The sequence below is a fragment of the Psychrobacter sp. NG254 genome, from assembly GCF_015277735.1.
Lineage (GTDB): Bacteria > Pseudomonadota > Gammaproteobacteria > Pseudomonadales > Moraxellaceae > Psychrobacter.
Map to the genome: position 1 here is coordinate 576713 of NZ_JADHDA010000001.1, position 90049 is coordinate 666761.

A 90049-nucleotide genomic window follows, 5' to 3' on the forward strand; every position below is an offset into this window, starting at 1 on the left:
GTAGCCACCATAGCCAAATGATGGGTTGTTATAATGATCGCCAATACGCGGATCTAAGCCAATACCTTCTATGATTTGTTTGGTTTCGAGCCCGAATGTCTGAGCATAGGTATCTAGCTCATTAAAATAAGCCACGCGCATCGCTAGATAAGTGTTAGAGAACAGTTTGATCGCTTCAGCTTCGGTCGACTTAACAAACAGTAGCGGCACCTCTTTTTTGATAGCGCCTTCAAGCAATAACTCAGCAAACTGCTGTGCCTGTTCAGATTGTGCGCCCACAATGATTCGAGAGGGGTAAAGGTTGTCGTGTAGGGCTTGGCCCTCTCGTAAAAACTCAGGTGAGAAAATAATACGATCCGTTTCATATCGCTCTCTGATACTAGCGGTATAGCCAACGGGCACAGTAGATTTTATGATAATAGTTGCTTGTTGATTGACCAATAATACTTGTTCAATCACAGATTCTACCGTTGAAGTATTAAAGTAATTGGTCTTTGCATCATAATCGGTTGGCGTTGCGACAATGATAAAATCTGCGTTTTGGTAAGCCTGCTCGGCATTGAGTGTGGCAGAAAAATTAAGTTCCTTATGTGATAAGAAGTCTTCGATATCTTTGTCTTCGATTGGCGACTGCTTTGCATTTAGCAGGTCAATCTTTTCAGCGATGACATCGACAGCGACTACTTCATTATGCTGTGCCAATAACATGGCATTAGATAATCCCACATAGCCTGTGCCTACTACTGCTATTTTCATAATATATCCAAATAATATTCAAGCATTGATAAAAAGAATTAATTTAAAATTGAGTAATGATAATAGTCATTCAACCATGGCTAACGTGTTTACCTAAGTTTAATCGCTAGTATGGCCTGCGACCGAATTGGGTAGATATTCTGAGAATTTATCTCTCATCGCCTGACTGATTTTTTGGTATAAATCTGGTTCAAGCAAATCCAAACTTTGAATGCAGCCATACTTTATAGTTTTATCTTCTAAATCAAGGACAAAATTTTCTACGCTGTCTTTGTTTTTTAGATAGTTGATAGACGTCTCAGGTTTTAAGTGTGCTTCATCTTTTTGAATTTTCAGATGATTCATCAGTGTTATAGGATTCACTTGCGCCACATCCCTAAATTTATACTTTATCTGCTCTGTTAGTAATTGAGGATGGGCTAATAAATGGTCTTTTAAAATCGTCTTATCGACAATATGAGGATAGTGATGAATCTCAAAAAACTGATCCATACCAAGTATTTTGGCACTTAACATCTGCGCTATCGTATGCCTTGGCTGTATGGGCGTACCGAATAATTTAAAGCGAGATTTTCGAAAGTTGAGCTTGGCATTTAGAGCCGCATTTTTGCGCCAATGACCATGGATCATTAGTTTCTCAGCATCTAAAAAATCATCTATCACTACTGGCTGATTAAAAAAGAAATCATCGTTCATATAGATAAAATAATCAGACAGGCCTTTTATATTCCATATCATGGTCTCAATTGATCGGGTATTAAAGGTGGGCAAAAACTGCTCATAGCCTGAAAAAATATCTTTGTGATCAACCACTCGTATGGTATCTGCTGAACAGATATTCTGATTGGCAAACTCATCGATGAATTCTGGTTGCTGCTGGTCTGTGACGATATAGATATGACGCACAAAAGGAACATACTTGATAATCGAGGCAATATTATAATATATCTCATCGTCGCTGGCGAAACGTGTTGCCGTTACCGCATCTGAAGCCACTGTTTTGCCTGATTTGTACTGTTCTCTTTTTTGTTTCAGGATAGGGTCTGTACCATCTACCCAAGCAATGACCACATCTAGCGTTTTATCATTAGGCTGTTTCATGACAGATCCTATTATTTTTATTAGCATCTAAATGCTTGTAAGATTAAAAGTGATATCAGTAAAGTAAGCATTTTTATGGTAGTTATTACTGACTGATATGACCATATAGTTAACCCTCTATAAAAGAGTGACAGCGTTAACCTCCCTTGAGGTATCACCTATACATCTGCGCTCGGTTGCCTTGACTCTCTTTTAAACTGAATCAACTATAAGTGAGGGTGATTCTACTATGGGCAATTATACCAGTCAGGCTTATACTCTAGCGAATACCTGTATGGGTATAAAAGTAGATGAGACTAGCATATAAAGCCAGAAAGCTGCAATCACTATGACTACCAATGATCATCCGTACTGACAAAAAAGTGAGATATGAATGCCACCCATTATTTTGTTTATTTTAAAAGCGCTTGAAGGCCGCGGTGCTGAGCGTATGGTCACCACATTAGCAAGTGCTTATGTGGACGTGGGATATCGTGTTCATATCCTGTGTTTAGAGCGGACACAGGATATGCCATTAGATGGCCGCGTTAGGTATCATATAGTGCCCTATGATGAGGTTTTTGCTGAGCAGAATCTCGACCCAGAATCTACGCAAGCACAAGCCTATGAAGCAGTCGCTAGGCGTATCGATAATTATGTACTCAGTCAAATAGGCGTGCCAGATCTAATACTGGCTAATATCTATAAAATAAACTGGATTATGGCCTATAGTCGATTACCCAACGTCGTGAATGTCCTGCACACAGCATTATCTAAGCAGTTTCAACGTCAGCTATCAGAGACACCAGACCAAACGATTCATCATCTAAAAATGGTCTATGGCACGCATCCTTGTAGCTGTGTGAGTGAAGGGGCACGGCAAGACTTAATCTCTCTGATTGGCCAGATTACCAAAACCACGACTATTTATAACCCCTGCGATGCGACAGATATCAAGGTTAAGTCACTGGAGCCATCATGTCTCGAACCGTTTGGCTTAATAGACAAACAGTATATGATTCATGTCGCGTCATTTGACACCATGAAAGGTCATAAAGAGTTGCTACAGGCTTATGCCAAAACAGCGCGAAAGTTGCCATTAGTATTGGTAGGCAAGGGCAAGCTTGAAGATGAGATTAAGCAGCTCGCGGCCGAACTTGGTATTAGCGACTGTGTCAGATTTTTAGGGTTTCAAGCCAATCCTTATCCATTGATTGCCTCAGCAACACTGATGGTCGTGACATCCAAGTTCGAAGGTTTTGGCTATGTCATCGTCGAGGCGCAGGCGTTAGGAGTGCCAGTGGTTAGTACAGACTGTCCGTTTGGCCCAAGGGAACTGTTACCAGCTAAAAACTTGATACCAGTAGGGGATATCACTGGACTGACCCTACTCATCGATCAGGCCATAGACAACCTGACGCACTTTATAGTACCGCTGAATCCGCAGCTATTACCTAAGCACATCGCACAGCAGTACTTAGCGTTTGGGTCAGTAATAGAGGGAAAAATTGACTGATATTAGAGACTGTCAAATAATGTTCTAGAGACAGGAGAGTGATTGATGACAGGTACGCCGTGCGCTTTATAGGTTTCACCCAGTAAATTGAAGGACGGTACGATACGTTCGCTCATGACTTTACTTAGCGTACTTGGTGCGCTGTTGCTTTTGTTTTCATAAAAACGTGGCTGGTCACTGTTGAGTAAGTCGATGCCATATAGGTGAATAGCCACTACCTGACGAGAAAAAGCCAGCTGAGCAGCCACATAAGCGACCGTACCGGCTTCTACAAATCCATGAGTGATGTTCAAAGAGACACCAATCTCGGCAGTGTTATGACGCTTATCAATAATAAAGTTTGGATGATTGATAAAGTATGACAACGGCATTTTTTTATTCAGACGTTTTTTCTTAAAAATCAGTTTATTGAATAACAGCTTATTTGATTTGACACCCCAAGGTCTATCTACTGGATATAATACCCGCATGGCATGATGATGGTTGCGCATGATATCAGGATGCGTTGTCGCCATCGCTTCAAAGACGGCTAGGGTGGCATATAGAGGTTGCCCTGTATAATACTGCCGTAAGACTTCAGGATTATGACTGATAAAGCGCGCGTCACTGATGACATAACCGACGATATCAGTAAAATCATGCTGATCTGCAAGGCTAATACTGCCATTGACAAAAATAGTAGGGGTGTCTAGCAATGTTGATAATGATAGATGATGTATGGAGGGGCCTGAGGCAATCACATTGACACTTTTGCCATGCAGGCTTTGTGCTGGGTCATTGGCATTGAAAGCATTGATAACGACAGATTCACTATCAATGCTAAACCTGACGGTAGCTGGTAATCTCAAATATAGCGCCATACTATTTTCCAGTAGTTGACTGTCACTGCGCCTATTCTATACCGTTATCGATTGCCTTTAAACTGTTTATGAGACCGTTAAGTATATAAATATTGTTGCTTTTCAGACCGTTACTGCCAATGATCTTTTAACCATGGGCTTGGTTTGACATGGCGATACCATTTGCCGCCGCTACCGGCAATGGCATCTGGTGGATTGATTTCACCATGAAAAATAATGATTTTTGCGTTGTCTGGCAAACTGGGCGTGCGTACAAAATTGAAAGGAATAGGAGCGATACACTGGTACTTAAAGCTCACGCACCAGGTTTTATCCCAGTATTCTAAATGATGGTGTTCGCGGAGATAGTTTGATAGATAAGCCTGTTCATGACGAACTTGGGTGCGAATGGTGTCAAAGTTACGCTCAAAGTTAGATAACAAATCGGGATAGGTGTTCAGACCGATATTGAAACGGTAGACAGAACTGTTACCTATCATGCGCCACGGTTTTTTCCAGTCGCGAATGATGACAACACTGTCTTTATGCTGGGCTTCATAAGTAAAAAAAGCATCAATATTATCGACAATGACAATATCTATATCCAAAAACAGTGCCACACCTTTAAGGCCATATAGCTCAGGCTTGAAGGTTGTCAGTTTTTTCCAGCCCCGCTCAGGACCCGCAGGCAGATCCATTTCTGGTATAGGGTGACAAGTAATAGCAGGATCAATGCCCATACTGTCATCGGTCAAGCAAATCATTTGAAAGTCTAAGCTTAGATGACGGCTGACCATATTGTACAGACGATTGACGTATTCAGGACCGTACTTTTTGCCCCATTTCATACAAATAACATAACGCTGACGGTTAGCATTATCGTCTGTTTGGATAGAGTTGCTCGGTACGGTTTTGGTTACGTCAGTTGTCATAATGCACTCTTATTGAGATAAATGAAGGACTAATAAGAACGATGAGCTTGAATAAAGGCTTTTAAGGTTGCTTCATCGGTTCGATAAGGATTGCCTAGTGTTGGTATGCGCTTAAAACGTCGATAGCCCCACATATAATGACTATAGTGGTCGCTAATCATCTGCTCCATGGCTTGATTGAGCGCATGTGTTGCCGTTTCGGCATTGCGATCATAAAGTGCGGGATTATCCAGCTTATAGCAGTGGATATCAAAACCTTGTCCATCATCTCGGCGAATACAGGATAAGCCGACTAGTGCACATTTGGTTTTGCTGGCCAGTTTGGAGGCGAGCGTACTGGTCAAAGTATGCACACCGAAAAACGGCACTACTACGCCACCTGACGGCTCTGGGACATGATCTGGTAGCACGATACTAAAACCGCCTTGCTTGAGCGTCTTAAACACTGCTTTGACACCGCTGCCATCTGTCGGTACCAAAGTCGCATTGAGGCGTGAACGTCCTTGCAGTACAAAGTTATTGGTAATATCGCCTTTTACTGGTTTGTACATGATGGTTGGCGCACCAAACTGATTAAGCCAAGCATTCATCATCTCCCACGTACCCAGATGTGGGACGATGGCCAGCATGCCATTAGGATTGGCAAGCCCCTCTAACAAAATGTCTTTGTTGTGGACATCACGAATCTGAGCAATGCTCCATTCAGGTGGCATTGCCCAGCTTTTGATAGACTCAATACTGGTCAAACACTGATGATAAATAATGTCTTTAACCAGCTGGTGCTTTTGGTGTTCAGGGAGTGCCTGAGCGATGAGTGCCATATTAATATGCACAGTACGCATGATGCTGAGGCTCGGTATCTTTATGATCACCCAAGCGACAAAACGTGCCAACGTCTGCAATACAGACAGTGGCACGAATTTGAAAAGATGGTATGGATTCATAACCACTCGCATGGTGATGAATCACATAACACATACAGCAGATAATAACGTTGCATCATCAAGCTGCTTATTGAGCAGGCTTGTTGGCATCGGCTTGTGCTTTTTCGCGCACACGGATACCAAGATCACGTAGCTGCTTGCTATCAACTTCAGCAGGTGCTTGAGTAAGTGGACACTCAGCAGTTTTGGTTTTTGGGAACGCAATGACATCACGGATAGAGTCTGCGCCTACCATGAGCATAATCAGACGATCCAAACCAAATGCTAAGCCACCATGCGGAGGCGCACCGAACTTCAATGCATCCAGTAGGAAACCAAACTTGTCTTCAGCTTCTTGCTCACCGATACCTAGTGCATCAAGCACCGCTTGCTGCATATCGTACGTATTGATACGTAAGCTACCACCGCCAACTTCTGTACCATTTAATACCATATCATAAGCGATAGATAGAGCAGCTTCTGGGTTGTTTTTCAGCTCATCGACTGAGCCTTTAGGCTTAGTAAATGGATGATGCATTGAGGTCCAGCGACCATCGTCAGTCTGCTCAAACATTGGGAAGTCAGTGACCCAAAGTGGTGCCCACTGGCAGGTCGTCATCTCAAGGTCTAGACCGATTTTTTGACGTAGTGCACCGATTGCATCGTTCACGACACTGGCTTTATCGGCACCAAAGAAGATAATATCGCCATCTTCTGCAGCAGTACGCTCGATTAGGCTAACCAGTACATCATCAGTCATGTTTTTGATGATTGGAGACTGTAGGCCAGAATCTTTGTCCACACCATTGTTGATGCTGCTAGCGTCATTGACTTTGATATAAGCCAAACCACGTGCACCATAGATACCAACGAACTTGGTGTAAGCGTCGATTTGCTTACGGCTTAATGAAGCGCCACCAGGGATACGTAGGGCAGCCACACGACCTTTAGGATCATTAGCAGGACCTGCGAATACTTTGAAGTCGACATCTTTCATCAAATCTGCAACGTCGACCAATTTTAATGGAATACGTAAGTCAGGCTTGTCTGATGCATAATCACGCATGGCTTCTGCGTAAGTCATACGAGGAAACTGTTCAAACTCAACGTCCATCATAGTCTTAAACAAATGCTTGATAAGGCCTTCGTTGATGTTCATGATTTCTTCTTCGTTTAAGAAAGAAGTTTCGATATCCACCTGAGTAAATTCAGGCTGACGATCTGCACGTAAATCTTCATCACGGAAGCATTTAGCGATTTGATAATAACGGTCAAAACCTGACACCATTAATAACTGTTTAAACAGCTGTGGTGACTGCGGCAATGCAAAGAAGTTACCTGGACGGGTACGTGATGGTACGAGATAATCACGCGCACCTTCTGGCGTCGCACGAGTCAAGATAGGAGTTTCAACGTCCAAGAAGCCATGGTCATCCAAATAACGACGAATCGTTGACGTGGCTTTGGCACGGAACACCATACGTTCTTGCATTTGCGGACGGCGCATATCGAGATAGCGATACTTAAGACGCAAATCTTCTGATACCGTAGTTTTTTCGTCATTTAATGGGAAAGGCGGCGTTTCAGATTTCGCCAGCACTTCAATCTCTTTGCCTAGCAGCTCAATCTGACCACTGGTCATATTATTGTTTTCAGTACCTTCATAACGGCGACGTACACGGCCTGTTATTTTTAGCACATATTCAGGACGTACTGCATCAGCAGTCGCAAATGCTTCTGGCGTATCAGGGTCAACCACCACCTGTAATATACCAGCGCGGTCACGCATGTCTAAGAAGATCACGCCACCGTGATCGCGACGACGATGTACCCAGCCTACGATGCTAATGGTTTGATCAATGAAGCTCTCAGTTACGGCTCCGCAATATTCGTCTCGGTATTCGCTATGCGTCATAGTGCTTTGCGTCATAATATAATTATCCAGTTATCAGCCCAATTCGAAATACAATAATGCAGCCATAATTGTGTGTTTCAAGATAATCGTGAAAAACACACAAACAACGCGATTATGACAATGGGTCATCACGTTGGCTACACAAAATTTATTATAAAGGCATATTATGCCTAATCTGCCCTTTTTATACAACCTGCTGAGTCCAATCAACGTAAAGCCATGCACAAGTATCTGATGTATGTATCTATCCCTCTTTATATTGAGCAAAAGATAACTGTCTCGCTTGAAAATAGAGCGAGTCGTGCCTATATCAACCGCACGCTAATAAAAACAGCCATACTGATATATCTACTGACTTGAGGATTTGTAATCATGCTATTTCATCCAACCAAAAACCCTGTTGAACTGCGAGTTATCCATCTAAATAAAAATCAAGAGCACCGCCGTGAAGATTTAATGGAAGCCACTCAAGGTAAAGCGGCGCTTAAGCAGTTTAGAAAAACGATGGCTAAGAAAGCCAAACAGGCGCTAAAAGTAAAAACCAAGAATAAGAAAAAACATACTGATGATAAAGCACAAGTCTTTGTCCTTGATTTTGATGGTGATATTAAAGCCACCGCAGTCAAGCACTTGCGTGAGGAAATTAGTACGTTGATCAGTAGCGCGAATAAGGGTGATGAAGTCATTGTACGTCTTGAGTCAGGCGGTGGTGTGGTACATGGTTATGGTTTGGCCGCCGCACAATTGGTTCGCTTAAAAGATGCTGGTCTAAAACTGACTGTCTGTGTGGATAAAGTTGCCGCGAGCGGTGGCTATATGATGGCTTGTGTCGCAGATAAGATAGTGGCAGCACCATTCGCTATTATTGGCTCAATTGGTGTGGTATCACAGTTGCCAAACTTTCATAAATGGCTAAAAAATCATGACGTCGATTATGAGATGTTTACTGCGGGCGACTACAAGCGTACAGTCACTGTGTTTGGTGAAAACGATGCTGAAGATCGTGCCAAGTATCAAGAAGAACTGGAGCAGACACACGAGCTATTCAAACATTTTGTCAATAACTACCGCCCAACACTCGATGTGGCAAAAGTGGCCACTGGAGAGCATTGGTATGGCGAAGATGCGCTAAAACTCAATTTGATTGACAGTTTGCAAACATCAGACAGCTATATTTTAGAGCGCATGGAAGACAGTGAAGTGTATGCACTACATTCACGTCAAAAACCAACACTCGCTGAAAAGCTAGGACTAGCGCAAGCAGCTGAAGCAACATTGAGCATGGCGGTTGATAAACTGCCTGATGCACTGGCGCGTTTTGATTTAAATAGTCGCTTAAATATTCTGAAATAATGTTAACTATCATTGTGATAGTGAGTTTATAATATTGTAGAGTTCAAATGGTCTTCTACACATTGTTTGAGTTTTGTAAAAGGCGTGGCCTAGCTGGTCGCGCCTTTTTGCTGTTTATTGATAATTGCTGTGTTATAAATGTAGCATACGGAAAACAGTATACGTACGTGCACTAAAGCTCTAGTAGAGCTTTTTATCAACACTTGATTTAGACAATCAATAAAGAAAAGGAAGTCATTTATGTCTAACGACAATTTAATGTTTACCGCAACAGAACATGGTCAAGCCATGCATGCCAAAGTCAAAGCGTTCATTGAAACGCACATTGAGCCAATCGAAGCGCGATTCTGGGAAGAGTGTCATAAGAAAAATCCTGACGGTAATTGGGAAAACTGGGAGTGGCCAGAAGCCTACGAAAACCTGCGTAAGCAAGCACGTGAAGAAGGCTTATGGAATTTATTCTTGCCTGATGACATCCTAGGTGCAGGGCTTTCGGTCACTGATTACGCGCCTATCGCAGAGCTAACTGGACGTAGTTTGCTTGCGCCTCATGTATTCAACTGTAATGCGCCTGATAGTGGCAATATGGAGCTGTTGTGGCGCTACGGTACTCAAGAGCAGCAAGACAAGTGGCTCACACCAATCTTAGAAGGTAAGACGCGCTCTGTATTTTGTATGACTGAGCCTGATGTAGCATCAAGTGATGCAACCAATATGGAAGCAACCGCTGTAGTCGATGGTGATGAGATTGTCATAAACGGTAGCAAATGGTGGTCATCTGGTCTTGGCGATCCTGCGGTTGATATTCTAATTGTCATGGCATATACCGCTGATGAGAGCGCAGACCGTCATCATCAACATTCAATGGTGCTTGTACCAGTCAAAACGGCGGGTGTGAACATCAAACGTATGCTCAAAGTATTTGGTGATTATGATGCACCGCACGGACATGGCGAGATTAGCTTTGAGAATGTACGTGTGCCAGTCAGTCACTTCATCGGTGGACCAGGTAAAGGTTTTGAAATTGCGCAAGGTCGTTTAGGGCCAGGACGTATTCATCATTGCATGCGTTGTATCGGTGCTGCTGAAAAGTCTCTTGAATTGGCTGTTAAGCGTGGTATGTCACGTACTGCCTTTGGTAAGCCATTACTACAATTGGGTGGTAACTTTGAGCGTATCGCTGAAGCACGTATTAAGATTGACCAAGCTCGTTTGATGACCTTATATGCTGCACAGAAGATGGATGCTCACGGCACCAAAGCAGCATTGACTGAAATCTCTGCTATCAAAGTCGTGGCGCCAACGGTACTACAAGAAGTAGTCGATATGGCCATTCAGATTCATGGTGGTATGGGCGTCTGCCAAGACACATTACTACCAAACTTCTATGCTCAAGCACGTGTACTACGTTTAGCAGATGGCCCTGATGAAGTACACAAAACCATGATTGCCAAACTAGAGTTGAAACGTCAAGGCTTTAGCCGTTCTACTAAGTCTGAAAAAGCTTAATATTTATATGGATAATGGGCTAGGCAGAATGACTACAATTTCGCTGCCTATCCGCCGCTACAATGTCATCAAAATTAGGATGGTAATGCGGTAATTGAAAGTTCACTACTAATCATTTAGTGGTGAATTTTTCATCACTACTGATGTCTTATTACTAGGGCGTGTCTTCATTTTAAAAATGGTGATAAATTGCCGTCAAACAAGAAAAGTAGCGTAGATAGTATCGGAATATTAATCAACTATTTGACGATGTTTGGCAAGATTTAGCCCTTTTTACCTCATCTAGATGATTATTGAGTGAATTAAAGACCCGCCCTAACACATATTATAAAAATAAATGACCAAATGATAAGGACTGTCTCATGGCAATTGATAACCCTGCCGATAATACTGGCATTAAAAATACCTCAACGAATAATAAAGTATTAGACACAGGCGGCGAAGTACGTGATGGCGAAGAGCTCGATGCCAAAGCCGTTAGCGAATGGCTTCGTAGCCAAGGCATCGATGTGGTAGGTGAACCTACCGTCACGCAGTTTTCAGGTGGTGCATCGAACTGGACTTATCGCTTACAGTACGAGGGCGCAGGCGATGACAAAGGTCAAGATCTGATATTACGCCGTCCACCAAAAGGCACCAAGGCCAAGTCTGCTCATGATATGGTACGCGAACATACGGTCCAAAAAGCCTTAAATGAAGCCTATCCTTATGTACCAGAGATGATCGCGCTATGTACAGACGAATCAGTCATTGGCGCGGACTTCTATGTGATGGAGCGCATGGAGGGGATTATTCCTCGTGCTAACCTGCCAAAAGGTGTCGATTTAGACCCTGAACAAATTCGTTTGCTTTGTACCAATGTTTTAGACGCTTTGGTTGAGCTGCATCAAATAGACTATACCGAGCACCCTGATTTGGTTGATTTGGGTCGCGGTGACGGCTATTGCGGGCGTCAGGTGAGTGGTTGGGATAAGCGCTATGTCAAAGCAAAAACACCTAATGTGCCAAGCTTTGCATTGGTCAGACAGTGGCTTAACAAACATACCCCTGCCGATAGCAAAACCTGTATTATTCATAACGATTGGCGCTTTGATAATGTGATACTCGATGTGGCTGATCCCACCAAAGTCATTGGTGTTCTTGACTGGGAAATGGCCACCCTTGGTGATCCATTGATGGATTTAGGTAGTGCATTGGCTTATTGGATTGAAGAAGATGACAATATTGTGATGCAGCAGTTCCGTCGACAGCCAACCCATTTAGAAGGTATGATGACACGCGATGAAGTGGTTGCTTACTATCTTGAGCAATCAGGCTTAGAGATAGACAACTGGACTTTCTATGAAGTGTTCGGCTTGTTCCGCCTATCAGGCATCATTCAGCAGATTTACTATCGCTATTATCATAAACAAACCACTAACCCTGCTTTCAAAAATGCGTGGCTTGCCATTCATGTCATGCATGCTAAGTGCCTCAAGCTTATTGCTCAGTACGAGGGTGAAGCACTATTCAGTGCACACGTACAGCCGCATTTAGAAGACATGGGTATCGATGCCGCTACCATCGAACAGTTACCAAGCCCTGTACAAAAAGTGATTAAAGGTATTTTACCAAAAGGTTATCTTGCCAAATCCTCTCAGTCACCTGACGCGTAAACATCCAAAATAAACACGCTGGAAAATATGATAAAGGGCATTATTTTATGACAACCATACTCTTAGCACGTCATGGTCAAGCATCTTTTGGACAAGAAAATTACGATCAGCTCTCAGAGCTTGGTACGATTCAAGCGCAAATGTTGGGTCAGCATTATGCCACCACACAGCGCCGTATTGATGCAATATTTACTGGTAGCTTGGTGAGGCAACAGGACTCTGCTCACCATTTTTGGAAACGCTATGAGCCTTCTATGACGGCCAATGGCGACTCTGTTGTACCAGCAATCAATCTGGATGAGCCTTCTGGTTATGTATTACCGCAGTTTGATGAATTCAATCATAAAGACGTGTTTGTAAAGTCTGCAAATGCTGCTGGCAACCGTGCTGAGATATCGACTGATATGGCTAAGTCAGAAATGCCAGCCACCCGTCTGGCAGAGCTATTTGACCAAGCGATGCAGCGTTGGCATGCAGGGGACAATGATCAGGATTATATTGAGAGCTGGCCACAGTTCCATAACCGCACTCAACAAGCACTTGAACAAATACGTACCAAAATAACCAGTTTGGGTTTGGGTCATGACAGTACCGTGCTGGTCTTTACTTCAGGCGGTGTCATCGCCGCGATTACTGCACAGTTATTGAAACAAGGCAGTCAGACCGCTTATCAGTTAAATAAAAGCTTGGTAAATACTGGCGTGACATCTATTACTCTAAAAGACCAAAGTAGCCGCTTATTATCATTGAATGAATACAGCCATTTGTTTTCTGAAGGCAAACGCTTTGTGACATGGCGGTAATCTTGAGCATGCTATATTAATAATGCCAGTCGCTAAGTTCTATAATTACTGTTATCGTCAGAATTGATGACAATTATGGGCCACAGGGTAGGCATTACATACGCTTGTGTTTTATAAATATGAGCGTCAAAAAGTTGATTCTGCTCAATATTGGTACACCAAGGATTGTCTATGAAAAATAAGCTAATAAGTTTGGTCACAAGCAGCGCTCGTGCACGCAAAAATAAGATTGCCAGTGCGATTCAGCCATCACGTTATTTAAAAGGCTTACATAAGCAACAAATAGGCAAAGGCAAAACGGTACTCGTCACAGGCGCAAGTTCAGGTCTTGGTGAGGGGATGGCTAAGATTTTTGCTGAGCTCGGTTATAATCTTGCAATATGTGCACGCCGTACTGATCGTTTGGAGCAGCTAAAATCAGAGCTAACCGCCCAGTATCCGAATATTCGTGTTGAATATCGTGTACTGGATGTCAGTGACTATGACACGATTTTTGAGGTGTTTGATGCATTCGCTGCTGACTTCGGACGTATTGATCGAGTCGTGGTCAATGCAGGCGTTGGTGACAGTCGCCGCATTGGTAAAGGGCGCTTTGATACCAACCGCCATACGGTTGAGATCAATTTTATCTCGGCATTGGCTCAATGTGAAGCGGCCATGAATATTTTTCGAGCGCAGAACAGTGGTCATCTAGTGGTCATCTCTAGCATGTCAGCAATGCGCGGTTTGCCTAAGCACTTGACTGCCTATGGCGCGAGTAAAGCGGGCTTGGCTCATCTGGCAGAAGGCATTCGTTCTGACATGCTCTTGACTAAACTGCCGATCAAGGTTTCTACTATCTATCCAGGCTATATTCGTACCGAAATCAATGAGAACGCCAAACCCTTGCCATTTGAAGTGGACACAGATACCGGAACCAGAGCAATTGTCGCGGCGATTGAAGCAGAAGTAGACGAGGCTTGTGTGCCAAGTATGCCATGGTCGGTAGTTGGTCAAGCGATGAAACATTTACCATTACCAGTGATGAGTCGTTTAAGCTAACATAGTCAAGTCCATATAAATCCGCTACATCGTCATCCTCGCTAACCATACTAATGTATCGCTTGCACTCGGCCTCCTTGTATCGGAATTATTTGAACTCAACCATATAGTCAGTCCAATATTAAAAAGATACAGCGGAACTGGGATGAATTTTTTACAGCCTCTGTCGGCATAGGCACAGCAAGCCAGAAAAATTTATACCAGTTTCACGTTATTAAATACTGTATCCGTTTTATTGAGTATCGTCTGTACCGAACCTAAAAAGTCCGATAGCTGTCGATATCCAATTTATAGAGAACTGACTATATATGAAAAAGGCCTTCTACATTGTGATGTAGAAAGCCTTTTCTTTTTTAGATATAGCACATTTTAAAACATAACGTGAAGGCTATAACGTCCTCGGGTTGTCCGATATATGTTGCTCGCGTAGCTTTTGACGCAGCACCTTACCGACATTACTCTTTGGCAGCTCGCTCACAAACTCAATGTGACGTGGGCATTTATAGCCTGTCAAATTCTCTAAGGCAAACTCTTTGATAGTCTCTTTGGTCACATTGTTGTCTGCAGGGACGATATATATTTTAACGGCTTCACCTTGGTTTTCATCAGGGATGCCAATGACCGCACACTCAACGATACCGTTGCAATCGAGCATCACAGATTCAATCTCATTCGGGAATACGTTAAAACCTGACACCAAAATCATGTCTTTTTTGCGATCAAGCAAGGTGAAATAGCCTTTTTCATCCATGCTAACAATATCACCAGTACGGAAGTAGCCATCACTGGTAAAGTCATTGGTAATATCTGAATTAAAGTAACCTGACATGACATTGGGTCCTTTAATACACATCTCACCCGCTTGATTCATGCCAACACGCTGGCCATTGTCATCGATTACGATGATATCGACACTAGGTACTGGTACACCAATAGTCCCATTAAACTTACGCTCAGTGATAACATTGGCCGTGCCGCCGGCAACCCCTTCTGTCATACCCCAGCCTTCAACCATCGGGCAGCCAGTGATCTCAAGCCATTTGGCAGCGGTCTGTTCGGTGGCCGCCATACCGCCAGCCTGAGTGATACGTAGTGCGCTAAAGTTCAGATTTTTAAAGTTTGGCTGATCGAGCAAGCCTTTAAATAGGGTATTGACCGCAGGGAGTATATGAAAGGGCTGCTTTGACAAAGTCTTAATAAACCCAGGCATATCACGTGGATTGGGTATCAATATAAAGGTATAACCTGAGCGCATACCAAGTAGGCTCAGCATAAAAGCAAAAATATGATACAGCGGTAACGCCATGACCATATTGATGTAGACTTCATTGATATCTGAGGTAACAGGACGGTACCAAGCTTCTGACTGCATGGCTGCAGCGACGACATTGCGCTGCGTCAAAACGGCGCCTTTGGATAGACCAGTCGTACCACCGGTATATTGCAAGATAGCCTTTTGTTGCAATGTGGTCTTGGGTGCTTGTATCGGTAGGTTTTTACCTTTTTTGAGCACTTCAGGGAACTTGGTCACATTGTATTTAGGGTCGTTCAGATTGTACTTGGGCACCAGACGTTTGACTTGACGGATAACCGTGTTGACCAAAATACCTTTCAAACCCATCATGTCGCCCATTTTTGATAGGACAATACGCTTGATGTTTGTCTCGTCTATCACTTGCTCTAGCGCTTGGGCAAAGTTATCCACCACAAAAATCACTTGAGCACCTGAATCATTCAATTGATGACGCAGCTCACGGCCTGTATATAGTGGATTGATAGGGGTGCAAACATAGCCTGCACGCAAGATGCCAATCATGATTGGTAGATATTGCGGGACGTTTGGCATCATAAGTGCCACGACACTGCCTTTAGGGAGGCCTTGCGCTTGCAACCATGCTGCTACCGCAAGAGACGCATTATCGACATCACCATAAGTATGAGTCACCCCCATACAAATAGTCATCGGATGCATACGAAAACGATTGAAGCACTCTTCATACAGCTCTATGAGGCTTTCGTATTGATCAGGGTTAATCGTTTTAGGTACATTTGCTGGATATTGGGCAAGCCAAGGCTTATCTATTGTCATGAGTGACGTCCTTAAGTATTGATATAATATCAAACCCAAAAATATGAATAGAGATGTCAAACTCGTATAATCTACAATGCAAAATATTTACACGCGTTTTTTTCACTATCCTCATTTTTTGAGTGATATAAGTTAAGGCTCGATAAAAAAGTAGTCACATCCATGTCAACTTTTTATTACTGACAACATAATAAAATGTCGAGTGCTATCCTATTTTGTTCACATACTGCTGAAATAAAGAGATCCTTATAAATTTTAAGTTAACCCCTTAATTGGATTAAGAAGCTAATTATTGATCCCATATCGAAAATATTGTCTCTAGCTATACTCCGTCAGCTCACTTATCTTAAAATCAAATAAATTAACTGGCAGAAACTATAGTGAAATATTTTGTCGTTACATTAACATAAAGACAACCGTTCTCGTTATTCTCATAAAAGAACTGCTTAGTTTACAATTAGATTTGATATGTATAAAAATATATGTTGCAAGATAAACAAGACAAATGGTTGATAAAAAAGATAAAGTCGTTCATTAGATAATGATGATCAGCACCCATTTATATTCGATCAGTATAAAAAGCATCCTATATCTAATATAAGATGCTTTTTAATAAGAGTAAGTCATGATTTAAATTTGATGTTACTCAAGTTCTATAAACATAGACATCAACAGAAGATAGTGTTTCTTTTATCGAAAGAATAATGGCTGTCTATCGCTGTGGACGATCTGCATCATGCTTTTCACGCAGCTTTTGACGCAATACTTTACCGACATTACTTTTTGGCAATTCACTGACAAATTCAATATGACGTGGACACTTATAGCCAGTGAGATTGTCTAGAGCAAATTCTGTCACCACTTCTTTGGTGACGTTATTGTCTTCAGGCACTATGTATATCTTGACAGCTTCACCTTGGCGATCATCCGGAATACCAATCACCGCACAGTCAATAATGCCTGGGCAGTCAAGCATGACAGATTCAATCTCATTCGGGAATACATTGAAACCTGAGACTAAAATCATGTCTTTTTTACGATCTAGTAAGGTGAAATAGCCTTTTTCATCCATACTGACAATATCACCAGTACGGAAATAGCCATCACTAGTAAAGTCATCACTACTGTCTCTGTTCAGGTATCCAGAGGTGACGTTAGGGCCTTTAATACACATCTCGCCCGCTTCATTAGTGTCAACACGCCGGCCTTCATCATCAATCACAATCATATCGACACTAGGCAGCGGCAAACCGATGGTGCCATTGAATTTGTGATCCGTCACGATGTTGGCGGTGCCTGCTGCCACGCCTTCGGTCATACCCCAACCCTCGACCATAGGACAGCCAGTCACCTCAAGCCAGCGTGCAGCTGTCTGCTCAGTCGCTGCCATACCACCAGCTTGGGAGATACGCAGCGAGCTGAAGTCCAGCTGTGTGAAGCTTGGTGTATCAAGCAATCCTTTGAATAGGGTATTAACGGCAGGAAATATATGAAAAGGCTGTTTTGATAACGTTTTGACAAATCCGGGCATATCGCGCGGATTGGGTACCAATATAAAGGTATAGCCTGAGCGCATGCCCAGTAGGCTTAGCATAAAAGCAAAAATATGATACAGCGGTAGCGCCATGACCATATTGATATATACTTCATTGATCTCTGAGGTGATAGGCCGTGTCCATGCTTCTGATTGCATGGCTGCTGCTACGATATTGCGTTGTGACAAAATAGCACCTTTAGAGAGGCCGGTTGTACCGCCGGTATATTGTAAAAATGCTTTTTGATCCAGTAACAGTTTTGGCTTTTGAAAAGGTAGGTTTTTGCCTTTTTTCAAGACTTCAGGAAACTTAGTGACATGATATTTGGGATCGTTAAGATTGTATTTAGGTACCAAACGTTTGACTTGGCGAATGATAGTATTAACCAAGATACCCTTCAAGCCCATCATATCGCCCATCTTCGATAAGATAACGCGCTTGATGGCCGTCTCATCGATCACTTGCTCCAAGGCTTGGGCAAAGTTATCCACCACAAAAATAGCTTGTGCACCAGAGTCATTTAATTGATGACGCAGCTCACGACCTGTATACAATGGGTTGACAGGGGTGCACACGTAGCCCGCCCGCAAAATGCCAATCATAGTTGGCAGATATTGCGGGACGTTTGGCATCATAAGCGCCACGACGCTACCTTTAGGAAGCCCTTGCGCTTGTAACCATGATGCAACTGCCAGTGAGGCCTTATCAATGTCGCCATAAGTATGAGTCACGCCCATACAAATACTCATCGGGTGTCCACGGAAACGATCGAAGCATTCTTCGTAAAGCTCCATGATGCTGATATATCTATCAGGGTCGATGGTTTTTGGCACACTTGTAGGATATTGGGAGAGCCAAGGTTTGTTCGGCGACATAGTGAGCGTCCTTGCAATGTAATATGGGTTAAGGTTTATAAGAAATCAGCCATACATATATCAGTATTATCAACCAGTATTGATAGGGTTTATAGGTTACTGGGTGCAATAACGTCCTTGTATATTGACAGACTGCTAGCGCTTGGTAGTGCGGTACAATACCAATCAGCTAATACTAAGAAATGCCTTAGATAAATAACCAAATCATTGTATAAACAGATAACACAAACAGTAAATATCCCAATAAGGGTCATCTATTGTCAGCAGCTAGAGTATCAAAAAAATGATACATTTCAGCAATACATTAGCATGAATAAAACAGATAGCAATATGGATTTACAAAACTGGGCAGTACATAAACTGAATTAAATCATATGCTTAATAATGAATATAAGGAAGGGAAGCTGAAAAGTTATCGCGGAATGAGGTGAGGGCCAGTAAGTATTTTGATCATTCAGGTAGGATGAACTGACTGTTTTTATTGAAAAATCGTCGGTAAATAAGTAAAGCGCTGATGGTACAGCCAAGTATGCTACTCACACATATCAAAAACATCGTTATGATCTGATAACGAACGGCTTGGGAAGGATCTGCACCTGCCAGTATTTGCCCTGTCATCATACCGGGTAAGCTCACAATACCTACGACTAACATAGAGTTTAAGGTCGGGGTCATCCCATTAATAATCGCTACTCGTATTTGCTCATGTACGGCCTCAAATGGCTTGGCAGATAGGCTAAGCATCATCTCGATACGAGATTGCTGCTGATGAAAAGACTCAACCAATTGGTTGCTGGTCAAAGAAATGGCGGTTAAAGAGTTGCCCAGTATTAGCCCTAAGATAGGGATAATAAATTGAGGCGTGTACCAAGGAGTGACTCTCAAAATAGCTAGGATGGCTATCGCAGTGACCAATACGGCTGAGGTACTAACGGCCAGTAGTGTGTCTACCAATAAACCTTTATAACTGCGTTTGACACGGTTTTTTGCAGCACTTGCGGCAATCAAAGTCATGATGGTCAGAATGATCAGTACTTCGTACCATTGCTCGCGTGCGAACACCCATGCCAATATCAGGCCAATAAAGCTCAGTTGTACGATGGTTCTGATAGCAGCCGTTAGTAGTGTCTTTGTCAGCCTTAAACGCAATTGCCATGATACGACAAGGACGATGAGGATTAGGCTCCCAGCAAGTGCGATATCACCATACGTTAAAAACACTTGAATATCATTTGTCCCGCTCATATGTGCTCATTATAAGGGTGTAAAGAGAAGGTTGGCGTACAATCAGGATATTGTATTTTAAGATTTATATCATAGTTTAACAGTCGATTTAGAACACGTTGGTTAATACGCCTGCTTGCATATGCCAGTGTCTATCAGCCAATGGCATAATGTCCTTGGTATCGTGAGTGACCCATAGCAATGTACGCTGCCTATCGGCTTGTAACCAACGAATGAGCAGGCTGACCAACTGCGCGGATGTATCGACATCTAAGGCAGCGGTTGGTTCATCCAGCAATAGTACTCGAGGGTTGAGTTGTAGTAAGCGCAACGTATTGACCAGCTGCCGCTCGCCACCAGATAGATAGTTGGCATTTTGCTGCAAAAACGCTGCGCTTTTACCCAAATGTACAAGCTGAGCAGTATGCCAATCAATATCAAAGGTCTGAGACTCATGTGCTTGCAGATCATAAGGTATTTTTAGGTTGTCAAGGACATTACCTTCTATCAGTTGTGGATGCTGCGAGAGTAACGTGACTTGCTGACGCCACTCTATATAGCTTGTTTCGTGAATACTGTGATATACATCACTGTTTGGTTTGGCAGGGTTAAGTAATTCAGCCTTGCTACGTAAACGGACGTCACCAGCACTTATAGGAAGCAATCCAGCCAGCAGTCGTAGTAGTACAGACTTGCCACTGCCGGAGGCACCGGTCAAGACGGTCACTTGCCCTGAAAACAGCATACCACTCACATCGCTGATTAATGCTGGCGGGTTAGCTGGCAGCGCCTCGCTAGATGCAGTATCTTGCTCTCGTTTACTTGTCCATTTCTGATAGCGTGTGCTTAGAGTATTGCCCTTTTTTTGAGTGCTATCCTGTATTTGAACGCTATTAATGTCTGTATCCTTAGCAAGCATCGTGGTCGGCCTGCTGTAAAACCAAAGATGGTTAAACTCAATGATAGGACTGTCGCTATTAGTGTTCATAGCGTCTATTGATGCTCAACCAGTTGCTGGCTCATAGCCTGTTCAATAGCCTCGCGCAGTTTTTTGGGTACACGAATAGGGCGCATCGGTGCCTCAATAGATGCAGTATCAGATTTGTCGTTTTCATCATTTGCCATAGGCTTTGGTTTGACTTGATTTTGTACACAAGCAATGACAATCTTGGCGCTGCTCAAAATTTGATTGCTGACAGTTGTATTTCCCATCGCACTATTATTAGGTGCTGTGCGACGAATGCTTTGATAAAATACCATGCTGGCAGGCTTTAGCTCTACTTTATCGACACGTACACTGATGATCTCATCTAAGAGAATGGCGTTGGTATAGCGCAAATCTGCCTGACTGACCACAAAATGCTGCACATCGCCCGTATCGGTCTGCAAAAAGTAGCCGTTCAAGCCAAGTTCCGTGAACCAATCACGGCGGCAGTTTTCAAAAAAAACCAAATGATTGGCATGGTAGACTATGCCACCAGCATCAGTATGGTTAATATAGACGTTGTAATCTTTGGCAAATAATGGGGCAACTTCATCGTTGCTAACTTTATTGGTGTTTTTTCGCATCGTTGTTGTCATAGTCATACTCAGTATTTTTTAATAAGTAAGGTTGAGGGTATGCCCTCATGATAAGGATGTGAATCAGCGAATTTATAAGAATAGCGTTTATTATCGTTGTCACAAGCGTTACTCTAGCCGAAGATATAAGACGGCGCAACAGCTAGCTCAGCCTATGTCTGCTATCATAGGTGCTTGCGACTCATTCGCTCGTATCAGCACTGCATTTTATCAATTAGTATAGGATAGTTTATGACCCGTTTTGTCAGTTTTAATATCAATGGTATTCGTGCTCGTCAGCACCAGCTTGAGGCCGTTCGGGAGGTGATTGATCCTGACGTCATGGGTCTACAAGAGACCAAAGTGCATGACGACCAGTTCCCGCTAGGGGATGTAGAAGGAATAGGGTATCACGTAGAATACTTTGGACAAAAGGGACATTATGGCGTGGCATTACTGTCTAAAGTTGCCCCTATATTTGTACAAAAGGGCTTTCCTGGTGAAGAGGTAGATGCGCAAAAGCGTTTTATTCATGCACGCTATGAGTTTGATGGGCGCGAGGTAGATGTGCTTAATGGTTATTTCCCGCAAGGAGAAAGCCAAGATCACCCGACCAAATTTCCAATGAAACGGGCGTATTATGCAGATTTGATGGTTTATATTGATACATTAAAAGCTGAGGGTCGTTCGATCATTGTCATGGGTGACATGAACATTGCCCCAGAAGATATCGATATCGGTATTGGTGAAGTCAATGCAAAACGTTGGTTAAAAAATAGAAAAACCTCGTTTTTGCCAGAAGAACGTGAATGGTATAGCGATCTGATGTCGCGTGAGCTGACCGATACTTATCGTTTGCATTATCCAGAGAGTACTGAGCTTTATAGCTGGTTTGATTATCGCAGTCGCGGCTTTAATGATGAGCCTAAGCGCGGAATGCGTATCGATCATATCTTATGCACACCAGATTTGGTTGATGCTTGTGTCGATGCTGGTATCAGCTACGAATTACGTGCGATGGAAAAACCGTCTGACCATGCCCCGATTTGGTCAGCATTCAACTTAAAAAAACGATAATATTCAGATCACAAGTATGACTTTATATTCTATAAATTTAGCTTCTATCTATAAGTAACGATAAATATCACAAATAAGGACTTTATTATGGCAGTTGGCAATGTAGCAGTACCTGATACTATTTATCCCATTGATGGCATTAAGCTCAGTGCAACTGCCGCGGGCGTACGCTATAAAAATCGTGACGATTTGGTCGTGATAGAAATCAATGAGCAGGCAACGACGGCGGTTGTTACGACTAAGAATACGTTTTGTGCGGCGCCTGTACGGGTATTGCGAGAGCACTTTGCTAAAGTCAGTCCGCGCTATTTGGTGACCAATACGGGTAATGCCAATGCAGGCACGGGTGCTGATGGCAAGCGCCGTGCTATCGATATCTGTGCTGCATTGGCAGACAAAGCAGGGGTAGATGTCGCCACTGTATTGCCATTCTCAACCGGGGTGATTGGCGAGCCATTAAATAGCGACGCGGTCATCGCAGGTCTGGATGCCGCATTGTCTAATTTAGCTGCTGATAGTTGGCTGGCTGCGGCCAATGGTATCCGCACAACGGACACCATTCCGAAACTTGCCAGCCAACAAATCGAAGTAGCAGGGACTCATTATCATATTACGGGCATGTCAAAAGGCTCAGGGATGATACGCCCGAATATGGCCACTATGCTCGGTTACGTGGCGACAGATGCCAATATCGCTGCTGACGTATTACAAAAGATGCTCAGCGCTATCAATGAGCAGTCTTTTAATCGCATCACGGTGGATGGCGATACCTCAACCAATGACTGCTGTGTATTGATAGCCACTGGCGCTGCCAGCTCGGATGTGATTGATGGTCCAGCGCATCCGCATTATCAAGCAGTGTTCGACGCGTTGAGTGAGGTGTTTATACGTCTGGCACAATTGATTGTGCGTGATGGCGAGGGTGCGACCAAGTTTATGACCGTTAAAGTGACAGGTGGTCAAACCACTCAGGAATGCTGTGATGTGGCTTATGCCGTCGCGCATTCACCACTGGTAAAGACAGCGTTTTTTGCCAGTGATGCAAACTGGGGACGTATTCTAGCAGCAGTGGGCTATGCAGGCATTGAAGACCTAGACACCGAGCAAGTTGATGTTTATCTAGATGACGTTATGATTTGCCAGAACGGCGGTGTCGCCGCCAACTATACAGAAGAAGCTGGCAAAGCGGTTATGAGCCAGTCTGAGATTACCATTCATATCAGTCTTGCACGCGGTGATGCCCATGACACGGTTTATACCTGCGATTTGTCATATGATTATGTGAAGATAAATGCTGATTATCGCAGTTAGGCAATAGTTTTAAATTATCTTTAGATAGCTTAGCCATGGAGCCAGAGTAGAGTCTACTCTGGCTTTTTATTGTCTATCATCTAAGATTTGGCTTGGCCAGTATCAATTTACCTTGTGATTTCATACGATGCATTAACATCAGTTGCAAAAGCTGACGTTACTTTACAAAGCAGTCATAGAGGGTAAGGCGACGAGCGACCTATACTAAGCTCAGTAAACGGCAAATAGCCTTATTGGGTTTTACTAGGGCAGGATAAGGTGTTCGAAATAATAATTTGGTATAAGCAACAATAAGCCAGCAATAGAAAACTAATAACAACTATCTGAGGATTATATAATGAAAAAATTAGCACTTGCAGCATTGATGACGACTTTTGCCCTTTCTGGTTGTTCTACTATGGGTATGGACAATGAGCGTACCATGGTAGTCGAAGGACAGACTATGAATGTAAAAGTAATCAATATTCCAAGTTTTGAGGTAGAAGTTGCCCCGCGTAAAGCTGTGTGTGACTTGACAGCAACAGATGGCACGATGGTTGAATCGCAATGCTTGCAATATCGTCAGACTTATCAGAAAAACTATACCACGCTAAATGGTAACATTCAGGGCTTTACCTATGAGCCGAACTACCGTTATGTCTTGGATGTACGTCAAGAAGCCATGACAGCAGAAGGGTCTAATGTGGTTAAGCCAGTTTGGATTCTCAACAAAGTAGTATCTAAAACAGCTGAGTAATATCAATATCAATGAATGTGAGCTGACTTCGTTACATTCATCATAAAAAAAGACCTCTAATTTCTTAGAGGTCTTTTTTTGTTTCTACAGTATCTACTTCTATGACGACATATTATTGCTAATCATGCAGTCGATAGATTAGCATTGGCTATAGTTAACACTGACACCGCGAGTAGCGGTAGGGATTCTATTATCAGCATATACTGCAAGGCCGCCACGTGCCGTCTCTTTGTATTTATCAGACATGTCAGCACCTGTCTGCTTCATGGTCTCTATGGCTTTATCCAAAGAAACGAAGTGCTGACCATTACCTCTACAGGCCAGACGTGCCCCATTGATTGCTTTGACCGCGCCCATGGCATTACGCTCGATACAAGGCACTTGGACTAGACCGCCAATAGGATCGCAAGTGAGACCTAGATTATGCTCAATACCGATTTCTGCTGCATTTAAACATTTAGCGGGTGAGCCATTCATAAGTTCTGCTAGGGCAGATCCTGCCATGGCACAGGCAGATCCTACTTCACCCTGACAGCCTACTTCAGCACCAGAGATCGAGGCATTTTGCTTGATGAGGCTACCAATAGCGGTGGCATTCAACAAAAACTTGCGGACACCGTCTTGGCTATAGTTAGGCAAAAAGTCACGATAGTAATGCAGTACTGCTGGAATAATACCTGCCGCGCCATTGGTTGGTGCTGTGACCACTTTACCACCATTGGCATTTTCTTCATTGACGGCCAGTGCATACAAGTCAACCCAGTCCATCGCGGCCAGTTTGTCATTCTTGGTGATGGGCTGATCTTTTTCAGCACACAACTGTAGGTACAAGTCCTTTGCACGGCGTTTGACATCTAAGCCACCGGGCAAAATGCCGCCGTTTTCACAGCCTTGTGTGACACAGTCTTGCATGACTTCCCAAATATTGTCTAAATAGGCAAACACCTCTTCTTCGCTATGAAAATAAAGCTCATTTGCCAGTACCAATTCGCTGATACTTAAGTGATGCTGACGACATTGCTCTAGTAGTTCTGCGGCATTATTGAAAGGGTAAGGAACACGATCGATCGTTGGGCTGGCATGATCCTCATTTGGGTCAGTGGCATCTTCTTCATTGATCACAAACCCACCACCAATCGAATAGTAGGTCTGCTGATAGCGCACGCCTTCCGTTGAGATGGCACGAAGTGTCAATGCATTAGGATGGTAGGGCAGCACAGTATCATCGTACCAATAGATATCTTGTTCTGTATCAAACGCAATGGTATGCGTACCGGACACGTTTAATACTTTGTCAGAAAAAATAGGAGACAGATAGCTACTGGTCATGCGTGTGTCAATGGTACTAGGCGTATGACCAAGTAATCCCAATAAGATAGCCGTATCTGTTGCGTGGCCTTTTCCGGTCGCGGCCAACGAACCATAAAGCTCAATTTCGATATTAGCAACGGCTGTCAATGCCATTTGCTTGGTTAATGAGGCCAAAAACAGATTAGAGGCCACCATCGGACCTACTGTATGTGAGCTTGATGGGCCAATGCCAATTTTAAATAAATCAAAAACACTAATCATAATGAGTTACCGAAAAGTTTAAGAGCTCTAGCGATTGCAACAATTGCATAGAGCGCTTTTATTAAAAATATAATAGACAGCCATAGCTTACAGGCACCGTAGTTCGGTGCGTGTGAGGTGCTATCTATGAAAGGATTGCTATAAAAGAGTACAAGTGGTGACTGAATAATAACTTTTATTTATTTTGAAACTCCGCTATCATGCTCGGAGTCAACGACTATGTAACATCCTGTAAGTCAATATCGCTATTAAGTAGGCCAGCTTGTAAATGACCAAAGTATTTTGGGTAGCACACATGGTTCTTGTGCCATTAGCTAGAATTGACCATCATACCAAATAATACTTTTGGTTTGTCATATTACAACATAAACGAATGAATTGGGATGACATATTATAGATAGAAAAATATAGACTTCTTTTATCTATATAACCTGCTATCAAAATAGCTCTATTTAGTAGTCTCTCAATTTCGCTCAGTTTTCATTTTAGCAGTTATTTTAGCTTATTACCTTAGTTCAGCTCACATAGGACAAGCGCGCATGCCATCTCAAAAAGACCCTTTATCATCGTCAGACAACAGCGCTCCAGATCAGTCAGCTCAAAACGCATTAGAGGCTGCAGGTATTGATTCAGCCGCCATCAACTACCCACACAATCCAGACTTTGAAAATGGCCGTTGGTTTCCTACATGGCGACCTTATAAGGGCAACTTGGATCGCGATCCAGTGGGTATCAATGACTATTTGCCACCATCAAAGAGTGTATTACTAGGGATACAGCATACGTTTGCCATGTTTGGTGCGACGGTGCTCGCGCCATTATTGATGGGGTTTGACCCTAACTTAGCTATTTTGATGTCTGGTATCTGTACGGTGATGTTTTTTATGATCACTGGTGGACGCATGCCAAGTTATCTGGGTTCAAGCTTTGCTTTTATTGGTCCAGTCATTGCGGTGACGGCATATGCAGGCGCAGGGTTCAATGACAATTTGAATGTGGCGCTAGGCGGTATCATGGCCTGCGGTATTATTTATGCGTTGATTGGCTTGCTCGTGATGAAGACAGGAACAGGCTGGATTGAGCGCTTAATGCCGCCTATCGTCACCGGCGCTATCGTGATGATTATCGGTCTTAACTTAGCACCAGTGACTATTCAAGGCGTGTCTGCCAATCAGTTTGATGCTTGGATGGCCACTTTGACTGTGCTGCTCATCAGTGGGGTGGCGGTATTTACGCGCGGTATGCTACGTCGTCTATTGCTACTCGTCGGTCTGGTATTGTCGTACGTGGCTTATTTTGTGATGACCAATATCCTAGGTTTTGGGACTGCGATTGACTTTAGTACGGTCGCTGCAGCTTCATGGTTTGGGTTACCAAGCATTCATACGCCTCGTTTTGAGCTAAGTGCTATTATTCTCATTGCGCCTGTGGCCTTTATCTTAGTGGCCGAAAACTTGGGTCACTTTAAAGCCGTAGAGGGTATGACCAAGGCTCGCGTAACCCCTTATATGGGCCGAGCGTTTTTGGCAGATGGTTTGGCCACGACTTTTTCAGCAGGCTTCGGTGGTACAGGCGTGACCACTTACGCTGAAAACATCGGCGTTATGGCGGTCACAAAAGTATATAGCACCACGATATTTGTAGTCGCAGGTGTGGTCGCTATTATATTGGGACTGTCACCAAAGTTTGGCGCAATTATCCAAACGATACCAGCGGCTCTATTGGGCGGCGCCTCTATCGTGGTATTCGGTCTGATCACGGTAGCTGGGATAAAAATTTGGATAGACAGCCACATCGACTTCAGTAAAAACAGCAATTTAATCATCGCTGCTGTGACTGTCATTATGGGTACAGGTAACTTTAGCTTGCACTTAGGGGGCTTTGATTTGGGCGGTATTGGTACTGCTACTTTAGCCGCTATCGTGTTAAATGCCTTGTTTAACCAAAGTGCCGAGACGAAAGCGGCGAATAAAGCGTTGGCTAAATAATTAGTCTCTAAAATGTTTAAGTTTGCAGTAAATGCAGTAACTAAAAAGCGCCCATGCTATCAATAGCATGGGCGCTTTTTATTGAATAGTATTGATTTATATCGTCCGAGAAAATCGAACAATAGTGTCGAGCTTACTTATAATCTCGCTTATAGAACTTTGAAAAAAACCGATAACGGCGTAGTGCCCGTGGTTTTGGTTTTAACGATCCCAAATAAATGGCAAACATCGTAAGCAAAGCGCCGCCCCATTGTAAGCTGTTGATGGGTTTGTCCAGCCAGCTATAGTCAATAATGAGGGCGGCAACAGGCTCGGTCAGTAGTAATAATCCTGTCAGTGCCAGTGATAGCTTAGGGATAGAATAGGCAATCAGGCCCCAAGCCAAGCACTGCATCACCGTACCATAAATCAGTACCCAACCAAGCTCAGACCAGGTATTGGGCAAAATGTTACCCATATCGAAAGCCAACATCGGCACAACCATGGCAAGCACACCACCGATACTGATTAATTGCATCAGCATAAATATGGGTACAGGCTCGGTATCGTGTGTCTTACGGATAAAAGTCATCGATGCTGCCAGCATCGCGCCTGACACAATACCTGTGACAAAGCCCCAAGTGGCGGCGCTGTTGTTAGCAAATTCAGGACTGCCAATCATGGCCACGCCCAGCATCGCCAAAAATAAACTGATGAGCTGTACGATAGATTGACGTTCATTAAAATATAAAAAGCCAATGGCGGCTAAGAAAAAAATCTGCAAGCTGTTGAGCAAGGTTGAGATGCCAGGGCCGACGGCATAAATACTCTCGTGCCAAAGTGCCAAATCCAATCCCAAAAAAGCCCCTGACAGTAAGCTATAAACAATCGCTCGCCTTGATTGGGGTAGATGCTGCCCCATGGTTTTTGCTAAGACCGCAAAGACGATACCTGAAATAGCCAATCGCCAAAACGACATTGCCCAGCCGCCGATATCAACGTGAGCCACGATCAAACTGCCCAAACCAAAAATGATACAACCAATGACTAAGCCTATAGGTGCAGAGCGTGATGAAGCGATAGCCATATAATGTCCTTATGTTAATATTCTTATTATGACGTCACGCTGCTCATGTGACGTTTCACCAAGGCCATATTGTCGTGGTTTTGTACATAAAATGAAATGGTAAAACCAAAATTTATTCTGGTTTTTTAAATAGGCTGTCGCTATAGCTAATCCTACTGTGTGTACAGGCTACACATACACGATTAAAGTTACTGATAGTGATGACTAATAGCGACAGCAATCTTAGTAGCGGTATCGCTACATGATGGTACCGACATAGTGAGATTTGTCAGTATAAATCGTAGCACAGTATAGCAATGTCTTTATAATCGAGTGACGCCCTTACAGTAATGACATTGGCGCTGATACAACAATTTGTTAGTCTAGAGTCTGTTTAATATTCAAACAGACCTTTATGCTTTACCGTATATTGAATGCTTCGTCCATTATCTCAAACACTCTGTATATTATTTGCCTAGGTTTACTTATGCTTCGATACTTTTTTTCAAACAACCACTCACACATAGTATCCGGTACATCTAGAACAGTGTCGCGCTATGGTTTGTTTATCAGTGTCTCTTTGGGTTTGCTGTTTACGGTGCCCAGCGCCCAAGCGGCCAGTTGTAAACTGCCCAAAAGCTACTACAAAAATGTCGCTTGTACCGCAAGTAGCAAGTATTTTTTAGCGACCAAGGATTTTGGTGCGCCTGTGGCATTGATTGACAAAAAAGGTAAAAGAGTCGTTGATTTATCACGCTATCAAAAGGTCGATGCCGATAAAATATCGAGCGATCTGCTACCTGTATTGCGTAACAGTCGTGTCGGTTATCTCAATATGCAAGGCCGCGAAGTCGTGCCTGCAATGTATGACATACTCACAGAAAGTGGAGGATGGGCGCGACCTGTATCAGATGGACGTATCGTGGTAAAAAAAGACGGTAACTATGGCGTGATTAACACGGCCAATAGCACGGTTGTTTCATTCTCGGCAGCCATTGATGATATTGATAACTACCGTAATGGCGTGGCGCGAGTACGAAAAAATAGTGCGACCAGTTGGGTCGATAAAAATGGGAATACGGCTCGTGACCCCAATGCATCATCCGCCAAAGAGTCTGCACCTGCTACTGACAGCGCTAAGCCATCGTCCGTGCCTAAATCATCGTCAGGGCCTAAGCCGCCTATATCTAGCGGTTTTACCACGCTGCAATCACGTCAACAGGATGGCAAATGGGGCTTTGTTGATGATAATAACATCACCATGATTACTTATTCGTTCGATGAGGTACGCCCATTCTCTGAGTCGCTGGCGGGCGTGCGTATCGGCAAAGAATGGGGATTTATCAATTTGGGCGGAGAGTTGGTGATTCCTTTTCGCTTTGCAAGCGATGGGGTGTTGGCTGACGACTATAAAGGTAAGCCGTCATTTACCTTTACCGGTGGTAAGGCATGGATTGGCAATTTAAAGAATGGCAATAAAATGTGTGTTGACAAAGAGGGTACTGGGGTCGCGTGCGATTAGCGCGACTATCAAAACTTAATACGCAATAAAAAAAAGAGTGCCAACCTATTTATCATAGGCTGGCACTCTTTTTTATTGCACACATTTTTTTATCGAGTACATGATACGTGCCTTGTACTGACAGCAGGTATGGACATGGCAGGAAGTGGCTATTTATCCGATAAATGATGGCTGATTAAATCAACCATATAAGGCTGATAATACTCTGGAATATCATGTGCCATGCCTTCAATCAGATGAAACTTAGCATTAGGGATGGTTTTGGCAACCACGCGGCCCTGTGAGGCAGGAATTAAGCCATCAGCGCTACCATGTAGTACAATGGTTGGTGCTTTGACTTGCTTACTAAAGCGACTGATAGATCCTGATGCCAATATAGCATTAAGCTGCTGGACCGTACCTAGCGGATGAAAGTTGCGCTGATAGCGAATCTTGGCAATCTCACGCACCATCCGTACATTGACATGCCCTGGTGTACCAACGGTCTTCATAAACCACACGCTATGACGGACGATATCACGTTCAGAATGACTCTCTGGACGATTAATAAGGGTGTACAGCTGCTTGGGCTTTGGCGGCTTTAAAAAGGCACGATTGGTCGTCGTAAACATCAGCGCCATACGCTGTACCAAGCTGGGATAACGAGCCGCTACGATCTGTGCGATCATGCCGCCCATCGAAGCACCAAGCAAATGGGTCTTGCCAAGCTTGAGGGCCTTAATCAAACGCGCAGTGTCTTCTGCCATATCTGTCAGATTATAGGCAACCTGTGTGCTTTTATTGGACAGGCCAGTTTGCAATCGTACCATCATTTTGAGCTGACTGATGCGTGGCAATCCCTCAATCTGCACTTTAGAGGACAGACCAATATCACGATTGTCAAAACGAATCACAAAGAAACCAGCATCAATAAAGCGTTTGATGAAATTGTCAGGCCAAAATATCATCTGTGACCCTAGCCCCATAATCATCAGTAGCGGCGGATGATTAGGGTTACCTCCTGCCTCGACACACAGCTCAATGCCATCACCGATATCGATCATCGCTTGCTGCAGGTGCTGACTCAAATCTGAGTCGCGCCATTGGTGTGCCCCAAATCGTTGCCATTCAGGCGTGGGGTAGGTGTCTAGATTGTCTAAGGGTTCAGTCAATTTGGCACTATTGATGTCATCTGATTTTATCATGAAGTGTCCTAATTAGAGGGTCATCTACTACAGCTCAAGCATCTCAAAGTCAAGCTTGCCGACGCCGCACTCAGGGCAAGTCCAGTCATCAGGGATGTCGTCCCATTTTGTGCCAGGGGCAATGCCTTCTTCAGGGCAGCCCAGTGCTTCATCATATATCCAGCCACAGACGATACATTCATAACGTTTCATAAATAAGTCCTATCGATCATTACCAGTGTTACAGTGCGCTATATACGCTTAGGTTTGGGGTTGCAGTTATTCGTTCAGCTGCTATATGCGGTTACTACCTTTATAACAACGATATGAGACTGCAAAAACGCACGTAGTTTAGCATATAACCGTGATTTTCATAGTTAAGTTTACACTTGTATATTGAGATGAGTTGTCTTTTATCAAGTCCGTACTGACGCTATATTGCAGTGATTGGCTGCAACAACAGACGCGCATCCGCAATGCGAAGGCCAGTTATGCTATAATAATCGCCGTCAAATTTATAGTGTTATAGTCGAACTACTCTTAAAGTGTTACGGCGTTAGACTCGCTTAGCCTACTACTGTAGTACTCGCGCTCGTCTGCCTTGTATTATTTTTAACATGGATTGACTATATCTACTATTTGCCGCTGATAAGTCATGAGTGATTTATGAGCAGTTGTCATATCGTTCATATCAGTTATTCAAGTCACGCCAGTTATCTCAGTCATATAAGCTAAGGGTTATCATGAGTATCAATGCCGCCACATCCGCGACCACCGAAAGCGCGTCATCTCCTACACGTAATACTGACCATCCATTTTGGCAGGTTATTCGCACAGTACCAGACTTTCCAAAAGTCGGCATTGATTTTTATGATATTACCCCGTTACTCCGTAGTCACATCAATGAAGTCATCGATGCGCTGCTTGCCGCATTGCCAGAGGGCCTTATGGATGATGTCGATTGCTTGGGTGCTGTTGAAGCACGCGGATTTGTGTTTGCCAGCATGCTCGCAGGACGCTTGGGTAAGGGTATGATACTACTACGCAAACCGGGTAAACTGCCACCACCAGTGGCCAACAAAGCATACGCGCTAGAGTATGGCAAAGACACGCTTGAGATGCAAAACAACTTGCCACCTGAGCGCGTACTACTGGTCGATGATATTTTGGCGACTGGTGGTACATTGACCACTGCTTATGAGCTGTGTCAATCAGCCGATCATACGGTGGTGGGTGCATTGGTGTTATTAGACTTGGTTGATTTGCATGGTGAGTTCCCAGTGCCTGTCTATACCGTACTAAAAGCTTAATAGGGTCAATTGATAACCTAGTTGGTCATAAATAAAGCAAAGGTATAATTTAGCTTTCTTTATTTTTGCATTGAACTGACTATAAGCTGTAAAAATACAGACAAAAAAGCGCCCTGAATAATATCAGGGCGCTTTTTTGTCTGGTTTAGGTTGAATACTATAATAGACTTACACTGACTGCTGTTTGGTTTGCTCATAACTGTCACAAGCGTGCTCAATCAGTCGGCGTCCAACGGTTTTTGGGGCAGTCACCTTAAAGTCTTTTGTGGTCAGTATCGGTTTCTCTGATTGCCATGACTTGAGGACTTTATCATCAGCATCGTAGTTGACGTAGGCTCTCTTATAGTAACTGGCATCTTTGCAGGAAATCAGTAATTGCTGATCACTACGCTGAATGCTATTTTCTTTTATATCGCTCTTCTCTTTTACAGCCCCTTTGTCCTTTACGGCAGTCTTCTCTTTCTTGATCTGCTTTTGCACGGGGTATGTTCTGAGCATCGACACTGTGATGTTTTCGACGTCTTTTTCGTCTATGATATTTATGTCAGAGCTTTCAATAGAGTCCAAATCTATACTAAAAGTCGATCCAGAACTGCTCTCAGACACCTCTACCCAGTTGACACCATGGGCACTAATCATTAGTGCACTACTGGCCAATAACATTGATAGCCGTTTCATACTTGAGCCTTGCTGCTGGTTGTTTAAAGTAAGTAATGATAGCCAACTTGCCATTAACAGGCAAATATCTTTTGTGAGAGGTCAGTGAGAGTCCTGTTGCCCTTGTTACCCGCGCATGGTCGATAGCATCTTAGCAAGCTCGTCACGTGCGCCAATAAAACCATCAATACCTTTGGGTAATAAGTCTTGTGTGACCTTATCTTGCTGATAGGCGGCGCTGAATTCTTCATGCGTCAAACTCACTTGAGTCATCGCCTTCATATCCATCGACATACTAGGGGATAACTGACGGGTAACCTCTGTATCCATCGCCGCCAGCTCGTCAATGAGATTGGGAGCTATGGTCAACAGGTCGCACCCTGCTAGTGCCAAGATTTGCTCAACTGAGCGAAAACTTGCGCCCATGACTTGTGTCTGGTAGCCGTGCTGCTTGTAGTATTGATAAATAAGTTTGACGGATTGGACGCCCATGTCGTCAGATGCTGGGACGTTCTGACGGCTCTGTTGGCGTTTTTGCCAATCCAAGATACGGCCAACGAATGGCGATATCAAGGTCACACCAGCGTCTGCACAAGCGATGGCTTGGTGTTGACCGAATAGGAGCGTCAAGTTGCAGTGAACGCCTTGGGTTTCAAGATAACGTGCTGCTTCGATGCCTTGCCAAGTCGCTGCCATTTTTATCAGGACGCGTTCTGAGTCGATACCTGCTTTTTGGTAGGCCTCCATAAATGCCAAGGCTTTGTCTATCGTGGCCTGAGTATCATAAGAGAGACGAGCATCTACTTCAGTAGATACGCGGCCTTCGATCAGCGCTAAAATATCGCAGCCAACTTTTATCGTCAGTGTATCAATAACGGCATCGATGTCACCGTTATGACGGCTCATCGTTTCTGATAGGACAGCTTGATTGTCAGAATGAATGAGCGCTTTGGTAATGAGGCTTGGGTTGGTGGTCGCATCAATAGGTTTTAGGCGTGCAATGTCGGTCAAATCGCCCGTATCAGCGACAATGGTGGTCATGGTTTTTAATTGTTGTAATACGCTCATCAGATAGCCTTCTATAGTAATCACATCGATATTAATGACAGGATGCTTTTTTATTTATAATTTGAGTAGGGTTGGAAAGGGAACTGTAACACAGTTTTGAGCATGTGTTTTTGCAGAGTTAAGGCATGCATCGCTGTTATGAGCGCTAACTGTGATAACATTTATAGCCGTTGTGCCGTTTATACGTATTTACGAATGGGCACTGACCCAAGTTTTTGTTATAGTAGAGCCCGCGACCTATTGGTCTGTTATATAGACTCACCAATGTCGTCGCTGATGGCGATGTCAGATAGCGCATGGTCTTTAATAAGAGCAGCTTATCTAATCAGGATACAGTATCCAATCGCCATAATAAAACAGGCAATCGTAGTAACAAATATAGTCATACTTAACAGTGATAAAATCTAAAAAGGATGGGCGGTAATGAGCGAGCAGTCACCAGATCAAACCATGGATAATCTAAATCAAATCACCGGAAACGCTAGCGATACCGCAAATGAAAAAGATTTTTTAGACAATATTCGTCAAAATATTGATGCAGTAGACTGCGAAATCCAAACGTTGATCAATAACCGTGCCAAATTGGCTCAGCAAGTGGCTACGGTAAAGAAAAACCATATTGCCAATAACCCGGCGGCTGATAATAGCAACCCAATTTTTTATCGTCCTGAGCGCGAAGCACAAGTGTTAAAGGCGGTCATGGCGCGTAATACGGGCCCAATCGCTGACGAAAAGATGGCGCGTCTGTTCCGCGAAATCATGTCGGTATGCTTAGACTTAGAAGCGCCGCAGCGTATTGCCTTTTTGGGCCCTGTTGGTACCTTTACGCATGCCGCTGCGCTCAAGCACTTTGGCAAAGCCGCTGATACTGTGCCGATGACGACCATTACTGATGTATTCCGTGAAGTCGAAGCGGGTACAGCCATGTATGGTGTGGTACCGGTTGAGAACTCTTCAGAAGGCGTAGTCAATCACACATTAGACGGTTTCTTATCTTCTACCCTAAAAATCATTGGCGAAGTTGAGCTGCCTATTCATCAGAACTTTTTGGTCGCAGAACACACCAAACTAGATGGTCTAAGCCGTATTTATTCGCATCAGCAGTCATTGGCTCAGTGTCGTCACTGGCTCGATGTGAACTACCCCAATGTAGAGCGTGTGGCGGTATCTAGCAACGGTGAAGCGGCGCGTCGTCTTAAAAACGAATGGCATTCAGCAGCGATTGCAGGTGATGTTGCTGTAGCAGAGTATGGCTTACATAAGCTTTATTCAAATATCGAAGATAATCCAAGCAATACTACGCGCTTTTTGATCATCGGTCACGAAGCGGTCGCACCATCAGGTCAAGACAAAACCTCTATCGTAGTTTCAGCACATGACAAAGCCGGCGCGTTGATCGAAATTTTGAAGCCATTGTCCTATCATGGCGTGTCGATGACCAGTATCGAAACCCGTCCTGAACGTCCTAATAAATGGGCATATGTTTTCTTTATTGACATGGATGGTCATGTTAATGATCCAAATGTCAGTGCGGCTATCAATGATATTCGTCCATTGGTCAAAGACTTACGCGTACTCGGCTCGTATCCAAAGGCTGTGCTATAAAATATACGGCTTCACTCATTGGTATTCATACATAATAGATGGGTCTAAGTATTAAAAGACAGCATGTAAAGACCACATTTAAAGACCGTATCTAAGGATAAACCATGCAGACGACTCAATTAACCGAATCAAGCTTATTGCCACTCGTGCCAGCTTATGACAGTATTTTGGCGTTGGCGCCTTATCAAACGGGCAAGCCCATTGAAGAGTTGACACGCGAATACGGTATCTCAGATGTGGTGAAGCTTGCCAGCAATGAGAACCCAATGGGCTGCTCACCACAAGTGACACTAGCCGTCACTGAGCAACTGGGTCAGCTATCGCGTTATCCTGATGGCAATGGTTACTATCTCAAGCAAGCATTGGCAGATTTTAATGATGTCAATGTCGAGCAGATTACCTTAGGTAATGGCTCTGATGATTTGCTTGATATTTTGGCGCGCAGTTTTGTGGGTATCGATGACGCTATTGTTTACAGTCAATATGCTTTTGTCGTGTACTCGATGCTCGCAAAAATGCAAGGTGCGATGGATATAGAGGTGCCTGCGCACCGCTTTGGTCACGACTTAAAAGCGATGAGTCAGGCGGTACAAGATAACCCTAATACCAAAGTCGTCTTTATTGCCAATCCCAACAATCCGACTGGTACGCAGCTTGGACATAAAGAGCTGCATCAGTTTGTTGCCAGTGTGCCAAGCTCAGTCTTGGTGGTATTGGATGAAGCTTATATCGAGTATAGTCCTGAGAGTAATAATCGCGCGCTACTGGATGAGTTTGATAATGTCGTTATTGTTCGTACTTTTTCCAAAGCATATGGGCTGGCAGGTTTGCGCGTCGGCTATGCCCTAAGCTCAGTGCCAGTGGCCGACTTATTAAACCGTATTCGTCAGCCGTTTAATGTCAGTCGTATCGGTCTGGCGGCTGCGGCTGCGGCACTGGCCGATCAGGACTTTATCGAAAAAACCCGTCTAACGAATGATGAGCAAATGCGCTGGCTAGAAAAGCAGTTCGATGCATTGGGATTGGGATTTGTGAAATCGTATGCCAATTTTATTATGGTCGAGGTACAAGTTGAGATGGAAGACATATCAGCGGCTTCAATCCATCAAGCACTGCTTGAGCAAGGCGTCATCGTTCGTCCATTAACGGCTTATGGATTGCCGAATTGGCTGCGCATCACAGTAGGAATGGCCGAAGAAAATCTGCGTTTGATTGATACCTTGCGCTCTATTTTGACTGAAGATTAAGTGCATCAATAGGTGCTTTTTAATTAAAGAATGGTTCTTAATTAGCTACTAAAATTATAATACTAAGACTGGCTTTATCTATGTCTTAGTGTGTTCAACGAGAAATGCCGTGAGTAGTCAGAAAAATAATAAACTTCAATCGTCTCTAAATACTACGCTACCTATATTTAAACAAGTTTGTGTGATTGGACTTGGGCTGATTGGTGCAAGCTTTGCGCAAGCGATTAAAGACAATGGCTTGAGCTCGCGTCTGGTAGCGGTCGATAGGCATGCACCAAGTATTACAGAAGCGATTGAGCATGGTCTGCTAGACGCTGGTAGTGCAACCCTGCAAGATATCATCGCTGGCAGTGATTTAATTATCATTGCAGTGCCAGTACAGGCCGTCCAAGCCGTGTTTGTTGATATTAAACAGGCAATGGATGATAGTCAGCTTGCCAGTGATTGCATCATGACGGATGTCTGTAGTACTAAGGTCAATATCATTGATGCTGCTAAAGCGGTGTTCGGCTCGCTGCCGACAGGCCTGGTACCCGCGCATCCAATTGCTGGGGCTGAAAATTCAGGGTATCATGCGCGCCGCGCCAGTTTATTTGTCAATCATAGTGTTATTATCTGTGAGCTACCGACGACCAGTGCAACGGCTATTGCTAAGTTGCGACTATTATGGGAATCAGTGGGTGCAAATGTCATGTCAATGGACGCTGAGCATCATGATCGCATACTGGCGCACACCAGTCATTTGCCACATTTGCTTGCTTTTAATTTGGTTGAGCAATTGGCGAGCCATGATGATAATTTAGATATGTTTCGTTATGCTGCTGGCGGATTCCGTGACTTTAGCCGTATCGCTGCCAGTGACCCTAAAATGTGGCATGATATATTTTTTGCCAATCAAAGCGCGATTGTGAGCGCCCTTGATGAGTATGGTGTCTATCTACAGACCATGCGCCAGCTTATCATTGATAAAGATTCAACCGCCCTAATGGGACTTTTGGGCCGCGCGCAAGCCGCACGGCGACATTTCGGCCATATGTTAGCCAGCACCCCTTATACGGATACTTCTGCCATGTCAGCTTCTTATAATATTACGCCTAGCAATACTGTTTCTGGCACTATCGCCATTCCTGGTGACAAATCTATCTCACATCGCAGCATTATGCTGGGCAGTCTTGCCACAGGCGTGACAAACGTCACTGGGTTTTTGGAAGGGGAGGATGCGTTAGCAACGCTACAAGCATTCCGTGATATGGGCGTGACGATTGAAGGCCCTGATAATGGCAATTTGACCATTCATGGTGTTGGTATGAAGGGTTTAAAACCTAGCAAAACACCACTGTACATGGGTAACTCTGGCACCAGCATGCGCCTGCTGTCTGGTATCTTAGCCGCGCAGTCATTTGATAGCGTGTTGACCGGTGATACCAGTCTTAGTAAACGCCCGATGGAGCGTGTGGCTGCGCCATTACGGTCTATGGGTGCCGTGATTCAGAGCACTGGGCATAGCGGTACTGCACCGCTCAGCATCACTGGTCGTGAGAATGTTGGTGAGCCACTCCAAGGCGCTGAGTATGATATGCCAGTTGCTTCAGCTCAGGTCAAGTCTTGTTTGCTATTGGCAGGACTGTGGGCCGAGGGTACGACAACTGTCATTCAGCCTGAGATCAGTCGCGATCATACCGAGCGTATGCTATCGGCCTTTGGTTATCCAGTAACCGTAGACGGTAATCGCATCAGCGTCACAGGCGGTGGTACGCTGACAGGCGGTGACATCGCAGTGCCTGCCGATATCTCATCATCAGCCTTCTTTATGGTGGCTGCTGCCATTAGCCAAAATAGCGAGTTGACCCTAACGCAAGTAGGTATCAACCCGACACGTACGGGCATTATCGATATCTTAAAATTAATGCAAGCGGATATTAGCTTGAGCAATGAGACACATGTGGGCGGCGAGCCTGTTGCTGATATCACTATTCGCAGCTCAAACTTGGTCGGTATTGAAATACCAGAGCACCTCGTGCCGCTAGCGATTGATGAATTCCCTGTACTATTTATCGCGGCCAGCTGTGCACAGGGTCGCACGGTATTGACGGGTGCCAAAGAGCTACGTGTCAAAGAATCTGACCGTATTGCTGTGATGGCAGAAGGGCTACATACGCTTGGTATTGATTGTACTGTTACTGATGATGGTCTGATTATTGAAGGTAAAGGCGCTGCTACTGAAAATGGCAAAGTAAATAATAGCCAGCCAGTTTTTGGTGGCGGTCATATCGTCTCGCACCATGATCACCGTATTGCGATGAGCTTTTCTGTGGCCAGTCTGCGTGCATCCAAGCAAATCACTATTGAAGGGGTCGAAACGGTCAATACCAGTTTCCCAGGATTTGCGGAACTTGCCAATCACATTGGTATGTCTATCCAAGTGGATACGGGTGCTGAGTAGGTCGTTGCGTGCTGAATACTGGATTGATGCTTCTATACGACTTACCGAGTAAAATAGCCTAAGCAAAATACTGATCCTGATAAATAAAATTCCTTAATCATTCAGTTTAAAATCGTTAGCAATGTACTCATGTCACTATTGGCATGGGTACATTGCTTTTTACCTTTCACTCTTACTGTAGTAACCCTGTGCTCTCACCATCAAAATGATAATAATACTCAGAATTGGGTGAGAGCACGCTTTGCTCTAACAAGTTGTCCTATATTATGACTACCCAAAACGTCGTCAAAAAACCCGTGACCCCCATAAAAACCACCAGACGCGGTATCATCACTGCGCTCATTGCCTTTTTCATCTGGGGCGGGTTTCCATTATATTTCAAGCAGTTGTCTGAGTACGATGCCACTGAAATTATTGGCCATCGTATTATTTGGACATTTTTATGTTTGCTAGTGCTGCTGGTTGTGACCAAGCGCTGGCAGTGGATTGACACCTTAAAGCAAAATCCAAGATGGATTGTATACACCTTTTTGTCAGGTCTGATTATTGCGACCAACTGGTTGACCTATGTCTGGGCGGTTAACCAAGACCGTATTCTTGAGGCCAGTTTGGGTTACTTTATTGGCCCGCTGGTGGGCGTGGCGCTCTCGATGATACTGTTCAAAGAGCGCTTACGTACCCTGCAATGGGTGGCGATTGGCTTTGCGTTATTGTCTGTGGCCATTCAGGTGATTATGATTGGCAGTCTGCCATGGATCTCACTGATACTGGCATTCAGTTTTAGCACTTATGGTACGATTCAGCGTCAAACGCCGTTGACTGCGATTGATGCGATGTTTGTTGAAACGACCATGTTAGTACCGATTTGTTTATGGTGGTTTTGGCAGTCTGATGTGGCAAGCCACCAATTAAGTTTTTGGTTTAGCCCAAATATTTGGCTGTTGATGATAGCGGGGCCAATCACGTTGATACCGCTCCTGTTATTCAATAAATCAACCAAACTGGTGGCTTATAGTATCTTGAGCTTTATGAACTATTTAACACCGACCTTTATTTTCTTCTTGGCTGTGTTTTATTATAATGAAGCCTTTGATGTAAAACGCTTGGCGGTATTTGGCCTGATTTGGTTTGGCCTGCTGCTGTTCAGTATTGATTTGTGGCGACATCGACCAAGCAAAATGCTCAAGGCGGCACGCCTGCGCGAAGAGAAGTTGCAGCAAGCCAAGTAGTCGTTTCATTTGAACACTGAATTTAATACTCTAATTAAAAATTTAGCAAGCAAGGATGAGAGCATGTTTTATACCGAATCTGATGTGGTATTTGTCAAAGGCCTAAAAGTAGAAGCAGTGATTGGTGTTTTTGACTGGGAGCGTGCTATCACTCAGCCATTACTCATTGATATTGCGCTTGAGACGGACATCAGCCGTGCTGCTGTGTCAGATGATGTCAGCGATGCACTGAGCTATAAAGAAGTCTGCGATGATGTGAGTGAGTGGTGTATAGAGATCAAAGCAAAACTGCTTGAGCATTTGGCTGGGCAAATCTCTGATAAGCTCTTTGCAAAGTATGACTGTCAGAAAATCACACTAAGCATTGCCAAGCCTACAGCCATTACAGCCGCCGATGCGGTTGGGGTGCAGATAACACGCTATGCGCCCGTGTCAACCAGCGAGCTAGCTGATACAGAAGTTAGTGATAGCCAATCTGATGATGCATAAAACGTCAATGAATTTGAATTTAGCAACGCTAACACAATGTGCACCTGAGACGGTGCAAGCGCAGTCTGTGGCAGATGTCGTGTTAGCGCTAGGTAGTAACTATCAAGCCGAAAAGTATCTACCGCTTGCCCGAGAGATGTTGGCAACGCTCGGTGAGATACAATTGTCTACAGCATTTCAAAACCCTGATTTTACTGCGACTACCCAATTACTAAAGCCTGACTATACCAATCAGTGTGTCCACTTAGTACTGACCACACCGATAAGCTTGCAGCAACTACAACACACCTTTAAAACGCTTGAAGGCAATTGTAATCGGTGTCGACAGGCTGAGGCCAATCAGGTGCGACTGGTGACAATGGATATTGATATTCTATTGATCAAACTGGCTGAAAAAGAAAATAGCCTAAGCAAAGAATCGATATCTGAATCAACGTCGAATTGGATTGTAATGGCGGATCGTTATCCATTTAAAGCGCATGAAAATGCAGGGATAGATGAACTAGTAGATGTCAGTTATTAATCATTAACGTTTATTATTAACCATAAAAGCCCTGCTAGGTAAAATAGCAGGGCTTTTATGGTTATGATGTTACCTGACGTTTCATTTGATGAACTTTATAGATTTTGAACTTTTTGCTCATCTATTAGTAAGTGATTTATATGCAGGTGCATGAATGTTATTTCTGCTCGGTATCTACTGCATCTATATCAGCACGTCCAATCACATCCAAATCTTCTAGACATAGCTTGTCATATTTCTTTTTGCAAAAGCTTGGGTCAATATCACACATCGCTGATTGCAGTTGATCTAGGCGATTCTCTGATTGCTGGATATGCTCGAGCATTTTAGCAAAAGCTTCTGCAACAGGGTCTTGTGAATAAGGGTCGATACCATAAGCACGGAAAGTATTGGTACGTTTGGCAGTAGGGGTCATATCTTTAGTTTGCTCGTCGCTCTCACCAGCTTGGGCAACTTTTTCTTGTTGCTTAGCATCCTGTACTTTGGTAGTCAGTGGATTGCCTTTTTCATCATGATGATCTGAGATCATACGAGCAGCACTACCGATCATCGTAGCGCCTGCTGGTACTGGTTTGACTACGACTGCATTTGAGCCGATTTTGGCATTTTTGCCAACCGTAAATGGCCCCAAGACTTTCGCACCAGCACCAACGGTCACACCATCTTCTAATGTTGGATGTCGTTTGCCATTGTTCCAAGATACACCGCCAAGAGTAACGCCGTGATACAAGGTTACATCATTACCAATCTCAGCGGTCTCACCGATGACGACGCCGACACCATGATCGATAAAAAAGCGCCTGCCGATCTTGGCAGCAGGGTGAATCTCGATACCTGTGATAATACGTGAGCCGTATGAGATAACACGAGCCGCCAGTTTCTGTTCATTGTTCCACAGACAGTGCGCACCGCGATGCAAAATGAGCGCATGGATGCCAGGATAAGTTAGGATAACTTCCAAGCTATTGCGTGCTGCAGGGTCACGGGTAAATACCGCATCGACATCTTCTTTTAGGTCTTTTTTAATATTGACCAATGATTTAAACAATTTGGATGGCAATGACATAAGGCGTCCTGTCTATTCGTCAGTAAAGTATGTTGCTAAAGCGACAATACCGCTAAGTTATTATCGTTTTATAATAATCGTATCTACACAAAGCTATTTTAAGTATGGCAACTTTATATGCTTAAACGTGTCTTAGTCCTTTGAGAGTTTGGCAATCAAAGCACTGAGTAGCTGATACTCTTTTTGATCAAGCTGCAAACGTGACCCAAGTCTAGACAATCGTGATGGCAACGATTTTAGGTGCTCACTATTTGCTAGACCACGGTTTACCATTAGGTCAGTGGTACGCTGAGTAAGTTGTTGTAGCTGCTGCTGGGTAATAGCAGGCTCATCCCATTGCTGACGTAGATGCACATCAAGCGTTGACTGAACAGGAGCGCTCAAATCAGTATCTAGATTATCTGCTGTCTGAATGTGCGTCTGAGCGTAAGCAAAGACAAAGCTGGCGATTACCTGCACGGCTGATGCGACATTTAGTACAGGATAAGCAGGATTGGCATCGATTTGAATATGATAATCTGCATAAGCCAATTCTTCATTGGTCAATCCACGATCTTCACGTCCAAATAAGATAGCGATATTTGGTTTGCCAGTAGCAGCTATATCTCGACTACTATCATTTGCACTTAAAGCTGACTGTGTATCGATAAAGTCAAACATGATTTTGGCAGCTTGCGAGGGTGTCACCACAGGGCGAGGTAAGTGACGGCTACGACTGCTAGCGGCAAACACCAACTGACAGTCCGAAATGGCAGATTCCAGAGTTGGTGCGATCAATGCAGAGGACAATAGCTCACCACCACCCGCTGCATGAGATACACTGGTCTCATCAATTGGTAATTTAGGATCGACCACGGTCAAACGAGACAAACCCATGGTATGCATCGCACGTGCCGCTGAGCCAATATTAGCAGGCAAAGTTGTATTGACCATGACTACTTGTAAGCAGTCAAGGTAGTCGCTCACCGTGTGGTCAGATGGTGCTACTACTAATGAAGAGTCATTACTCATTATTGTCCCAGTCTTAGATTGATTTCTTGTTCAGCCCGTTGTAAGGCGACGGCGATTTCTTCAACCAGGTCTGCTTGTTCGCTGATGCGGCGCCCACGGCAGTGCTCTTGCAGTTGACTGCTAAGACGAACCAGTTGAGTAGTGCCTAAATTGGCGCTTGCCCCTTTTAGTGCATGGGCCGTCTCAAATCCATTGGCATTATCATTTGCTTGCTGGGCGACTCGGAGTGTTGCTATTCGCTGTTGACTGTCTTTGAAATACACTTGTATCAGATCAACAAAATCTTCTTCTAGCAAATCACGCATGTCTTCGAATTGTTCGTGATTGACAATCTCTTCACTGGTCTGAGTATTATTATTTGGCATGTCATCCATGGTTTTTATCCAATTGTTAAAAGTTAAAACAGTAATGTTACTATAATGAATTTTTTAAAAGTAATGTACGTCTTAGCTGTAATGGAAATGTAAGTTATCTTCACTTACTAGCATTTTTAGCTGTTGTAAATTATCATCGTTTGGATAAACGCGCCAGTGCTCAGACAGTCCCACATTTGCGATGCCGTACATTTCATAGACGCTCAGGCCAAGCGGTAGACAGTTATCATTGATAGAGGCGTCGGTATTGCTCAAGGCATTGTTGGCATAATCTTGATTATTAGCGCTGCCATTGTCTAATGCCAGCAAGTCATTGCCATTTTCATCATATAAACTGCCGCCCATCGCAGGGTCGTAAGCGCCATTACCACTGTTGCTACCATTACCTTGCTCGTCTTGATCTTGGTTATAAGCCAGACGCGGCTCAGGAATGATATCTGCCTGTGCTGACTTAAGCAATGGTTGTAGACGTGTGAGCAAATTAACATCACTACCGTGAACCTTGATACTGATTTTTTTGAGCCAACGCAAGCGTGCATCAACCATGCTCATGGCACTATCTAGGCGTGCAAATAAACGCCCATCACGCTCACGGATGCTGCCTTTGATGATGACGACCTCATCGATTTTCAACTGCTCTTTGACGCGATTGAAACGCTCAGCATAGCAGCTGACTTCTAGCCTCGATGTGCCGTCATCCAACGTAATCACGTTACGATTGCCGAAGTTAGCGATATCTATAATGAGTCCTGAGAAGTAGCAGCTGCCGTTATAGCCCGTATCGGTTAATTTATCGAGGCGCGCGCCTGAGGTATAGCGTTTTAACTCATCCAAGTACTCATTGATTGGATGACCTGTTAAGTACAGTCCCAAGGTGTTCTTTTCTGCTTTTAGGCGATGCTTGTCACCCCAGATTAGCTCTGGTGTCATGACGAGTGGCGGTGCGGCGACCACACCATCCATTTCACCAAACAAATCCATCATGCCTATTTCACGGTTTTGACGGTCTTGCTCAGCGGCCTGTACAGCGCTTGGCAATTGACTCATCAATGCACCGCGAATCTCATAAGCTTCGTCGGCTGGCAAGTCAGGTCGTAAGGTTGCGGCAAAGTCATCAAAACAGCCCGCACTGACCAATGCTTCAAGCGTGCGCTTATTGACCTTTTTGATATCAACACGGCGGCAGAAATCATATAAGTCTTTAAATGGCCCTTCTCGGCGACGTGCATCCACGATAGATTCTACCGCACCTTCACCCACGCCTTTGATTGCGCCAAGACCATAAATAATATTGGTCGGCGTGTCAGCGACGAAATGCCATTCACTACGATTCACTGATGGATTCACAACGGTTAAATCAAAGTTTTCACGGCAGTCATTGATAAAGAACACCACGTTGTCGGTGTTGTTCATATCAGAAGTTAAAACCGCTGCCATAAACTCAGCAGGGTAGTATTGTTTTAGATAAGCAGTCTGATACGCCAAGACACCATATGCCGCAGAATGCGAGCGGTTAAAACCGTAACCGGCGAACTTTTCCATCAGATCAAAAACGCCGCCTGAAGTGACTTCATCGATACCCTGTGCGGTGGCACCAGTGACAAAGATATCACGCTGTTTGGCCATCTCTTCAGGTTTTTTCTTACCCATGGCACGGCGTAGCATGTCAGCCCCGCCTAAGCTATAGCCTGCCATCACCTGTGAGATTTGCATGACCTGTTCTTGATAGACAATAACGCCGTTGGTGTTTTCTAGTATCGGCTCAAGATTGGGATGATCATAGATGACTTCTTCGCGACCATGTTTACGGTCGATATACATCTCTACCATACCTGCATCGAGTGGACCGGGACGATACAGCGCACACATGGCGATGACGTCTTCGATGTTGGTCGGTTGCAATTTGGCGAGATACTTTTTCATACCCATACTTTCTAGCTGAAAGACGGCCGTGGTCTTAGCATCTTGCAGTAGCTTATAGGCTTTACTGTCATCAAGTGGCAAATCTTCTAAGACCAATGCTGGCACGTTTTCTTTCGCACGGCGCAAATTGATGTTTTCAACCGCTGCGTTAATCACCGTTAAGTTACGCAGACCCAAAAAGTCAAACTTCACCAGTCCAACAGCCTCGACGTCGTCTTTATCAAACTGGCTGACACGGTGACCTTCATCATCACAATAAATGGCACTAAAGTCAGTGATCTTATACGGAGCAATCAATACGCCACCGGCATGTTTACCGACATTTCGGCAGACACCTTCAAGCTTAATCGCCATCTCCCAAACTTCAATGGCATCTTCATAATCCATATTATCAGGGTTAGAGATTAAGTCTTTTAGCTGCGGCTCTTGCTCAAGTGCTTGGCTTAAAGTAATGCCCGGTGTTTTTGGGATCAGTTTGGATATTTTATTGGCTAAAAAGTACGATTTACTTTGTACGCGCGCCACATCGCGCACGACCGCTTTTGCGGCCATGGTACCAAAGGTAATAATCTGCGAGACCGCATCACGGCCATAGGTTTGCGCCACATAATCAATGACACGATCACGGCCTTCAATACAGAAGTCAATATCGAAATCGGGCATCGATACCCGCTCAGGGTTCAAGAAGCGCTCGAATAGTAGATCGTAATGAATCGGATCAAGGTCGGTAATGTTTAGCGCATAAGCGACCAGCGAGCCAGCACCGGAACCACGGCCTGGTCCAACTGGCACGCCATTGGCTTTTGCCCAGCGGATAAAGTCCATAACGATGAGGAAGTAACCAGGGAAACCCATGGACAGGATGATGCCCAGCTCATATTCTAGACGTTCATCGTATCTTTGACGAAAATCACCCCAGTGGTCAGTACGTGCTTCCACTGGAAATAACTTGTCTAGGCGCTGTTCAAGACCACGCTGCGACTCTGCACGAAAGAACGATTCGGTCGTCTCGCCCTCAGGGACAGGAAAGTCGGGCAATACATTAATACCCAGTGTCAAGGTCACATTACAACGAGTGGCCAAGCGCAAGGTATTATCAATGACCTGTGGAATATCAGCAAACAGTTGCTCCATTTGGTCTTGGGTTTTTAGGTACTGCTCATCGGAGTAGGTTTGCGGACGGCTTGAGTCTGCAAGCACATAGGAGCCTGCGATACAAACACGGGCTTCATGAGCATCAAAATCATCTTGTGCTAAGAAACGGACGTCGTTATGGGCAATGATGGGTATGCTGTATTTGGCCCCTGACTGAATAGCGGCTCTCATAAAGGCATCTTCGCCTGAGCGATTGGTGCGTTTGATGGCAAAATACAATCGATCATCGAATTGTGCTTGCCATTCAGCGAGTAGCTCATCGGCTTTTTCTGGCATCGAGCCGACCAATGCTTGACCCACATCTGACTTTTCCGTCAACAGTATTATGACACCTGCTGCATGCTCTAGGATATGACTGCGCTTAATGACAGGCGTGCCGTGATTGACAGGATCAGCGCGACCTTCGGTAAACCCAAGCGATACGATACGGGTAATGTTTTGATAGCCTTCGTTATTCATCGCAAGTAAGGTGAGGCGCGTGTCTTCATTATCTACAATGACTTCGCTACCGATGATGGGCTTGATGCCAGCACCCAAGCAGGCACGATAAAACTTCACCGTGGCATATAAATTGGACAAATCGGTCAATGCCAACGCGCGCTGATTGTCAGCCGCAGCAGCTTTTACCAGCGGCTTAATACGCACGATAGAATCGGTGATGGAATATTCGCTGTGGATGCCAAGGTGTACAAATGCCATAGAAGACTCTTACTGGTACGATCAAAAAAACAAGCTACCGATAATATAAATGATTTTTATCAAGCATTTATATTAAAACATAGAGGCAAATAATACCTCGATAGCCATCTTGATACGTTTTAAATGGGGTCGTCAATAATAGCATTATTTGCCGCAGACAGCCACTGATTCAAAGGGTTTAATCTGCGTGAGGGGATTCGTTTTTCTTATTTATTAATATGAAATTTTGCTACGTTTTATCTCAATTATTGATAAAATAAACATTTGTTTTCAGAAATTGTCATAAGATGTCAATTCTACTATATTATTCACGCAATCAAAAAAAGATGATAATACTATGAGTAATATTACTAAGCTGCCTGCATTTGGCGATATGCTAAACGCTGGAATACAAACTATAAAAAACTTGAGTACGCGAAACACTATCGGTCGCACTGTATTTTATAGAGAGTTTGAAAAACTAGCACAGATCGTGAGTGATCATAAAGATATTAATTATATAAGTAATCATGACATACGTCATGAGTGTCATGATGGCTCTCCTTGCTATGACGAAATCATTGATTTGATTTTGCTGTGTTTATCAGCGATGGGCTTGGTTAAGGAGGATAAATTTAGTTTGGTCCCTAATCTAAATCAGAATTTTGCTAACTTTATTACCTTTGATGAAAAAGTAACGCCTAAAAACATCATACGTTTAGACCCTTTCGGTAAAGTCTATTTTTGGTTAGCGGGTAATAACTTCGGTCAATATGTCGGTGAGGGCATACGAAATAATGACTATATTGCTAACTTTCAGCGCTTTGACAGTAAATCATTTTCTGATTTACAAAAAGTGAATACGGCAGCCTATGGTAAAAACGGTGATGCGCTGGTTAGTCATTTAATCGATGAAACTAAACGTCGAACTTCTATATTTATGAATAATTATGCAGATGCTACAGTTGGCAGCGATTTTGTCAAAGTGACGCCTGACATGATTATGTCTCAACTTGAAAGCTTATCACCCTTACAGTTTGAGTGGTTTTGTTTGAAGTTAATTGAAAGGTCTCTGGAGATAGAAAGTCCTGAGAGTAATTTAACCTCTCGTCATACAGGACGATCTAACGATAATGGTATTGATGGACTGATTATTCAGGATTTTCCTGATGGTGAGGTACATAATTATTATATTCAAGCCAAGCTTTATAGCACAGGTAATAATATTTCAAATGGCGATTTGAGAAATTTTGTAGGTGCTTATCCACCACAAAAAACCAATCATCATGGGATATTTATTACCACCACAAGCTTTACCAAGCCGGCACAAGACTATGCTAATTCGACTGATTCGCATAGCCTTATCCTAATTGATCAAATGAACTTGATTGAATTGATGATGCAACATAAGGTCGGTTTAAAAGAGGTAAATGCCAGACCGAAATTATTATTAGACAATGATTTCTTTGACAAGATAAAGTTGTATTAAGACAGCTCAATATGTACTTATTGAGCTGTCTCTGTAAAAGAGGCTCTATGCGTTATAGCAGCACATAGAGCCTCTTTATAATTATAAGATATTAATCACTCAATACCCAACCACTGCCGCATCAACAATACGAGGATCAGACGATCCATACACGCCATTTGGTGTCAGCATGATCGATTGCGTAGATCCCATCGCTGATTTTGGGCTGACGGTATGACCCATTGACTCGAGCTTTTTGACCGTATCAATATTAAGGGCTTTTTCAACTCTGATTTCATCAGGTAGCCATTGATCATGAATACGCGGCGCATGTGTTGCTTCAGCGATATTCATATCATGGTCTATGACGTTGGAGATAATCTGAGTGACAGTCGTGATGATACGGCTACCACCTGGGCTGCCCGTGACAATATAGGGCTTATTGTCTTTGAACACAAGCGTCGGACTCATAGACGACAGCGGGCGTTTATTGGCCTCCACAGCATTGGCCTCACCGCCTAATAATCCATAACCATTTGGTACACCAGGTTTGGCAGAAAAATCATCCATTTCATTGTTGAGTAAAATGCCTGTGCCGTCCGCAACGAGACCCGTACCATAAGAGAAGTTCAATGTATAAGTATTGGCTATGGCATTGCCGTCTTTATCAACGATAGAGAAATGCGTGGTCTGATCACTCTCGTATGGGAGTGGGTTATTGGCTTTGATAGTAGCTGCTGGCGTGGCTTTATTTGGATCAATCAACGTACGCAGTTTATCCGCATAGGCTTGTGACGTTAAGCCGCTGGCAGGTACATCGATAAAGTCAGAATCACCTAAGTACTCAGCACGATCTGCATACGCTAACTGCATCGCTTCCGCCATTAAATGGATGGTCTGTGCGCTGTTTTGTCCGTAGTCTTTGAGCGGATAGCCTTCTAAGATGTTTAGAATCTGGATGATGTGAATACCACCAGAGGAGGGCGGCGGCATAGAGACAATCTCATAGCCACGGTAGTCGCCTTTGACAGGTTCGCGAGCAATCGCTTCATAGTCGCTCAAATCCTGCATGCTCATGCTACCGCCTGCTTCATTAACCGCTTTGACCAGTTTTTGAGCGGTCTCACCCTTATAAAACCCATCAGCCCCTTGTATCGCAATCAGCTTTAGCGAACGGGCAAGCTCTGGCTGTTTTAGACGTTCACCCGGTTGATAGGCGCTGCCATCAGGTTTAAAAAATACTTTTTTGGTGCTTGGCCATTTCTGCAAACGATCGCTCAATGCGGTGAGTGATTCGGACAAGCCCGCCGTGACTTCTATGCCATTTTCTGCTAGTGAGATGGCTGGGGCCATGACTTGCCCGCGGCTCATGGTACCGTGATCCTCTAGTGCTTTTAGTAGCCCTGCTACTGTGCCCGGCACACCAACGGCTAAGCCATGATAGCGAGATAAATCGCTGACAGCATTGCCTTCTTTGTCAAGGTACATATCGCGTGAGGCGCTACTTGGTGCTTTTTCACGGTAATCAAGCGCCACTGTTTTGCCTTGCTTGGCATCATAAATCATCATAAAACCGCCACCACCGATGTTACCAGCCCGCGGTAAGGTCACGGCTAGGGCAAAGCCCACTGCGACCCCAGCATCTACCGCATTACCACCGTCTTTTAGAATTTGTAAACCGATGTCAGATGCAAGCGCTTCTTGGGTCGCTACCATGCCGTTTTTTGCCCAGACTGGATGGTGAATGGCATCTTCAGAGTAAATAGCTTGGTCGCTATTGGCGTTGCTAGATGCGGTATTGAGGGTACTGGTTTTTGCCCGTGTGATGCGCTTGGTTTCAGACAGTACCGTTGGATTATCAGCCATGATGGCCAAATTTATAGCACTGGTATTGATTGAAGTGGTATTAATCGTATTGTTATTTGTTGAGGATGTTGGTTCTAATGCCTGTGCAGAGACAGACAGTAGTAGTGTGCTAGTAATCAGCAATACGCTATATTTTAGTGATAATTTATTGTTAGGTTTAAGGTTATGAGTCGTGTCATGAGAGTGAGAAAATGGCTGAGACATCGCAAAGTCCTTTTTACGCGAGTGGAAATAGTAGGCTATCCGTTAAATAAGCTTAAATAGTAACGAAAATATAGAATAGTAGAAAGTTGTTTATTATCTTTTATTGTCCAGCTTGTTATAAGGCTTGGTCATGTGGGCTATATTTTTAAAATGAGGCCATTCCTAAGTACATTCATACTTTCATGCAGGCTAGGTTATTTATCAATGAAGTTTTTCTTTAAAAATTTGCGCTAGTATTACTAAAGTGTAAGCTCTTGTGATATAAATAACGGTACTAATGTACACTCGTTATCGACTGTCTATTTATACCAAGGGACTACTATGCCATCAGACCATATGAATAACCGTAATCGACAACGCTACTCTGAGGTGGCGCATCATCACTCGTCTATCCATAACAATAATGGTCCTGTCTATCAGACGTGTAAATTGACTTCAATCGCCTTGCTAGTGGGCAGTGCATCGATTGTACTCGCAGGGTGTCAATCAAGCCCAGCTGTCTCGTCTAATGCGAGTGTATCTAGCACGCTCATTGACTTTAGTGTCGCAGATGCTGGGCAGAATCAACGTCAGGGCCGTGCTTTTACGGCCAGCCAAAACGCCCAAGCCGAGCGTTACGCGCAACTGTTTGATCAAGATAAATATCTCAGTACTGAAAACCAAGCCAAGTCGCATTTGCTGACAGCGATTCGTCAGCATTTAGCCACGGAGCATGTGGCTGTCGCACAGGCGAATTATCAAGCAGTGCCATTTATCGACGCAGATAGTGTCGATGCAGGAGCGAGTAGCTTACTCAGAACGATTATAGAAACCTATGCCTATCAGCCTGAAAGTGCTGATGCTGACGACTACAATGAGAGTGGCTCTAACGACAATGATGAGAGCGATAATAGTGACTATGATAATGGTAATTATGATGAGAGTAACGCGGACGATGTCGAGAGAAGAGCAATCGCTGCGATATTGGCGGAAGCCGGTGAAAATGAGCCGGCAAGGGATAGCGATTATAATAGTGGCGCTAACGATGACACGATTTTAGATAAAGACGGTTACGATGTTGATGGCTATGATGAATATGGCTATGATCACGACGGCTATAATGAGTACGGCAACGAAAGAGAAGGCCGTGGTGGCCTGCTCTCAGGCATGAACCCCAAGACAATGGCCGCAAAATATGAAGCCATGCAACTGGCAAAACAGCGCGCTGAGACAGAGCCGAGCGCTACGGACAACCTATCAGCTTCCTCTACAGGCATGATTGGCAATATACTTGATATGTTCCACCGTACTCCTGAGCAAATAGCTGCATCCAATGTTTATCAGTATGAGCATCTAACGTTCAATAGTGTCAGTCAATACCGTCCCAAGCAGCGCCAGCTACAAAGCGTCTATAGCTACGATTACGCCACACCAACGATTAGCTCATCGATACAGATACCGTTGGCATTTGATTTTAACAACAGCAATGTCACCGTCGACCCATCGGCCATCATGCCAATTGTCGCGCTCGCTAATCCTGAACACACGCCATTGCCTACGCAGATGGCCTCACATACCGTGAGATTTGGGCTGCCTGAAAGCATCACGGCGCAGTTACCGCCATCAGTGCTTTACGATGCGGTACTCAATGCCATCCAAAGCAGCATGGCTGAGCTCGCGCCTGAGCATTTTAGCGCGGTAGATATTCGTGATGATGCGTTTGCCAAAGAAGTTGGTGCGACACGCGCGGTAAAAGTATATTTTGGCAGTCAGCAAAGCGGTGAGATGATCGGCAAGACGCTGAAATATGTGACGCAGTCACTGCAAGAGTATGTCGATGCTAATCCAAAACAATATCCTGATGGTGCTGTGCTAAAAGCCGCGCTTGCCAAGATACAGCTATACAATAAAGGCTATCAAAGCGCAGATGTGGGGTCGCTGTTACAACTTATCGAAGCGATCGGGCCTATCTCGTTTAATCAGATTAATTACTACTATTTAGATAGCTCCGATCGCCTACTTGCCAAGCAGCAGCGTGTCAATATCGGTGGTGACTTAATGGGGTCTACCACGACCATGCTCAATCAAGTGCGTTATGACAAAGCCAGTTTTAATCGCCATGCTTTAACGCTCCTACTGACAGAGTCGTTTGGGTCTAATGCTGTGCCTCCTATCGATGGAAATGCGTGGATTGCAGAGCAACGCCAACAAAAAGACAGACTGCAAGCGGCACGTTATGTGCGTTACGACTATGAGGATGGCAGCTCAATAGATGATGATAGCAGTGACGAATATGACAGTAATCATAGCGCAGAGGTAGTCGACGAGAGCGATGTTGACGAGGCCAAAGATGCGGCTGAGCAATAGTTTTCAGTCGCATTATCTTGTCACATCTACGCTCATGTCTATTAAGGATAAAAAATGAAAACAGTACATCAAAATATTGGCTTACGTCTGCCATCTGTGATTAAAAGCAACCAACTACTGACTAGTATGTTGCTATCAGGGGCACTGTTATTGACAGGTTGCCAGTCTACTAATCTAGGCCAATCTAACATGGTGGCCACTAAGCAATCACCTAGCACTGCAAAAAAGACTTTAGCAGCCGCGTTACAACAACAGCGTCGCCAATCGTTCAGCTATCATAGTAACCTTGAGATTGGCAACGAAATTAGCAACAACCAGCAGGTTACAGGCGAGTCTTCCAAGCAACTGGTCGTATCAGACTATGTAAACGAGCACTGCGAAGAGACGCATGATCAAGCCTATGCGGCGTTGATCCTGCAAGCAGAAAAACAGAACACAGATATTCTAGCCACCGATTATGATGTCAAACGTGACACCATCAGGCAGTCGTACTTTGAGTGCGTAGATGCCTATCATGCATGGGATGATCATCAATATGATAGCGATGTGAAGGTAGCAGCAGATTATCAGGCGTTATTTGACAATTATGAAGATAAACCTAAACCGATAGATGCAAAAAAGGCACAATTGCTCGATGCGTATTTGTTAAAGCCATTGTCTATCAATGCTCAAGGTATCTACCAGCCAATGGCGGGTAAGGCCACTATGCTCGCCAGTGTACAGTACCAAGCGCGCAATCATCACAGCAGTATCAATCAGCCGATCTATGTAGATTTTAAAAACGGTGATGTCTATTTATGGGCAGATAACTTTGCGCTGCTTAATTCCGAGCTGCTAGACGATAAGCTCGGTACAACATGGCGAAATAAGTGGTTAAAAATAGCCATTGATGATGGTACGCTGCCCAAGGGGTTTGGTAGCGAGGTGATCAAAAGCCATTTCGCCGCGTTAGATGCGACCTATGACGCAGCTCCTGTTGGCCAGTTCGATTATGTGGCTCCTAATACGCTGGCATCATTGACGCCCAAATTACCAGCGCAGCAGCTATCAGTGATGTTACCAACAGACCAAATCATTCGCCGAGTGCAAAGCTTTGATAGCTATCAAGCCTCTTATCAAAGCTATATGCAGATTTTCTACAGTCGTATTAGTAAGCGATATCCAGAGCTGGTAAAAGAAGCTGAGCCAATGACAGCGTTCGAGACCATTCAAGGTTCACCAGATCTCACCAGTAAGGCAATGGTAAAGAAAGTACTGGCGATGATAAAAGAACAAATGGCTGATGATGCAGCCATAGACACAAACGCCATTGCAAATAAAGATGTCCAAGAATTATATGGTTTCGATAAACGCGGTCAGCTGAAATGGCAGCAGATGCATCGCCAGCTGGATAACACCAGTAAACCTAATACAGATAAAAGCCTGTCGGTGGATGTCTTGCAGCAGTATTCTGCTATCAATACCACAGCATTGGCGTTTCCGAACTTGCCGAGTAATGTTCAATCACCGAATGCCAGCAATAGTATCGATTTACGACAATACGGCCCAGAATTGTTGCAATACTACCAAGATGGTAATGGAACGGCGATGGGTAAGATGATGTTTAATATGCTACCGATGGCAAAAGAGCGTTTCGGTGTGATTGAGTAACTGATCAGAGTATTAATAAGTGAGTAGAAAGCATTATTAGTTTGTGAGCAGGATAATTTTGCATTAAAAAAAGCGCACCTATTAACGGCGCGCTTTTTTATTTTATACGTATACAGCTGGGTAAAATAACACTTTTCCGGAGTGGTTTATTACATACCTTGCTGTGCACGATCACCACGTTGCTCACGATGCTCTGGACCACGACGGCCTTCGTCGTCACCTTTTCTATCTTCTTTCATTTGTGCAAGTTTTGCGCGTTGCTCAGCAGTTAATACTTGAGCAATGGCGTGTTGAGTTTGTACACGCTCAATAAAGCGCTGCTTCGTTTTAGCAGCTTGCTGATCGGCCAAACGGTTTACTGCAGCACTATTCAATGTGCTTGCATTGGTCAAGGTTTGCATCTGTTGATCCATTTGCGCACGCTCTGCTTGATGCTTTGTGCGATCCGCTTTGTTATTGCTATGCTTCGCTTCCATGATGGCTTTGATTTGTGTTTGCTGCGCTGCTGTGAGGTCTAGTTTAGATAGTGGGCCTCTCATCTCACCTTTTTTCATGCCAGCTTTATGCTGCTTTTGCATTTTTGTCGTAGGCGTTGTATCAGTGGTCGCGTTGACGCTGGTACATGCAGTGACAGTAAATACGCTAGACGCTGCTAATACTGAGGCTAATAATAATTTTTTCATAACGATATCCTTGATTGTATTGAGTGTAACTACATTGAATGTGGTGGTAATGGGTTGATAGGAGCTATATTACGACAGTTAAAGGTTACGAACATTTATGAAGTATTAAGAAAGGTAACGTTTTTAGCGAATTGCTACGCGCTTGCCTGATAATATGGGTAACTAAACGAATTAAACCAATTAATGCTATCGAAAGTGAAAGGAGATGAGTGTGCCAAATATATTGATAGGCGATGATGACGAAGAGTTGACCCAGTTATTACAAGAGTATCTGCACAATCATGGCATTCAGTGCGATTGTGTCCATGATGGCGCGGCAGTTATACAGCGACTCAAAGCAGTGGCACATGAAGATACGGTCTATGATCTGCTCGTGCTCGATATTATGATGCCGAAACTAGATGGATTGAGTGTCCTGCGCCAATTACCAAATATCATTGATATCCCTGTCATTATGCTGACCGCAAAAGGGGAAGAGATTGATCGGATTATCGGTTTAGAGTTGGGTGCGGATGATTATATCACCAAGCCTTGTAACCCTCGAGAGCTGCTGGCGCGTATCAATGCGGTGATTAAACGAACCAATACGACGGCCTCTGAACACACGCCACTACCAGAGAGTCGCTTGCATCTGGATCAGAACCAGCGCATTTGTGAGATAGATGGCGTGGCGCTACAAGTCACTGGTACAGAGTTTGATCTGCTCGTGGCTCTGCTCAAGCAAAAAGGGGAGGTGGTGAGTAAAGCATGGTTGTCAGAAAATGTCTTGCAACGCGAATTGCAGCCCTTCGACCGTAGCCTCGATGTACATGTATCTCGCTTACGCAAAAAACTTCAACCTTTTCACGATGAGCCAATAAAAGCGGTGCGTGGCAAAGGTTATCAACTGGTGTTGTAATGACGGATATATCGATGAAAGCTTCTGAACAGCCTCTCAAAAAATCCCCTAAATTTACGGTACGAATTACCTTGTTTTGGCGTCTATTTTTGAGCCTATTACTGACAATTTTGATCACCTCTGTACTGTCCATCGTAGTAGAGCGCTGGCTGGCTGAAAAAGAGCTGACCTCTCGTATGGATGTCCAAATCGACAGCCTATTGATGAAACGTGAAGAGATGGTCGCAGCGCTACGGATTGGTGATGTAGAGTTTGTCAGGCAGATGTATCGTCAAGATCGACAGCTAATGAATCAAATCAGGGTGTTTGATGAGCAGGGCGCTATTATATTTCCGCGTTACCGTGATAAAGACGGTCGGCAAGGGCAGCTGCAAAATGGTCGGCAAACAATGGATCGTGCGATACAACCGTTACAGCAAATACCGTCTAGACCGCCTAGAGTAGAGAATAACGCTTATGGTGTAGAAGGTCGCAATGCTGACGACAGATTGCGCGAGCACGACAATGAAATACCGAAAATTGAGTCGTCTTTTTGGCAAAAATTCCTAAAGCCAAGAACGGCAAGTAGCGCAGCAGTAGCTGATATCGATACTCGTCCTGAACTGGCTGATATATCTGTTGAACTACCTGATGGTCAGTCAATCATCATACAGTTGCGTCCGCATTTGCGTTTTTCAGACGTGGTAGAGATACAGCATGGTAATTTTCCAATACGTTTGCTATTGATCGTTATCTTTAGTGTATTGGTCTGTATATGGCTCAGTCGTACGCTGACCCAGCGTATCGGACGTGTACAAAATACAGTACACCGTATGATTGATGGTAATTACCAAGCCAACCCAGAACTGTCTAAGATGGGCGATGATGAGTTGGGGCTACTTGCCAAAGACGTCGCCCATCTATCGACGAGACTGGTTGACAGTGAGCTGGCACGCAAGCAAATGCTCAGTGATATCTCACATGAGCTGCGTTCGCCGCTTGCTCGTCTGGATGTAGCGACTGAGCTGACTCGAGATTTTGCGCCCAATGCCAATCGCTATTTAGACCGCATCGATAAAGAGTCTACACGGATGAATGAGCTGATTGAGCAGATCATTCACATTCAATCCCTGCAAATGCAGCAATATACTGTTGATAATTTGGAGAGTGAGGCAGTCGATATATCTGACATTATCAGTAGTATCGGAGAGGATGTCTGCTTTGAGTTTCAACATAAAGATGTGCATTGGAAATGGCAACCGCCTGAAGCCTCAGCGCTAGATGACTTGGAGGGTTTTTGGACAGTACAAGGCAATGCAGAGCAGTTGTATAGCGCACTTGAAAATGTCATTCGCAACGCTTTTATGCACACGGCAGCAGGTTCGACAGTGATTGCCCAAATCAAAGCAATACAAATGGACAATAAGGCACCAGCTGTTCAAATTGCCATAACAGACGAAGGTGGCGGTGTGGCAGACAAAGACTTAGAACGTATTTTCCATCCCTTTGTGCGGCTCGACTCTGCTCGACACCGTGATACTGGCGGTTATGGACTTGGACTGGCCATCGTCCATGCCGTAGTAATGGCACACAAAGGATATATCAATGCACATAATCGCCTTGATGACGTTCAAGGCTTGGTCGTAGAGATTGTATTACCTACAAAATAATAAGACTCATTACTGATAAATATTTTATGTAAGTGGCATGCGTTTATGATGCAATGATGGTGCATATAAACGTATACCTGACCTATATAAAATACTGGTTTTTTTGAAAATGGTCATAATTTAATACATATATTCATAAATATAAATAAATATATTCGTTTTTATGAATATAATTGCATGAACGGTATTAAAATACAGATGGACGGTATTGTCTCTCTTTATATATTCGGTAATACTAATATATAAAGAGAGTGATACATAACTTACAAAACAAAACGTCCTATTTTTTTAAACTTTGATACCAGAAATATTTGAAAAGACTAAATTATTATAAGTTCATAATTTGTTTTATTTTACTATATCAACTCTCTTGCAAGATGGATTTTATCTCTGATTTTTTAAATCTGACAAGTCTGTAAGGGAGTACGCATCATGAACCGCATCTATAAAGTCATCTGGAATGAAGCCTTAAGTTGTTTTACCGCCGTTGGTGAATATGCGAAGGGACGTGGCAAGTCTTCCAAATCTAGTGTTAGCTCTAACGCGACTATCAACACAACATCTAATCTGTCTGCTATCAAGACGTTACGCCTGAGCGCAATAGGAATTGGGCTAATAGCGGCTGGTTTTGGCATGCAAGCAAGTGCAGTGGGCACCTACTTTGCCGGAGATGATTCAGCGCCTAAAATCTATACAAATCCATTCTACCACCAGACATTAACGGTTCAAGGTGGTGAAACAGTAATGGGCGATTCTAGTACCAAAAATATTAGCGTCACGGCTGATAGACGTGATAAGTTACTGACGATAAAGCTTGATGAAAATGTTGACTTAGGGGCTGATGGTAGTCTGAAAATGGGCGATACCTTGGTCGATAACTCTGGTATTAAGATTACAGTAAGTGATCCGTTAAATAATGTCGTGCTAGGTAATAACGGTCTGAATAATGGTAACAACCACATTACAGGCGTTGCGGATGGTTTGATTGCTCTTGGTAGTAAAGAAGCGATTAATGGAGGGCAACTATCTAGCCTAGCGACCACGGTTGCCACTAATAAAACCAAGTATTATAGTGCGAATTCTATTGGTGGTGATAATGAGGACAACCTAGGCGCAACTGGACCAAACGCTATCGCCATGGGTAAAAATGCGAAAGCAATAGGTGAACAAGCTATTGCGATTGGTAGTAGTGGCAGTGGACAGGATACTAAAGCACTGGGTGAACAATCTATTGCCATTGGTGCCAATGTGGTATCAACAGGAGCATCATCTATCGCGATCGGTGGTGATGATTTAGATACTGCGTCAGAGGTTGCTGGTATTAACGAGTTATCTAATGCGTATACTAATAGCGACCTTATAGAAGATCCAAATAATCCATATGGACATACTGAGTCAGGAGGCACCGCATCTGTAGCAATTGGGGTCAAAGCACAGTCCGAAGGTAATTTATCTACCGCTGTGGGTGTCCGTTCAAGCTCAGCTGGTGATGCCTCTTCTGCCTTTGGTATGGGTTCTTCTGCAAATGCCAAAGGTTCAGTGGCACTAGGCGCAGGGTCAGCAGCTAATGTGGCAGGCGGCGAGGTAGGGTATATACCAACAGGTGCCAATACAGCCGCTACTACAGCTATCAAGTATACTCAGAGTGGCGTAGATTTCGGTGCTGTATCGGTTGGTACAGGGGAGGATGGTGGGAACCGTCAGATCATCAATGTTGCAGCAGGTAGTCAAGACAGTGACGCAGTGAACGTATCTCAGCTAAAAGCTGTCACAGACATTGCTAATAGAGGCTGGGATATCAGTGCACAAGGCAACAGCGGCACCGCAAGTACTGTAGAACCTGGCGAATCGGTTGACTTCAATAGTACAAACAGCAACATCATCGTCTCCAAAACAGCAAGCAGCAATGATGTATCATTTGAGCTCAATAACAATCTAGACCTAGGTGATAACGGTAGCGTGGAAATGGGTTCGAGTTCTCCTTTCGGACTGGGTAGTACAACGACACTTGATCGTTCTGGACTCACAACGGGTAATGTATTATCTAACACCACTGTGAATGGCTTAGGTATTAGAACGGGTAACGCCCTCTTTAATACTACCGTTACGGGTGTAGGAGTTGCTGTGTCAAGCCCTCTGTCTACCACTCTCCTATCTAGCAATGGCCTGAACATTGTTGGTGGACCGAGTGTCACCAAGAGTGGGGGCATCAATGCTGGCAACAGAAGAGTTATAAATGTTGATAATGGCATACAAGCTAAAGACGCTGTCAATGTCAGTCAGCTCAATAGTTCCTCTGCCGCTGCTAAAACAGAAGTTGCCGCCGGTACTAATGTTGCTGGTGTGGCGAAGTCAACGGGTGGTAACGGTCAAGATGTCTATACCGTTAATGCTGATGGCGTTACTTCTTCAGCAGGGTCTACCGCAGTCACCGTCACTGCAGCTGACAAAGACCTAGCGACTAACACGACCGATTATGCTGTTGACTTAAGTGCCGATAGCAAAACCAGCTTGGTAAAAGCTGACAGCGCTATGCAAACCGTAATCACTCAAATAGATGGGGATGAAGTTAAGACGCTGAATAAAACTGAAAATACCGCCAACTTCCTCAGTGGTAAGAACATCATCTTAACTGACGAAAATGGTGATATTAAAGTGTCTACATTAGATGAAGTTGAATTTACTGAAGTGACTACAGGAAGTACTTTATTGAACACAGGTGGGGTGAGCTTCCTTGGAGGCAGTACAGTCAGTTTGAGTAGTAATGGTCTTGATAATGGTGGCAACAGAATCATCAATGTAGATGATGGTGATGCGCCTATGGATGCTGTCAATGTTAGACAGCTAGAAAGCGTTAAAGTAACAGCCAATAGAGGCTGGGATATCAGTGCACAAGGCAACAGTGCTACTGCCAGTACTGTAGAACCTGGCGAATCGGTTGATTTTAATAGTACAAACAGCAACATCATCGTCTCCAAAACAGCAAACAGCAATGATGTATCATTTGAGCTCAATAACGATCTTGATCTAGGCAATAGTGGTAGCGTCAGTACAGGTAATATCTTCGGTGGCACCCAAGTTAACAGCCTCGGCATGATCACAGGTGGTCTAGTCATGGGTGGTGTTACTACAGTTAGTGGGCTTGGTGTGACGGTAACGGGTACAAACCCACTATCTAATGCAACGTTGACCAGCGATGGTCTGAGCATGGTCGGTGGCCCCAGCATCACTAAATCTGGTGGTGTCAACGCTGGCAATAAAAGAGTGATCAATGTAGATGATGGTCAGGGAGATACAGATGCTGTTAACGTAAGTCAGCTCAATAGTTCATCTGCCGCTGCTAAAACAGAAGTGGCCGCTGGTACTAACGTTGCTGGTGTTGTGAAGTCGATGGGTGGTAATGGTCAGGATATATATACCGTTAATGCTGATGGCACGACTGTATCAAAAGGCTCTGATGCTGTCACCGTCACAGCAGGTGACAAAGACGCTGTGACCAATATGACGGACTACGCCATTGATCTCAGTGATGCCAGCAAAACCAGCTTGGTAAAAGCTGATAGCGCTATGCAGAGCGTTATCACTCAAATAGATGGCGAAGACGTCAAGACACTGGATAAAACGAACAATACTGCCAACTTCCTCAGTGGTAAGAACATCATCTTAACTGACGAAGATGGTGATATTAAAGTGTCTACATTAGATGACGTTGAATTTACCAAAGTAACGACAGGTGACACCTTATTAAATACTGATGGTGTCACTATCGCTGGCGGATTTAATCAGACCGTTACCTTAAGCAATAGCGGACTTAATAATGGCGGCAATAGAATCATCAATGTAGATGACGGTCAGGGAGATACAGATGCTGTCAATGTTAGACAGCTTAATCGTTCATCTGCTGCTGTTAGAACAGAAGTTGCCGCGGGTACCAACGTTGCTGGTGTGGCGAAGTCAACAGGTGGTAACGGTCAAGATGTCTATACCGTTAATGCTGATGGCGTTACCGCTTCAGCAGGGTCTACCGCAGTCACCGTCACTGCAGCTGACAAAGACCTAGCGACTAACACGACCGATTATGCTGTTGACTTAAGTGCCGATAGTAAAGCCAGTCTGGTAAAAGCGGATAGCGCCATGCAGACTGTTGTTGCTCAGATCGATGGCAATGAGGTCAAAACACTGAACCAAACTGATAACACGGCCAACTTCATCACAGGTGACAACATCGTTCTTACCGCTGAGAATGATGGTATTAAAATTGCGACAAAGGATGATGTCACTTTTACCAGTGTTAGCTTCACTGACAGTCCGGTTCGTTTAAGTAGCGACGGTCTCAATAATGGTGGCAACAAAATCACCAATGTTGATGATGGTGAGGCAGATACGGATGCCGTCAATGTTAGACAGTTAAATGCAACCAATAGTACCGTTGACTTGGGACTGAACTTCACAGGAGATGATACTGCAGCTATCGTCAATCGCAAATTAGGTCAAACATTGACGATTCAAGGAGGCGCGATGGAGTTAACGGAAAATAATATCGGTGTGATCGCTGATGAAGAAGGCAATCTAAATGTTAGATTGGCTGAAGATGTGGTGCTTGGTACAAACGGTAGTGTGAGAATGGAAAACACAGTTCTCAACAATGCAGGCATCACCATTACTGATGGCCCTAAACAGACCGTTACCCTAAGCAACGAAGGTCTGGATAATGGTAATAATAGAATTATCAAGGTTGGTGAAGGGATTGCCCCAAGTGATGCTGTCAACTTTGCACAGCTCACAACCACCAATAACGAGATTGCTAAAGGTATCAGAATTGGTGACGGCAATAGTGCCAATGATCAGCAATTTGCATTAGGCGATACGATCAATGTGACCGGTGATAGAAACCTTACTACGGTTGCTTCGGCGACTGGTGTCCAGGTGAAACTTAATAACCAATTGGATCTGGGAGATGAGGGTAGTATACAGATAGGTAATAGCATCATGAGTAATGCAGGCTTTACCTTCGTTGATAATGGCTTTGGTAGAATGCTCTCACAGGCATCACAGGTCTCATTGACTAGCCGTGGTCTAGATAATGGTGGCAACACAATTACGAATATTGGTGCAGGTACACTTGACAGTGATGCGGTCAACGTTGGTCAATTAAAAGAAGTGGCAATCGCATTAGACCAAGGCTGGGGAATTACTGCTCAAGGTGATATTGCTACCATGGTCAAGCAAGGAGATGCGCTCGATTTAAACAGCACAGATGGCAACATCAAGGTCTCTAGAACATCAGTCAACAATGTAGCGACTACTGATGCGAATGCTCGCGTACAAGCATCGGCCATATCTGCTGGTGTCAATGATATCAGCTTTGATTTAAACCCAGACATCAGTTTGAATAGCGTGACCACTGGTGATACCACTATTAACAGCGATGGTCTCACGATTGTCGGAGGACCAAGCATTACCAAAAGTGGTATCAATGCTGCTGGAAACAAGGTCACTAATATCCAAAATGGTGAGGTTACTATAGACAGTCAAGACGCCATTAACGGCAGTCAATTGCATGCACAAGGCAGCGGTATCAGTAGTATTATCGGTGGTGCCACTGTTTACAATGCTGCTGATGGTACTTTCACCAATAGCAATATTGGTGGGACGGGTGAGGGTAGTATCGACGGTGCTATTGCTTCTATCCGGCAGGGTACTATTGAAATCAGTGAAACCGTACAGATCAATACCACCGCGATTTCAACGAATACCAGCAATATCTCGACCAACACAACCAACATCGCCACTAATACGACCAATATTGCGACCAACACCAGTAATATCACGACTAATACGACAAACATTCAGTCCAATACGGATAAAATTGATGCGGGTCTTAACTTCGGTGCTGACAGTGGTGCTGATATCAACAAGCCAGTCGGAGATGATAGTGTTCTAAGCTTCACAGGTGGTAATAACATCACCACAACAGCAGAGGGCAGTAGCATTAAGTTTGATCTCAACGGCAACATCAACGTTGATAGTGTCACGACTGGCACGACAGTCATCAATAGTAATGGTATCAGTATGCAAGGCGGCCCAAGTATGACCGCTCAAGGAATAAATGCAGGCAGTCAACGTATCATGGGTGTCGCTGATGGTATCGAGGCAACCGATGCCGTCAACTACAGCCAGCTGAGTGCACTTGATAGTAGACTCAATAGTAATATGAGTGATCTAGGCTACAAGATCAATGAAGTAGAAGATGATGCGAATGCAGGTATATCGGCTGCGATGGCAATGTCTGCCTTGCCTCAAGCCTATATATCAGGCAAGTCATTGATCGGTGGCGGTGTCAGTACCTATAATGGCGAAAGTGCCGTTGCGGTTGGTTTCTCCAAACTGTCTAATGACGGTCGCTGGGTCATCAAAGTAAATGGTACTGCCGATACGCAAGGCAATGTAGGCGGTGCAGTAGGTGCAGGCTTCCATTTTGATTAAAGCGATTTTGTTATAACGATTATGATGAAATAAAAAAAGCAAGACATCAGATGTCTTGCTTCTTTATGCGTGAATATAACAATAATTAGTACGCGATAAGTTAACGATAGAGACGCTCAGTTGCACAGATAGAGATGCTGGCAATATATGTGATGCCATTCAGATGCCAGTGCTCATTGTTAATCAAGCTCTAGCATCTAGTATCACTGCCTTTATATTCTGAACATGGCTGCATGAGGTGTCAATCCAACATAAGCCATGCCTGCTTGACTCATCCAGTGAGGCTGGATAATGCCATGTTGTAAGATCGCATGAATGTCTCTATGTGCTCGCTCTATTCTATGTTTTTTGTATAGTGAGGCCGTGCCAGCCACAGCATAAATCTCAGACACCATGGCTCTGGACTCTCTTGCCGCTTCACAAGATGCCGCCCAGACATCTGCAAGCTGTACATCCGTAAAGGTGTGTTTTTGCTGCGCCGCTTCCCACAGTGTCTCTACACTTTGATGAAGCTGGATGCGTCTAGAGGCCAATATTGTTTTACTCTTTGCAATGGTGTCTTGTACTGTTGTACGGTCGCGCAGATCTGGGTTTTTACCAGGTGTCACCCTCTCAAGACACATATCGATTAAATCATCCATGGCTGCTTTTAATACCCCTAGCGACATGGCAGCGCAGCCTGCGGCATTCATACAGCCAATAGGTAGACGACTATAGGCACTGTCTATTGTGACAGGACTGTTAAAATCAACGGCATATTCTGATTTGACAAAGGCCTCTTTGACGATAATATCATGACTGCCTGTACCATTTAATCCGCCCACATGCCAAGTATCTATAACCTCTACGTCTTTTTTCGGAATAAAAAACAGCTTTAGATTGGCACCCGGACCTAGTGTAGTTGGAGAGCCTTCAGAAATAACGAGACAACGTAGCACAAACCAGTCTGCCAACTCAGATCCAGAGACCAATGTCCATTGACCAGAGACTAGGTAGCCTCCATCAACTGTGTTAGCCACTCCTTCAGGACGTGCTGAATTGGCATAAACATGAGACGGATCACTATATATCTCATGCATACTTGACTCGTCTAAAAATCTACCAAATGTACAGGCCAAATGGTTGTTCCAAACGATCCACGCCACTGATGCCTCAGCACTGGCCAGTGTCTCATACACTTTTAGTGTTTCGACAGGGTTACCATCCCATCCTCCTAAAGACGCCGGTAGACCTAGCCTAAATAACGATTGTTCTGCAAGTTTTTTGACGACGTTTGGGGCAATTTTTCTGTCTTTTTCTGTGTCTTCTCTAGATAAGATTGCCGACTCATATACATTATGTGCCGCATCAGAGGGTAAGGTAATAGTTGCCTGTCCTGAAGATATATCATTCATATTGCTCAACCTTATTATTATGAGGAATAAACGGCATCCATGTCTTAAGTCGATGAGTTATGGGCTTTAGATATGACAATGCCTACAATAAGAGTAACCAACTGTTTACAACCATACAACCAATAATTTAAATATATTAAAAATAATATTGATATGAGCGAATAATAGTAAAAATGATGATGTGTTGCGGTCGTTATCAGCAATGCGAATGCTGCATTTAACTCTCTAATATTTATTAAATAAACCCGTATACAGGGTTGTTTTTAATGAGTATTCTAGTAGCTATCATGATACCAAGCCCCTTTACTCGTCTTATCACTACTTGGGTTACTATTGCAGTCGTCATACTGCATGGGATGACGGTGTGGGCGATGATGTCTGTAGATAACTCAAGACCTTTAGAGCCCGTCAATATACCAAAAGCCATTCAGATAGAGTTAATCAAAGAGTCCTCACTCTCTACCAAATCATCTATAGAAACGTCAAGTGCAGAGCCTCAACCTAACACGTCACTTCCCAAAAGGGTACTTACCAAAACTGAGACAACTAAAACTGGCACACCCAAGCAGCAAACAGATAAGCCAATACAAGATAGCCAGCCCACCAAGTCCCTTGAACCTGTAGCAGTATTAGTATCAGAGCCAATCAAACCCCTAAAGACGAAAGTAGAAAAGAAACCACTACCTGATAAGACATCATTGAATAAAACGTCTGATAAAGATAAAGAACCCAAGACAGATGCCACATCATCAGTCCAGAGCCTGACAACCGTAGAGTCAAGAAAAATAGTCCGCCTATCTGATGATTTGTCTGAAACAGATGATGACTTGTCTGCCATGATTCGAGCAGTGACCGCTCAGTTTAATCGTGAGCAAGCAATACAGAAACGATCCGCTGAAAATCAATCCGGTAGAAAGCAAGCTGAAAGGGAGCGGTGGCGAGTGCAAGCTGCTAATGAAGCCATTACAACAATGCTGGCATTGGCCGCTGATCAAGCTGCACAGCAAGATAGTGACCAATCTGAATGGGACAATCAGACAGACAAAAACCAAGCAGTACTTTTTGCCGCAGATGATGGAAGGTGGATTGAAGGGAGCGAGCCGATTACGGGTGTGCCATCGCTGGTATGGCGCAACATTAGTACTGGGTTAGGGGATGTCTTTATCGTTATGCTAGAGCTGCATGTCAATAAAGAAGGCTATGTGACAGAAGTGCAGGTACTTGAATCATCAGGCAGTCCGATTATCGATGCCATCGCAACCACTCAAGTCAGAGCAGGACAGCTCAACCCGCTAAAAGACAATGGCATCGTCGTCGATGCCATTGTCCCTATGTCGCTGGTCTATGAGCGGTCTTAGTGTCGGCTGCTAACAAGACATCCTTCATAAACTTTCACTGTTTGGAATGAAGTTGTCCGTCAATGAGCCATTTAAAAGGCTCGCTCAAAAAACCACCACAAAGCTATCAAAATACTAATTAGTGAACCCGTATAAAATATGCCCCATTTATAAAACTGGGTATGGCGCAGCAGTAAGGCGATAGGGAAAACCACAGCGATAAATACCAACTGTCCCAATTCGATACCGACATTGAAGCTGAGTAACGCCAGTACCCGCGCGCTTGTGGCAAGTGGTAAGTCTACTAGCACGTTGGCAAAGCCAAATCCATGAATCAGACCAAAAACGAACGCCAGATAAATGGCTCTCACTCGCAGCATTGGCACTAAATTATTGAGCGCGGCAAAGGCAATAGACAGCGCGATGACCGACTCAATAAAGCGGGCAGGTACGCTGACGATTTGTAGTGCTGCCAAGGTTAAGGTAATGGAATGGGCTAGTGTGAATGAGGTTGCGATCCAAAAGATCTCAAGTAGCGCTGCTTTTGGCTTGGCAACAGCGACCAGTTGTTTTTGTTTGCGCATGTACACAGCAGGTATGAGTAGCACGAATAAAAACAGCAGATGATCGAGGCCAATAAGCAGATGATGAACACCACTTTTGAGAAAGTTGGTGGCGATAGACAGCCATCCCGAGCTTGCCTCTGAGCCTAAAGGTGTTGATCCTACGGGCAATACTTGCAATGCTGCGTCATCACCAGATTCCGTTAGAATCAGACGATGATTGGCATCGATACCGGTCAATATCTGGTAATCAAGATTGTCGATAGGCTGCTCACAGCGTAATGCAAAATTGGTATACAGGTAGTTAAAACCGCCACGCGTGTTGATAGCCAGTGGTGCAAAGCTTGTTATTTGGCACAATTGATCAGTGTTTGTGAGCTTTATCTTAGACGTTACGAGCTGTTCTATCAGCGATGTCTGCGCTTTCACCTCCGCCCAACTGACCTGCTGGTCTTGGTTTGGATCGATGTTTATGAGCAATGCCAAATCGCGAAGTGATAGCTCGTACTCAGCCTTGTATATTACGCCTGCTGCATTGTTTGAGTCCTCTATCGCTAGGTTTAGATACGCGGTGCTAGATTCGTGCGCTTGTGCGACAGTGCCTATTAGCAATAAGAAAACCAGTGCGATATAACGATAGGTATGATGCCACATGTTTTTGTTTGGTGCGCTCATAAGGGGTTATCCTTGTTCGTCACTTGCGCACCTGATGTTTTGGCGGTTGAGTTAGGCATGTGGTCAGCTTGGCAGTGTAGGCATTCATCAATCTTACCCAAACGTAATGCACGCTCAAGTTCTGGGTATTCAAACTGTGTGTCTATCATAAACTGACGTAGTATTTTGATGTCCTTTTGGCTGCTAGCTTTGATAGCGGCTGTTGCATATAGCACGATATCGGCTGTTTCACGTTGATTTTTCCAGTTATCAATGGCCAATTTCAGGGCTGAGTCTGTGTCATTTGCGAGCAAAGCATAAGTCGCTTTTTCTCGCATATGAGCGTTTTCTTGACGTATCTGCCAGACATCGATGCGCTCTTTCATTAAGGTTAAGTTTTTCTGAGCGTTAGTATCTTTTAATTTTATTTGCGCGCTAATAAGGCGTAACAGCAGCGCATCTTTATCAGTATGCATTTGTAGCAGCGTACGTACGCGTTGGTATTCACCAATGCTCAACAACCAATCTGCCCGAGCCATCAATGCAGGTACAGTCTGATCATCCATTGCATCAAACACTTGATTGGACATGGCAACATCTTGACTACGCAGTGCCGCATCTGCTTGAATCAAATAGATCCAGCGTGCCGTCGACGCATCTAGGCCGGGCGCTAGGGCAGCCAGTCCAGCGAGGGTTTGTTTTACAGAACTAAGCTGTCCTGTCATGCTCTGTATTTGAGCGGCGCAGGCCAATGCATAAACACGCAGTTCTGGGTCGTTGAGTCTTTTGCAATAGCTCATAGCCTCTGTAAACTGACCTTGAACAACCAGCAGAGATGAGAGTGTCAATAAGGCATCTGGATGAGCGGCATCGCGACTGAGTATTTGTTTTAAGAGGTCTTTTGCTTGATCAAACTTATGATCGGACTGAAGTGCCCTTGCTTGTAACATAAGCGTGTCGGTACTTTGATCGGTGCTCTGATCCAATTGCGCGCGAGCTTGACCCAACGCGCGTGGATCACCTTGCAGATAAGCACGCTCTAATAGCTGACTGGTTTGCTCCAAAGAGTTTTTGCTGGTATCAGAGGCAAAATCAGCTGAGGTTAGATAACGCGCTTGCGGGGAGTCTTCAGGTAACGATGCGAGAATCTGTTGGTCATCTGTCGGGATAAAGGGGGCCGCATGAATAAGCGGTATGCTGACGAATACTAACAGTAGTAATTTGATAGGAAATTGAATCCAGTGCATAAAATACCTCAGCTCAGAACATAAAGAAACACCCAATCAGTAATCTGATTAGGTGCTGGATTTATCTCACACGACACTATAGCGAGGCGTTGGCGCCTGTCACTACAACAGGCTCTGCCAAATTGGCCTCGGGCAGTACAATCCGATCGATATCCTGAGGTTCATCAGTGTCCACATTGTTGCTGGCACCAATCACATCATTGGCTCTGTTGACAGCCAATTCAGCTTTGGCTTGGTCTACTGCAACATCGCTCTTGCCCAGATTTGACGAGCTATCATTATCATTGAAACAACCAGAAAGCGCAGCTGATCCAGTGATCAATACGGCTAACATTATATAGCGCATAGTATTTCTCCTTGGGTTAAATTCAGCTTATCGGCTACCTGGGGTTGGGGTGGTTAGATAAGGGAATACTGAGTCAAATTCGGTTGCAGGTTTAAGTGCACCATCAGTGAATAGTGCCTTGCCAGCTTTGGCATCAGCAGGAACACAAGTGACGGCAGCTGGTAAGCCTGCATGACATAGGGCGCCCATTGATACTCTTAGCGCGATATCGGTCACATCATCACCCGGACGTCTACCATTCGGGAAACCTGCGACATCGTTGGCAGTACTTGGACGGCCATCATTTTGAGCATCAATGATACTAATCACGCCCAAATCGTTTTGATTGGCAGCAGCGACTGCAGCTATGCTAGTGTTTAGGCGCAGCATGTCTGATGGCACCATATTTTCGTTAGCTGGTTTGTTGACAGTAGGAACGCCTGTCAAAAATGCGGTGACCAAATCTTGACGCGGGAAATTAGTCGGTGCTGGTGCTTGTGGATATAGCGTCTGAATTAGAGCAGGAAGCGTTGGATAAAAGACATAAGGCGCAAATTTTGCGACGTCATCTTTTGGCTCTGAAGCATTGAACTTGTCTTTGTCTTTAAGACCGATGACCACTTCGTTAACCAGTGGCATACCGAGTCTTGATACCTGAGTCCATGCACCACCTTTTTTGGCAGTCGTGCTGATGCCTGAAGCAGGATTGCCATTGACCAAGGTCGCTTGACGCACGCTGGCTGTTGTCCAAGCGCCAATCACAGGATCTTTGCTCGTGCTATTGACGAGACACGCTTTTGGCACTTCCATCGCGATTGAGGTGACGTTTTTGTCTGCTAGAGTATTGGTACCGCCATCACGCGCACCTAGTGGGTTTAGGTTGACCAAGTCAAACACTTTACCTAGATCAATAGCAAAACCTTCAGCACGCTGACCGACAAACACTCGACCTGTACCACAGCTGCCTAGATTTAGTGGCTTAATAAAGCTGCGCGCATAGGTAGGATAGTCTGTAAACGACTTGGTGCCAATATAGTCAAATGGCTTGTCAAAATTGCCTAACGAGGTGCGCGAGCCACTACGGCGATCGCCCTTAACCATCGTGACGTTGTAGCTTTCATTTGTTTGCACATTCGTAGGGTTGGATGCGTCACCTGCATTAGACAATGGAATGGCAACGTTTGGTGTTGATGGATTACCATCTGAATCAATCTCAATGCTGTTTAGCTCTTGAGTAAAATCAAACTGAAAGGTGATGTCTTCGACAGCATCACCGTTATTATCGATATGGATTTCATACAAGGCGTCGTCGTCTAATGCAAAGTAATTCGGTCCACCGTAAGCGTCCTGCAGCGGTAAATAGTTGGCAATAATCGTGACATAATCTGCTCGATTGGCTTCATAACTATTGAACATATAAAAGTCAGAGGCATCAACTTTTGGGGTTTTGGTGATAGATGGGGCTTCACGGTGACTTGAGGCCATAGCACTTGCACTCATGCACAGTGTTACCGCTGCTATTAGAGCCTTTGTAGTATATTTCATACGAATCCTTGTATATAAACTTTGAGTAGTAAGGCGTCTGAGGGAGGGTGTTTATGTTAAATATTTTTTAACTGAATAATGTCCTTATTAAGTTATTTTTCACTATACACGCTTCTATATAATTTTGTCGAGAGATTTATTGCTTTGATTGTTATCAGTTTTTTGGTGCATCAGGTTGCATCATAGGGTCGGCATTTGCAAAGGCTTTTAGGGTACGGCAATGCGTATCAATGTCGACGATATTGGGATAGCCAGTCATGTTTACTTTGAACCGACGTGCGGAGGATACTTGTGGAATGAGGTAACAATCTGCGAGCGTAGGGCTGTCACCATAACAAAATTTTCCACGACCTTTATCTGCCGCTAAGCGTGTCTCTAAAGCAGCAAATCCTTCGCTGATCCAGCGGTTGCACCATACAATGACATCTTCCTCGTCTACCGACAGCTTATTACGCAGGTACTGTAAGATGCGGCGATTATTAAGTGGATGGATGTCGCAACCAATCATGGCGCTCAGTGCACGTACATGCATGCGCCCAGCAGCATCTTTAGGTAATAATGCTTGCTCAGGATAAGCCTCTTCTAACCACTCCAAGATAGCTGGACTTTGGTATAATAGTAAGTCATCGGCTTGTAATACTGGTACCAACCCTTGCGGATTAATGGCTTTAAAGGCAGCTTCTAACTGCTCATCCTGTGCCAAATTGATCGTGATATCATCATAATCTAAGCCTTTTAGATTCATGGCGATACGGGTGCGGTAAGAGGTGCTGCTACGAAAGTAGCCATAAAGTGTCATCATTGTTCATGTCCTTGATATGTTTTATAAGATAAGTAGGATTAAGCAGAGATTGCACTTACTGATATTTGGCCGAATAAGCCACCACCCAAAAACTCTCTCAGCACACTAGAAACGAGCAAAACATGGCAGTCGCTAAAAATATTGTAGGTGGTTCCGCCATCAGTAAAAACCAAAGTGGTGTTCAGTCGCTTGAGATTGGGCTGTCGATACTAGATGTTTTGATCGATCATAATGCACCTATGATGTTAAAAGATATTGCAGAAGCCATGCAAATGCATCCGGCGAAGTGTCATCGCTATTTGGTCAGCCTCATTCGTAAGAACTATGCGCGTCAGCTAGATGATGGTCGATATGGATTGGGAGATAGAATCAATGCATTGGCATCATTAGGGCATACTGGATTCAATCAAAACAATCTGTTGGCGCGTCTCACGCAAGTAGCTAATGAAATCAAGGACACCTTAAATTGCGGTGTACAAATCGCCAAATGGTTTAGTGAAGGCCCTATCATTATTCAGTCTGTTGAGCCAGACAGTCCGATTAGTATCATCACTCGAATCGGCTCACGTATGCCCTTAACCACATCGGCCACAGGGCAACTGTTTGCCAGCTATCAACCTGATGCAGTCATTCAGCCACTGGTGAAGGTTGAATGGCAACCGAGCAATATCGCAGCAGATATGGCCAAGAAGTGGCAAGATTTTGCTCAGCTGCAAGCCAAAATTCGTACTCAAGGCTATGCGACAGTGACGGGCGATATGCTCATGGGGATTAATGCTATTACGATACCCATGATATTGCCGCAGCTTGCCAATAGTGCTGCTAAACCATCCACGAGTAGTGACAAAACTATTAGCGAAGCGCTACCACTAGAGTATGCCATCACTATCATTGGAACGACAGAGCAATTGCCAATGAGTGAGCAACACAATGTGGTAGAGAAAATACTAACGATAGCGAGGCGTTATCATATTGCCTAGCCAGTATGTGTTGCTATAAGCTAGGGTGTGTCTTCAATTCATGCTTTAAACCATGCAGGCGCTACTGGCCGCTTTTGCTTTTTTGTATACATTGTCAGCGTCTAGACCAGTCGCATTTACCTCATCTAGGTAATGCTGAGAGCCCTCCATTAATGGGCCTCTCCAATCTGGATCATTAAGTGGATCAGGGATATCAATCATAATATCGCCTTTTTCTTTGGCAGCGGCCATTGCTTTGGCATTGCTGACGTCAAATACTTTAGAAATATGCGCTGCCAGCTCTGCGCCTGAATTGTCATCAATTACTTTCTTTAGGTCATCAGGCAAATTGTTATATTTCTCTTTATTCATACTGATGACAAAGGTGGAGTTATAAAAAGGAATGTTGGTATGCGTGTTGATTAACTCGTCAAGGCGAAATGCTTGAATAGGTTGCCAAGTAAAGCTAAGCCCGTCAATGACACCGCGCTGCAGAGAGGTATAGGTATCACTGGCAGGTATGCCGACAGGTGCAGCGCCCGTCGCCTCAATAATGTGGCTAGCAACGGCAGAAGGTTGACGAATACGTAGGCCTTTCATATCGGCTGGCGTGCGAATCGGTTTATCAACGGTATGAAGCGCACCTTGTCCAGTGCCTATCAACGCGAGCAAGTGAGTGTCTTCGTACTCGTCTTTAATGACAGCGTCATCATATAGTTTATGAAGTATACAGCTCTGCTGCTGTGCGGTATTGGTGATGCCTGGCAACTCTACAATTTGAGTCAAAGGAAAACGTCCTGCTGTATATCCTTGTGCTTGCATACCAATATCCACACTACCTTTAGCCGTAGCGTCATAGGTAGCACCTGGTTTGCTGAGCGTTGCAGAAGGGTAGATCTCAACCTTTAAGCGGCCTTTCGAATCTACTTCAATTTTCTTTGCCCATGGCTCCAATGCTTCGGTGTTTATGTTGTCAGTAGCAGTCATGAAATGCGAGAACCGCAATGTCGTCACTTTACCTGCATCTGTAGATGCGCCAGCTGCTTGGTCGTTATTGGAGCAGCCAGTCACTGCCATCGTGGCAGCTAGAAGTATTCCTAGAGGGGGTTTTACTTTCATCATAGAGTCCTTTCATGATGGTTGGGTATTATTTGCTATCTTTTGTGACCTAGGGCGTGTCTTCAATGAAGACACGCCCTAGGTCATGTAGGCTTAAAGTGATGATTTATTGACCGTAGGGAGAAAAGGTAGCAAACAGAAAGATAGAGAAATTTACTCGCCGACAGGCGCGATTTCCCTTGCTTCAGCCAGCTCATCACTATGCAAAAACTGCGTATGTGCTGGGGCGCGTTTGGTACGAGACCACTCATCTAGCATATCTTGCTTGATGGCGTCTGTAATCATCGAGACTTTATCTTCTGAGGTCGGGTCGTCATAGGTCAGCTCTAGACGATGACCATTAGGATCAAAGAAGTAAATCGAGTGAAAGATGCCATGATTGGTCACGCCAATGACATCAATGCCGCCTTTTTCCAAATGCTCTTTGGCAACGATTAATTCATCGCGGTCTTTGACCTTTAGTGCTAAATGCTGTACCCAGCTTGGGGTGTTTGGATCAAAGCCCATTTCAGGCTGGTTGGGTACTTCAAAGAAAGCCAAAACATTGCCACTGCCAGCGTTCAAGAAGACATGCATATATGGATCGAAGGCTTTGGTCGAAGGCACATGATCTTCTGCGAATGCCAAAATAAAATCCATGTTCAGGTGTTTTTTGTACCATTCGACGGTTTCTTTGGCATCTTTGCAGCGATAAGCCACATGATGAATTTTCTCAATTTGAAAGCTCATATCAAACTCCTTTTGATAAGGCGTATCACTCATTTGGCTTTATTCACATAACGATGAGTAGGTGAATACACTTGTCTTTCTATAAGCCTGCATGAGAATTTTCACGCCTATTTTGCTATTTCTTTGTCTGTGTTATTTTTTAAATACTATTTATTAGTCACTATTTTCCAAATGCTATTTGTCAAAATCAAAGCTAAGCGCTGGTAATACTTTGCCGCGTACTTCACCAAATCCAACACGGATGCCGTCTTTTTCGCTATAGCCTTTCATAATGACGGTGTCACCATCTTCTATAAAGCTGCGCGTCTCGCCACCATTTAGCGTGACGGGTTTGGTCGCATTCCAAGCAATCTCTAGCATCGAGCCATACGACTCTGGCGTTGGGCCTGAAATCGTACCTGAGCCCATCATGTCGCCGACTTCTACTTTACAGCCAGTAATGGTGTGGTGAGTAAGCTGCTGTGCCATTGACCAGTACATGTATTTAAAATTGGTGTCACAAATGACTGTCGCTGTTTCTGCATCTTTAGGTAGTAGCTCAACTGACAGATTGATATCAAAGCTGTTGTCGCTCGATTTTTCATTTAAATAAGCAAGGGGCTTGGGTTCTTGTGCTGGACAAGCTGTTTTAAACGGTGCCAATGCATCCATCGTGACAATCCAAGGGGAAACCTCAGAGGCAAAAGTCTTGGCATTGAATGGACCTAAAGGTACGTATTCCCACTTTTGGATATCTCGTGCTGACCAGTCATTGAGTAACACCATGCCAAAGATATGATCAGAGGCCTCATCTACGGCGATTGGTTGACCAATATGATTGCCTTTACCAACGACAAATGCAGTCTCTAGCTCAAAATCTAAACGCTTACAGGCTGAGAAGATAGGGCGGTCATCAGCATTGGGTTTTAGCTGACCGGATGGGCGTATTACATCCGTGCCGCTCACGATAACGGTACTGGCGCGTCCGTTATAGCCGACAGGCATTTCAGTCCAGTTAGGCAATAGGGCGTTGTTTGGGTCACGGAACATGGTACCAACGTTGGTGGCATGCTCTTTAGAAGAGTAGAAGTCGGTAAAGCCTGGGACTTGCACTGGCAAATGCATGGTGACGTCTGCTTGCTTAAATAGCGCCTTTTTTTGCAAGTCTACATTGTCACGTAAGGTAGCATTGTCGCTAGACAGCAGCGTTTGAATGGTTGTGCGTGCCTGCGTCCAATTATCTCGACCGGAATCAATAAAAGCATTCAGAGTAGATTGGTCAAAATAAGGGCCACCTTCCAAACTTAATAAGCCTTCAGTCTCTAGTACAGACAAATCAAGCACGTGCTCACCGATGGCAATGCCTGCACGGCGCTTGTTATCACTAGCAGCGTCTTTGCTTTCGCTAAAAATACCGTAAGGGAGATTGTGGATTGAAAAGTCAGAGTCCGTGGCGATATCGATAAAAGAGGTGAGGGTACTGTCAATCGTTGACATGATTTGCTCCTTGCTAATATAAATTGTGAATTACGTTATAATTAACTACTTACGTATAATGTAATTTATTGATATATCGATTGCAAGTTTTTTGTGCAATGTCTCGTGTGAAAAGGCTATGTTGAAAAGTTATTGACGTTTTTTTGATTAAATGCCATGCACAAAAAAAGGCCGAGCAATCGCTCAACCTTTTTCATTCACGTTATCTCTTATCAAGTTACATATCAAGTAAGCTACTAAGTAAGCTGGCTCAATCAGTCTTTTAGGACATCTGCCATGGCATTGGCCACATAATCGATGTTACTGGTGTTCAGGCCAGCCACACACATACGTGAGTTAGAGACCATATAAACACCAAACTCACTTTGTAAGCGCTCGACTTGCTCAGGTGTGAGACCAGTGAAGCTAAACATACCGTTTTGGCGAGTGATGTAGTCAAAGTTACGGTTAGGGATTTTAGCTTCTAACACAGACTTTAGCTTTAGACGCATCGCTTTGATACGGTCGCGCATGGCATAAACTTCGCCAACCCATTGCTTATGTAGTGCTTCATCGTTCATGACGATATCGACCACACGTCCACCATGTGATGGCGGGCTTGAATAGATACGGCGTACGGCCGCATTTAGCTGACCAAACACACGATCGGTTTCGTCTGCGGTTGGGCATACGACAGACAGACCGCCGACACGCTCGCCATATAGCGATAAGTTTTTAGAGAATGAGTTACTGACAAACAGTGGCAAGCCCATATCAACCGCTTTACGGATAGCATAAGCGTCGCTGTCCATGTCTTCGCCAAAACCTTGATAGGCGATATCCATGAATGGAATCAGTTCACGCGCTTGCACAACGTTCAACACGGTATCCCATTGGTCTTGGGTCAAATCCATACCTGTTGGATTGTGACAGCAAGGGTGTAACAGAACCACGTCATCTTTGTTTAGGGTCTCAAAAAACGCAATCATCTCATCGAATTTGATGCCGCCAGTGGCTTTGTCGTAGTACGGGTATTTGCCCACTTCGACATCAGAGCCTTCAAAGATGGCAATGTGATTGCCCCATGTCGGGTCACTTACATAGCATTTGGCGTGCGGAAACCATTCATTGATAAATTCAGCGCCGATTTTTAGTGCGCCAGACCCACCGATGGTTGCAATAGTAGCGACTAGGCCGTCTTTTAATACTTGTGCGTCTTTACCAAATAGTAGCTCCTGACAGCCTTTACGGTGTCCAGGCAAGCCTGCCATCGGTAAGTATGGACGCGGTGCGATAGGATCAGCAATACGCTCTTCGGCTGTTTTGACACAGTCGAGTACAGGCAATACGCCATTCTCATCATAATAAATACCAATACCTAAATTTACCTTGTTAGGATTGCTATCTGCTGAGTATTTTTCCATCAGACCTAAGATTGGATCACCAGCGTAATAATCGATACGTTCAAACATGCCATTTCCTTATAAAAATATAAATCGAGCAGCCGAAAATCATAGAGCAAATCGCAGCTGAACTCAACACGAGAGTGAGTTATATGAGGCAATTAATAAAATAAATCTCAAAATAGATTGTTTATCTACTTATCAAGCACATTTGAGGTGCTATACGTCATTTGGTAGACGATGATTCAGAGTGATGTAGGTCGTTATAATGAGTCGCAAAATATGTTTGCAGAAACTGTTTAAAGGCAATCGTCGCCGGAGACAACGCCCGTGAGGCTCGCTGATAGATAAAGAACTGCCGCATTTTGACCGGTTGTGTGAGCGGGCGCATCAGTAGGCCATTGGCACTGACCCAATCAATCACCTCAGGCATGTAGGGTAAGCATAAGGTAATGCCGAAACCTTGGCGCGTCATCTCAAGCGCGGTGGACATAAAGTTCACCTTATAGCGGGCTTGTTCGATATGAGCGGAGATAGCATCATCGAGCTCTGCGGTTACTTGCTCAAGGAACGGGCCTTGTAAGGTAATCAGCGGCGTCTCTAATAAATCTTGCCAAGTAATTTCATCTCTTTCTGCCAGCGCATGATTGTCTGGCATAACCACGCAAAATGGTAGCTGATACAACAAGTCAGCACCGATATCATCTTCTGTCTCCAAAAATCCAAGCTCAGTACCAACCCCTAAATCGACTTCGATATCTTGAATATGTTTGAGCAAATTCTCTGCTGAACAGTCCAATAGTGAGACGCCGATATTTGGATATTCTTTAGCGAACTGGGCGATGACGGCAGGCAGGGAGGACGCCGCGAACTGAGAAACAGCCAAGCGCACCTGACCTTGGGCCAAGCTGGTCAAACTACTCGCTTCATTTTCAAACAGCTGCATCTCATTCAAGATGCGCCGCGCTTGTGGTAGTAGATGCCGTCCTACTGCTGACAAAGACAACTGGCGAGTGGTGCGATCAAACAGCACGATACCGAGGCCAGATTCTAGCTCTTTGATCAAACCGCTGACAGCAGATTGAGTCAAATACATCTGTTCGCTGGCACGAGTAAAACTGCCGTTGTCAGCGACTTTGATAAAGGCGGTCAATTGGCGAATGCTGATATTCATAAGTAAACCTGATAAATAAATCATAAAAAACAATTAGTCTTATAAATAAAGCTAATCTAATATAAATACAACGTCAACAATAAAGATTGATTATCAATCGTTTTATAGACTTTTACTACTAATCGACTTTTACTACTAACCGACTTTTTACCACCAATTGAAATTAAGGATAATTACAATGGCAGATTTATTTGACAACCCAATGGGACTAAATGGATTTGATTTCGTCGAGTTTGCCTCTCCGCAGCCTGATGCGGTCGACGCATTGTTTAAGCAACTTGGTTTTGCCCATGTCGCCAATCACCGTTCAAAAGACGTGGCGCTATATCGTCAAGGTGATATCAACCTTATCCTAAACCGCGAGCCAAAAAGCCCCGCCAGTTACTTTGTTGAAGAGCATGGCGCTGGTGCTTGTAGCATGGGTTTTCGTGTACACGATGCCAAAAAAGCATACGAGCGTGCTATAGAAATGGGCGCGCAGCCAGTAGATGTGCCAACCGGCGTGATGGAGCTTAGATTGCCAGCGATCAAAGGCATCGGCGGCTCGCTAATCTATTTGATTGACCGTTATAAAGATGGTGAATCTATCTATGATGTCGACTTTGAGTTCTTTGCGGATATCGATAGAAACCCTGTCGGCTATGGCTTCAAAGTCATCGACCATTTAACCCATAACGTCTACCGCGGACGTATGGCGTACTGGGCAAAGTTCTATGAGCGCATCTTTAATTTCCGTGAAATCCGTTTCTTTGATATTAAGGGTGAGTATACAGGATTGACCAGTAAAGCCATGACAGCACCTGATGGCAAAATCCGTATTCCATTGAATGAAGAAGCCAAGCAAGGCGGTGGACAGATCGAAGAGTACCTAATGCACTTTAATGGTGAAGGTATTCAGCACATTGCTCTGGCCAGTGATGACTTGTTTGCCAGTATCGATAAGCTAAAAGCGGCTGGTATTCCGTTGATGACTGCACCAAATGCTGCTTACTATGACATGCTGAGCGAGCGCTTACCGAACCATGGTGAAAATGTGGCTGAATTGCAGATGCGCGGTATCTTATTAGATGGCACGACAGAAGGCGGTGCACCGCGTCTGCTACTACAGATTTTCTCTGAAACCATTTTGGGTAGCCCAGTGTTCTTTGAGTTTATTCAGCGTAAAGGCGATTACGCAGACGGTTTTGGTGAAGGTAACTTTAAAGCATTGTTTGAATCGATAGAGCGCGACCAAGTACGTCGCGGCACGGTCGGTCAGCCAGAGACTGAAACGCTATAAAACTACCTAACGCTTAGACCACATTTAACAAACGGACAAGACAAAAGGACTTTGTATTGTCCTTAATAAGTGCATTACCTAACAGCACGCATGCAAAGATAATGCTCTCATTGCGATAAAAGGAACACAGGCATGGAACGCCTCTCACAGATAGATTCTCCTAATATAGCCATCGGTGCCAATAGCTCTGTAGCCAATCAGCAGGGCAACGATGAATCTACTCATCACAATGCGACCGATAAAAAACAGCCTTACATCTCCCATCAACCTGATGCAAACGGTCATATTCATTATACTGATGATGAAAACGCAATGTGGCAAGCATTATTGGCGCGTCAAGCAGAGCAAACGCCCAATCGTGCGTGTACTGCATATCTAGAAGGTTTGACTAAGTTAAATTTACCGACGACGCATATCCCGCAGCTGCACGATATCGATGAGGTATTGCAAGCGACCACAGGTTGGCAAACTGCCGCTGTGCCTGCATTAATCAGCTTTGGTAAATTCTTTAAGCTACTGGCCAATAAATCTTTTCCAGTTGCGACGTTTATCCGCCGATTCGATGATATGGAATATATTGAAGAGCCTGACATCTTCCATGAAATCGTTGGGCATTGTCCGCTATTGACCCATCCTGCGTTTGCGGCTTTTAATGAGACGTATGGCAAGCTTGGTTTGAGTGCGACCAAAGAAGAACGCTGGTTTTTAGCACGGCTGTATTGGTTTACCATCGAGTTTGGATTGGTCGGCAGTCGCGTGGAAAATCGTAGAATCTACGGCGGCGGTATATTAAGCTCACCATCTGAAACAGTATATGCACTCAGAGAGCATTCTGATCAGCAAGGTGAAAGCCCACATCAAGTAGAGCGACAACCAGAGCATCGTGCGTTTGATTTACTCGATGTATTGCGTACCCCTTATCGTATTGATCAGATTCAGCCGATTTACTATGTCATTGATGAACTAGATACCTTATTTGATATCGTCAATAGTGACATCATGGGTACGGTAAAAAAGGCTATGTCACTTGGATTATTTAAGCCGACTTATACAGAAAAAACTCGTTAAGAACATCAATTAAAAATTAAATACAGTCACTTCAGTACGGAGTATTGAGATAGCAGCAAAGCTATCTCAACATGGTCGTACAAGTATTAAAAAATAGCTATCAAAACAGACATCAAAACAGCCACTATAAAAGGATTTTATTATGACAACATTATCACAATCTAGCTGCGAAGCCTGCCGTATTGGCGCACCAAAGGTCGATGAGTCTGAGGCACGCGAGCTGCTACAGCAAATTCCCGATTGGTCCTTGATCGAGGTGGACGGCATTGAGCAATTGCAGCGCCAGTACAAGTTCAAAAACTTCGTCAAAGCCATGGCATTTGCCAATCAACTGGCAGACATCGCTGAAGCAGAAGGGCATCATCCGGGTATCTTGGTAGAGTGGGGCAAGGCCACCGTCACGTGGTGGTCGCATAGTATCAAAGGTTTGCATCGCAATGATTTTGTCATGGCGGCCAAGACCGATAACTTGCTTGATACTTAATTTGGCTGGTTATTATAAGGTCTAGATAAATTGGATAGGGTATCACGCTTGCTCAGACTGCCATCTGTAGTATCATGGCAGGCTTTTTGCTTATCCGGTTTGTCTTGAACTGACCATATTGCGAAACCCGCTTACTCATACTTCCAAATTCAAACCCAATCTGATGCCAGCATCCACTGGTTATCTAAGGACGACTAATGCCCCCAAAACCTCTCACCCAAATCAGTGCAAAATTGGCATTTGTCATATCAGGCATTGTCATCGCTATCATGGGTATTACCATGATTGGCTTTGGCTGGGTGCCTCATCTGTCATTGATACTCGCCATCTGTGTGCTACTGGCTATCGGTATCTTTAAAGGTCTCAGCTTTGATGACATGCAAGCACAAATGGCCTCAGGTGTCATGCGCGGTATTGGTGCCATCTACCTGTTCTTCTTTATCGGACTGATGGTTGCGGCTTTGATGATGTCAGGGGCTATTCCTACCCTCATGTATTTTGGCTTTCAGCTGATATCACCTGAGTATTATTATATCTCCGCCTTTGTGCTGACTTCTATTATCGGTATTGCTTTGGGCAGTAGTTTGACGACTGCTGCGACCTTGGGCGTGGCGTTTATTGGAATGAGTAATGCCTTTGATGCTAATGTGGCGATAGCTGCTGGTGCGGTGGTATCAGGCGCGTTCTTCGGTGATAAGATGTCGCCCTTATCTGATACTTGTACTATTGCCTCGTCTGTCGTTGGTATAGATCTGTTTGAGCACATTCGCAATATGATGTATACGACAGTGCCTGCGTGGGTACTGACCGTTATATTATTCTGGATGTTTTCAGGACAGACGACCAGCGCTGATCTCAGTCAAGTGACGATATTACAAGGACAGCTGATAGACAGCGGTCTGGTACATGGATATTCAGTACTGCCATTTGTGATACTGGTTGGATTGGCACTGTTTCGGGTCAATGCGATCTATACGATTATCTGTACTATTGCTGCGGCATTAATCATTACTTATGTACACAGTTCACCGAGCGTTGGTCAGCTGGGTGGTTATCTGTTTGCAGGCTATGCACCTGCTGAGTCATTAGAGCTGGGTGAGGTAGGCGGTATGCTGTCGCGTGGCGGTGTACAGAGTATGCTCTTTACCCAGGCGATTGTGATACTGGCACTCAGCCTCGGTGGACTGTTGACCGCACTGGGTATTTTGCCGGCATTGCTATCTGGTATTAAAGACACACTAACGAGCTCAGGACGCGCCATCTTTGCGGCAGCAATGGCTGCGCTAAGCATTAACGTACTGATTGGTGAGCAGTATTTGAGTATTTTATTGTCTGGTACTGCGTTTCGTTCGACGTTTGAGCGCTTACATCTGCATCCTAAAAATCTGTCTCGCACGATTGAAGATGCAGGGACAGTGATCAATCCGCTAGTGCCTTGGAGTGTGTGCGGGGTATTTATCAGTCAAGCATTGGGCGTACCAGTACTGGATTATCTGTCTTATGCGTTTTTCTGTTATTTATCGCTACTGCTGACGCTACTATTCGGGTTTACGGGGGTAACGATTAGTCGGGTTAAAGAGGGAAAAGTGACCGAGGCATTATAGGCAATGATTGATAAAAAAAGGGTGGGACTAAGACTAGTCCCACCCTTTTTTATTTAAAAATACGTATTTACTGATTTTCTGTTCAAGCTGTTTTTCCTTGCTTTAGTTCATATGGGTTACTTGATAAATAAATATGTTTGTGATGAGAAATGTAAGAGGCAAACTTATTGCCACAGATTATGGTTTTTTATTGGTGTTTCTCGTATTATGCAGCCGTGACATTAAAGTCGTTGTTTAGCGTAAAGTTTCTTGAGTAGCAAAAACTCATCTAAAGTGACTTTAGAAGCCCGCCAAAGCCTCATATTGTTTATCGTTATTGACAGATTTCGGTGGTTCGCTGAATCACCACAGATCGTTAAAGGTCATACCTATGCACAAAGACACACACCAACCTATCGCCAATCAACGCTATTTTACAGTTTGGCGGTGGCATTTTTACTCTGGCATTATCATTGCACCTTTGCTAATTGTTCTAGCGGTTACCGCGCTTGGCATGCTGTTTATGTCTAATACGGTAGGGCGCGATGCTGAACGTATGACGGTAGCGCAATCAAGTATGCAAGCACCGCTGTCTGCGCAAGCTCAAAGCGCCGTCGATAGTATGCCTGATAGCACCTTGATCAAATATATTGCTCCGCGCAGTGATGAGACGGTGGCACTGTTTCGAGTGACCTCTGATACGACTGACAATATGGTCGCCGTTGATCCTTATACTGCAAAAGTGGTCGATAGCACGCCCAGCAATAGTGGTTTGTACTATACGTTCAATGATATTCACAGCGATCTGCTGCTGGGTAAGGTAGGAGACTATCTGCTTGAAACCGCCGCCTCATTGACGATTTTGATGATCTTAACGGGCTGGTATCTGTGGTGGCAAAAACGCAGATCTATCAAGTCGATGCTAGTACCCGATCAGGGTATACAGACCATGCAAAAGCGATCGTTGTTTCGTACGATTCATGCGACATTGGGCAGTTGGATCTCTATTTTACTGCTGTTTTTTTGCATTTCAGGAATGGCGTGGGCGGGTGTCTGGGGTGAGCGCATGGTACAGGCATGGAGCCAGTTTCCTGCTGGTAAATGGGGCGTGGCACCCGTGCCGGTATCGACTGACTATAGCCAACATGCTGGCATGAATGAGACTGCACCAGCGCCTCATGTCCATGGCTCGACGCCCACTACTGCGCCTACGCATGGCGGTGTCCTTAATTCAGGCAGTGCTAAAGAGGTTCCTTGGGTGCTTGAGCTAACACCGATGCCTGTGTCAGGGACGACGATGGGTAAAGACGGTATTGCGCCCAATATACCGATAATGATCGATACGGTGGATCGCTACGCTCGTGAAATCGGTTTTGTAGGGCGCTATCAATTGAATCTACCACAAGGAAGTACAGGCGTTTGGACCCTTAGCCAAGACTCGATGAGCTACGATATGAAAAGTCCAACGGCGGATCGCACCGTGCATATTGACCGCTATTCAGGCAATGTGTTGGCTGATATTCATTTTGATGATTATAACGCGTTTGGCAAATTTATGGCGGCAGGTCTTGCGCTACATATGGGTACGCTTGGGTGGTGGAGCGTACTGGCCAATGTGCTGTTTTGTCTGTCCGTTATCCTGATCTGTGTCAGCGGTTATATCATGTGGTGGCAGCGTCGTCCGCGTCAAGCGGGTCAAAGCAGTGGCTTAAACCCACCAGCCCGTGGTCAGCATTTTTCGGTTTGGTGGCCGCTTGCCATTCCTTTGTTAATTGTGGCTATCATATTTCCGACAGCGATTATCGCGATTGTAGTGATCGCATTGTTGGACTTTTTGGTGATATCTCGAGTTGGATTTTTACAGAGATTATTAAAGTAGGCAAGTCATTCAGACAAGGATAACTTGCTATATCGTATGTTAGAAATGGGCGTCTCGTAAGAGGTCGCCCATTTTTTGACATTTATTTTTGCAAAGGCTATAGGATGGTAATAATAGAAGGTGGCAACCATGCTTCAAGCTTATCAGTAGCCTATGTACTCGTTTATGAAAGCTTATCACTCGAGCGTAGTTCTCGTCTTAGACTCATAAAAGGCTTTTCTTTGTCCTCACTCATAGCTATAACCATCATGTATTTGGTTTTAGAATTTAGAATTTAGAATTTGGAACTTGGGAGGAAAGTGCATTTGCACCAGTTGTAGAATAGGTTGTTATTAGGGCATGTGCTCAATTCAAACGACAGCCATCTGACTGGGTTAACAATGCCTAAATCTTGTCAAACGTAATCAAATAGTTGGTCAATATCTCGATATTATCTGCGCTATTTTCCTTGCTTGGCTGCGACTTGTCTCATTTTCATCACTATTTTCATCACTATTTTCAAAATGAGGACACGCCCTAGGGAATTATGGGTATCTATAACAATAATAAGTCGGTTAATTTAAGTTGTAATATTTTTAAAAGGGCTTGGTGATACCTATCAAATTAACGCCCAGTACATTTATTTTTATGTAAAATTGGTTGGTTTTGAGCAACAAAACAATTACTATTGAAGTAATAAAAAATCTCTTATTATTTGTCTACTTTTTATCAGTCTAAGCACATATAGCCTGCTCTATATACGAATATGGGTCAGCTTTTAATGAATTAACTTAAGCATTATTTTAAATTACGTATAAACATTATGTCGAAAAAAACTATTATTCAGGGAATTATCATGGAAAAGATATTGAAAACTGCTATCGCTACGCTTGTCCTACCTACCATGTTTTTTGGTATAGCAGGCTGTAGTATGACAGGTAACAGTAGTATCGATAATGAAGGTGACAGCCGCCGTGTGAGCAATGTGGTATGGAATAACCAAGTCGATACGGATTTCCGAAAATTACTCTCAGCAAAAGTCAGTGATGACGAAACACGATTGATATTTATACGTAAAAACGATGACGACTTAGAACAAACCAGTGCCAACATCTCTGTTAATAATAGATATCAAGTGAGTCTGCATCCTGGGAGTTATACGGCTGTTAACTCGTGTGTTGGCAATAACCAGTTAAGTGCGCATGCGACTGGTTTCAAAGATAACAACTTATTAGCAGACAAGAAAGACTTCCAGTTGGTAGGTGGTCAAACCTACTTCTTCTATGTGGATATGGACGATACAGGTAAAAGTACACTCGAGCAAATAACCCCTGAAAGTGCCTTGCCACTACTAGATACGAAACGCTACCAGTCTCATCAAATCAGTCGAGTCGTGCCCAATTGCTCAGTACCTGTTGTAACAACACCTCCAGTTGTGGCACCAGTCATACCTGTATTGGCTGAAAAAGTGACTATCGAACTTGAAGTGCTATTTGATACAGACAAATCTATTGTGAAGCCTGAGTACTACTCTAAAATTTCTGAAGTGGCGGAGTTTATGGCGCAATATCCGAATACTCTAGTGACTATTGAAGGGCATACTGATAGCCGCGCCAGTGATAGCTATAACCAAGCTTTATCACAGCGAAGAGTGGACGCTGTAAAAGAGGTGTTGATTACTCAATTTGATGTCGCTCCTGAGCGTCTGAGTGCGATTGGTTATGGTGAAGCGCAGCCAAGAGCAACCAATGATACGGCAGCAGGCCGTCAGCTTAATCGCCGCGTAATCGCTGTGGTCGAAGAGCGCCCAAATAACTGATATCTATTAGATGCTGCTATTACCAGAATCGTGTCATAAACCATCAAAATTGATACTGCCATTATTAGAGAATTTAGGATAAACACATGAATACTATTATTATAAAAACAAACAATGCTACTCAGACTATAAAAGAGACGGAAGTCGTTACCAAAGATGGTATACCTACCATTATTAAATCTACAGAAAAAGTAAATTACGAATTTCATGACAATGCGATAAACCGTGCACCCAATCATATCATTACCAAACGCATCAAGAACGACCTCCATGTGTCATTTGAAGAGGAAGGTGAGAATAGTGACCTTGTCATTGAAGGGTTCTATGATCATGCAGATAGTGCTCTGATTGGTATTGCTGAAGATGGTGAGTATTACTATTATATTCCAGATACTGGTGAAACTTATGATTATGTCACGCAGTTAGAAGCAGGTGATGTAGAAGGACAAGCGCTAGGTGGTGAAGAATATGTAGCCGCTGTGATACCCTGGTGGATACCTGCTGCAGCTGGGATTGGACTGGTCGGATTACTGGCTAGTAGAAGTAGTAACAGCAGAGACGATGACAGCAATACGGAAGAGGGTACTGCACCACTCGTAACAGATGATCGTCAAACCGGCACACTCGGTCAACCAGTGGTCATCGACGTGCTCAGCAATGACACCGATCTTGAAGGCGACATCGACCCGACCAGCGTAAAGCTCATCAACCCAGATACAGGTCTTGAAGTCACCAGCTTGACTGTTGCCGGTGAAGGCGTATGGAGTGTTGACCCAGCCACTGGCGCAGTCACCTTCACCCCAGAAACAGGCTTCACCAATGATCCGACCCCAGTGAACTATGTGGTCTCTGACCTCACTGGCAACAAGTCGAACCAAGCCACCATCACCGTAGACTACCCACCAACCGCACCGAATGCCGAAGACGAAATCCAAACCGGCACACTCGGTCAACCAGTGGTCATCGACGTGCTCAGCAATGACACCGATCTTGAAGGCGACATCGACCCGACCACCGTGAAACTCATCAACCCAGACACAGGTCTTGAAGTCACCAGCTTGACCGTTGCCGGCGAAGGCGCATGGAGTGTTGACCCAACCACTGGCGCAGTCACCTTTACCCCAGAAACAGGCTTCACCAATGATCCGACCCCAGTGAACTATGTGGTCTCTGACCTCACTGGCAACAAGTCGAACCAAGCCACC

67 protein-coding genes (1 of these 67 only partly in view) are annotated in these 90049 nt (G+C 44.3%); 33 read left to right on the plus strand and 34 right to left on the minus strand.

Going from position 1 to position 90049, the window contains the following annotated elements; genetic code table 11:
* Window positions 1–756: the 5' portion of a nucleotide sugar dehydrogenase gene (locus tag IP510_RS02325; protein ID WP_194363172.1), read on the minus strand. Its footprint begins 411 nt before the window's first position; 756 of the gene's 1167 nt are visible here — the first part of the coding sequence; it begins with the start codon at window positions 754–756; its stop codon lies beyond the left edge, outside the window.
* A 99-nt stretch (window positions 757–855) separates the two neighbouring features.
* Window positions 856–1857 carry a Stealth CR1 domain-containing protein gene (locus IP510_RS02330; RefSeq protein ID WP_194363173.1) on the minus strand — a complete coding sequence of 334 codons (1002 nt, stop codon included), beginning with the start codon at window positions 1855–1857 and terminating at the stop codon, window positions 856–858.
* A gap of 373 nt (window positions 1858–2230) precedes the next feature.
* Here IP510_RS02330 and IP510_RS02335 point away from each other — a divergent pair, with 373 nt between their 5' ends.
* Entirely contained in the window at window positions 2231–3352 is a 1122-nt protein-coding gene (locus IP510_RS02335; RefSeq protein WP_194363174.1) for a glycosyltransferase, read from the plus strand.
* 2 nt (window positions 3353–3354) lie between these two features.
* On the opposite strand, the gene IP510_RS02340 is transcribed toward IP510_RS02335, so the two are convergent.
* From IP510_RS02340 to aspS, 4 genes are all read right to left on the minus strand, one after another.
* The gene (locus IP510_RS02340) at window positions 3355–4200 is read right to left on the minus strand and encodes a hypothetical protein (protein WP_227669420.1); all 846 of its coding nucleotides are present in this window, start codon (window positions 4198–4200) and stop codon (window positions 3355–3357) included.
* Window positions 4201–4322: 122 nt separating this feature from the next.
* A complete protein-coding gene (locus tag IP510_RS02345; protein WP_265087551.1) occupies window positions 4323–5039 on the minus strand; it encodes a glycosyltransferase in 717 nt (238 codons plus the stop codon).
* Between the two features lie 113 nt (window positions 5040–5152).
* Entirely contained in the window at window positions 5153–6067 is a 915-nt protein-coding gene (locus IP510_RS02350) for a lysophospholipid acyltransferase family protein (protein ID WP_194363177.1), read from the minus strand.
* Window positions 6068–6134: 67 nt separating this feature from the next.
* Window positions 6135–7961, minus strand: coding sequence for an aspartate--tRNA ligase (gene aspS, locus IP510_RS02355; RefSeq protein ID WP_194363265.1), 1827 nt, complete (start codon window positions 7959–7961; stop codon window positions 6135–6137).
* Between the two features lie 372 nt (window positions 7962–8333).
* Between aspS and sohB the strand changes: the two genes are divergently transcribed.
* The 5 genes from sohB (at window position 8334) to IP510_RS02380 (ending at window position 14322) form a co-directional block, all read left to right on the plus strand.
* Complete coding sequence (gene sohB, locus IP510_RS02360; RefSeq protein WP_194363178.1) at window positions 8334–9314, plus strand: protease SohB; 981 nt, start codon at window positions 8334–8336, stop codon at window positions 9312–9314.
* Window positions 9315–9572: 258 nt separating this feature from the next.
* Window positions 9573–10823: an acyl-CoA dehydrogenase family protein gene (locus tag IP510_RS02365; RefSeq protein ID WP_227669439.1), complete on the plus strand. Its 1251-nt coding sequence runs from the start codon at window positions 9573–9575 to the stop codon at window positions 10821–10823.
* A 362-nt stretch (window positions 10824–11185) separates the two neighbouring features.
* Window positions 11186–12478 (plus strand): phosphotransferase family protein, encoded by a 1293-nt coding sequence (locus IP510_RS02370; RefSeq protein ID WP_194363180.1) that lies wholly within the window; start codon window positions 11186–11188, stop codon window positions 12476–12478.
* 47 nt (window positions 12479–12525) lie between these two features.
* The gene (locus IP510_RS02375) at window positions 12526–13281 is read left to right on the plus strand and encodes a histidine phosphatase family protein (RefSeq protein ID WP_194363181.1); all 756 of its coding nucleotides are present in this window, start codon (window positions 12526–12528) and stop codon (window positions 13279–13281) included.
* A gap of 171 nt (window positions 13282–13452) precedes the next feature.
* A complete protein-coding gene (locus IP510_RS02380; protein ID WP_194363182.1) occupies window positions 13453–14322 on the plus strand; it encodes an SDR family oxidoreductase in 870 nt (289 codons plus the stop codon).
* Between the two features lie 388 nt (window positions 14323–14710).
* Here the strand turns inward: IP510_RS02380 and IP510_RS02385 are convergent, their stop codons facing one another.
* The 5 genes from IP510_RS02385 to IP510_RS02405 form a co-directional block, all read right to left on the minus strand.
* Window positions 14711–16411 (minus strand): AMP-binding protein, encoded by a 1701-nt coding sequence (locus IP510_RS02385; RefSeq protein WP_194363183.1) that lies wholly within the window; start codon window positions 16409–16411, stop codon window positions 14711–14713.
* A 712-nt stretch (window positions 16412–17123) separates the two neighbouring features.
* Complete coding sequence (locus tag IP510_RS02390) at window positions 17124–18821, minus strand: AMP-binding protein (RefSeq protein ID WP_194363184.1); 1698 nt, start codon at window positions 18819–18821, stop codon at window positions 17124–17126.
* A gap of 450 nt (window positions 18822–19271) precedes the next feature.
* Entirely contained in the window at window positions 19272–20066 is a 795-nt protein-coding gene (locus IP510_RS02395; protein ID WP_194363185.1) for an ABC transporter permease, read from the minus strand.
* Between the two features lie 88 nt (window positions 20067–20154).
* Window positions 20155–21033, minus strand: a complete 879-nt coding sequence (locus IP510_RS02400; protein WP_194363186.1) for an ATP-binding cassette domain-containing protein — start codon at window positions 21031–21033, stop codon at window positions 20155–20157.
* A gap of 5 nt (window positions 21034–21038) precedes the next feature.
* Window positions 21039–21626, minus strand: coding sequence for a hotdog domain-containing protein (locus IP510_RS02405; protein WP_194363187.1), 588 nt, complete (start codon window positions 21624–21626; stop codon window positions 21039–21041).
* 231 nt (window positions 21627–21857) lie between these two features.
* Between IP510_RS02405 and xthA the strand changes: the two genes are divergently transcribed.
* From xthA to IP510_RS02420, 3 genes are all read left to right on the plus strand, one after another.
* Complete coding sequence (gene xthA / locus IP510_RS02410; protein WP_194363188.1) at window positions 21858–22682, plus strand: exodeoxyribonuclease III; 825 nt, start codon at window positions 21858–21860, stop codon at window positions 22680–22682.
* Window positions 22683–22769: 87 nt separating this feature from the next.
* Entirely contained in the window at window positions 22770–23993 is a 1224-nt protein-coding gene (gene argJ / locus IP510_RS02415; protein ID WP_194363189.1) for a bifunctional glutamate N-acetyltransferase/amino-acid acetyltransferase ArgJ, read from the plus strand.
* A gap of 337 nt (window positions 23994–24330) precedes the next feature.
* Complete coding sequence (locus IP510_RS02420) at window positions 24331–24729, plus strand: DUF4377 domain-containing protein (protein WP_194363190.1); 399 nt, start codon at window positions 24331–24333, stop codon at window positions 24727–24729.
* Window positions 24730–24867: 138 nt separating this feature from the next.
* Here IP510_RS02420 and IP510_RS02425 read toward each other — a convergent pair whose 3' ends face one another.
* Entirely contained in the window at window positions 24868–26301 is a 1434-nt protein-coding gene (locus IP510_RS02425) for an L-serine ammonia-lyase (protein ID WP_194363191.1), read from the minus strand.
* A 539-nt stretch (window positions 26302–26840) separates the two neighbouring features.
* On the opposite strand from IP510_RS02425, the gene IP510_RS02430 reads away from it, so the two are divergent.
* A complete protein-coding gene (locus IP510_RS02430) occupies window positions 26841–28289 on the plus strand; it encodes a solute carrier family 23 protein (protein WP_227669421.1) in 1449 nt (482 codons plus the stop codon).
* Between the two features lie 133 nt (window positions 28290–28422).
* Here the strand turns inward: IP510_RS02430 and IP510_RS02435 are convergent, their stop codons facing one another.
* Window positions 28423–29355, minus strand: coding sequence for a DMT family transporter (locus IP510_RS02435; RefSeq protein WP_194363192.1), 933 nt, complete (start codon window positions 29353–29355; stop codon window positions 28423–28425).
* Between the two features lie 466 nt (window positions 29356–29821).
* On the opposite strand from IP510_RS02435, the gene IP510_RS02440 reads away from it, so the two are divergent.
* Window positions 29822–30856 carry a WG repeat-containing protein gene (locus IP510_RS02440; protein ID WP_194363193.1) on the plus strand — a complete coding sequence of 345 codons (1035 nt, stop codon included), beginning with the start codon at window positions 29822–29824 and terminating at the stop codon, window positions 30854–30856.
* A 149-nt stretch (window positions 30857–31005) separates the two neighbouring features.
* On the opposite strand, the gene IP510_RS02445 is transcribed toward IP510_RS02440, so the two are convergent.
* Entirely contained in the window at window positions 31006–32040 is a 1035-nt protein-coding gene (locus tag IP510_RS02445) for an alpha/beta fold hydrolase (protein WP_194363194.1), read from the minus strand.
* A 27-nt stretch (window positions 32041–32067) separates the two neighbouring features.
* Complete coding sequence (locus tag IP510_RS02450) at window positions 32068–32232, minus strand: rubredoxin (protein WP_011280463.1); 165 nt, start codon at window positions 32230–32232, stop codon at window positions 32068–32070.
* Window positions 32233–32762: 530 nt separating this feature from the next.
* Here IP510_RS02450 and IP510_RS02455 point away from each other — a divergent pair.
* The gene (locus tag IP510_RS02455; protein WP_194363195.1) at window positions 32763–33329 is read left to right on the plus strand and encodes an adenine phosphoribosyltransferase; all 567 of its coding nucleotides are present in this window, start codon (window positions 32763–32765) and stop codon (window positions 33327–33329) included.
* A gap of 168 nt (window positions 33330–33497) precedes the next feature.
* Here IP510_RS02455 and IP510_RS02460 read toward each other — a convergent pair whose 3' ends face one another.
* Both IP510_RS02460 and IP510_RS02465 read right to left on the minus strand, forming a co-directional pair.
* Window positions 33498–34007, minus strand: a complete 510-nt coding sequence (locus tag IP510_RS02460; protein ID WP_194363196.1) for a hypothetical protein — start codon at window positions 34005–34007, stop codon at window positions 33498–33500.
* Window positions 34008–34112: 105 nt separating this feature from the next.
* Window positions 34113–35054, minus strand: a complete 942-nt coding sequence (locus tag IP510_RS02465; RefSeq protein ID WP_194363197.1) for a transaldolase — start codon at window positions 35052–35054, stop codon at window positions 34113–34115.
* A 423-nt stretch (window positions 35055–35477) separates the two neighbouring features.
* On the opposite strand from IP510_RS02465, the gene pheA reads away from it, so the two are divergent.
* The 6 genes from pheA to IP510_RS02495 all read left to right on the plus strand — a co-directional run bounded on the left by pheA (window position 35478) and on the right by IP510_RS02495 (window position 42590).
* Complete coding sequence (gene pheA / locus IP510_RS02470) at window positions 35478–36659, plus strand: prephenate dehydratase (protein WP_194363198.1); 1182 nt, start codon at window positions 35478–35480, stop codon at window positions 36657–36659.
* 104 nt (window positions 36660–36763) lie between these two features.
* Window positions 36764–37906, plus strand: a complete 1143-nt coding sequence (hisC, locus tag IP510_RS02475) for a histidinol-phosphate transaminase (protein WP_194363199.1) — start codon at window positions 36764–36766, stop codon at window positions 37904–37906.
* A 109-nt stretch (window positions 37907–38015) separates the two neighbouring features.
* The gene (locus IP510_RS02480; RefSeq protein ID WP_194363200.1) at window positions 38016–40349 is read left to right on the plus strand and encodes a bifunctional prephenate dehydrogenase/3-phosphoshikimate 1-carboxyvinyltransferase; all 2334 of its coding nucleotides are present in this window, start codon (window positions 38016–38018) and stop codon (window positions 40347–40349) included.
* A gap of 266 nt (window positions 40350–40615) precedes the next feature.
* Complete coding sequence (gene rarD / locus IP510_RS02485) at window positions 40616–41578, plus strand: EamA family transporter RarD (RefSeq protein WP_194363201.1); 963 nt, start codon at window positions 40616–40618, stop codon at window positions 41576–41578.
* 63 nt (window positions 41579–41641) lie between these two features.
* The gene (gene folB, locus IP510_RS02490; protein WP_194363202.1) at window positions 41642–42067 is read left to right on the plus strand and encodes a dihydroneopterin aldolase; all 426 of its coding nucleotides are present in this window, start codon (window positions 41642–41644) and stop codon (window positions 42065–42067) included.
* Complete coding sequence (locus IP510_RS02495) at window positions 42057–42590, plus strand: 2-amino-4-hydroxy-6-hydroxymethyldihydropteridine diphosphokinase (protein WP_227669422.1); 534 nt, start codon at window positions 42057–42059, stop codon at window positions 42588–42590. The genes folB and IP510_RS02495 overlap by 11 nt, the downstream gene beginning before the upstream one ends.
* A 157-nt stretch (window positions 42591–42747) precedes the next feature.
* On the opposite strand, the gene cysE is transcribed toward IP510_RS02495, so the two are convergent.
* From cysE to dnaE, 4 genes are all read right to left on the minus strand, one after another.
* On the minus strand, window positions 42748–43656 hold the full coding sequence (gene cysE / locus IP510_RS02500) for a serine O-acetyltransferase (RefSeq protein WP_194363203.1): 909 nt from the start codon (window positions 43654–43656) through the stop codon (window positions 42748–42750).
* A 132-nt stretch (window positions 43657–43788) separates the two neighbouring features.
* On the minus strand, window positions 43789–44667 hold the full coding sequence (locus IP510_RS02505; protein ID WP_194363204.1) for an RNA methyltransferase: 879 nt from the start codon (window positions 44665–44667) through the stop codon (window positions 43789–43791).
* A complete protein-coding gene (locus tag IP510_RS02510; RefSeq protein ID WP_194363205.1) occupies window positions 44667–45041 on the minus strand; it encodes an Hpt domain-containing protein in 375 nt (124 codons plus the stop codon). Before IP510_RS02510 ends, IP510_RS02505 begins: the two co-directional genes overlap by 1 nt.
* Window positions 45042–45113: 72 nt before the next feature.
* Window positions 45114–48818 (minus strand): DNA polymerase III subunit alpha, encoded by a 3705-nt coding sequence (gene dnaE / locus IP510_RS02515; RefSeq protein ID WP_194363206.1) that lies wholly within the window; start codon window positions 48816–48818, stop codon window positions 45114–45116.
* A gap of 337 nt (window positions 48819–49155) precedes the next feature.
* Here dnaE and IP510_RS02520 point away from each other — a divergent pair, with 337 nt between their 5' ends.
* On the plus strand, window positions 49156–50286 hold the full coding sequence (locus IP510_RS02520) for a restriction endonuclease (protein WP_194363207.1): 1131 nt from the start codon (window positions 49156–49158) through the stop codon (window positions 50284–50286).
* Window positions 50287–50385: 99 nt separating this feature from the next.
* Here the strand turns inward: IP510_RS02520 and ggt are convergent, their stop codons facing one another.
* On the minus strand, window positions 50386–52335 hold the full coding sequence (ggt, locus tag IP510_RS02525; protein WP_194363208.1) for a gamma-glutamyltransferase: 1950 nt from the start codon (window positions 52333–52335) through the stop codon (window positions 50386–50388).
* A 321-nt stretch (window positions 52336–52656) separates the two neighbouring features.
* Here ggt and IP510_RS02530 point away from each other — a divergent pair, with 321 nt between their 5' ends.
* Together IP510_RS02530 and IP510_RS02535 are read left to right on the plus strand one after the other, a co-directional pair.
* Window positions 52657–54681, plus strand: coding sequence for a hypothetical protein (locus IP510_RS02530; protein ID WP_194363209.1), 2025 nt, complete (start codon window positions 52657–52659; stop codon window positions 54679–54681).
* Window positions 54682–54735: 54 nt separating this feature from the next.
* Window positions 54736–56331, plus strand: a complete 1596-nt coding sequence (locus IP510_RS02535) for a hypothetical protein (RefSeq protein ID WP_194363210.1) — start codon at window positions 54736–54738, stop codon at window positions 56329–56331.
* Window positions 56332–56480: 149 nt separating this feature from the next.
* Here IP510_RS02535 and IP510_RS02540 read toward each other — a convergent pair whose 3' ends face one another.
* Window positions 56481–57014 (minus strand): Spy/CpxP family protein refolding chaperone, encoded by a 534-nt coding sequence (locus IP510_RS02540; protein ID WP_194363211.1) that lies wholly within the window; start codon window positions 57012–57014, stop codon window positions 56481–56483.
* Between the two features lie 205 nt (window positions 57015–57219).
* Between IP510_RS02540 and IP510_RS02545 the strand changes: the two genes are divergently transcribed.
* The 3 genes from IP510_RS02545 to IP510_RS02555 all read left to right on the plus strand — a co-directional run bounded on the left by IP510_RS02545 (window position 57220) and on the right by IP510_RS02555 (window position 66047).
* Complete coding sequence (locus tag IP510_RS02545) at window positions 57220–57912, plus strand: response regulator transcription factor (protein ID WP_227669423.1); 693 nt, start codon at window positions 57220–57222, stop codon at window positions 57910–57912.
* Between the two features lie 14 nt (window positions 57913–57926).
* A complete protein-coding gene (locus IP510_RS02550; protein WP_194363213.1) occupies window positions 57927–59561 on the plus strand; it encodes a sensor histidine kinase in 1635 nt (544 codons plus the stop codon).
* Between the two features lie 432 nt (window positions 59562–59993).
* Window positions 59994–66047: an ESPR-type extended signal peptide-containing protein gene (locus IP510_RS02555; RefSeq protein ID WP_194363214.1), complete on the plus strand. Its 6054-nt coding sequence runs from the start codon at window positions 59994–59996 to the stop codon at window positions 66045–66047.
* A 212-nt stretch (window positions 66048–66259) separates the two neighbouring features.
* Here IP510_RS02555 and IP510_RS02560 read toward each other — a convergent pair whose 3' ends face one another.
* Window positions 66260–67441, minus strand: a complete 1182-nt coding sequence (locus tag IP510_RS02560) for an acyl-CoA dehydrogenase family protein (RefSeq protein WP_194363215.1) — start codon at window positions 67439–67441, stop codon at window positions 66260–66262.
* Window positions 67442–67707: 266 nt separating this feature from the next.
* Here IP510_RS02560 and IP510_RS02565 point away from each other — a divergent pair, with 266 nt between their 5' ends.
* Window positions 67708–68799 carry a TonB family protein gene (locus tag IP510_RS02565; RefSeq protein WP_194363216.1) on the plus strand — a complete coding sequence of 364 codons (1092 nt, stop codon included), beginning with the start codon at window positions 67708–67710 and terminating at the stop codon, window positions 68797–68799.
* Window positions 68800–68870: 71 nt separating this feature from the next.
* Here the strand turns inward: IP510_RS02565 and IP510_RS02570 are convergent, their stop codons facing one another.
* The 5 genes from IP510_RS02570 to maiA all read right to left on the minus strand — a co-directional run bounded on the left by IP510_RS02570 (window position 68871) and on the right by maiA (window position 73911).
* The gene (locus tag IP510_RS02570) at window positions 68871–70016 is read right to left on the minus strand and encodes a HupE/UreJ family protein (RefSeq protein ID WP_194363217.1); all 1146 of its coding nucleotides are present in this window, start codon (window positions 70014–70016) and stop codon (window positions 68871–68873) included.
* The gene (locus IP510_RS02575; protein ID WP_194363218.1) at window positions 70013–71242 is read right to left on the minus strand and encodes a tetratricopeptide repeat protein; all 1230 of its coding nucleotides are present in this window, start codon (window positions 71240–71242) and stop codon (window positions 70013–70015) included. Before IP510_RS02575 ends, IP510_RS02570 begins: the two co-directional genes overlap by 4 nt.
* Before the next feature lie 76 nt (window positions 71243–71318).
* Window positions 71319–71588, minus strand: a complete 270-nt coding sequence (locus IP510_RS02580) for a hypothetical protein (protein ID WP_194363219.1) — start codon at window positions 71586–71588, stop codon at window positions 71319–71321.
* A 27-nt stretch (window positions 71589–71615) separates the two neighbouring features.
* Window positions 71616–73112 (minus strand): DUF4331 domain-containing protein, encoded by a 1497-nt coding sequence (locus IP510_RS02585; protein ID WP_194363220.1) that lies wholly within the window; start codon window positions 73110–73112, stop codon window positions 71616–71618.
* A 154-nt stretch (window positions 73113–73266) separates the two neighbouring features.
* Window positions 73267–73911: a maleylacetoacetate isomerase gene (maiA, locus tag IP510_RS02590; protein ID WP_265087553.1), complete on the minus strand. Its 645-nt coding sequence runs from the start codon at window positions 73909–73911 to the stop codon at window positions 73267–73269.
* A gap of 125 nt (window positions 73912–74036) precedes the next feature.
* On the opposite strand from maiA, the gene IP510_RS02595 reads away from it, so the two are divergent.
* Window positions 74037–74894 carry an IclR family transcriptional regulator gene (locus IP510_RS02595; RefSeq protein WP_194363222.1) on the plus strand — a complete coding sequence of 286 codons (858 nt, stop codon included), beginning with the start codon at window positions 74037–74039 and terminating at the stop codon, window positions 74892–74894.
* Between the two features lie 45 nt (window positions 74895–74939).
* Here IP510_RS02595 and IP510_RS02600 read toward each other — a convergent pair whose 3' ends face one another.
* The 5 genes from IP510_RS02600 to IP510_RS02620 form a co-directional block, all read right to left on the minus strand.
* Entirely contained in the window at window positions 74940–75992 is a 1053-nt protein-coding gene (locus IP510_RS02600) for a TRAP transporter substrate-binding protein (RefSeq protein ID WP_194363223.1), read from the minus strand.
* Window positions 75993–76145: 153 nt separating this feature from the next.
* A complete protein-coding gene (locus IP510_RS02605; protein WP_194363224.1) occupies window positions 76146–76721 on the minus strand; it encodes a VOC family protein in 576 nt (191 codons plus the stop codon).
* A gap of 174 nt (window positions 76722–76895) precedes the next feature.
* On the minus strand, window positions 76896–78197 hold the full coding sequence (fahA, locus tag IP510_RS02610; protein WP_194363225.1) for a fumarylacetoacetase: 1302 nt from the start codon (window positions 78195–78197) through the stop codon (window positions 76896–76898).
* A 254-nt stretch (window positions 78198–78451) separates the two neighbouring features.
* Window positions 78452–79648, minus strand: a complete 1197-nt coding sequence (locus IP510_RS02615) for an aromatic amino acid transaminase (RefSeq protein ID WP_194363226.1) — start codon at window positions 79646–79648, stop codon at window positions 78452–78454.
* Between the two features lie 157 nt (window positions 79649–79805).
* Entirely contained in the window at window positions 79806–80753 is a 948-nt protein-coding gene (locus IP510_RS02620) for a LysR family transcriptional regulator (RefSeq protein WP_194363227.1), read from the minus strand.
* A 178-nt stretch (window positions 80754–80931) separates the two neighbouring features.
* Between IP510_RS02620 and hppD the strand changes: the two genes are divergently transcribed.
* The 7 genes from hppD to IP510_RS02655 form a co-directional block, all read left to right on the plus strand.
* Window positions 80932–82032: a 4-hydroxyphenylpyruvate dioxygenase gene (gene hppD, locus IP510_RS02625; RefSeq protein ID WP_194363228.1), complete on the plus strand. Its 1101-nt coding sequence runs from the start codon at window positions 80932–80934 to the stop codon at window positions 82030–82032.
* Window positions 82033–82164: 132 nt separating this feature from the next.
* Window positions 82165–83100, plus strand: coding sequence for a phenylalanine 4-monooxygenase (gene phhA, locus IP510_RS02630; RefSeq protein WP_194363229.1), 936 nt, complete (start codon window positions 82165–82167; stop codon window positions 83098–83100).
* A gap of 142 nt (window positions 83101–83242) precedes the next feature.
* Complete coding sequence (locus tag IP510_RS02635) at window positions 83243–83584, plus strand: 4a-hydroxytetrahydrobiopterin dehydratase (RefSeq protein WP_194363230.1); 342 nt, start codon at window positions 83243–83245, stop codon at window positions 83582–83584.
* A gap of 197 nt (window positions 83585–83781) precedes the next feature.
* Entirely contained in the window at window positions 83782–85188 is a 1407-nt protein-coding gene (nhaC, locus tag IP510_RS02640; RefSeq protein WP_194363231.1) for a Na+/H+ antiporter NhaC, read from the plus strand.
* Between the two features lie 370 nt (window positions 85189–85558).
* Entirely contained in the window at window positions 85559–87046 is a 1488-nt protein-coding gene (locus IP510_RS02645) for a PepSY-associated TM helix domain-containing protein (RefSeq protein WP_194363232.1), read from the plus strand.
* An 835-nt stretch (window positions 87047–87881) separates the two neighbouring features.
* A complete protein-coding gene (locus tag IP510_RS02650; protein WP_194363233.1) occupies window positions 87882–88844 on the plus strand; it encodes an OmpA family protein in 963 nt (320 codons plus the stop codon).
* A gap of 86 nt (window positions 88845–88930) precedes the next feature.
* Window positions 88931–90049: Ig-like domain-containing protein (locus IP510_RS02655; protein WP_227669424.1), on the plus strand; the 1119-nt coding region annotated here is incomplete at its 3' end.

What these genes read in the sequence shown, in the direction of transcription:
- IP510_RS02385 (WP_194363183.1), bottom strand. Translation starts at nt 16,411, where the DNA reads ATGACAATAGATAAGCCTTGGCTTGCCCAATATCCAGCAAATGTACCT.
- hisC (WP_194363199.1), top strand. Translation starts at nt 36,764, where the DNA reads ATGCAGACGACTCAATTAACCGAATCAAGCTTATTGCCACTCGTGCCA.
- dnaE (WP_194363206.1), bottom strand. Translation starts at nt 48,818, where the DNA reads ATGGCATTTGTACACCTTGGCATCCACAGCGAATATTCCATCACCGAT.
- IP510_RS02645 (WP_194363232.1), top strand. Translation starts at nt 85,559, where the DNA reads ATGCACAAAGACACACACCAACCTATCGCCAATCAACGCTATTTTACA.
- IP510_RS02635 (WP_194363230.1), top strand. Translation starts at nt 83,243, where the DNA reads ATGACAACATTATCACAATCTAGCTGCGAAGCCTGCCGTATTGGCGCA.
- IP510_RS02535 (WP_194363210.1), top strand. Translation starts at nt 54,736, where the DNA reads ATGAAAACAGTACATCAAAATATTGGCTTACGTCTGCCATCTGTGATT.
- IP510_RS02400 (WP_194363186.1), bottom strand. Translation starts at nt 21,033, where the DNA reads ATGAACACTAATAGCGACAGTCCTATCATTGAGTTTAACCATCTTTGG.
- IP510_RS02405 (WP_194363187.1), bottom strand. Translation starts at nt 21,626, where the DNA reads ATGACAACAACGATGCGAAAAAACACCAATAAAGTTAGCAACGATGAA.
- phhA (WP_194363229.1), top strand. Translation starts at nt 82,165, where the DNA reads ATGGAACGCCTCTCACAGATAGATTCTCCTAATATAGCCATCGGTGCC.
- IP510_RS02650 (WP_194363233.1), top strand. Translation starts at nt 87,882, where the DNA reads ATGGAAAAGATATTGAAAACTGCTATCGCTACGCTTGTCCTACCTACC.
- IP510_RS02395 (WP_194363185.1), bottom strand. Translation starts at nt 20,066, where the DNA reads ATGAGCGGGACAAATGATATTCAAGTGTTTTTAACGTATGGTGATATC.
- cysE (WP_194363203.1), bottom strand. Translation starts at nt 43,656, where the DNA reads ATGTCATTGCCATCCAAATTGTTTAAATCATTGGTCAATATTAAAAAA.
- IP510_RS02575 (WP_194363218.1), bottom strand. Translation starts at nt 71,242, where the DNA reads ATGCACTGGATTCAATTTCCTATCAAATTACTACTGTTAGTATTCGTC.
- IP510_RS02460 (WP_194363196.1), bottom strand. Translation starts at nt 34,007, where the DNA reads ATGAAACGGCTATCAATGTTATTGGCCAGTAGTGCACTAATGATTAGT.
- IP510_RS02605 (WP_194363224.1), bottom strand. Translation starts at nt 76,721, where the DNA reads ATGAGCTTTCAAATTGAGAAAATTCATCATGTGGCTTATCGCTGCAAA.
- IP510_RS02570 (WP_194363217.1), bottom strand. Translation starts at nt 70,016, where the DNA reads ATGAGCGCACCAAACAAAAACATGTGGCATCATACCTATCGTTATATC.
- IP510_RS02420 (WP_194363190.1), top strand. Translation starts at nt 24,331, where the DNA reads ATGAAAAAATTAGCACTTGCAGCATTGATGACGACTTTTGCCCTTTCT.
- aspS (WP_194363265.1), bottom strand. Translation starts at nt 7,961, where the DNA reads ATGACGCATAGCGAATACCGAGACGAATATTGCGGAGCCGTAACTGAG.
- IP510_RS02540 (WP_194363211.1), bottom strand. Translation starts at nt 57,014, where the DNA reads ATGAAAAAATTATTATTAGCCTCAGTATTAGCAGCGTCTAGCGTATTT.
- IP510_RS02345 (WP_265087551.1), bottom strand. Translation starts at nt 5,039, where the DNA reads ATGAAATGGGGCAAAAAGTACGGTCCTGAATACGTCAATCGTCTGTAC.
- IP510_RS02600 (WP_194363223.1), bottom strand. Translation starts at nt 75,992, where the DNA reads ATGAAAGTAAAACCCCCTCTAGGAATACTTCTAGCTGCCACGATGGCA.
- IP510_RS02330 (WP_194363173.1), bottom strand. Translation starts at nt 1,857, where the DNA reads ATGAAACAGCCTAATGATAAAACGCTAGATGTGGTCATTGCTTGGGTA.
- IP510_RS02440 (WP_194363193.1), top strand. Translation starts at nt 29,822, where the DNA reads ATGCTTCGATACTTTTTTTCAAACAACCACTCACACATAGTATCCGGT.
- IP510_RS02435 (WP_194363192.1), bottom strand. Translation starts at nt 29,355, where the DNA reads ATGGCTATCGCTTCATCACGCTCTGCACCTATAGGCTTAGTCATTGGT.
- IP510_RS02365 (WP_227669439.1), top strand. Translation starts at nt 9,573, where the DNA reads ATGTTTACCGCAACAGAACATGGTCAAGCCATGCATGCCAAAGTCAAA.
- IP510_RS02580 (WP_194363219.1), bottom strand. Translation starts at nt 71,588, where the DNA reads ATGCGCTATATAATGTTAGCCGTATTGATCACTGGATCAGCTGCGCTT.
- IP510_RS02520 (WP_194363207.1), top strand. Translation starts at nt 49,156, where the DNA reads ATGAGTAATATTACTAAGCTGCCTGCATTTGGCGATATGCTAAACGCT.
- IP510_RS02455 (WP_194363195.1), top strand. Translation starts at nt 32,763, where the DNA reads ATGAGTATCAATGCCGCCACATCCGCGACCACCGAAAGCGCGTCATCT.
- IP510_RS02390 (WP_194363184.1), bottom strand. Translation starts at nt 18,821, where the DNA reads ATGTCGCCGAACAAACCTTGGCTCTCCCAATATCCTACAAGTGTGCCA.
- IP510_RS02555 (WP_194363214.1), top strand. Translation starts at nt 59,994, where the DNA reads ATGAACCGCATCTATAAAGTCATCTGGAATGAAGCCTTAAGTTGTTTT.
- nhaC (WP_194363231.1), top strand. Translation starts at nt 83,782, where the DNA reads ATGCCCCCAAAACCTCTCACCCAAATCAGTGCAAAATTGGCATTTGTC.
- IP510_RS02335 (WP_194363174.1), top strand. Translation starts at nt 2,231, where the DNA reads ATGCCACCCATTATTTTGTTTATTTTAAAAGCGCTTGAAGGCCGCGGT.
- IP510_RS02620 (WP_194363227.1), bottom strand. Translation starts at nt 80,753, where the DNA reads ATGAATATCAGCATTCGCCAATTGACCGCCTTTATCAAAGTCGCTGAC.
- argJ (WP_194363189.1), top strand. Translation starts at nt 22,770, where the DNA reads ATGGCAGTTGGCAATGTAGCAGTACCTGATACTATTTATCCCATTGAT.
- IP510_RS02595 (WP_194363222.1), top strand. Translation starts at nt 74,037, where the DNA reads ATGGCAGTCGCTAAAAATATTGTAGGTGGTTCCGCCATCAGTAAAAAC.
- rarD (WP_194363201.1), top strand. Translation starts at nt 40,616, where the DNA reads ATGACTACCCAAAACGTCGTCAAAAAACCCGTGACCCCCATAAAAACC.
- IP510_RS02375 (WP_194363181.1), top strand. Translation starts at nt 12,526, where the DNA reads ATGACAACCATACTCTTAGCACGTCATGGTCAAGCATCTTTTGGACAA.
- IP510_RS02530 (WP_194363209.1), top strand. Translation starts at nt 52,657, where the DNA reads ATGCCATCAGACCATATGAATAACCGTAATCGACAACGCTACTCTGAG.
- IP510_RS02545 (WP_227669423.1), top strand. Translation starts at nt 57,220, where the DNA reads ATGAGTGTGCCAAATATATTGATAGGCGATGATGACGAAGAGTTGACC.
- ggt (WP_194363208.1), bottom strand. Translation starts at nt 52,335, where the DNA reads ATGTCTCAGCCATTTTCTCACTCTCATGACACGACTCATAACCTTAAA.
- xthA (WP_194363188.1), top strand. Translation starts at nt 21,858, where the DNA reads ATGACCCGTTTTGTCAGTTTTAATATCAATGGTATTCGTGCTCGTCAG.
- IP510_RS02565 (WP_194363216.1), top strand. Translation starts at nt 67,708, where the DNA reads ATGAGTATTCTAGTAGCTATCATGATACCAAGCCCCTTTACTCGTCTT.
- IP510_RS02505 (WP_194363204.1), bottom strand. Translation starts at nt 44,667, where the DNA reads ATGAGTAATGACTCTTCATTAGTAGTAGCACCATCTGACCACACGGTG.
- IP510_RS02585 (WP_194363220.1), bottom strand. Translation starts at nt 73,112, where the DNA reads ATGAAATATACTACAAAGGCTCTAATAGCAGCGGTAACACTGTGCATG.
- IP510_RS02450 (WP_011280463.1), bottom strand. Translation starts at nt 32,232, where the DNA reads ATGAAACGTTATGAATGTATCGTCTGTGGCTGGATATATGATGAAGCA.
- IP510_RS02370 (WP_194363180.1), top strand. Translation starts at nt 11,186, where the DNA reads ATGGCAATTGATAACCCTGCCGATAATACTGGCATTAAAAATACCTCA.
- maiA (WP_265087553.1), bottom strand. Translation starts at nt 73,911, where the DNA reads ATGACACTTTATGGCTACTTTCGTAGCAGCACCTCTTACCGCACCCGT.
- fahA (WP_194363225.1), bottom strand. Translation starts at nt 78,197, where the DNA reads ATGTCAACGATTGACAGTACCCTCACCTCTTTTATCGATATCGCCACG.
- pheA (WP_194363198.1), top strand. Translation starts at nt 35,478, where the DNA reads ATGAGCGAGCAGTCACCAGATCAAACCATGGATAATCTAAATCAAATC.
- IP510_RS02510 (WP_194363205.1), bottom strand. Translation starts at nt 45,041, where the DNA reads ATGGATGACATGCCAAATAATAATACTCAGACCAGTGAAGAGATTGTC.
- IP510_RS02560 (WP_194363215.1), bottom strand. Translation starts at nt 67,441, where the DNA reads ATGAATGATATATCTTCAGGACAGGCAACTATTACCTTACCCTCTGAT.
- hppD (WP_194363228.1), top strand. Translation starts at nt 80,932, where the DNA reads ATGGCAGATTTATTTGACAACCCAATGGGACTAAATGGATTTGATTTC.
- IP510_RS02445 (WP_194363194.1), bottom strand. Translation starts at nt 32,040, where the DNA reads ATGATAAAATCAGATGACATCAATAGTGCCAAATTGACTGAACCCTTA.
- IP510_RS02350 (WP_194363177.1), bottom strand. Translation starts at nt 6,067, where the DNA reads ATGAATCCATACCATCTTTTCAAATTCGTGCCACTGTCTGTATTGCAG.
- IP510_RS02380 (WP_194363182.1), top strand. Translation starts at nt 13,453, where the DNA reads ATGAAAAATAAGCTAATAAGTTTGGTCACAAGCAGCGCTCGTGCACGC.
- IP510_RS02615 (WP_194363226.1), bottom strand. Translation starts at nt 79,648, where the DNA reads ATGTTTGAACGTATCGATTATTACGCTGGTGATCCAATCTTAGGTCTG.
- IP510_RS02425 (WP_194363191.1), bottom strand. Translation starts at nt 26,301, where the DNA reads ATGATTAGTGTTTTTGATTTATTTAAAATTGGCATTGGCCCATCAAGC.
- folB (WP_194363202.1), top strand. Translation starts at nt 41,642, where the DNA reads ATGTTTTATACCGAATCTGATGTGGTATTTGTCAAAGGCCTAAAAGTA.
- IP510_RS02430 (WP_227669421.1), top strand. Translation starts at nt 26,841, where the DNA reads ATGCCATCTCAAAAAGACCCTTTATCATCGTCAGACAACAGCGCTCCA.
- IP510_RS02465 (WP_194363197.1), bottom strand. Translation starts at nt 35,054, where the DNA reads ATGAGCGTATTACAACAATTAAAAACCATGACCACCATTGTCGCTGAT.
- sohB (WP_194363178.1), top strand. Translation starts at nt 8,334, where the DNA reads ATGCTATTTCATCCAACCAAAAACCCTGTTGAACTGCGAGTTATCCAT.
- IP510_RS02550 (WP_194363213.1), top strand. Translation starts at nt 57,927, where the DNA reads ATGAAAGCTTCTGAACAGCCTCTCAAAAAATCCCCTAAATTTACGGTA.
- IP510_RS02495 (WP_227669422.1), top strand. Translation starts at nt 42,057, where the DNA reads ATGATGCATAAAACGTCAATGAATTTGAATTTAGCAACGCTAACACAA.